Genomic DNA, 111,694 nt, shown 5'->3' with positions numbered 1-111,694 from the left:
GGCCATATTCCAGGGGCGGTAAACCTCGCCTGGCACACCGACCTCGTCGATACCGTTCGCCGCGACATTGTTTCGAGCCAGGGGCTCGAAGCCATCCTGCAGGCTGCCGGCGTCACCGAGGACACGACGGTCGTGCTTTATGGCGACAACAACAACTGGTTTGCCGCCTGGGGCGCCTGGGTGTTCGATATTCACGGCATACACGACGTGAAGCTGCTCGATGGTGGCCGCAAGCTCTGGGAAGCCGAGGGGCTGCCGCTCGACACGGCAACGCCGGAATATGCCGCGTCTTCCATCGACCTGCCCGACGATGCCGCGCCACTGCGTGCGCGCCTTGTCGACGTGCTTGAAGTGGTCGAAGGTGGGGCGGACGTTTCGCTGGTCGACATCCGTGGCCCCAAGGAATATAGCGGCGAAATCTTCGCACCCGAAGGCGTGCAGGAACTGTCGGTGCGCGCCGGCCATATTCCTGGCGCGGTAAACTTCCCCTGGGGCGGTGCGGTCAACGAGGACGGCACCTTTAAGTCCGCCGATGAACTCAAGGCCGCCTTCGCCGCCATCGGCATTGATGGCACCAAGCCGATCATCACCTATTGCCGCATTGGCGAGCGCTCCAGCCACACCTGGTTCGTGCTCTCCCGCATCCTCGGCTACGAGGTGCGCAATTACGATGGCTCCTGGACCGAATATGGCAACGCTGTCGGCGTTCCGATCGACAACCCGTCCGGCACCGTCTGGGGCAAGATCTGACGCAAAGCCGAAGTCGGCTCGTATCAGGCGGGCGCTTCACGGCGCCCGCCTCGCCCGGGGACAAAAATGACCAATCCTGCCATTCGCTATGGCCTGCCTGCCCTCATCGCCCTGGCGCTAGGCTGGGGATTTCTCACTCTGGACGCGCAAGGGCCACAAGGACGCCCACTAGCTCTATCCCTGGTGCTGGGCGCGGCATTCGGCGCTGTTCTGCAGCGCAGCCGCTTCTGCTTTTACTGCAATTTCCGCGACCTGATTGAGAAGCGCGAGGCCGGCGGCGTGATCGCCATTTTTGTCGCATTAGCCGTGGGCGCCATCGGCTACACGACGATCTTTGGAGCCTGGCTGCCAAGCCCGGCGCTGGAGCGGCTGCCGCCCACTGCGCATATCGGCCCGGTCAGCATTACGCTGGTCATCGCCGCCTTTGCCTTCGGCATTGGCATGGCCATTTCCGGCTCCTGCCTGTCCGCGCATTTCTATCGGCTGGCAGAAGGCTCGGTTATTTCCCCCTTTGCCATCATCGGCGCATTGGTCGGGTTCGGCATTGGGTTTCTTACCTGGAATCCCCTTTTTCTCGCCATGACGTCAAACGCTTTCATTTTCTGGCTTCCCCATCACCTTGGCTATGCCGGTGGGCTGTCTGCCACTTTGCTCGCGGTCGCTGCGCTGGCGGCTCTGGCCATCTGGTGGTCCCGCCCGAGGGCAGGCGAAGCCCGTGCCCCGCTAACCTTGCGCGAAGCCATGAGCCTTTTGTTCCTCCGTCGCTGGCCGCCGGTGGTGGCCGGTACTCTGGTCGGCATCATCGCCACATTGGCCTATTTTCGCGTCGCACCCCTCGGCGTCACCGCCGAACTGGGCAGCATTGCCCGCACGGCCGGCACCAACTGGGCCATTCTGCCTTCTTCGCTGTTCGGCCTAGACGGGCTTCGGGGCTGCGCCACGGTCGTGAAGGAGGCCCTGCTTTCGAACAATGGCCTTTTCGTCATCGGCCTGATCGCAGCCAGCTGGATCACCTCGCTGCTTGCGGGCCAGTTCAAGCCGCGGCGGCTCACCGGCACGGATGTGGCGCGGGGCCTTGTTGGCGGCCTGTTGCTCGGCTGGGGCGCCATGACGGCGCTGGGTTGCACGGTGGGCGTGCTGCTCTCGGGCATCCATGCCGGCTCGTTATCGGGCTGGGTGTTTCTGGCGGCGATGAGCCTGGGGATCCTCATCAGCCTCTGGGCTGCGTCGCTTTTCAAGCGCACAGTACGCTTGGCGTCCTGATCCAGCCTGAGAGCACCCCGCCCGGCCGTCGTTTCACTGCCGAACTTGCTGCAAGTCGTGGCCTCAAGACAATCAAGCCACACCTATCGCAATACCTTGCAGGCGACAGCGTCTGCCGTTGGAGATGGCGCGCTCGAACTGTTTGAAAACCCCATGCCGATCGCCACTCTGATGTTCGCCATTGCGCTGCCCATGCTGGCGGCAGCGGCATGGGCAGCGCTGTTCGGGTTGCCTGGTTTTGGTAGCGAAGCCATCATTGTCGTCTTCGCCTTCGGGCTTTGCGGCAGCTTCATTTGCTTTTGGGGGTGCAAGCGATCCAGCGCAGCAATAGGCCCTATCTGCGCAACTTCCCCGACCGGCTTGAGCACCAATACCTCGACCAGCCAATCCATTGGGAAGATTTGCGAGACCTCACCGTAGTCAACCAGGCTGGCACCATGGTAGCCACCTTCCTCTCGAACGCTCAGCGGCCTTTCCAAAGCGGGTCGGCTTTGGTGAGTGTGGAAGGATCATCCTCAATGCGGGCGCCGGTGTTGTTACCATTCGCTCGGTGCCACCACGCCACTTCAAGGCCGCAGGCTATGTCGACCTCATGATGCGCTACGCCGATGCAGCAGCAGCGCGGAACGCCCTTAATAGCACTGCCGATCCGCATTTACCCTGTGGGACCGCCAACAATAAGCTGAGGTATTGGCGCGTGTACGCCTATTGCAGCCTATGTCGCGCCAGTATGTGATGCCGGATTGACATCATTGATATCTCGTCGCGAGAGTATCCCACAGCAACAACCTGCTATTCACACGCGTCCTGCCGACTTTGTTCCCTCTGTTAATGGGAGTTTTTGTCCCGTATCGCCCTCGTAGCTGACGTGCTTTTTCTATCCATCCCTTTAGTTTTTCTTGCTGGATCGGGCCGAAGGCAGGGCATAGATGGTCGGCGGTTTATAAACGCGAGACCAAACATGGAAAAGATTTGCCTCTGGGTATCCCAGCCCCATTTCGGGTTTCTGGAGATCGCCAAACTGATGGGAATCGGCAGTATTGTCGTTGAGCTTGAGCACGGCACCTTTGACCTTGCCACGCTCGACCAATTCCTGGCGATGACGCGAGCCCTGGGTGTCCGCACACTCGCCAAAGTGATCGCCACCACGACAGAAGCGATCCAGCAAGCACTCGATTTTGGCGCCGATGCCGTAGTGATTCCCCACCTGCTCGGCGTCGATCATGTCCGCGAGATCACGCAGGCTGCAAAATACCCGCCCCATGGCATTCGCTCTTATACCGGTGGGCGCGTCTATGGGTATGGTCGCCCGGCGGCGGACGCTTTTGACCGGGAAAACCGTCGCACGAAGTGCTACGCCATGATCGAAACCTCAGAAAGCCTTGAAGACGTCGAAAAGATCGCGGCGCTTCCGAATGTGGACGGTATCTTCCCCGGGCCCTCAGATCTTTCGCTCTCGCGCGGCCGGGGCGCCTACAGCTTCAGCGCGGCAGACCTTTTTGATCTCACGCGATGCGCCCGTGCTGCTCAAACCTGCGGGAAGCCATGGGTCATGCCGGCCTGGACACCCGAAGAAAGGGCTTTCGGGGCAAAAGAGGGTGCTGAATTACTTGTCGTGGCGAGCCAATCCATGACTATACGCGCTGGGCTCAGCGCCACGCTCGGTGCCCTCCGACAAGAAAAAATCCTGGCTTGATCCGCTTTGGACAGCGGGCCCTGATTGCGCAAACGGCGCATTTTGCGATAGGGTCAGGCATCATTTTCAGCGAACCTGACCTGTGAACATACGCTTCCTGCAAACCGTGGTGTGGCTCGCCGAACTGCGCAGTTTCAGGGTAACGGCCGAGCGTATGAATATTACGCCGGCCGCCATTTCCAGCCGCGTAGCCGCACTGGAACAGGAACTCGGATTTCGTCTTTTTGAGCGGGATTCCCGCGATGTCCGGCCGACGCTCATCGGCGCGCGGTTTATCGAGGGCGCGAGAGATATCGTGCAGCGTTACGACCAGCTGCTCGACGACACCAGCCAGGCGCTCGAACCCGATGGCGACATCCGAATAGGTGTGCTTCCCAGCATGGCCTCCACGCTGCTTCCCTCGATCATAAGCACGCTGCGCGAGCGATTTCCCCGCATCCGCGTATCCATCAGCACAGAGTCATCCCCGACCATTCTGCACCACCTGGAGCATCGCGAACTCGACATCATCCTGGGCTTTCCCGGAACAGACCACGCCCTTTACCGCATTACGCCTCTTTGTCGCTTTCAGATGATATGGGTTTCGAGCAAGGACTATCCGTCTGACGACGATCCGCTCGTGCGCGCGGAAAGGCTACGAGCCTCGCCAATCATCTCCTATCAGGTGGGCACTCAGAACCACCGCCGGCTGAGCGACTATATGTTGAAGGCAAGCTTCGAGGAGGCCATCGTGCACTACTCCAACTCTCTTGCGACGACAATCGGTATGGTCAGTGCCGGCATAGGTCTATCGGTGCTGCCTGCGGCAACCATAGGCGCAGAAGTGCGCGCTGGGACGCTCAAGGCGCTTGAAGTAGAGCAGAATTTCCCACCAACGGACTATTTCGCGGTGTGTCTGCAACCCCCCACATCCCGCTTTGCGCCTAAAGTTGCTGCAATCGCTGCGGAATGTGCCGAGGCATTTTGCGCACGAGTAGGTCCTGGCATTGCGACGATGCTTTAGGACAAGCTACAGCGAGACGGGCTAGCCTCGCACGCGTGGCGCTCTTTCCAGATGCCGCCGCATGAGAACGGCGGCGAAATCCCGGTCCCCTTCCTCTACGGCATCGAGTATCGCTAAATGCTCAGCGCAGGATTGCTGCATACGCGCAATCGGCAAGGTGGGAAAAGATGCGAATTCGTGCACGCGGCGAAGCCGGTTCTGGATTTCGACGGATCGCTTGATGAAGATATTGCCTGAGCACTCGGCCAGAAGCAGGTGGAATCCTGCATTGATGGCATAGAACGCGTCAGCGGTGCCGTCCTCAAGGTCAGCCAGAAAATTATCGTGTTCGGATCGGACACGCCTTGCTGCAACCCGGTCGAGCATAAAGTTCTCGTCCGTCAGCCCGCCACATTCAATGAGAATGCGAAAGCGGTAGCTCTGCTCCAAGGCCTCAGGCGTGGTCAGGCCCGGCTCGAAATGCCAACCCTTGCCCTGGCTGCGATTGAGGATGCCGAACTGGGAAAGCGCCTGCAGGGCCGAGCGCAGCTGGCCGGCGGATACGCCATAGCGCTGCGTAAGCGAGTTCTCCGCCACCGTGTCCGGCAAATCGCCATTGGCATAGTCGCGCAGGATTATGTCGTGAAGCTCCGGGACGGTGCGCGACCGCCCCGCAACATGCAAGGCCATAAGGCCGGCTGCGGATTCGGTGAGAAAAAAGCCCCGATTGGGTCGGGCCTCCACAATCCCGCGATCAGCCAGTCGCTTAAGGGCATGGCGGATCGGTGACCGCGAAACCCGCAGCTTTTCGCTCAACCCCAATTCGGTCAGATGAGCGCCGCTCGCATAGTTTTCCTTTATGGCAAGCCTGACGATCTGATCGGCCAATGCGTCATAAAAACGCCGCTCAGCTCTCGGAGGCTCATGCCCATCGTGCCCTCCTAGGGTCATCTTCCTGCCTTTTCGCCTTGCGCTGCCGCGTCGTTCACCCGCTGACGACGGACATCAGAGGCACACATGATACCCGATGTTGGTCGCCGACGTCGATCAACGTGGCCGGCCCGGCAGCGTTCTGCCAGTCAAATCGCATTCCCGGGGGCGCTGCGGGTTCGTCGTTATAGTGCCGACGCCGAATCTCATAAGCGCCCGGCTCGACCTCATGCAAGTCAGGAACGGCCTGAAGCAGAAGGCGTGTGTAGGGATGATGGGGGTGATCAAAGATCGCATCCCTGACACCTTCCTCCACCACGCGCCCCGCCTGCATGACCAAGACCCGGTCGGCGACCTGCTCCACCACGCCGAGATCGTGCGAAATAAAGAGATAGGCAAAGCCGTGCTGGCGTTGCAGCCGCTTCATCAGTTCCAGAATTTTTGCCTGAACGGTTATGTCGAGCGCCGAAACCGGCTCATCAGCAATGACCAATGTGGGGCGCATGATAAGGGCGCGGGCGATGCAGACGCGTTGCCTTTGGCCGCCAGAAAGCTGGTGTGGAAACCGGTCCAGAAACGAGGCCGGCAGGTCGACCTCTTCAAGAACCGCTGCAGCGCGGGACCGGTAGTCGCGCCGATGCACTTCTGGATCGCCTCGCAAGCCCTCTGCCACGATCTCATGAATGCGCCGACGCGGGTCGAGCGAGGAATAAGGGTCCTGAAAAACGATCTGCGTCTCACGGCGCAAATGGCGCAGCGCATTTTCGGACAGCGACTGGATATCCTGGCCAGCAATGCGGATTACGCCGCCGGATCTGTCAACAAGGCGCAAAATTGAGCGCCCCAGCGTCGTCTTGCCGGAGCCGGATTCCCCCACCACCGCCACGGTTTCTCCCGCGCGGATAGTAAGGGACACACCCTTTAATGCATCCGTGGTGGTCGCAGGCGTAAATGGCAGGCTGCCCTTGCGTGTGAAAACCACGCGCAGATTTTCAACTTCGAGCAGCGGGGCTCCCGGCGCGAACGCGCCGGCCTGGGCGCCGGACGAGGATTTCTGGCGGCTCGGAAGCGAGCCGATCAGGGTCTGAGTGTAGGGGTGTCGAGGTCTGAGCAGAATATCCCGCGTGTTGCCCTTCTCGACCAATTCACCCTTCTGCATAACCACAAGACGCTCAGTATAGGCGCCAACAACGCCGAGATCGTGCGATATCAACATGACCGCAACGCCGAGATCGCGTGTGATCTCCCCCATTATCTCGAGCACTTCACGCTGGATCACTGCATCAAGTGCTGTTGTCGGCTCATCGGCGATCAACAGTTTCGGTTCCATCAGCAGTACCGACGCCAGCATGATGCGCTGGCGCATGCCGCCCGAGAACTCATGCGGATATTGGCGAAGGCAGCGCCTGGGATCAGCGATGCGGACCCGCTCCAGCATGTCGAGAATACGCTGGCCGCCGGCTTGGTCGTCCATACGCCCATGGGCTCGCAAACCTTCTTCGATTTGCGCGCCGATGGTGAGAGCGGGATTGAGAGATGTCATCGGCTCTTGAAAGACCATCCCGATCCCGGCGCCACGCACCGATCGCATCTGGCGTGCGCCCAGATCAAACAATGATTGTCCCTCGAACATTATGCGACCACGAACGACAGTGGCCTGGGACGGCAAGAGACGCATGGCTGCGCGCGCGAGCATGCTTTTGCCACTGCCGGACTCGCCAACAACGCCGACAGTCTCGCCGCGACCGATGGCGAAGCTGATATCGCGCACCACTTCCCCGATGCCGGGAAAGGCAATTGTTAGGTTGTTCACCGAGAACAAGGGCAGCAGATCCTGATTTGAGCGGTCCATCAGATGTGTCCTTTTACCCGAGGATCGAGCAGGTCGCGCAGCCTATCGCCCGTCAGGTTGACCCCCAGCAGGAGATAGGAGATGGCAAGTCCGGGATAGATGACGGCCCACGGCGCCTGCGAGAAAATATTGCGTCCATCCGAGAGCATGGCACCCCATGTCGGCACGTGCGGCGGCACCCCCAGACCCAGAAAACTCAAGGCGCTTTCGGTGAGCACCGCAGAGCCGAAAAGGCTGGTGCCAACCACCGTCAACGGGGCCACACAATTGGGCAGGATATGGTAGGCGATCGTGAAGAAATCCCGGTTCCCCAGCGCACGCGAGGCCTCGATAAACTCTTTTTCGCGCAAGGACAGCACCGTCGAACGCACCACCCGGAAGACAACGGGCGTAAATGTAACCGCCATGGCTCCGATCAGCCCGGCCACGCTGGGGCCGGTAACCGTCATGATGGCCAGGGCCAGCAGAATGCCCGGCATGGCCAGGATGGCATCCATCACCAACATGGCAATTCGGTCCGGCCATCCCATGAAATAGCCGGAAATGGCTCCAAGCAGGCTGCCGATCAGCAGGGCGCCGATGACCGCTGAACCGCTGACGGCGGCGCTGGTTGAAGCGCCCAGCAGCAGGCGGCTGAACAGGTCGCGCCCCAGATGATCGGTGCCGGTCACATAAGGCAAAGCCGGCGGCAGGTAACGATGCGCGAAATCAAGTGCGTTGGGATCGAAGGGCGTCCAGACCAAGCCGACGATTGCCAATATCACGACGCTGACAAGCAGGCTGGGGCCAAAGCCGATCCAGCCAAGAGAACGGAACAGGCGGATCATAGCTTAACCCTCGGATCGAGCAGCGGGTAGCACAGGTCCACCAGCAAATTCACCACGATGAAAATGAAGGACACGAACATCAGACAGCCCTGAACCACCAGATAGTCGCGGGCATAGATGGCATCGACGAGATAGCGTCCGAGGCCGGGTATGGAAAACACCGTCTCTGTCACCGCTGCGCCGCCAAGGCTGTTGCCTAGCGTAATGCCGATCAAGGTGAGGGTTGGCGCAAGCGAGTTGGGCAGCACATGGCGGAGCAGGACGCGTCTTTCGCTCAGCCCCTTTGCCCGGGCATGGGCGATGTAATCGAGTTGCAGCACTTCGAGGGCGCTGGAGCGGGCCATGCGCATGATCGAGGCCAGCTCGCCTACCACCAGGGCGGCGACAGGCATAAGCATGTAGAGCACGCCACGCACAAAATCGTCGCCGAGCGAGACATAGCCAACGACCGGCAGCCAGCGCAGCGAGATTCCGAAAATCAGGATCAGAATGAGTCCCACCCAGAAAGTGGGCATAGACACGAGCAGCATGGCCGTGAGCCGCAGGGCATAGTCAAGGCTGGTGCGAGCCCGCCAGGCCGCGACCACGCCCATTGGCACAGCGATCAGCGCGGCCAGCAACAGCGCCGTGCCGGCAAAGGCGGCGGTCACCGAAAAACGATAAAGTATCGTGGGCAGGATCGGCTCGCCATTGCGCATGGAATTGCCGAAGTCGCCCTGCAGCAGATTGAGTATCCATATCCCGAACTGGACCAGCAAAGGCTGGTCCAGTCCGAGCTCCTTGCGCACACGGGCGATCGTTTCCAGATCGTCCATGTCGCCGACCAGCAATTGTGCAGGATCGCCGGGGATAAGCCGCATGAGAGTGAAGACAATTACGGCAACCACGAGCAATGTCGGAATAGCCATGAGAATTCGTCTGAATGCGTAAAGCATATTGATCCCCGTCCCGGTGTGATTGGCCTATTCGGCGAGCCAGATGCCCCAGAGGCGTGGATGCCCCACGCCGAACTCGCTATATCCCATGAGCCTGTCGGTACTGGCGGACACAACGGCGGGATTATAGAGGCTGGCCCCCGGCAGGTCTTCGATCAGCACGCGGTGCATTGCGTCGAAGGCTGCCTGGCGCCCCGCGGTGTCGAGCGTGGTCGCAGCCTGGCGCAGGAGGGCGGTGAACTCGTCCGAGACGATTTCATGGGCCTTGGCGGTGTCGGGCTTGGTGTCACTGACCAGCTCGAAACTGAGATAGGGTTCGGTGCGCGGGGAATAGCTATAGACCATCATCTGGTAGCCGCCAGCATAGTAGGCGTCGTCCTGCGTCGCCCATTCAACCACTTCAAGCTCGACGTTGAATCCGGCGCGCTTGAGCTGTTCCTGCACGATAAGGGACGTATCGTAGTCGTCCTGAAAGCGGCGGTTGGTCATTATCTTTAGCGTTTCACCAGTATAGTCGGCGTCTTCCGCATGAGCCTTGGCGTTGGCCGGATCAAAGGCGGGACGCTGATCCTGCACACTGGTGTGGAAGTTGCTGAGCAGCGGGACAGCCGATGGATTGCCCTTGGCAAGCCCGTTGGACATGATCTGGGCCACTTCGTCGATATCGATGGCCTCCGTGATTGCCTGGCGCAGATTCACGTCGGTGAAAAGCCCGTCCTTGCGATTGAACAGCAGAAGCTTCCAATTGAAGGAGTCCGAGGAATAGACCTTAAGCCCATCCTTGGTTTCGAGTTCAGTGAGATCGTTGGGGGTAAACTCACGGGACAATTGTACGTCGCCGGCCAGCAGTGCCGCCTTGGCGACGGCGGCATCGGGAACCACCATGAATTTGAGGCTGTCGATATAGGGTGTCCGGTCGCCGGCAAAGCCACTCTTGGGATCGGTATTGGCGACATAACCCTCGAAACGTTCAAGGATTACATATTCGCCCTGCTTCCATTCAGCCAGCTTGTAGGGGCCGGTGGCGATGGGCGTCAGGAACTTTCCGTCAGCGCCGATCGAGTCGGGGTGCAGGATCGGGCCGATACACTGGTGGTTCGCCATCTTGGGCAGGAAGATCGCAGTGGGCTCGACCAGATTGAACACAATGGTCTGCGCATCCGGCGTATCTATGGATTGAATGACCACATCGCCACCGGGCACAAACCAGCTGCGGCAGCGCCAGCCTGTTTGCTCGTTGAGCAGGCGGTCCCAGCTCCACTTGACCTCGGCCGAGGTGACAGGAGCGCCGTTATGGAAGGTCATGCCGTCGCGCAAGGTAAAGGTGTAGCTCAGACCATCCTCGGAGACGGAGAGCGACTTGGCCCCGAGCAGACCGACGCTGCCATCTTCCTTATAGGCGACGAGCCCTTCAGCCACGTGATTGATCACCGCGTCTGTGTTGCCGTCACGCGTGACGCCGGGATTGATGCCCTGAATATCGGTGGTCAACGCAATAGCCAGACTGCCGCCGGCCACTGGCATTGCGTCCTCGGCCCATGCACTGCTGGCCAGCAGGGTTGCTGTCAGCATTCCGAGCGTGCCCATCCATTTCGCCAGTGGTGCCTTTGAAGTCCTCATATGCATTGTTTCCTCCTGCTCGGATTTTTGCGGCGTAGGCGCGCCGCGCGCTATGAAAACGCGTATTCCGTAAAGTCCTGTGCCAGATAAGGCTGTCGGCTGACCCACATCCGGCCCCTCGCCGGTTCCATGATGATCGTGGCGACAGTCGCTTCCATCACGCCGGCCTTTTCAGACCTGGGCGGCTGCAACACGCCATAGGGCGCATCCGTGCTATCCATGAATGCGTCAATGATGGTCTGGCGATCGACCGGTCCGCTGCGACGATTGAGCGTGCCTTCGATCAGCATTTCGCGCACCAGAGAGTCTGGCGAGCGACGCACGCCTTCATCGACTGCGGACACCAGGGCCGCCGGACTGGTAAAATGATTGGCATGCACCAGCAGGCCATCGCGTGGCTTGAGCCAGAACACATCGCTGGGCGTGGTTTCGAGATCAATGGCCATGCCATCTCGATGGCTCAACATGAAATTGTGCGAATAGTTTCTCGGTGACTTCATGATCACGCCGATGGCTTCGCCCAGCGTTTTCTGGAGCAGCACGTTTCGCCGTATGACCGGGCTACAGACGCCCTGGGTTTCGCCTTCACGGTCGGTGTGCAAACCATTTGCCGTTAGTGCAAGACCGGCATTGTTCATGCCGCACCGCGCTACTTGTCCGGCTTCGGCCAGGCCCAGAATTTCGTGGTCCCGCTCGTCCCTGAAGTGAAGGACAATTGTTGATTCAGCCGCGGCGTCCAACCAGTCCCAGTTCTGCCCATGCAGGACGGTGCCGTCGCGGGTAACGTCCGGCAAAGCCACAATGCCCGAGCATTCGGCAGGCGCTGGCTGGTTACGGTAGTTCCGGGCGTTGATCACCTCTGTGCGGGCATTGATCGCCACAATGGCGGTCACCGGCAGCTCGGCGCCTTCCGCTATGGCGGCAATCTCGATCATGGTGTCAGGATCATAAAGAGCGATGTGCTGCGAAACCTGATCGCAAACCTTTTCGACCTCGGGCCAGAAAATACTGCGGCGCTCGAACTCTCCACGGTAGAGCGCCAGGGCACGGTGAATATACTCACCCGCGGACCGGCCGTATTGCAGACCGCGATCACGGGGGCCGCCCTCGATATGGATAAGGGGAAAGGCGGTCATTTGCGGTCCTTCTGAGCAAGGCATTTACGGAAAAAGTCGAAGACCGGATTGAGAACCTGAGTGCCGCTATGGGCGACGCCAGCCACACTATCCAGTGTCACATCGATCCCATGGCTTTCCAGGTTCTGACGCAAAGCCTCAAGCCGCTCGACGCGGTTGGCGCCCGCGTCATTTGCCCCTTCTCTCCATGTCCAGCTGTCTGGTTTGATGCGAACGTTCCAGGTCTCTGTGTCCAGTGCGCCAACGACCAGATGAACCGGCACGCGGCGGAGAGCTGCGATGTCGATCGCCTTACCGAATCGCTCCGCGACGCCAGCCGTGCCCGGCCACCATTCGACATCCGGATCGATGCGGGTGACGGAGCCGGGAGCACCGACAGAGACGCCTAAAAGACGTTCGGGGTGGAGGTAGTAGAAGCGATGGACAAATTGTCCGCCGCCCGAAAAGCCGAACAACAGGAATTCCGGCGCGATCTTGCCGAGGGCTTCGCGCACCTGCCCGACCATGGCAATCAGTGACTGATCGAAGCGTATGCCCTTGAATTCAAGATATTTGTAATTGTGCTGCTCTTCCGGCGCTGCGGCATAGGGCGCGCTGACCCCCATGGGAAACAGCGGCGCCATCACCACACATCCGGTTTCTTCCGCCAGGCTGGCGAAAGCGTCGCGATAGCCTTCGGCCGTGCGCTTAGTGCCGTGGACGGCAACGATGAGCCGGACCTGCTTGACCTCATCACGGTAATAGCTGGGCGGCACATAGAGACAGTAGGAAAACCGGCTGTCTTGCTGCAGCGAGAAGAATGGCGTGCCCTGATAATAGGGGAAATATCGTTCCATGCTCATCTTCGGCACCTCATTGACGCTTAATTTTTGTATTAACGGTCGACTCCATACAATGTAAAGCTGCTTGCTTGACGGACAGAAGCGCGCTTAGAGGCAGGTGCAAGTCATTGATAAAGCTTGCTTTTCGTATTTCCTTCTTAGCAGCGGCTGGATCAGATCGCCGAAAGTCGGCGAAAACTGCACCTAATTCGGCGATTTCAGTCGTTGTGGCGCAGTATTTTGCAGCGATCCGGGCAGGACGACCCGGATACTGCAGCGCATGAAAACAGATCATGCACCTGCCCCAAGGGCACACACCGTTCTTGCCGACGTCTTTGGCGACCTAGAGCCAACCGCCCTCATGCAGCTTACGCCTATGGCGCGCGCTGTCGGTATCGGGGCCGTGTTTGCCAAGGTGGAAACAACCCGGCCGCTTGGCAGCTTCAAATCACTAGGCGGCACCTTCGCGGCTATCTCGGCTGTGGCGCGGGCCATCGGCAGACCGAGAGAATGGATTGGCGATGCAGGTGCGATGCCGGATCCGCCACCTCACCTGATTTGTGTCAGCGATGGCAATCATGGCCTTGCCGTGGCCGCCGGAGCGCGGCATGCGGGCGTGCCTTGCACTGTCGTGCTCCATGGCGGCGTGCCGGAGGTAAGGGTCAAACGCATTCAAGACGCGGGCGCTTCGGTGAAAATTGCCGGCGGCACCTATGACGACGCGGTCGACATGGCGCGCATGCTGGCCGCTGCAAGCGGCTATCTTCTCATCCCTGATACCAGCCTTGATCCGGAAGACCCGGTCGTTGCCGACGTCATGGCAGGTTATGCCGTCATCACTGACGAATTGAAGCAACAGTTCACGCAGGCCCAACACGAATTGCCAACCCATGTCTTCGTGCAGGCCGGCGTGGGGGGGCTCGCCGCAGCAATCATAGGCGGCTTGCAGGGATGGCTCGCGGCGCCCGCGCGGGTGGTGATCGTCGAGCCCGATCAAGCACCCTGCGTTGCCCTTGCAATGGCCGCCGGACGTCCGGTGCGCGCTGCTGGCGATCTTGAAACATCGGCAGACATGCTCTCTTGCGGGGAAGCTAGCGCTCCCGCGCTTAAGACCCTGCGTGAATACGGTGCCCTGTGCATGACCGTATCCGAGGCAGAGCTTTCACACTCTGTAACGATCCTTGAGACAAGGCAGGGGATCATCACGACCAGTTCCGGTGCGGCGGGCCTCGCGGCCCTTTCCGTAGCAGCGGCCGACCCTGTGCGGCGTAAGGAACTGGCGCTGACCGAAGATAGCCGCGTTCTCGTCCTGATCACCGAAGCGCGTCCGACACCCTAATTCACAACCCCTATTGCGAGCTGTCCGATGAAACTATCCGCATCCACACACGAACAACTCACCCAGTGGCGGCGTCACCTGCACGCCCATCCAGAACTTGGCTTCGAAGAGCGGGCGACCTCCGATTTCGTTGCCGAGCGGCTGACAGAAATGGGCATTGCGGTAACGCGCAACATCGGTGGCACCGGCCTTGTCGGCACGCTTAGCGCTGGCACTGGCAATCGATCAATTGGGTTGAGGGCGGACATGGACGCCCTGGCCATTCAGGAAATTCCGGGTCGTGATCATGGCTCGCAAAACCCGGGAAAGATGCATGCATGTGGGCATGACGGGCACACCACAATGCTCCTTGGCGCTGCGCAGCACCTGGTCGCACATCCCGAGTTCAGCGGTACGGTGCATTTCATCTTTCAGCCTGCCGAAGAGCATGGGCGTGGCGCTCTGAGCATGATCGAAGACGGCCTTTTTGAGCGCTTCCCGATGGAAGAGATTTACGGCATCCACAACATGCCGGGCATTCCCGTCGGCCAGTTTGCAACGCGCCCCGGCCCATTCATGGGTGCAGAAGATAATTTTGAAATCGTCGTGACCGGCAAGGGCGTGCATGCCGCCCGGCCTCACTCGGGCGTCGATCCGATCGTGGCGGCATCGGCCATTGTCATGGGTCTCCAGACAATCGTGTCACGCCGCATTGATCCTACCCGCCCTTGCGTCGTGTCGGTCACCGAATTCATAATCAATGGGACTCGCAACGTTATTCCCTCCGAGGTTCGGATAAAGGGCGATTGCCGCAGTTTTCTGCCCGAAGTCAGTGCCGCCATCGAAACGGAAATGCGCCGCCTGGCCGATTCAATCGCCGCCGGATATGCCGCTAGTGCCACTGTTGCCTATAGCCGCGAATTCGTGCCTACGATCAACGCAGCCGAAACGACCGAGGCCTCAGTCAGAGTGGCTCGTCGGGTCCTCGGGGAGGATGCGGTTGATGCGGACTGCCCCCTGCGGATGGGGTCAGAGGATTTCGCCCATATGCTGGCGCGGGTGCCGGGCACGTTTGTTAATCTGGGCAACGGGGCGCCAGGTACGCCGGGGGCCACGCCACTGCACAATCCCGGTTATGATTTCAATGACGAGATCATCCCGCTCGGCGTTGCTTATTATACGGCTCTTGTCGCGGACCGGCTTCCCAGGGGCGCATAATAATGGTGGGAGGGGGAAATCCCCTCCCTTGTCATTGAGCCGCAAGGGCTTCCAGAACCATCCGGCTTGCGCCGGAGACGTCTCCGAGTTTTTCCCCGTCACGAACCCGGTGGATGCGGTCAAGCCCTTTTTCCTGCGCGCGCAGGCATTGATCGGCGAAGGCTTCAGCTCCGTCTCTGGGCAGAACCAGAATTCCGGACTGGTCGGCAATGATGATATCGCCTGCATGTACGGGTACGCCGCCACAACTGACCGGGTTGTTGAAACTGCCCCCCAGATTGGCAAGGCGCGTTGTGATGGCAGAAATGCCCCGCGACCAAACCGGCAGGCCGAAGCTCTCGATCTCTTCCGGATCGGTTGCTGGGCCATCAACGATTGCCCCCACCGCTCCGGCGCATTTGGCGGCATTGGTAACCCCACCGCCCCAGCAGGCATACCGGTTGTCGCCCAGCCGATCGACAACCACGATATCGCCCGGCCGCAGGAGCCCGGTTATGTGATGCAACAGCGTAGAATCCGTGCCACTGATCGACACTGTCACGGCACAGCCAACGACAGGGCCGCCGGGCCACACAGGGCGAAGGCCTCCATCCATGAAGCCCGTATCGCGCAGATGTCCCGCGGTCGCGGTTTCGACCTCTCTCAGCTTTTGCAGGAGTTGAACCGGGATCGGATCCGGCATTGAATCGGCAATCAGATAGCGGGGCATGGCGGCCTTCCATTTCCATTGACACTACGGCGGCAATCTAGCCGAGTGCGAGAGATGATTTGGGGCGAAGCGCCCACGCTGACCGAGGAAATGATGCGCAATCTCAACAGTAAAAGCCGAGTTTCGGCGGGCGCGGAAGGGGCAAATCTGGACTCCTTCGATCGCGCCATTCTCAACGTGGTGCAGGAGAATAACCAACTCACATCTTCTGAAATCGGGGATAGAGTCGGGCTGTCGTCAACCGCCTGCCTCCGCCGGCTATCCCGCCTGCGCCAGACAGGCATCATCAAGGCCGATGTGGCGATCGTGGACCCTGCAGTTGGTGGGGCGCGCGTAACACTGATCGTTCAGGTGTCGCTGGAACGCGAACAGGCAAGCCTTCTTGAGCAGTTCAAAAAAACAATGATTGCTCAGCCCGAAGTGGTCCAATGCTACTATGTCACCGGCGCCCACGACTTCGTGCTTATCGTCAATGTGCGCGATATGGCCGGCTATGATGAGTTCACCCAGGAGCATTTCTTCAACAATCCCAACGTGCGGCAGTTTTCGACCTCCGTGGTCATGCGGGAGGTCAAATTCTCGACGCGCATCATGCTTTAGTCTACATAATTTTGTATTTGTTGATCATTAAAAACAAATCTGCAAAGCTTAGGCGAATTGCATCGATGAGCTGAGTAATGTCCAGAGCAGAGCCCAAGACCCGTCCGTCCGACCCCAGGTTCTCCTCAGGCCCTGCCGCAAAGCGCCCCGGATGGTCGGCAAAATCGCTTGAGCTGCCATCGCTGGGCCGCTCTCACAGAGCGCCTCTCGCCCGCGGTCGAATTGCCCATGCGATCGAATTGACGCGCACCTTGCTCGAGATCCCCGCAGATTATCGCATTGCCATTGTCCCGGGTTCGGATACTGGCGCTGTCGAGATGGCCATGTGGTCGCTCCTCGGACCCCGGGGTGTTGATGTCCTGGCCTGGGAGCATTTTGGCGGCCTCTGGATAAAGGATATTGTCGACCAGCTCCGACTTGAGGATGTGCGTGTGCTCGTGGGGGCCGGCGACATTCGACACAGGCTCACCATGGTCGACTGGCAGCGAGACGTGGTGTTCACCTGGAACGGCACGGCAACCGGAACCTGCGTACCAGGGGCCGACTGGATCGAGTATGACCGGCAGGGCCTTGCGATCTGCGATGCGACCTCAGCAATCTTCGGCGAGCCAATTCCCGTCAGCAAGCTCGATGTCATCGCATTCTCGTGGCAAAAATGCCTTGGCGGCGAGGCGGCGCACGGCGTGCTTGTCTTAAGTCCAAAAGCGGTGGAGCGCCTGCTCAGCTACACTCCGCCCTGGCCAATGCCAAAACTTTTCCGCATGAAAGACAGCGCTGGGCTGCTGCCCGGCCTGTTCTCCGGCAATACCATCAACACGGTCTCACTCCTTTGCGTTGAAGACGCCATCGACAGCATGGAATGGGCTATTTCCATTGGCGGCCTGAGCGCGCTTCACCAAAGAGTGCGCGACAATTACCAGGTCGTCGCCGATTGGGTCGCGGCGAGCCCGTGGGCGGACTTCCTTGAAGCGGTCGAGCCCTGCCGTTCCCGCACGTCGGTGTGCCTGCGCATTTCCGACCCAAAAATCGCCGGCCTCGATGTAGCCGGACAGCATAGGTTTACGTCCGAAATTGCCCAGCGACTGGACAATATGGGGGCCGCCTTTGACATTTCGGGCTTTCGCACCGCGCCGCCAAGCCTCAGAATATGGTGCGGCCCAACCGTAGAAACCAATAATCTGAAAGCACTTATGCCTTGGCTAGACTGGGCATTCGCGGAGCAGGAACTGCATCTGCATCAACATTCATAAACTGGCGTGATAGGTTTTAATCGCGCATGCAAACTGCGCGAACAGTCGGCGTAATAATGGATCGAGTTTCATCGCCAACGCCCAAAGCGCATGGATATTCTGAAATTGTCCTGACGGCGTTTTAAAAATTACGTCTCTTAGTGCCACCTGTAGTGCCTGGGTTGGATATCGACAACCCGCTACCGAGTATGGATGTCATTTCGTCCAGTTCACAGCCGTTCGTCTTAACCTCAAGAACTACGGCGGGCAGGCGATCGTTGCCGGACCGCCCCTGTTTGACTATCTCTCTCGCGCGCTGAATCTGCCTTAGCTGGCGATGGCCTAATTGCTTTCGAGCAGATACACGCCACTTTCAGTTGAGTCTCGGCGCAGACGTGCCTTGATCGCAACGTACCCTAATGGCGCAGGTAGGCATCTACTGGATATTGGCCTTGTCGCCTGTCACCTCCATGCCAACTTCACTGACAAAAAGTCTAGTGCCCGTCTCTGGACCTTGTTGAGGTTGGATAAACGGCTGGTATGATGTGCATCGATGCTGTTTCTCGAGCACCTGAGAACGGCCGCTTTGGACGCTTCTTGAGTCAACTCCGGATGACCGCAATGGGGTGGAAGCTGTGTGAAAACTCCTGATTATGGTATGATCTGACACTGCTTCGGAGGTGCCAGATGGGACGTTTCGTTGAAGTTGCTGAACGTGATCAGGTGAGCTTTTTGCCGGCGCGCCTTGAGGATTATGTGGATGCGGACAAACCGGTCCGCATTATCGATGCCTTTGTCGACGAGCTCGATCTGGCCGAACTTGGCTTCGCGCGTGTGCAGCCGGCAGCCACGGACCGACCCGGCTACGCGCCAGGCACCATGCTCAAGCTCTATGTCTATGGATATCTTCACCAGCTAACTTCGAGCCGGAAGCTGAAGCGTGAGGCCGGTCGCAATATCGAGCTGACGTGGCTGACGTACCCGACTTCAAGACCATTGCCGACTTCCGCCGTGACAATGCTGGTGCGATCCAGATCGCGTGTCAGCGCTTTGTTGCCATCTGTCGTGCCCTTGGCCTGGTCGGTGGCGGCATGGTTGCGATTGATGGCTCACGCCTGCGCGCGGTGAACACGCACGAGAAAAACTACACCAAGGGCAAGCTGGCGCGGCGCAGGGCTCATGTTGAGGAGAGCATCGCGCGCTATCTGGCCGAGCTCGAGCAAGCCGACAGTGCAGAAACCGGACCGGCCACACCGCGGATCGAGCACCTGACCGAGCGACTGGCATCACTGCGCGGTCGCCTTGGCGAACTCGAGGCGATTGGCCGGCAGCTGGAAGCCTCTCCAGACGGACAGCTCTCGCTCACCGATCCAGATGCCCGCGCCATGGCAACCGGCCGCGACCATCGCGGCGTCGTCGGCTATAATGTGCAGGCGGCCGTCGATACCGAACACCATATTGTGGTGGCCAATGCTGTGACCAACCGGGGTCATGACCGCTCTCACCTGCTGGAGATGGCCAAGACGGCCCAGGCCGAGATCGGCGCTGCCCAAATGATCGCCCTTGCTGATCGCGGCTACTATGAGGGCGAGCAGATCCGCTCCTGCGCGCAAGCCGGCATCGTTCCCATGATGCCCAAGCCCAATACATCACCGGCTCAGGCGCACGGCTTCTGGGGCAAGACCACCTTCGTTTATCAGCCTGAGGCCGACGCCTATCGTTGCCCTGTCGGCGAACAGCTTCAGAAGCGCCATACTACGGTTGAGGCTGGCAAGCTCATCAACGTCTATTACAACCAGAAGGCCTGCAGTGCCTGCCCATCGCGCCCGCTCTGCACGTCCGGCAAGGAAAAGCGCATCCGACGATGGGAGCATGAGGCGGTGCTCGATGAGATGGAGCGCAGGTTCGAGGCCATGCCAGACGCGATGGCGGTCCGCCGCTGCACCGTCGAGCATGTCTTCGGGACCATAAAAGGCTGGATGGGTGCCACCCACTTCCGAACGAGGGGCCTCAAGAACGTTGCCACCGAAGCCAGCCTGGTGATCCTGGCCTATAACATCAAGCGCGCCGTAGCGGTCGCCGGCGTGGCCTCAACCCTCAAGGCAATAACAGGGTGAACGGAGCCCAACCTGCGCCATCGCAATCAAGCTGAGCCATCATGTGCGCCGAGTTCTCACACAGCCTCGCGCACTTAGCCGCCATGACCGTCTCCGACTCCAGAGCCAAGGGGCCGGAGACGGAACGACACGTGCATGATGCATATGTACAATTCCCGAAGATTCTCCGGGAGTCTAAGTCGTTGAAAATACGCGCTTTAAGAGGACTGGCGGAGAGAAAGGGATTCGAACCCTTGAGACGGTTCCCCGCCTACACACTTTCCAGGCGTGCGCCTTCGACCACTCGGCCATCTCTCCGCTGTGCTCGTGTTCCACTCTGGACAGAGGATGGCCTGTTCGGCCGGTGCGAGCGAGGCGCAATATACTCATCGGCGATGCATGTGCAAGCGATGAGTTCGCCTAGCGCACGATTGTTTTAACCCGTCGCTGCCATCTTGTGATCTGTGGCGCCAGCGTGCAACAAGGGCGATGGCGTTCCAGAAAAAGCCGGCCAGCGGCGGACCGGTTTGTTCAGTGGGCACGGGAATGGCGCATGCGGCTGGTTTTGAGAATTCTGGGCACCTGGCTGATTGGCCTGGCGCTTATCCTGCTTGTGGTCGACGGCACCAAGTCGCTGGCCGCCAACCACATCGTCTTCACCTCGCTGAGCCAGGCCTGGATGCAGGTGCATGCCGATAGCCTCGCGGCGGTGCGCGCCTTTTTCGACAGCCGCTTCTTCGCCGACCTGCTCGACACCGCGCTCAACAGCGTTCTGACCTATCCCGCCTTCGCAGTCATCGGTGTGCCGGGGATCCTGCTGGCGCTGCTCGGGCGCCGTAAGCGCAGCGAGCGTTTTTTGCGCCAGGAGCAGATCTAGCCCGCGGTGCAGGCACCGCCGCTCGCCATCGCGGTGAACACAAGCGCAGGAGCCATGTTGCGGCGGCGCTGGTGCGTGCCCATATTATGCTGCGAAAAGGAGACACAGATGTTCTTCCGCACCAAATCCTCGACCATCCCCACCGCTGCCGAAGCCCTGCCGGGCCGGTCGCAGCCGCTCGAGATCGCCGCCAACCATGAGGTCAATGGCGTCCCGCTCAAAGGCCCCTATCCCGAGGGTACCGAGACCATTTATTTCGGACTGGGCTGTTTCTGGGGCGCAGAACGGCTGTTCTGGCAGTTGCCGGGCGTTGTCGTGACTGCCGTGGGCTATCAGGGCGGCTCGACGCCCAATCCCAGCTATGAGGAAGTGTGTTCCGGCCAGACTGGGCACACCGAAATCGTCAAGGTGGTCTACGACCCCAAGGTGATCTCGCTCGACAAGCTGCTCAAGACCTTCTGGGAAGAGCATGACCCGACCCAGGGCATGCGCCAGGGCAATGATGTGGGCACGCAATATCGCTCGGCCATCTATACCACGACGCCGGAGCAGGCCGAGGTGGTGGCGCGCAGCCGCGCCACGTATCAGGAGGCATTGCGCGCCCGGGGGCTGGCCAATATCACCACCGAGATCGCGCCGGCAGGTCCGTTCTTCTATGCCGAGACCTATCACCAGCAATATCTCTACAAGAACCCCAATGGCTATTGCGGCCTGGCCGGGACCGGGGTGTCCTGCCCGATTGGGCTCGGCGTCGCCGCCGAGTAGCTGAGGGAAACGGTTTGTCATCGCAACGCTCCGGCCTCGGGCCGGGGCGTTCTTCTGTTTGGCGGCCGTCGTGACAACAGACTTTCCAGCGATCATGCATCGGCCAGCATTCGAAGCCTATGTGCTGAGCCTGCCGGCGGCGACATTGGTGCGGCAATGGCGCGACGACTCGGTGGCCAAGGTGGGCGGCAAGATTTTCTGCCTGCTTGATGGCGATCCCGGCGAAATCTGGCTGAAAGTCTCGCCGATGAGCTACGCATTGATGACCGAGATGGACGGCATTCGCCCGGCACCCTATTTCGCCCGCGCCGGCTGGGTGGCGATCGGGCCGGACAGTGCGCTGAGCGAGGACGAAATCCGCGCCTATATTGTCGCTGCCCACGGGCTTATCGCGGCCAAGCTGACGCGCAAGCTGCGCACTGCACTGGAACTGGACCAGGCGCTTATGGCAGGATCGCATAAACCCTGAGCGGGCCCTCGAGCGACACATCCACCAGCCATTCGGGCAGGTCGCCGTCCCGCAGCAGGTCGACCAGGGCCGGCTTTGCGCGGTCTGCCTGTCCCGCCATCTCCGGCATGGTCGGGCAGGTGACGAGCAAGCCGAGGCCGCGCTCGGCGGCAATCGCCTTGGCGCCATCCACCGGGCCATTGAAGAAGGCGAAGGTGTCGAGCACACCCTGCTGGTTGCGGTGATAGGGCGCCGACACCACGGCATGATCGGTTTCGAGCAGCATATGGGCGCCCAGATCGATTGGGGTCATGATCCGCTCGGGCGGCAAAGGCGCGAGATCGACGAAAGCCGATGCGGCGAGGCAGGCGCGCTTATTGCCATCGTTTTGCGGAATGCCCGCGACGACGCCGGGAAAGGCATTGCTCGTGACCACCACCAGAATGGCGATGATGACCCCGGAAAAGGCCAGCCAGCTGCCCAGGAGGCCGAGCGCCGGCAGAACCGATGGGCGCGCCAGATAGGCGCGGCGCACCGATACGATGAGCCAGGCGGCAGCCGGCATGGCCGGGATGACGGCGAGGCGCGAGCCCCGGATCTGGGCCAGCATGACAATGTTGAGCAGCAGGAGGAAGACCAACAGGGTCAGCCATTGCTGGCGCTTTCCTGGCTCTCGCCAGAAGGCGATTGCAGCGATAACCAGCGCCAGCAGGGCAGGAATGCCCACTGACAAGGCATAGCCGGGCATTTCGCGCAACGCCACATGCCAGGTCTTGGCCTCGCTGATAGCACCAAGCCAATGCGTCTGTAGCCAGGGGTCGAGCTGACCATAGGGCCCGGCAAGGCACTGCGGGTAGACCAGGGCCACGATGGCTGCGGCAGCCAGACCCAGGACGGCCAGGAGACCGAGCCTTTGCCAGGCGGCGCGCGGCGTGGGTAGGGCAGCGACAACGATATAGGCAGCGCCGATGGCGAAACCGGCCAGCACATAGACCGGTGAGATCATGTCACAGGCCGATTCCAGCCAGCGGCTGGGCGGACGAACAATGGCGAGATTGGCCCACATGCCAACGGCGAAGGCGACACCGAAGAGACCCAAAGTGCGCTTGTGGACGGGGTCGAAGACGTAGAACAACCCGATCGCCAACACGGCGGCAATCACCACCGGCAATGACTCCACCGCACCCCCCATGCCGGTGGCGATGACCAGGCCGGCGCCGATGGCAAATCGCGGCCGGCGCAGGGATACGAGCACCGTCCAGAGCGCCGCGAGCGTAAGCAGGATGATGACATTGTGGTGGTCGACGCGGCCGGGATTGAACTCGGCCAGGATGGCCGGGCTCAGCACCGGCAGCACCAGGGCCGGCAGCAGGCCGTCGCGTCCGACGATTTCAAGCGCGATGCGGGCCGAGAGCCAGAGCACTACGGCCAGGAGCGCCAGAGGCCAGATCGTGCCCGCCAGCAGCATGGCATTGGCCTGGGTGGTTATCAGCGAGAACAACGCCACCATGGCCGCCAATGGTACATCGATCAGCCGTGACCAGTGGATTTCGGCGCCATAGGGGATGTTGAGGCGGTGCTGCACCAGGTCGTACCAGCCCTGGCCCGCGAGCAGATCTCGGACCACCACCATGCGCATGGCATCATCGGTGTCAGCAAAGAGCGGCCCCTCGCCGCGAGAGTAGACACGCAGCATCAAGGTTGCCACCGCGACCGCCCAGATGGCGAGCAGCCAGAGCCAGTCCTGGCGCCTGAGGGCGGGAGCATGCTGATCGGGCACGGTGATCTTTCCTTGGCGATGATTGGATCGACCATGGCCAGCGCAGGGTTAAGACCAGGTAGCGAAAGGCGGGCGGCGAACGCAAAACCAGAGTAGGCTCAACTGCACGGCTGGCCGGCAGAGGAGCACAACATGGCATCTTCCACTCAAATTGGTCCCATCGGACAGATTGCGCGCACGGTGCGCAACATCGAGACCTCGCTTGCCTGGTACAGAGACAGGCTTGGCTTGGCCCTATTGTACCAGTTTGACGGCATGGCCTTTTTCGATGCCGGGGGCATCAGACTTTATCTGCAGCAGGGCACCGAGGCCGGGGCAGAATCCATTCTCTATTTCAGGGTCGAGGATATCGTAGCCAGCCACGCGGCTCTGGTGCAAAATGGCATAGACTTCATGCGCGAGCCGCACCGTGTGCACCGGCACGAGGACGGTACGGAAGAATGGATGGCCTTTTTCGCCGATCCCGATGGTCGACCCCTGGCGCTGATGTCGGCACGCCGAATGACCGACACCGAGAAGCTGGACGGCCGCTAACCGGTTACGAACCATTGTCGGGCCAGAGTGGTGGCGGACGCGGACCACCACTCGAAAATGACACCCACACCCCGCTTCAGCGCGATACATGCCGATGACGGTCGAGCGCTTGCGCCCATACGTTTTCTGGTGCTGGGCGCCTTTCTGAGCGCCATCCTCGCCGTCATCGTGCTCTTTGCCTCGGTATTGCATGTCATGTCGACCACCGACGCGATATCGATGGAAGAAGAGCGCAATCGCGCGGTGCATGTAGCCGATATTCTCCCGCATATCCCGGACGACGAAATGGACCAGGCCGTGGCTGAGTTGGGCCTGGTCGCCGGCCTCGATACCCTGCGCATTGTCGCCACGCCCCCAGATGGGATACGTATGCAGTCGATCCCGCTGCTGGGTGGCCCAAGAGGTGGCATGTTCCTCGCCTGGCATGCAGCAAGCCCGGGCACCCAGTTGCTGACTGCGCATGCGCCCACCCGCGTACCCCTCATCCTGCTGTTCATCGGCGGTGTCCTGGGGTGTCTGCTCGCCATGTTGCGGCATGTGCGGCTGCTCGAGAAACAGCGCCTTCATGCCGAGGAACAGGCAAAGAGCGACCACCTGACCCGGCTGCCCAACCGCGTGGCGCTTGATGCCGAACTCTCGCGCCTGGCGGAGGCCAATGAGCCGTTCTCGCTGTTCGCACTGGATCTCGACCGCTTCAAACCGATCAACGACATGTTCGGCCACCACATGGGCGATCAGGCGCTGATCGAGGTCAGCCAACGCCTGATGGCCGGCATGCGAGAGGGCGAAATGCTGGCCCGTGTGGGCGGTGACGAGTTCGTTGCGGTGGTGCGGCGCGGTCAGCGTCGCGACAATCTCAGTGCCCTGGCAGAGGCCTGGATTGCCGATGTGGGCATGCCGCTGCAATCGGTCGGCCGTAATGTGTCGGTCGGTGTCAGCATCGGTATCGTGGAGAATGGCCTGGCCCAACCGCCGGTCACCCTGCTGAAGCAAGCCGACAGGGCACTTTACGAGGCCAAGCGCGGCGATGGCGGTGGCTATCGCTTCAGCGGCAGCAATAGGCCACCACCCAGCAGCCCGCTCGATACGCCACGCGCCGCCTGAGACGTTCGGCCTAGCGGTTGCGCGGTGTCAGCCCATGGAGATAGAGCTGTTCGAGGGTGCGAGCGGCATCTTCGAAGCGCCCTTCGCCATTGCGACCCGGACCGAGCACGGCACGCACCTGCACGTCGAAATCGGCGTAATGCTGGGTAGTGGCCCAGATGGAAAAGATCAGGTGGTAGGGATCGGTACGGGCGATCTTGCCCTCGTCCATCCACCCCATCAGAAGCCTTGCCTTTTCATCGACCAGGCCTTTGAGATCGACCTCGATCATTTCGCTGATGCGCGGAGCGCCCTGCAGCATCTCATTGGCAAAGAGCCGGCTTTCCCGCGGGAAGTCGCGCGCCATTTCAAGCTTGCGGCGAATGTAGGAGCGAATTTCGGAGAAGGGATCGCCGTTTTCGTCCATCTCGCGCAACGGCGCCAGCCAGGTGTCGAGCAAGGCGGCGATCAGGCGGCGATGGATCTCTTCCTTTTTGGGAAAATAGTAGAGCAGGTTGGGTTTGCTCATCCCCGCCACTTCGGCGATCTGGTCGATGGTCGCGCCGCGAAAGCCGTGCACCGAGAAGACCTCCAGCGCCGCCTCTAGAATGATGTCCTGCTTTTCCTTCTGGATGCGCGTCAGCGGCCGCGGCTTGGTCGGCGAATGTGCGGCGGCTTTCGCATCGGCCTTGTGCTGACGCCTCGACACCGGTGTTGGATGGTCCGCAGCTTTCAGCTTTTTAGAGGTCATTTTCGCCTTGCGGGAATGTGTAGGGATGCTAACATTTTTCCAACTGGTCAAAATTTCTTGGGTTCAGGTCCTTCCGTCAAGGCCCAAAAAGAAAAACCGGTCCACTTCATTGGGAGCGAGAGTTTCGTGTCCACTTCATCCGCCGTTGCGCCAAACGATCTGAGCGCGTTCTGGATGCCGTTTACGGCGAACCGGCAGTTCAAAAAATCCCCGCGCATGTTCGTGGCCGCCAAGGACATGCATTACACCACCTCCGACGGCCGCCAGGTGCTCGATGGCACGGCGGGCCTCTGGTGCGTCAATGCCGGTCACGCGCGGCCCAAGATCGTGGAAGCCATCGGCAAGCAGGCCGCAGAGCTCGACTACGCACCCGCTTTCCAGATGGGCCACCCCAAGGCGTTCGAGCTCGCCAACCGCATCGTTGATATTGCCCCCGACGGGCTCGACCATGTGCTGTTCACCAATTCCGGCTCTGAATCCGTGGAAACCGCCCTCAAGGTGGCTCTGGCCTATCACCGCGCCAAGGGCGATGGCAGCCGCTTCCGCCTGATCGGGCGCGAGCGCGGCTATCACGGCGTCAATTTCGGCGGCATCTCGGTGGGTGGCATCGTCTCCAACCGCAAGATGTTCGGTACGCTGCTGACCGGGGTCGACCACCTGCCGCATACCCATAACCTCTCAAAGAACGCCTTCTCACGTGGCGAGCCGGCCAATGGTGTGGAACTGGCGGACGAACTCGAGCGCATTGTCACCCTGCATGATGCCTCTACAATCGCCGCGGTCATCGTCGAGCCGGTAGCAGGCTCCACCGGCGTCTTGATCCCGCCGCCGGGATACCTCAAGCGCCTGCGTGAAATCACCAAGAAGCACGGTATCCTGCTGATCTTTGACGAGGTGATCACCGGATATGGCCGCCTCGGAACGCCGTTCGGCGCCGACTATTTCGATGTCGTTCCCGATATCATGGTCACGGCCAAGGGTCTGACCAATGGCGTCATTCCCATGGGCGCGGTGCTGGTCTCGGCCGAGATCCACGACGCGTTCATGACCGGGCCGGAGCATCTCATCGAGTTTTTCCACGGCTATACCTATTCGGGGAACCCGATTGCCTCGGCGGCAGGCCTCGCTACGCTTGAAACCTATAAGGAAGAGGGTCTGCTGACGCGCGGCGCCGAGCTTGCCAAGGTGTGGGAAGATGCGCTGCATTCGCTCAAGGGCGAACCGCATGTCATCGACATCCGCAATATCGGCCTTGTCGGTGCCATCGAGCTCGAGCCCATTGCCGGACAGCCGACCAAGCGCGCCTTTTCGGCTTTCCTCAACGCCTTCGAGCAGGGCTATCTGATCCGCACCACCGGCGACATCATCGCCCTCTCCCCGCCCTTGATCATTTCGGAGAGCCAGATCGGCGAACTGATCGACGCGGTGCGCAAGGCCCTGAGGAGCATTGACTGATGCAGATCATCGAAAACGCCGTTGCCGGCAAGCGCTATGTGTCGTCCTCGACCCGCCGGGTGCCGGTGTTCAACCCGGCCACTGGCGAGCAGAGCGCGGAATTGCCGCTCTCGACCCTGGATGAGCTGAACGCGGCCGTCGAAAACGCCAAGAAGGCGCAAATCGCCTGGGGCAATACCACGCCCATGAAGCGCGCTCGCGTCATGTTCAAGTTCAAGGCATTGCTCGATCAATATGCCGACGATCTCGCCCGCGAGATTTCCAAGGAACATGGCAAGGTGCATGACGACGCGCTGGGCGAAGTGGCCCGTGGCATCGACTGCGTCGATTTTGCCTGCGGCATCCCGCATCTGCTCAAGGGCGAGTTCTCGCGCAATGTCGGGCCGAGCATCGATTCCTATTCCGATCGCCAGCCGCTGGGCGTCGTGGCCGGGATCACCCCGTTCAACTTCCCGGCCATGGTGCCGATGTGGATGTATCCGGCCGCCATCGCCTGTGGCAACGCCTTCATTTTGAAGCCCTCCGAACGCGATCCCAGCGCGCCGATGCTGGCCTGGAACCTGTTCATGGAAGCCGGCCTGCCCGAGGGTATTCTCAATGTCGTCCACGGCGACAAAGAGATGGTCGACGGCATTCTCGACCACCCCGACATCAAGGCCGTCAGCTTTGTCGGCTCGACCCCGATTGCCGAATATGTCTACCAGCGCGGCACCAAGGCCGGTAAGCGGGTACAGGCGTTGGGCGGCGCCAAGAACCACATGATCATCATGCCGGATGCCGATCTCGACCAGGCAGCCGACGCGCTGATGGGCGCGGGTTATGGTTCGGCCGGCGAGCGCTGCATGGCGATCTCGGTGGCCGTGCCGGTGGGCAAGGACACAGCCGACGCGCTTGTCGCAAAACTCAAGCCACGCGTCGAAAGCCTCAAGATCGGCCCGGCCACCGACAAGGATGCCGAAATGGGTCCGGTCGTGACCAAGATGCATCGCGACAAGATTGTTGGATATATCGATTCCGGGGTCGAGCAGGGTGCAAAGCTCGTCGTCGATGGCCGTGGTTTCAAGCTTCAGGGCTATGAGAACGGCTATTATGTCGGCGGCACGCTGTTCGACAATGTCGAGCCGGAGATGAAAATCTACAAGGAAGAGATTTTCGGACCGGTGCTGTCGGTGGTGCGCCGCGACAGCTTCCAGGACGCGGTCGATTTGATCCATGGGCATGAATATGCCAATGGCACCGCCATTTTCACCCGCGACGGCGACGCCGCCCGCGAATTTGCCGACAAGATCGAAGTGGGCATGGTTGGCATCAACGTGCCGATCCCGGTGCCGGTGGCCTATCACAGCTTCGGCGGCTGGAAGCGTTCGCTGTTCGGCGATCACTCGATTTATGGGCCCGAAGGCATTCACTTCTATACGCGGCTCAAGACTGTCACCACGCGCTGGCCCGCCGGGATCAAGGGCGGCGCCGAATTCAGCTTCCCGAGCGTAAAGTAGGCAATATGGTCAGCGTCGAACATGCATCGCTGACACCATTGCCTCACTCCTTCGGGAGCGGGCTCTGCCCGCTCTCTCTTTCATCCTCCCGGCCCCGCCATTCGCGCCTCTGCGATGGCGGGGCTCTTTGTTTTGACTTACCTCACGAGCACACAACATGACTTCTCCCGGCGAGAACCTTCGGATCAATGGCGATCGGCTCTGGGAGAGCCTGATGGAGATGGCCCAGGTTGGGCCCGGCATTGCCGGGGGCAATAATCGCCAGACGCTGACCGATGCAGACAAGCAGGGGCGCGAGCTGTTCCAGGCCTGGTGCGAAGCGGCGGGACTGACCATGGGCGTCGACAAGATGGGCACCATGTTCATGACCCGCCCCGGCACTGATCCCGACGCGCTGCCGGTTTATGTCGGCAGCCATCTCGATACCCAACCGACCGGCGGCAAATATGACGGCGTTCTAGGCGTCTTGGCGGGGCTTGAAGTGGTGCGCTCGCTCAACGATCTCAACATCAAGACCAAGCACCCCATCGTCGTCACCAATTGGGCCAATGAAGAAGGGGCGCGCTTTGCCCCGGCCATGCTGGCCTCCGGCGTCTTCGCCGGGGTGCATAGCCTCGACTACGCCTATGGCCGCAAAGACCAGGAGGGTCTGAGCTATGGCGAGGAACTCAAGCGTATCGGCTGGCTGGGCGATGAAGAAGTGGGCGCGCGAAAGATGCATGCCTATCTCGAATATCACATCGAACAGGGCCCCATTCTCGAAGCCGAGAACAAGCAGATCGGCGTGGTCACCCACGGTCAGGGCTTGTGGTGGCTCGAATTCACGCTGACCGGCAAGGAGGCCCATACCGGCTCGACGCCGATGGCCATGCGGGTCAATGCCGGGCTCGCCATGGCGCGCATTTTCGAAGCGGTGCAGACCATCGCCATGTCCGAACAGCCCGGCGCGGTGGCGGGCACCGGACAGGTCAGGTTCTCACCCAATTCGCGCAACGTCTTGCCGGGGACGGTGGTATTCACCGTCGATCTGCGCACGCCCGACCAGACCAAGCTCGACCGCATGCGTGCCGAAATCGAAAAGCGCGCAGCCGAGATCTGCGCCGAAATGGGCGTGGGCTGCGCTGTCGAGGCAGTGGGCCATTTTGACCCGGTCACCTTCGACCCCACCCTCGTTGCCCGGGTCCGCTCTGCTGCCGAAAAGCTCGGCTACAGCCATATGGACATCATCTCAGGGGCCGGCCATGACGCCTGCTGGACCAACAAAATTGCGCCGTCGGTGATGATCATGTGTCCCTGCGTCGGCGGCCTCAGCCACAACGAAGCCGAGGAAATCTCCAAGGACTGGGCCGCGGCGGGCGCGGATGTGCTGTTCCACGCGGTGCTGGAGACAGCGGAGATCGTGGAGTGAGATGCATGCCTTTCTCACGGGGCTGCGCGCCACCTTTTCCACGAAAGGGAGAAGAACGGAACCGGTGTTGCGGCGAGGGAGCGTCTCCGTGACGACACGCCCCCGTCAATTGCGTCGCAATGCCTCCATCGCCGAAAATCGGCTTTGGTATGTGCTCCGCAATCGCGGGCTGAAAGGGTTGAAATTCGTGCGGCAGATGCCAATCGGTCCCTACATAGTGGACTTCGCCTGCAGGGAGGCCGCCTTGATTGTCGAACTCGACGGCAATCAGCATGCTGAGAATGTCGCGGACGAGAAGCGAACTGCGCTCCTCAATGCTGACGGCTATTCCGTGTCGCGCTTCTGGAATCATGAGGTTCTTAGCCATCGCGAAACGGTCTGCGAGCTGATCATGGAAGCGATCGAGGGCTCCCCCTCACCCGACCTCCGCTTCGCTCCGGCCACCCTCTCCCCAAGTGGGAGAGGAATAAGAGGCGCCCGTGCAGCTGACGGCGCCAAATTTCTCCATCAGGCACGATCCGGTCTTCTCCCTCTCGGGGCGAAGGTGGCTCGCCCGCAGGGCGAGACGGATGAGGGGGCCTCTAATACAGGGAACGTACAATGAGCAAAGTCATCAAGAACGGCACCGTTGTCACGGCCGATCTGTCGTACAAGGCTGACGTCAAGATCGAGGGCGATGTGATCGTCGAGATCGGGCAGGATCTGTCCGGCGACGAGGTGCTGGACGCCACGGGCTGCTACATCATGCCGGGTGGGATCGATCCACATACCCATCTCGAAATGCCGTTCATGGGCACTTATTCGGCCGACGACTTCGAGAGCGGCACGCGGGCCGGACTGGCGGGCGGCACCACCATGGTGGTGGATTTCTGCCTGCCCAATCCGGACCAGAGCCTGCTCGAAGCGCTGAAAATGTGGGACAACAAGACCGGCAAGGCTTCGTCCGACTACTCCTTCCACATGGCGATCACCTGGTGGGGCGAGCAGGTGTTCAACGAAATGGCTGAGGTGGTGGATCGGGGGATCACCAGCTTCAAGCATTTCATGGCCTATAAGGGCAGCCTGATGGTCAATGACGACGAGATGTTCGCGTCATTCCAGCGCTGCGCCGCGCTTGGCGCCTTGCCGCTCGTCCATGCCGAGAATGGCGATGTGGTCGCGGCCATGACCGCCAAGCTCCTCGCCGAAGGCAATAATGGGCCGGAAGGCCACGCCTATTCGCGCCCGCCCGAGGTCGAGGGCGAGGCCACCAATCGCGCCATCATGATCGCCGATATGGCGGGCGTACCGCTTTATGTCGTGCACACCTCCTGCGAGCAGGCGCATGAAGCCATCCGCCGCGCCCGCGCCAAGGGCATGCGGGTTTATGGCGAGCCGCTGATCCAGCATCTGACGCTGGACGAGAGCGAATATTTCAATCCCGACTGGGACCATGCGGCGCGCCGGGTGATGTCGCCACCCTTCCGCAACAAGCAGCATCAGGACTCGCTCTGGGCCGGGTTGCAGTCCGGCTCGCTGTCCTGCGTCGCCACCGACCATTGCGCCTTTACCAGCGCGCAGAAGCGTAACGGTATCGGCAATTTTGCCAAGATTCCGAACGGCACGGGCGGGCTCGAAGACCGATTGCCGGTGCTCTGGACCGCGGGCGTCAATACCGGCCGTCTCACGCCCAACGAGTTCGTGGCCGTGACTTCGACCAATATCGCCAAGATCCTCAACATGTATCCTAAGAAGGGTGCGGTGCTGGTGGGCGCCGATGCCGACCTCATCGTCTGGGACCCCAAGCGCAAGAAGACCATCAGCGCCAAGAGCCAGCAATCGGTGATCGACTACAATGTATTCGAAGGCTTCGAGGTGACGGGCCTGCCCCGTTACGTACTGAGCCGCGGCAAGGTGTCCATCGTCGAGAACGAGATCAAGGCCGAGCCGGGCCATGGCAAGTTCGTGGCGCGCGAAGCGAAGAACCCTGTGAACAGGGCCCTCAGCCAGTGGAAAGAGATCGTGGCGCCGCGCAAGGTGGAACGCAGCGGCATTCCGGCAACTGGGGTCTAGTTGTCGGCAGGCTGATGAAAAACAAGGCACAGGCCGAAGGGCGCGGGAGAAAAAGGGAAATCTCCCCCGCATTTCCGGAGAACGGCATGGGTCTTGCACTGAAAGATGCAAAGGGCGCCGCTGGCGCGTCCACCGGGAAAGATCGCATTTGCAGCGGTCTCTTCTGGCCGCAGAAGAGTTAGAGGGGTCGAACTTTTGTCCGAAACGTCGTCCAATTTTGCAGCGGGAGGCTCGGCAGGGACGGCCGTCCCCGTCGTCCGCGCCGAACATCTTGGCCTCACCTTTCCGGCCGGCGACGGCGATGTGGTGGCGCTGAGCGACGTCAATCTCACCATCAACAAAGGCGATTTCGTTTCCTTCATCGGCCCTTCGGGCTGCGGCAAGACCACCTTCCTGCGCACCATCGCGGATCTGGAAAAGCCGACCTCTGGCACGCTCAGCATCAACGGCATGACTGCCGAGGAGGCGCGCAAGGCGCGCGCCTATGGCTATGTGTTCCAGGCCGCCGCGCTCTATCCATGGCGGACGATTGAGAAGAACGTGGCGCTGCCGCTTGAGATCATGGGCTATTCGGCGGCCCAGCAGGCCGAGCGCGTCAAGCGCACCATGGACCTGGTGAACCTCGCCGGTTTCGAGAAGAAATATCCCTGGCAATTGTCGGGCGGCATGCAACAGCGTGCCTCGATTGCCCGCGCCCTCTCCTTCGACGCCGACCTGCTGCTAATGGACGAGCCGTTCGGGGCGCTGGACGAGATCGTGCGCGACCATCTCAATTCCGAATTGCTGAAACTCTGGGGACGCACACAAAAAACCATCTGCTTTGTGACACATTCCATTCCCGAGGCAGTCTATCTTTCGACAAAGATCGTGGTGATGTCGCCGCGCCCTGGCCGGGTGACCGATGTCATCGAGAGCAGCTTGCCGCGCGAGCGCCCGCTGGACATTCGCGAGACGCCGGAATTTCTCGAAATTGCCGCACGGGTGCGCGACGGCCTCAGGGCTGGGCACAGCTATGATGAGGAGCATGTGTGATGGGGGCGAGACTTCGTCATGAAGGCCCCCACCCAGCCTCCCCCGGAAGGCGGGGGAGGAGCCTGCCGGTTCTCGGGAAGGTATCGAGGCATACTCGATGCACCCCTCCCCCTTCTCTAGGGGGAGGTTGGGTGGGGGTGTTCAACCCATGACCCGCATCATCCCCGTTCTCACCGTTCTCGCTGCCATTATCCTCTTCTGGTATGCCATGGCGATCCACATGAATGCGCCCTGGCAGAATACGCTCAACGCCCGAGCTGGCCTCGAAAACGTCCCCTTCTCTGACTTTGCGCAGCAGACCTGGTCGCAGGACAAGCCGGTGCTTCCGGCGCCACACCAGGTGGTTTCCGAAATCTGGAATGCCACGGTGGCGCTCGACATCAATTCCAAGCGCTCACTGGCCTATCATGGCTGGATCACGCTGTCGGCGACGCTGCTCGGCTTCGCGCTGGGCACGGCGCTGGGCGTATTGTTGGCGGTAGCCATCATCCACAACGATGCCTCGGACCGCTCGCTTATGCCCTGGATCATTGCCAGCCAGACCATTCCCATTCTTGCCGTGGCGCCTATGGTGGTGGTTGGCTTGGGCGCGGTGGGGCTGACCGGGCTAGTGCCGAAATCGCTGATCTCGATGTATCTCAGCTTTTTCCCGGTCGTTGTCGGCATGGTCAAGGGCCTGCGCTCGCCCGAAAGCATCCAGCTCGATCTGATGCGCACCTATGATGCCAATGGCTGGCAAACCTTCTGGAAGCTGCGCTGGCCGGCAGCCATGCCGTTTCTCTTCGCCTCGATGAAGGTGGGCATTGCCATTTCGCTGATCGGGGCGGTGGTGGCCGAGCTTTCCAATGCCTCTGGCGGCGGGCTCGGCGTGCGCCTTCTCACCGGCTCCTATAATGGCCAGACCATCCAGATCTGGGCGGCACTGTTCATTGCGGCCGGGCTGGCGGCGGTGCTGGTGGCCATTGTCGGCAGTGCCGAGCGCTATGTGAATGCTCGGATGGGGGTGCGGGCATGAGGCACAAACTCACTTCCCTACAACTCTATCTGGCATTGGTCGCTGGTGGCTGCGGCGTTTTCGGCGTGCTTGCCACCCTGCCGACGCTGGGCAGTGCACCGCTGCTTCAAGTGTTTTTCACCTTCGCGGCCCTGTCGCTTCTGCGCTTCGTGTTGCCTTGGCGGTTCTGGCTCGATGGTTGCATGGCGGCGCTGGGGGCCTGGGCGCTCATCGCCTCGCTGCCCGCTGGCACCATGCCGGTGCATTACTGGCTGGCCCTGATATCGGCCTGGGGCTTTGCCTGGCTGTTCGTCGAGCGGCTTTCAGCTCAAATTCGCGAGGGCAAGCTGCCCGAGACTGGTATGGGTCTCATCATCCCAATCACCTTCGGACTTGCCTTGCTGGTGATGTGGGAAGTGGTGACGCGCGGCGCCAATGTGCCGGCCGTGCTGTTGCCGCCGCCATCAGCCATCGGGGCGCGGCTGGCCGCGGAAACCGGCATTTTGTGGGCCGATTTCGTCCAGACTTTCATCAAGTCGGTGCTGCCTGGCTATGCCATTGGGTGTCTGGCGGGCCTCGTTGTGGCGATTCTCGTAGACCGCTCGCCCTTCCTCAAGGCCGGGATCATGCCGATCGGCAATTTCATGTCGGCACTGCCGATCATCGGCATCGCCCCCATCATGGTGATGTGGTTTGGCTTCGACTGGCAGTCCAAGGCGGCCGTCGTCGTGGCCATGACCTTCTTCCCCATGCTGGTGAACACCGTGGCCGGGCTCAATGCCGCCTCGGTGATGGAGCGCGACCTGATGCGCACCTATGCCGCTTCCTATTGGCAGACGTTGTTCAAGCTGCGCCTGCCCGCTGCCGCGCCGTTTATCTTCAACGCCCTCAAGATCAACTCGACTCTGGCCTTGATCGGCGCAATCGTAGCGGAATTCTTCGGGACGCCCGTTGTGGGAATGGGCTTCCGGATATCGACCGGGGTGGGGCGTCTCGCCATCGACCTGGTCTGGGCGGAGATCGCTGTTGCGGCGGTCGCGGGGTCCGCCTTCTACGGGGTGATCGCCCTCATCGAGAGGGGCGTCACCTTCTGGCATCCGTCTGTCCGTGGTGGACGGGCGTAAAGGGAAAAGGGAACGACAATGAAGAAACTGATCACAGGGTTGATGGCCGGCACGTTGCTCCTCAGCGGCGCTGCCAGCGCACTGGCTGCCGATGCGCTGACGCTGCAGCTCAAATGGGTGACCCAGGCGCAGTTCGCCGGCTATCTCGTCGCCGAAGCCAAGGGCTTTTACGATGAGGAAGACCTCGACATCACCATCCTTCCGGGCGGCCCCAATATCGCCCCCGAACAGGTGATCGCCGGCGGTGGCGCCGACATCATCGTCACCTGGATGGCGGCTGGCATGGCGGCCCGCGAAAGCGGCGTGCCGCTGGTCAATATCGCCCAGCCCTTCAAGCGCTCGGGTCTGATGATGATCTGCCCGACCGAAACCGGCATCAAGTCGGAGGCCGATTTCCCGGGCCACACGCTGGGCGTCTGGTTCTTCGGCAATGAATATCCGTTCTTTGCCTGGATGAACAAGCTGGGCCTCAAGACCGATGGCTCGGAAGGTGGCGTCACCGTGCTGCAGCAGAGCTTCGACATCCAGCCGATGATCCAGGGCCAGGCGGACTGTATCTCGGTGATGACCTATAACGAATATGGCCAGGCGCTCGATGCAGGCTATGGCCCGGATAATCTGACCATCTTCAACTATACCGAAATGGGCAATGACCTGCTCGAAGACGGTCTCTATGTGATGGAAGACAGCCTCAAGGACCCGGCCAAGGTCGATGCCTATACCCGTTTCGTACGCGCCTCGATGAAGGGCTGGGCCTATGCGCTCGAAAACCCCGATGAAGCCGCAGAAATCGTGGTCGAGGCCGACGATACCGGCGCCGCCGAACTGGCGCACCAGCGCTATATGGTGGGCGAGGTCTCCAAGCTCGTCGATGCCGACGATGCTGCACTCGACATGGCCACCTATGACCGCACTGTGAAGGCCCTGCTGGACCAGAGCATCATCAAGGCCAACCCTGAAGGCGCCTATACCACTGTTGTCACCGACGGCCTGAAGTAAGCGCTGCCAAAAACCCCGACAGGGGACCTAAAACACCAGCGGGCGGGGTGCAAACCCCGCCCGTTTCCATTTGGTCCCATGCCTGGCGCTATGCCCACGCCCCCAAACCCAAATCAGTCGTCATTGGTGGCGTTGAGTTCAGACGGCCGCTTGCCTTCAGAGACAGTCACCGGCGCACTCAGGGTGGTTTCAACGGCTTCGGCCAAGGCCATGACGTCGATCCGGGACGCACCCGCCTGCGCCTGGCGATCAATTTCCTCGCTCAGTGCCTGGCGAATGATGTCGAGGCGGGCGGGGTCATTGGGATTAACCGTTTCCATCGATCGAGACCCCCTGCTCATCGACACGGATCTCAACGCCCGGGCGGGCCTGCTGCTGCTGGTAGCTGTAAATGCCGAAGCCGACGATGGCGATCAACAGGATCGCGATCACTGCATAAAGACCGTTACGGGACATAAAAACTCCTGACGCTGGTTTGACGCTGGTCGAGATGACCAACGCGCGGCCGACAAAAGGGTTCAATCCTGGGCGATGGCGCGCAGGGCCATAACCAGAGCGGTGACCCCGATAGCGACGGAGCTGGAATTGTCGATGACAATGGGGCTGACATCGGCGGGCATTGCGGCGCCTTCGCGGGCGAGGCGGGCGGCAATCTGGTCGCGGTTTTCGCGCCCACGTCGCGCCAAGCGTTCGGCGCGCAGCGATATCTCGGCCGAAATCTGCACCACACGGCACATGGGATAGCGCGCGATGGCGGCCGGAATGACGTGGCGGGAAATATTGGCGATTACCACCCGGCCCAGGGTCAGGTCGGTGTCGACTGACATGGGCAGGGCATAATTGAGGCCATGGGCATCCCAGCACAGCGCGAAACGACCCGAGGCCTTGCCGAGGGCAAATTCCACGGGGTCGATGCTGATATGATCCTCAAGGTCGACATCGGTCGGCCGGGTAACCAGGCGCCGGACGAAACTGAAGCGCTTGTCGCCATCGAGCGCATGGCGGGCACCCGTGATCAGCGTATCCTTACCGACCCCAGAAGGGCCGACAATCAGAACCAGAACCCCCGGCGGTCTTTCGCTCAACTGACCCGCTGCCCTTCCCGCCACACGCCGCGCACCACGGGCAGCGGCCCCTGCTCCGAGACCCGCACCAGATCGGCCCGCTTGCCCAGGGCGATCTCGCCCCGGTCGGTCAGGCCGGCGGCGCGCGCCGGATTAGACGTCACGGTAGCCAAGGCCTGCGGCAGGTCAAGGCCCTCGACACGCTTTGGCATGAGGAAGACGGCTTGCAGTAGCGCAAAGGGGACGTAGTCGGAGCTCAGAATATCGAGAAGGCCGGCAGCGACGAGGTCGGTGGCCGAGATATTGCCAGAATGCGAGCGCCCACGCACCACATTGGGGGCGCCCATGAGAATGGCGAGTCCCGCATCGTGGGCGGCCGAGGCCGCTTCGAGCGTGGTGGGAAATTCGGCAATGGCAACGCCGTCCTCGGCCGCTTCCTCGACATGAGCGAGGGTGGCGTCGTCATGGCTGGCGAGGGCCAGACCAAGCTCGTGGGCGCGGGCAACAATGGCCTTGCGATTGGCGTTCGAATACTGGTCGTGCTCGGCCTGGCGGGCGTTGAGATAGGCCTGCAATTCCGCGTCGGAGCGGCCCATCTGCTTGGCATAGAAGCGCTTGTAGTCTTCGAGCGAGCGGAACTGGCGCTGGCCGGGCGTGTGGTCCATGACCGAGGCCAGGCGGGTCGAGGGATGGTTGGCCAGCGCGTCGAAATGGGCGACGACGTCGTGGCTGGGCAATTCGCAGCGCAGATGGATGAAATGCTCCGCACGGGTCCAGCCGCCCGCGACGCCGGCGCGGATGGCGTCAACGAGCTTTTTGGCATGGTCGAGCATGTCGGGCAGATCATTGTCCGAACCGATACGCACCGCGTCGAAGACCGTGGTGATGCCGGAGCCGGCCACTTGTGCATCATGAGCATGCAGGGCCGCCAGCGGGTCCCAGAACACGCCCGGGCGCGGGCGGTAGTGGTTCTCGAGATGGTCGGTGTGCAGTTCCACGAGTCCGGGAATGACATAGTCCCCACCCATATCCTCGCCGGTGCGGGACACGCCGAAGTCGATGGCGCTGATCTGCCCCTTGTCGATCACGAGGCTCCCCTCAACGATCTCGTCGGCGAGCACGATGCGGGCGTTGGTGAGGATGGTTTGCGACACTTGTAATCAGGCTCCGAGGCGGAAATCGTCGAGACGGCGGAAGGGGCGCCCACTATCGGGCTCATGGTAGAGGACCAGACGGTCAATGGTGACGGCATCGCCGAGAAGCGGGCCAAACCAGGTATTGGCTGCGGCAGACAGATCGTGGTGATCATCCTCGGCGAGCCGGTCGGTGAGGGTCATGTGGAAGCGGAATTGGTCGAAGACATAGGGGTAGCCATAGGCTTCGAGCAATTCCTTCTGGCGCGGGCTGAGGCCAGCGGCGCGACGGGCAGCCTTGTCCCGGTCTGAAAGCGGCGCGCGGAAAGGGTCGAATGTTTCCACGACGTCGGCGGCAAAATCCTGCAGGGTCTCGTTTTCGGTTTCGGGCACCAGCGCCAGAAAACCATGTAGTGAGGCGAGACGTAGGCGGCCAATGGAGAACGCAGACTGTCGAGCGGCGAAATCGGCGAGCGCTGTGCGCAGGCCTTCGGCGGTTTCCCCATCGGCCAAGGCCATGGGCGGCTTGATGGTGGCGTGGAAGCCATAACGGCTGGCCGACTGGGTGAGATTGAGCAACCGCGTGCGCTCGATGCCGGCGACGGCACCCTCGAAGAATTCGCCACTGGCCGAATCGCGGCCCAGCCAGGCGCTCGCCCGGTCCCAGAGCCCGCTGGTCGTATCAGGGGCGTAGTAGATGGCGAATCTCTGCGTCATGGGCACTCCTTGGCTTGCCGCTAGTGGACTTATGTGACGAGGGTTTGACAAGCCGCAATGGCTGGACAAATGCAGGTGGGGTGGCCAAAAGGGTCGCCGCAATCTCCCCGAGGGCAAGACGGATGATGGATCGCGCGCTGCTGCACAAGCTGTTTGTTGAGGCCGTCGCCAAGGCGCAGCCGGCGCTGGCGGTCGAGCGGCACCTGCCCGAGCCCCCGATTGGCCGTACCATCGTCATCGGCGCCGGCAAGGCCTCGGCACAGATGGCGCGGGCCTTCGAACGGGCCTGGCCGGGCGCGATCGAAGGCCTGATCGTCACCCGCTATGGCTATGGCGAGGCTTGCCAGCGGATCGAGGTGGTCGAAGCCGCTCATCCCGTGCCTGATGCCGCCGGGTTGGCAGCGGCTGAACGGCTCAAGGCGCTGGTGAGCGGGCTCACTGAAGACGATCTGGTGGTGGCGCTGATCTCGGGCGGAGGGTCGTCACTGCTGCCGGCACCCGCCCGTGGCCTGACGCTGGAGGACGAGCAGGCGGTCAATCGGGCACTGCTCGCCTCCGGTGCCCCGATCGGGGTGATGAACCTTATTCGCAACCAGTTTTCGACCATCAAGGGCGGGCGACTGGCGGCATTGGCGGCGCCGGCGCGGGTGGTAACGCTGGTGGTGTCCGATGTGCCCGGCGACGATCCGGCATTGGTCGCGTCCGGCCCGACCCTGCCACTCCGCGGTGGGCGCGCTGAGGCTCGCCGCCTTGCCGCGCTCTACCGGCTTGAGCTGCCCGAGGCTGCTGCGCGGCTCCTGGCCAGCGACGAGAATTTGCCGCCCGAGGCCACCGACCCGGTCTTTTCCCGCAATAGGGTCGCCACCATTGCCTCGGCGGCGCTGTCGCTGGAAGCAGCGGCGGCGATGGCGCGCGCCCATGGGGTCGAGGCGGCTATTTTGTCCGACGCAATCGAGGGCGAAGCGCGCGACGTGGCGCAGGTGCATGCCGCAATCGCCCGCGAAATCGTCCAGCGCAATCGCCCCTTCCCCAGGCCGGTGGTGCTGCTATCGGGCGGGGAGACGACGGTGACGTTGCGCGGAAGCGGGCGCGGTGGGCGCAATGGCGAGTTCCTGCTGGCGCTGGCCATCGCTCTGGACGGCGTCGAAGGGGTCACGGCACTGGCCGGGGACACAGACGGCATCGACGGGTCGGAGGACAATGCTGGTGCCTATGTCGATGGCACCTCGGCGCAGCGGCTGCGTGAGGCAGGAATCGACCCGCTGGCCGCGCTGGCCGACAACGATGCCTATGGCGCGTTCGAGGCGATTGGCGATCTGTTGATGAGCGGCCCGACCGGCACCAATGTCAACGACTTCCGGGCGATCCTCATCCGCTGAATTGTCAGATGCTCCCGCCCAGATCGTGTCATAGTGCGGTCCTCAACGGGAGGCCAGCATGGCGACGGTGACGGGGATTGGCGGCTTTTTCTTTCGGGCGCGGGACAAGGCGGCACTGGCTGACTGGTACGAGACGCATCTGGGCGTGAGCGAGCTTTTTACCCAGGAGGCGGGACTGACGGTCTTCGCGCCGTTCAAGCAAGACACCGACTATTTTCCCGCTGACAAGCAATGGATGATCAATTTCCGTGTCGATGATCTCGACGCCATGATGGCGCAGCTGCGCTCTGCCGGCATCGCTGTCGAGACCAGGCCGGAGGAATGGGACAGCGCCGAAACCGGCCGCTTCGCACGCATCCATGACCCCGAGGGCAACCAGATCGAGCTGTGGCAGCCAGCAGCCGACGGCGCAGCCGCATAAAAATCATACTTATCCCCGTTTGAGGCCTTGGCAGAGTGGGGCAAGACCTGCTCTATAGCACCGCCTCAAACGTGGGAGTTCCGGCATGGCCAAGCGCAAAATCGCGGTAATCGGGGTGGGCAAGATTGCCCAGGATCAGCATTTGCCGGTGATCAATGCGTCTGATGATTTCGAGCTGGCTGCGACCGTCTCGACGCGCGGCGTCGGCCATGGAGGCGTGCCGGTGTTCAAGACGCCGGGCGCGCTCTATGCCGCCATGCCCGAGATCGGTCTCGTCTCCATCTGCACCCCACCGGGCGTGCGCCATGCCTATGTCCGCGAAGCGCTAGCCGCAGGCAAGGATGTGATGATGGAAAAGCCGCCCACGACGACAATTTCGGAACTGGACGACCTGATCGCCGAGGCGGCGAAGCGTGGTCGGGTGCTGTTCCAGACCTGGCACAGTCAGTACAACGCGGCCGTTGACCGGACCAAGTCGATCCTTGCCGAGGAAGGGGTCAAGTCGGCCCGTATCGACTGGCGCGAGAGCGTGCGCAAATGGCATCCGGGCCAGGACTGGGTGTGGGAGCCGGGTGGGTTCGGTGTCTGCGATCCGGGGATCAATGCCTTTTCCATCTTCACCAAGGTGATGCCGTTCCCGGTCTTCGTCGAGAGCGCTGCGCTCACCTTCCCGGCCAACAAGCAGACCCCCGTGGATGTCGATATCCGCTTCAAGTCTGCCGAGGCGCACAAGCCCGATTTGAGCTGCGGCTTCAACTGGCTGGAAGAAAGCGGAGAAATCTGGACCATTCGCTTCGAGACCAACAAGGGCAACGAGATCAAGCTCGAGCATGGTGGGCGCAAGCTGAGCATCAATGGCGAACTGGTGCTAGAGCATGGTGACCGCGAATATGCCGGTATTTACGAGCGGTTCGCCAGCCTGCTCAATGCGCATCAAAGTGATGTCGATGCCGCCCCGCTGCGGCTGATGAGCGATGTGTTCCTGATGGGCGCCCGAGCAAACGGTCCGGAGTTTCACTGGTAGGCACAGCCGCTCGGTCTTGACTTAGGTCAAGGCCAGCTTCGCCAAACGCGTCTAAATCTGCACCATGCCGGCCTCTGGCCGCGGGTGGAGACTTCCTATGCTGGACAAATTGGCCAGGACGCGCCTCGGCGCCGTTGACCAGAACCATGCGGCTGAGCTCGAACTCTGCCGTGTGCTCGAAGAGATTGCCGACGCCCTGCCGGACGAGGTCGATGCGGCGCTGTGCATCGACGCCGCCAAGGGCCTCGAAACGGTGATGGCGGCCAGCGCCAAGAGCTATCGCGAGCAACTGGAACCCGCCATGGAAGCCAATGGCGGCCTGCATCTGCTCGACCTCAATGCCATGCTGGCGCGCCTGCGGCGTGAAAGCCAGCTCGACATCGATCATGCCGAGGAATTGCAGGAGCTGCTGAGTGCAGCGGCTCAGCGGCGGCAGCCCGTTTCCGCCGAGGCACTGGGCTATATGCTGCGCGGATTTTTTGACAGCCGCCGGCGGCGCATCGCGCTGGAGCAGGAACTGCTTGCCGCCCTGCGGCTGGAGGCGACCTGATCAGTTTCAGCTGGGGCTTGCGCTTAGATTAGAATGGTTCTAACTATTTTTTAGAACCATTCTAATCTTGTGAGCCGCCTATGCTTTCCTTCTGGACCGACAACCGTCGTGACTTCGCCACCCTGTCTGAACGCGAGATCCTGTCGCTGGCCATTGCGGCTGAAGAAGAGGATGGGCGCATTTACTCGGAATATGCCGCCCGGCTGGGCGAGACTTATCCCGGTTCGGCCGCCTTGTTCGAGGGCATGGCCGCCGAAGAGGACGAGCATCGCCGGCGCCTGCTCGATCTCTATGTGGCGCGTTTCGGCACAAGGCTGGTGCCGATCCGGCGCGAACACGTGCGCGGTTTTCTCGCCCGCAAGCCATTATGGCTGCAAAAGACCCTGACGCTCGAACAGGCGCGCCAGCAGGTGTGGGAGATGGAGGAAGGCGCCTGGCGCTTCTATCTCGAGGCAGCCAAGCAGGTCACCGATGCCGGCATTCGCAAGCTCCTGGGCGATCTGGCGATGGCCGAGAAGGGCCATGCGGCGCGCGCGGACCAGATCGATGAGGCGGTGTTGGGTGAGGCCGGGCGGGAGACCGAAAAGGGCGAGGCGCACCGCCAGTTCGTTTTGACCTATGTGCAGCCGGGCCTTGCCGGATTGATGGACGGCTCGGTGTCGACGCTGGCGCCGGTCTTTGCCGCCGCCTTTGCGACCGGCGACACGCACCAGACTTTTCTCGTGGGCCTTGCGGCTGCCATCGGCGCGGGCATTTCCATGGGCTTTACCGAGGCGGCTTCCGACGATGGCAAGCTGACCGGGCGCGGCTCGCCGATCAAGCGGGGCTTCGCCGCCGGGATCATGACTGCCGTGGGCGGACTGGGCCATGCCCTGCCCTATCTCATTCGGGATTTCACCATTGCCACCACGGTGGCGGTGATCGTCGTGCTGATCGAGCTCTGGGCCATCGCCTTCATCCAGCAGCGCTTCATGCAGACCCCGTTCTGGCGGGCGGTGCTGCAGGTGGTGCTGGGCGGTTCACTGGTCTTCGCTGCCGGCATTCTTATCGGCAGCGCCTAGAACAGAAATCAAAAGCCCTCGGGTCATCCCCGAGGGCTATCCTGCGGCTCAACACGAGCGACCAGGGATCAGTCGTCGCCCATCTTGAGGGCCTTGATGAAGGCTTCTTGCGGAATGTTGACATTGCCGTACTGGCGCATCTTGGCCTTGCCCTTTTTCTGCTTGTCCAAGAGCTTGCGCTTGCGGGTGGCGTCGCCACCATAGCACTTGGCCGTCACGTCCTTGCGCATGGCGCGGACGGTTTCGCGGGCAATGATCTTGCCACCGATGGCGGCCTGAATCGGAATGACGAACAGATGCGGCGGGATCAGCTCCTTGAGCTTTTCGCACATCTGCCGCCCGCGCGATTCAGCCACCGAACGGTGAACCAGCATGGCCAGCGCATCGACGGGCTCGGCATTGACCAGAACCGTCAGCTTCACCAGGTCGCCAGTGCGGTGGGTGTCGAGTTTATAGTCGAAGCTGGCATAGCCCTTGGAGATCGACTTCAGGCGGTCGTAGAAGTCGAACACGACTTCATTGAGCGGCAAGTCGTATTCCACTAGAGCGCGGGAGCCGACATAGGAGAGGTTGTTCTGGATGCCGCGCCGGTCTTGGCAGAGTTTCAGGATAGCGCCGAGATATTCGTCGGGCGTCAGGATCGTGGCTTTGATCCAGGGCTCGCGGATTTCCTCGATCTTCATTACGTCCGGCAGGTCCGCCGGATTGTGCAGCATCAGGGTTTCGCCATTGGTCAATTCGACCTCGTAGACCACCGATGGCGCGGTGGCGATGAGATCGAGATCGAATTCTCTGGAGAGACGCTCCTGGATGATCTCGAGGTGCAAAAGCCCCAGGAACCCGCAGCGGAAGCCAAAGCCCAGCGCTGCCGAGGTTTCCATTTCGAACGAGAAGCTGGCATCGTTGAGACGCAGCTTGCCCATGGCCGCGCGCAGTTCGTCGAAGTCCGAGGCATCGACCGGGAAGAGACCACAGAACACCACCGGCTGGGCCGGGCGGAAGTCGGGCAGCGGCTGGGCCGTAGGCTTTCGATCGTCGGTGATGGTGTCGCCGACATTGGTATCGGCGACTTCCTTGATCGAGGCGGTGAAGACGCCAAGCTCGCCGGGCGTGAGTTCACCCACTTCCACCAGCTTGGGGGTCTGCACGGCGACACGGTCGAGCTCATAGACAGCGCCCGAGGCCATCATGCGGATGCGCTGGCCCTTCTTCATCACCCCATCGATGATGCGGACCAGAACCACGACGCCAAGATAGGTATCGTACCAGCTGTCGACGAGAAGCGCCTTGAGCGGCGCATCGATATCGCCCTTGGGCGCTGGGAGGCGCGTCACGATTGCCTCAAGCACCTTGTCGATGCCCAAGCCAGTCTTGGCGGAGATCTCCACGGCGTCGGAGGCATCGATGCCAATGACATCCTCGATCTGCGCCTTGACGCGCGGAATGTCGGCAGCCGGCAGGTCGACCTTGTTGAGCACCGGCACGATCTCGTGATTGGCATCCAGCGCGTGATAGACGTTGGCGAGGGTCTGCGCCTCGACGCCCTGGGACGCATCTACGACCAGGAGCGAGCCTTCCACGGCGGCCATGGAGCGGGAGACTTCATAGGCGAAGTCGACGTGACCGGGCGTGTCGATGAGGTTGAGCACGTAGTTCTCGCCGTCCTGCGCTTTATAATTGAGCCGAACGGTCTGGGCCTTGATGGTAATGCCGCGCTCGCGCTCGATATCCATCGAGTCGAGGACCTGTTCCTTCATCTCACGCAGGTCGAGCCCGCCTGTCAGCTGGATCAGGCGGTCGGCGAGCGTGGATTTGCCATGGTCGATATGGGCGACGATGGAAAAATTGCGGATATTCTTGAGCGGCGTGGTCATGGGGCGCTGATAGCAGAAGCGGAAGAGGCGAGAAAGATGGTTTCCACCGCGTTAAACGCAACGCAGCATGCCAGTGTGGCGTTGTGGACATCATGCGCACGACCCAGCTCATCGCCGCCAGTCTCGTCCTGCTCTCTTTGCCTATCACCGCTGGGCAGGCGCAGGATTTTCTGAAGCCGCTCGAGAATTTCGTGGAGGGCCTCACGCAGGGCGCTGCCCCCAAGCCCGCGCCTGTGACCAAGCCGGCGCCTCAGGCCGCGACCAAACCACAGGGGCCACCACCGCTGCCGCGCCCCCGGCCAGATTTTTCCGAGACCAATGAGGGGGAAGCGTTGCTGGAAACGGCAGCCCCTAAAGACGAGGAGGCCGAGCCTACGCCGAAAGCGGCTCCCGAGACCTCCGATATCGAGCCAGTCACTACAAAGCCTCAGCCGGAGCGGCCGACCGAGCCCGAGCGCATCTACCAGACCGCCTGCCCTGCTCTTTTGAGTGGCAAGGTGATCGGAGAGATGATGGAGCCGATTGCCGACGGCATATGCGGGGAGCGGTCGCCACTTTCGGTAACGGCTCTGGTGCTCAATGGCAGGCAGGTCGCGGTGAGCAGTGCAATCGTCACCAATTGCGCCATGGCCGGCGCACTGGTGGACTGGGCGAGCCAAGTCGATGCCTATGCCACCGCGGCGCTCGATAGCGGGCTGGACAGCATCAATACCGGAACCAGCTTCGTGTGCCGCAACCGCAATGGCGGCGACGAGCGTTTTATCTCCGAACACGGCTTTGCCAATGCGGTGGATATAACCGGCTTTACCCTGGCGGATGGCCGCAACATTGCCCTCCCCGGCAACTGGCTTCCGGCCAGTGGCGCCGAGGGCAAGCTACTGCGTCAGGCGCACGGGGCAGCATGCGGACTGTTCACCACCGTGCTAGGCCCGGAAGCCAATGCCGAGCACAGGGATCACCTGCATCTTGACCTTGGCTGCCACGGCCGCACCTGTACGGCGCAAATCTGCGAATAAGTCGACGTCAGCGCTGGCCGGAATAGAGCGCCAGCACGGCATCGGCCTGCTGGCGGTCGGTGCTGGCATCGGCGCAATCGACGCCAGCCTTTTCGACATCTGCCCGCACGTCCTGGTAGGCCTCTTCACCCGCAGACTCGTTGAGACCGAGGCCGGCTTCGAGCTGACGGCGATGGGCGGACATATTGGTGCTCGCCGGCTCGACCGGCGGCACCGCACAGATATCAAGCGTAGCCTGGGTGGCATAAAGACCCATCAATAGCGACGCCGATTTCGGCTGCACCGTAAGGCTGGCACGCGGGTCGATGGTGACTTCACCCTGCGAGGCAGGCTGGGGCGCGTCCTGGGCTAGGGCGGGGGCTACAGCCATAAGGCCGACAAGAAGAGCAAGGGTAATGCGCGACATGAATTGCGGGGTCCGTGGAAATCGACTGGCCCCGCTCTAGCCCGGCTTTGTGGCTTCAGCGCGGCATACAGTCGGTCACAGGGTGGTGAACCGGCAAGTCCGCCCAATCGCGCAGCGTCATGCAATCGGGGTGGGTAACAAGGGTTTTGGGCTGAGGCCGGGCAACAAAGTTGAGGCCCAGCCGGCGCCACAGCGCGGCCAAGGGGGACATGATTTTCTCCAGAGACTGGGAAGTGGTTGATGTTGAGGCTGTTGTGCGCCGATCCACTCAAGGGGACAATGGACAAGGTTTTGGCGCGGGTTTAGAAAAACTATATGAGCAAGGCCTTCCCCATTCCCCTCAATGCACTGCGCGCCATCGAAATCGTGGCACGGCGCGGCGCCCTGGCGCCAGCTGCAGAGGAACTCGGCGTCACCGTCGGTGCCGTGAGCCAGCATTTGCGGCGGGCCGAAGAGCGCCTGGGCATGGAGCTATTCGCCCGCACACCGCAGGGTCTTCGGCCATTGCCGGCCCTGGCCGAGGTGCTGCCGCAGCTGTCGGCCGGCTTTGCCGCCTTGCAGGGAGGACTGAGCACGCTGACCGGCGCCCAGGATGGCGTGATCAATGTCACGGTTGGTAGCGTCTTTGCCTCGCGCTGGCTGATCTGGCGGGTGCACAAATTCTCCGATCGGCACCGGGGGCTGGAGGTGCGGTTACGCGTCACCGCCGAAATGCTCGACCTCACCCAGCCCGATATCGACTGCGCCATTCGCTATGGCGATGGCGATTGGTCCGGAATCAATGCCAGCCTGATCGGCGGACAGGACTACCAGCCGGTATGCGCACCGGAATTTCTGCAGCGCTGGAAAAGTCTTGATGACTTGAGCCGCGTGCCGGTGATAGAAGATCGCACCAGCATGCTCGATTGGCCCGCCTGGCTCAGCGACATGGGCCGCGATCCGGCAACAAAGCTCACCGGCCCGGTCTATTCGGATGCTTCGCTGGCTTTCGACGCGGCTATTTCCGGCCAGGGCCTGTTCCTGGCTGCCGACATGATGAGCGCCGACCCTGTCAGCGACGGACGGTTGCTGCGGCCCTTCGCACACCCTTTCAAAGGCGAGCTCGGCTATTATCTGGCGACCGCCAAGGGTCGGCGCGACAGCCCAAAGCTGGCGCTGTTCCGCGCCTGGCTGGCCGAAGAGGTGCCAGCGAGCGCCTGCGGCTATGTCAACCAACTGGCCAGCAAGCAAAGTTGAACTGGCCGATCAGACGTTCAGCGGATGACCCGGCGGATGGCGAAATTGGAGCGGATGCGCGCTACATGCGGCAGGCGTGACAGGGTTTCGGCGTGGACGCGCTCATAGCCGCCCATGCCGTCCGTCTCCACCACCAGCCAATAGTCGACTTCCCCGCCCATAAGGAAGCATTCCCGCACCTGTGGACATTTGCGCACCGCCGCCTCGAATTTGCGCATGCAGTCTTCAGTCTGCTTTTCCAGCGTGATCTGCACCACGATGGTGGCACGGTCGTCTTCATCACCATCATCGATGAGGGCGGTATAGCCACGAATGACACCATTGGCCTCAAGCAGATGCAACCGCCGCAGGCAAGCCGAAGGCGACAGCCCCACCGCCTGGGCGAGGTTGGCATTGCTCATGCGTCCATCCTGGCGGAGCAATTGCAGGATGTGATTGTCGATACCGTCGCGCTGCATGGCGAAACTATCAATCTGCGCGCAGAAAATTTCAATAGCCCGCACAAGGCCGCACGCCATTGCGTGGAATGGCGAGAAATTCGAACGATCCGCCATTATCCTGAGCCAATGAGGATGGCTGGAGGTTGAGGGATTTCCAACAGGCATCCGGAAACATAAAGGGACAGGCATGCGGATCGTGGTTCTCGGCGCCGGCGTGATCGGGGTCACGACGGCCTATTATTTGGCCAAAGCTGGGCACGAGGTCGAGGTGATCGAGCGCCAGGGCGGTGCGGGGCTTGAAACCAGCTTCGCCAATGCTGGCGAGCTCTCGTTTGGCTACACCTCGCCCTGGGCCGGACCGGGCATTCCAGCCAAGGCGGTGCGGTGGCTATTGATGCAGCACGCACCGCTCATCCTGCGCCCGAAGCCTGACCCCTATATGATCGCCTGGCTGTTGCAGATGCTGCGCAACTGCACCGCCGGGCGCTATGCCATCAACAAGGCGCGCATGGTGCGTGTCTCCGATTTCAGCCGCGAGACGCTGGCGGAATTGCGGGCGGAAACCGGCATCACCTATGACGGGCGCAAGCAGGGTACGCTGCAATTGTTCCGCAAGCAGGCCCAGATCGATGGCGCCGCCAAGGACATGGCGGTGCTGGCCGACTATGGCGTGCCGTTCGAAATGCTCGACCGCGCGGGCTGCGAAGCAGTGGAGCCCGGCTTGCGCAATTCCGATGCCGACATCCTGGGGGGTCTGCGCACCCCGGAAGACGAGACCGGCGACTGCCACATGTTCACCACGCGCCTTGCTGAAATTGCAACCGGATTGGGGGTCAATTTCCGTTATGGCGTCGATATTCAAGGCATCGATGTCGAGGGCGACAGGGTGGTGGGTGTCAGGACGGCGCAGGACAAGGTGAACGCCGATGCCTTTGTGCTGGCGCTGGGCAGCTATTCGCCGAGGCTGGCGCGGCAGGTCGGCATCAAGCTGCCGATCTATCCGGTCAAGGGTTATTCGATCACCGTACCGATCGAAGCGGTCGAGCGGGCGCCCGCATCCACCCTGCTCGACGAAAGCTACAAGATCGCGGTGACGCGGCTGGGCGATCGCATTCGGGTGGGCGGCATGGCCGAAATCTCCGGCTATAGCTACGACCTGCCGGAGCGGCGGCGCGAAACGCTGGCCTATTGCCTCAATTCGCTGTTTCCCGGCTCGGCCGACACGGCACGCGCCAATTTCTGGACTGGATTGCGGCCGATGACGCCCGATGGCACCCCCATTATCGGGCGGTCGAAAATCGACAACCTCTATATCAATAGCGGCCACGGCACGCTGGGCTGGACCATGGCCTGCGGCTCGGGCCGCGCCATTGCTGGCCTCGTATCAGGCACCGATCCCGGCATCGACATGACCGATCTGGGGCCGGAGCGGTATTGAGCGTCTGCTCGCCACCGCCCGACAAATCGAAAGCGTCGCATTGCATCGGCTGTAGCAGACGCGTACCTCCTGGTCAGACCCAAGCGAGGATCGCTCATGACCAGCCTTTCCGATTTCACCCTCAACCTGCTCGACGGCACGCCGCAACCGCTTTCTGCCTATGAGGGCAAGGTCGTGGTGATGGTCAATGTGGCCAGCAAATGCGGGCTGACCCCGCAATATGAGGGGCTGGAAGCGGTCTATCGCCAATACAAGGACCGCGGCCTCGTCATCCTCGGCTTCCCCTGCAACCAGTTCGCCGGTCAGGAGCCGGGCAGCAGTGCCGAGATCGCCGAGTTCTGCTCGCTGACCTATGACGTCACATTCCCGGTCTTCGAGCGTATCGACGTCAATGGCGAGGAGGCTCATCCGCTCTACAAATGGCTCAAGGCCGAGGCGCCGGGTCTTCTGGGCAGTGAAGCGATCAAGTGGAATTTCACCAAATTCCTCATCGGTCGCGACGGCAAGGTGGCCGAGCGCTATGCGCCGACCACCGAGCCCAAGGACATGACGGCCGATATCGAAAAGCTGCTTTAATCTCGGCGCTTTGCAGCTTCGGGACGATGGTTTAGAAATTGTCGGGCAAGCGGCAGACAAAGGCGGGGGCCAATGCCCGACATTCTCGACTATTGCAAGGATCTCAAGCAGGTCCGCTTTAAATCCGGCCAGGCCATGTTGCCGGAAGGAGAACGGCTAGGGAAGCTGCTGATCCTGATCGAGGGTCAGGTGGAAGTGATCCGTGAGCGTACTCAGGTCACTTATATCGACGAGCCTGGCTCGATCTTCGGGGAGATGGCGGTACTGCTCGACATGCCGCATTCGGCCACGGTGCGGGCACTCTCCGACGTCACCGCCTATGAAATCCCCGATGCGCTGACCTTTCTCGACGGGCATCCAGAGTTTTCGCTGCACATCGCCATCATGCTGGCGCGGCGACTCTATTACACCACCTCTTATCTCGTCGACCTACAGCAGCAAGCGGCCGGCAAGCGACAGGACCTCGACCTGGTTGATCAGATCCTGGCCAATCTTGTCGACCCCAAGGAAGCCGGGCACAAGCGCAAATGAGCCCCAGTGCGGGTCGGCCTCTGATCAGCATTACCTATTGCACCCAATGCAACTGGATGCTGCGCGCCGCCTGGATGGCGCAGGAACTCTTGTCCACCTTCTCGCTGGAACTCGGTTCGGTAACGCTGGTGCCGGGTACGGGTGGGATTTTTGAGATCAGGCTCGATGACGAGCTTATCTGGGAGCGCAAGCGCGATGGCGGCTTCCCCGACAGCCGGGTGCTCAAGCAGATGGTGCGCGACCGCATCGATCCCGATCGCGACCTGGGCCATGTCGACCGGGTGGCGCTCGAAAACTAGTGGCTTTTCAATTCCCGCCATTGCGCTAGTGTTCGCAGAGGATTCAGGGAGGCCAGCGTCATGGCACACAAATTCAACATCACCGCTGCAGCGAACGATCAGTTCAAGTTCGACTTTTCCTACAATTCGGAGAAGATCTTCTGGTCGGAGAATTACAAGCAGAAGGCCAGCGCCAAGAGCGCCATTGAATCGCTGAAAAAGAATGCGCCCGAGGCCATCACTGTCGATCTGTCCAAGGACGAGACCGGCAGCGGCTACCGTTTCGAGATCGTTGCCTCAAAGGACGGCCAGCATTTCGTGCGCTTCGTCGCCAGCAATGGCGAAACCATGGTGCGCACCGAGACTTATACCTCCAAGGCTTCCGCCAAGAACGCCATCGAGTCTCTCAAGACCCGCGGTGCGGCCGCCGACGTGCACGACGAAGCCTGAGCGCTGCTATACGCTTGCGATGGCGGCGCGCGTTTTCAGCACCGCGCCGCCTTGCCGATGCGACCAATTGATCTGGAATGTGTGTCGCTGCGCTTCAGAACCGCAAAACCGTTGCCAGTTTTGCGGGAAACACTCTAGTCTCCCGCAGATGTCACAGCCGGGAGACAATGACCTCATGAACAAGATGCTTGCGCTTTTGGCCGGTGTGGCCCTGTCGGTCGCCGCGATGCCGGTAATGGCCCAGGAACTGCCCGATCTGGACGGTCGCATTATCCATGCCGTCACCGAAAACGCCTATTATCCGCTCAATTTCGCGGGTCCGGATGGGAATGGCATCGGGCTCGAATATGACGTCATCAACGAGATCGCCAAGCGACTCAATGCCAAGGTGGAGTGGAACCTCACCGCCTGGGACGTGATGATCGAAAGCGTGCGGACTGGCCAGTTCGATGTGGGCGCCGACGGCATCACCATCACCGAGGAACGCGCCCAGCAGATCGATTTCACCGAGCCCTTCATCACGGTCGAACAGTATTTCCTGGTGCGTGCTGATGAACAACGGATCACCGGCCCCGAAAGCTTTGCCGAGCATGCCGACCTGTTGTTCGGCGCGCAGGCAGGTACCTCGTCCTTCTATACTGCCATCTATGATGTGCTCGATGGTGACGAGGCCAATCCGCGGGTCAAGACCTTCGATAGTTTCGGCGCTGCCGTGCAGGCGGTCAAAGCCGGGGATGTCGATGCGATCATCGCCGACCAGGCAGCGGCGACAGGCTATATTGGCGCCGATCCGGGGGCGTTCAAGCAGGTGGGCGAGAGCATCAAGTCCGATCCCCTGGGCTTCATCCTGACGCCGGGTTCCGATCTCGTGGCGCCTTTCGATGCCGCGCTCGACCAGATGCGTGAAGATGGCTGGCTCGACGAACGCATCAACTACTGGTTCTTCGACTACGCCGCCAAATAGGCCGCGTATCCGCAGGTCAGGCGCTTCGCCCCCTCCCCATTCAGGGAGGGCCGGGTGGGGAGGGTTCAGTGATCCACCGATGAACCTCCTCCCCCATTTCCGTTCTGCAAAGGGAATGGGAGGCGCGGGGCCTGCCGGTCTGTTCAAGCCGGTGGTTTTTCGCCATACCCCTCGCCTATGAGCCATCGCACCCGCCGGACCCCGCTGTTTTCCCGCCTGCCCTATTGGCTATTGGCGATCCTGTTGCTGTTCGTGCTGGGTCTGTGGGCCATCACCTCGGACCAGACCTATTCGGGCATCTTCACCACGCTTTCCGGCGGGGTGCTGACAACGCTGTGGGTGACGTTCGTCGCATTCATTGCCGCGACCGTGCTGGGCCTGCTGATCGCTTTGGCGCGGACCTCGAACATCCGCGTGCTGCGCGAGCTTGCGACCTTCTATATCGAGATCATCCGCGGCATTCCGATCCTGGTCTTCCTGTTCTATATCGCCTTCGTGGCGGCGCCGGCCATGGTTTGGGCGTTCAACTGGACCATGGCGCCGTTCATCGACTGGGGCTGGCTAGCGCCGGCCAGCGTGCGTGGTTTCGACTTCGTCTGGCGGGCGATCTTCGCCCTCACCATCTGCTACTCGGCCTTCATCGCTGAAATCTTCCGCGCCGGCATCGAGGCCGTAGGGCGCGGCCAGATCGAGGCGGCGCGCTCGCTGGGCCTGTCGCGCTGGCACTGCTTTCGCTTCATCGTCTTTCCCCAGGCGCTGCGCACCATCTTGCCGCCGCTGGGCAATGACTTCGTCTCCATGGTCAAGGACAGCGCCCTGGTTTCGGCCCTGGGGGTGCAGGACATCACCCAATTGGGCAAGCTTTCGGCCTCGTCGAGCTTCCTGTTTTTCGAAACCTATAATGTGGTCGCCTTCCTCTATCTCACCATGACCATCTCCCTGTCCCTGCTGGTCCGCTGGCTTGAGCGGGCACTCAACCGCCGCGTGCGCCAATAGCAGCGCTCGAGCCATCGCCACTCTCTTGCTTATCGCGTGGTGGCGCACCATGTTCGGTGCATCATTTTGGAGGTCGCCATGCACCCATTTGCCCGTATCGCCGTCGTCGCAACAGCTGCGCTTGCCCTGGCGGCATGTGGCGACAATAGACAGGTGGGCAGTGTGGGGGTCGACTGGACCGGCAACGACATCTCCATCGAGGCGGTCGCCGATCCGCAAGTGCAGGGCGTGGTCTGCCACCTGGCCTTCTTCAACCGCTCCTTCATCGACCGACTGAGCCAGGGCAACTGGTTCGAAGACCCATCCTATTCGGCGCTCGATTGCTCGGCGACCGGCCCGATCACCGTGGGCAATATCCGCACCAGCGCCGGCGGCGAGGAGATCTTCAAGGAGGGTCGTTCGCTGATCTGGAAGTCGCTGCGGGTGACGCGCATCTATGATGCCGCCAACAATTCCCTGATCTACCTGGCCCATTCGCGCCAGCTGCAGCAGGGATCGGGCAAGATGAGCCTCTCGGTCGTACCGCTCAACGGTAGCGACGTCACCTGGACCAATGGCGCGCCGGCCGCCAAGCCGATGCAGGGCTCCGTCATGGTGCAGGGCGAGTAGGCTTGCCCCCATTCTCATTGTCGCAGGCAGGCCGCAAAGGCTTGCCGCAGCGGCGCCAAACAAGGCAAAAGCATTTCGTACCCTGCTGCTTTAAGTGGGGTGCAGCAGCACGATATGCTCCATATTGACGAAAACTGACCCGCCCAGGCGGGCAAGGAAAGACGACAATGGCGATCCTGATCGGCGACACCGCCCCCGATTTCACCCTCGAGTCCACCGAGGGTCCGATTCATTTCCATGACTATATCGACGGCTCATGGGCAGTTCTGTTCAGCCATCCCAAGAACTTCACCCCCGTCTGCACCACCGAACTGGGCTTTACCGCCAAGCTGAAGCCGGAATTCGACAAGCGCGGCGTCAAGGTGCTGGGCCTGTCGGTCGACAAGCTCGAGGATCATGGCGGCTGGGCCAAGGACATCGAAGAGACCCAGGGCACGGCGCTGAACTTCCCGCTCCTGGCCGACACCAAGGGCGAAGTGGCCCGTCTCTACGACATGATCCACCCCAATGCCGACAACACCCTGACCGTGCGTTCGGTCTTCGTCATCGGGCCGGACAAGAAGATCAAGCTCAAGATCGAATACCCGGCCTCCACCGGCCGCAATTTCAATGAAGTGCTGCGCGTCATCGACAGCCTGCAGCTTACCGCCAAGCATCAGGTTGCAACGCCAGTGAACTGGGAGAGCGGCGAGGACGTCATCATCGTCCCGGCCGTGTCCAACGAGGCCGCCAAGGCCAAGTATCCAGAAGGCTGGAAAGAGCTGAAGCCCTATCTGCGCATCGTGCCGCAGCCGCGCGACTGATCTGGTTGCGGTCTTTTCCCTGACGAACTGGGGCGGTGGCTTAGGCTGCCGCCTTTTTCTTTGCCACATTTGCGAAGGCGGAGCCGGAAATTCCCGCCTTTCCCATTATTCACAGATCACGATTTTGGTTTTTAGGGCCCCATCGGGCTGTTTTGGGGAACCGTTGCCCATCTGCCACACCGGGCAAAGCGGTTCCAACACTTGCCGCGACCCCGCGGCTAGAGGTGAATGATTCGTTAGTCTCGCGGATTCAAATTCTAAAAAGCCAAGACGAAACACGCTATCGTTAACAGATTTCGGCATTTTAACTGCGGTAAAGGCGCCACAGCGCGTCCATCTGCGGCCAAAAGGCCAGAAATGCTCACATTGTGGCCGCTGGCGCTGCTTAGTCAGCCGGCATCGACAACGACAGTGAGCCTCCCCCATTGATTAAGAAAGCCGTTCTCGCCGCCACCTGTGCTGCAATCGTCCTTAGTTTTTCCAGCGCAGCCTATGCCCAATGTGGTGGCGCATCCTGGTATGGCCCCGGCTTCCACGGGAAGAAGGCCGCATCGGGACAAACCTTCAACGAGAACGCCATGACGGCGGCGCATCGTTCCCTTCCCTTCGGCACCAAGGTGCAGGTCACCGACCAGCGGACCGGCAAGTCGATCCAGGTGACCATCAATGATCGCGGCCCGTTCCATGGCAAGCGCATCATCGATCTTTCCAAGGCCGCAGCCAACGAGCTGGGCTTCCGCAATCGCGGCGTCACCTCGGTGTGCATCGCCGCCATCTAGACTTATCGACCTATTGCCAGAAAACAGGCCGTCCGCAGCAGCGAACGGCCTTTTTGCTATCTGTGGAGTGCCTCCGGGTCAGGCGGCAGCGTGCGCAGCCTTGACGAAGGCGGCAATCTTGTCGATGTCCTTGCGGAAACCACCGCCATCGAGCGGTTTATTGGTGTGGGTGAGAGAATCCACGCCCCAGGGCCGCACGGCTGCGATGGCAGAGCCGACATTATCGGCATTGAGCCCGCCGGCCAGGATGACCGGGCGCTGGCTGCGCGCCACGATCTCGCGGCTGATCGACCAGTCATGGGTGACACCGGCCGCGCCGATGCCACCGATATGAGGGGCGACGGAATCGAGGATGAACAGGTCGGAGACCGCTTCGAAGGCGGCGGCGTGATCCAGCGCCTCGGGGCCAGTCATGGGTATGGCCTGCAAAATTTCGAGGTTGGGATGAACGGCCTTGAGGCGGTCGCGCAAAATGCCGACCTGTTCGGGGGTAACGAGGCTGATATCGCCGCAGAGGTGCAAGACGTCGGGACGCACCGCCGCAACCATGGCGGCGATATCGCCGAGATCGCTCTCCACCGAAAGGGCGACGCGCTTGGCCTTGCCGTCCAGCGCATCGACGATGCTACGGGCCGTGGCGAAATCGATCTCACCGGGCAGGCCGCGATTTGAGGGCGTCACCCCCAAATAGTCGACACCCGCTGCGGCCGCCAGGACGGCCTCTTCGGGGGTCTGCATCGTATAAATCTGAACCTTCATGGGTCTCAACTTCTGCTAGATGGATTTGGGCAGAATGGCGTTGACCATTCGCTCTTCGATGAGTTGGGCCTGGTTGCCCAAACGTTGTGCCAGCGCGACATAAAGCGCGTCGATCAGCGTCAGCTGCGCCACCTGCGCGGCCATGGGCTCGCTGCCATGCTCGTAGGAGACGCTGACCAGGGTGGTGTCGGCCAGCTGCGCCAGCGGCGAGCGGCGATTGCCAGTGATGCAGATGGTGGCGGCGCCACGGGCCCGCGCTTCCTGCAGCAGCAGCACGGGATCGCTGGTGATCCCGGAATAGGAAATGGCCACCACCAGGTCCTGTGGCCCCATGCCGGCGGCATGCATGATCTGCAATTGGGAATCGATGGGCGCGTCGCAGCGCAGGCCCAGTCGGAAGCAGCGTTGGTAAAAGGCCTGGGCGACGATACCCGAGCCACCGACGCCGCCGACGAGGATGTGGCGCGCCGCGGCAATCTGGTCGATGGCACGTGTCAACGTGCTTTCGTCGAGCACGGCAAGCGTGTCATCGAGCGCACGGCCAATGGCGCGAAACACGGTCTGGGCCAGTTGCAGCCCATCGGCAGGCGGCGCGTCGCCCGATACAGGCGTTGGCACGAAGGGTTCGCGCGCCAAAGCCAGCTTGAGATCGGTATAGCCTTCAAAACCCGCGGCCCGGCACATGCGCAGCACGGTGGTGTCGCTGACCTCCACCAGTTGCGCTACCGCAGACATAGACTGACGCATCACATCTTGGGGATGCTCGAGGATCCACAACGCCACGCGCCGCTCGGAATCCGACAGGGTGGGCAACACGCTGCGTAGCTGGCTGGTGGCGGACAATACCCTGGCCTGTGCCGGTTGCGCCATGTTGAGCCTCCACTCCCCCTCGACAGCAAAGCCGTAGCATGGGCCTGATGTGGTGTCACTATAGACAGGTCACATTCGTTGTGGCACCACTTCATAACGGACCAGCAATGGTGGCGGTCTAGGAGGAACCACAGATGACATTGAAGTCGTTGTACGGCGCGAGCCTGCTTGCCCTGGCCTTGGCGCTTCCGGCCCAGGCGGGTGAATTGACGTTCTGGCATGCCTATGCAGGCCAGCAGGATAAGGTCGATTTCATCAATTTCGCACTCGATGAATTCGCCAAGGCCCATCCCGATATCACGCTGGACGTGGTGGCCTCCGAGCAGTCCTCCTACAAGACCAAGCTGAACACCGCCATGGCCTCGGGCAATCCGCCCGACGTGTTCTACACCCTGCCGGGCGGGTTCCTGGGTGCCTTCGTCGATGGCGGGCAGATGTATGCGCTGGACGAAGATCTGGCCAAGGATGGCTGGGGCGACAGCTTCCTCGAAAGCGCCCTGGCCCAGACCACCATTGACGGCCATACCTATGCCGTGCCGGTCGACGTGGACTCGGTGGTCTTCTGGTACGATAAGGCGCTGTTTGCCGAAATGGGCTGGACCCCTCCAACCACCTGGGAAGAACTGACCGCTCTGGCCGAGGAAACCAAGGCCGCCGGCGTCATCCCCTTCTCGCTGGGCAACAAGGATTCTTGGCCGGCAACCTTCTGGTTCCAGTATATGGAAATGCGGCTCAAGGGCTCGGGCGTGGTCTCTGCCTTCGTCAATGGCGACGCCGACGCGACGCTGGGCGAAGAAGGCACCACTGCTTTCCAGAACGTCGCCGACCTCGCCGCCAAGGACTATTTCCCCATCGGCTTCAACGGCCTCAGCGACCAGGAAGCCAATATGCTCTTCCTCAATGGTCAGGCCGCCATGCTGCTCAACGGCACCTGGCAGATCGGCGCTTCGGCTGATGCGCCCGAAGGCTTCGATCTCGGCTACTTCGCCTTCCCGTCGGTTGCCGGCGGCAATGGCGACCAGACCGACGTGCTGGCCGGCGTGGCCGCTGCCTTCGGCATCTCGGACAAGACCGAGAACAAGGCCGATGCGGTGACGCTGGTCAAGTTCCTCACCTCCGAAGCGGTGATGAAAAAGTATGTGGAGCTGCGCAAGACCATGGTGACGGTCAAGGGCGCGACCACCGAACAGGATGCTGGCCCGGTGCTTTACGGCATTGCCAATGACCTGATGTCGGCTGCGGGCCATCTCGACCCGTTCTATGACACCGCCATGCCTCCGGCCGCGACTAATACCTATTATCAAGTCCTTCAGGGCGTCCTGGAAGGTTCGGTTGCCCCAGCCGATGCCGCCCAGCAGCTCGAGGCCGCACTCAAGGCAAACTAAGAGTTGCCAGGTGCTTCCGGTGCGGCTTCGGCCGCACCGGACCGGAGACGACGATGAACAAACACGCCCCATCCCAGGATTTTACCGTTCCTGCGCTGCTGTTCCTGGCGCCGGCCATTATCCTGGTCGCTACTTTCGTCGTTTATCCGATCGTCTATTCCGGCTGGCTGTCCTTCCACCAGTGGAACGGCGTCTCCACCCCGATCTTTGTCGGCCTCGGCAACTTTGCCCGGCTGGCTACTGACGCAACGTTCTGGCTGTCGCTGGGCCGCAATATCGTGGTCGCGGGCACCGCATTGGTGCTGCAGGTCTTTGTCGGCCTCGCCATCGCCTATTGCCTGGTGCGCGTCGTTCCCTTTGTCAGCCGCTTCTTCCTGTTCTGCTATCTCGTGCCAGTGATGGTCAGCGAGATCTGCATCGGCCTGCTCTGGCGCTTTCTCTACAATCCCTATTTCGGGCTGGTGAACGGCGCCCTCAAGGCGATCGGACTGGGCGATCTGCAACGGGGCTGGCTGGGCGAGTCCGACACCGCCTTCCTCGCCGTTATCGTGGTGATGAGCTTCACCTATCTCGGCCTCTATGTGCTGCTGTTCACCGCCGCGGTGCGCAGCGTGCCAGAATCGCTTTACGAGGCCGCTGATCTCGACGGCGCCAACCATTTCACCAAATTCTTCCGCATCACCATTCCCATGGTCTGGGACGCGGTACGGGCCAATGTGCTCTTGGCCATTATCGGCTCGCTCAAGACCTTTTCGCTGGTTTTCGTGCTTACCAATGGCGGCCCCAACCAGGCCAGCGAGGTGGTCTCGACCTATCTCTACAAGGTCGGCTTTTCGAGCTTCGAGATGGGCTATGCCGCAACCATTGGCTTTGCCCAGATGGTGCTGACGGCACTCGCCGCCTGGATCATCTTCCGCTACCTGCGCCGCGCCACTAGCGGTGGGGAGGACTGAGCATGAAGATCAATGCCCGGATCACTCCCACCACGATCGTCGTGCTGGCCGTGCTGGCGCTGCATGTGGTGATCGTGATCTTCCCCTTCGTCTGGATGATCTACAGCACCTTCAAGACCAATCGTGAATTCATGCGCTCGGTCTGGGCACTGCCGCAGGATTGGTCGTTCGACGCCTATGTCTCGGCCTGGAGCAATGGCGCGCTCGGCACCTATACGATGAACTCGCTCTGGATCATGGCGGGCTCTACGCTTCTCACTGTGGCGGCGGCCACTTTGGCCGGCTATGCGCTCGCCGTCTATCGGCCGCGCTGGATGGCCGGGGTGGAGCTGGGCATGACCGCCGCCATGGCCATTCCCGCCTATGTGGCCCTGGTGCCGCTGGTGGTGATGCTGCGCACGGCGGGCCTCCTCGATACCCATCTCGGCGTCATTCTGCCCACCGTGGCCTTCAACGTGCCGGTGACCATCTTCATTATGCGCGCCTTCTTCGCCACCCTGCCGCGCGAACTTTTCGATGCTGCCCGTGTCGACGGCGCCGGCGAATGGCGCATTTTCTGGCGCATCGCCATGCCGATCGCGCGCCCCGCCATGTTTACCGCCGGCATCGTCAACATGATCTGGGTGTGGAACGACTTCCTCTTCCCCATGGTCTTCATCAACAATCCGGCGCGCAAGACGCTGCCGGTGGGCCTGACCGATTTCGTGGGCGAACACATCACCAATTATCCGGTGATGCTGGCCGCCATTCTCATTGCCGCCATCGCGCCGTTGGTGCTGTTCGTCATCTTCGAACGTCAGGTCACCGCTGCGCTACTGGGCGGCGCCGTCAAGGAATAACCGGAGTACTTCGATGTCCAAGGATCTCAATTTCGCCAGCCAGGCCGTGTTCTACGATCCCGAGGAACACTCCCAGTCGATCAGCTACCCGATCTACATGTCGGCCAATTTCCAGTATGCCGGCGATATCTACGACCAGATCGTGGATGGCGCGCGCAAGGAAGTGAACATCTATTCGCGCTGCGGCAATCCCACCGAATACAAGCTCGAAGAGCACATCGCCAAGCTGACCGGCGGCACGGCCTGCCTCGCCACCGCATCGGGCATGGCCGCCATTTCCCATGCGCTGTTCGGCATTCTCAAGGCCGGTGATCATGTGGTGGCCGATCTCACCACCTATTCAAGCACGCATGAATTCTTCGACCATCGTGCCCAGGATTTCGGGCTCAAGGTAAGCCTGGTCGACTGCACCGACGTCAAGGCGGTGGAAGCCGCCTTCACCGACAAGACCAAGGTGCTCTATGTCGAGGCCATCGCCAACCCCACCATGAAGGTGCCGCCGCTGCGCGCGCTGGTGGAACTGGCCCATTCCCGCGGCATCGTCGTCATTTGCGACAATACCTTCGCCTCCCCCGCCGTCTGCCGTCCGCATGATTTCGGCGTCGACGTGGTGGTGGAAAGCGCCACCAAGTTCATCGGCGGCCATAACGACGCTGTCGGTGGTGTCATTACGCTCAAATCCGACATCCTGCCGGCCGACTGGGTAGAAGATGTGCGCTGGAACACGCTCAACAAGCTGGGCGCGCCGCTTTCCCCCTTCAATGCCTGGCTGCTGCTGCGCGGCGCCCAGACCCTGGCGCTGCGCCTTGAAAAGCAGTGCGCCAATGCCCGCGCGCTGGCGCTGCATCTGGAGAAGCACCCCAAGGTCAAGCGCGTCTTCTACCCCGGCCTCGAATCGCACCCCAACTATGAATCGGCCAAGGAACAGCTCAAGGATGGCGGTGCCATGCTGAGCTTCCGCGTTGCCGACGAAGCCTCGGGCGTGCGCCTGCTCAAGCGCCTGCAGCTCTGCTCGTTCGCGGCCAGCCTGGGCGGGTTGCGCACCACCACCCAGGTGCCCGCCACCATGGCCTTCCTTGACATTCCGAGCCAGGAACGTGAAGCCATGGGCGTGGTCGACGGCCTCGTCCGCTTCTCGGTGGGCATCGAGCATATCGACGACATCATCGCCGATGTCGACCAGGCCATCGAGCAGATGCATATCGACCTCTAGGAGCGGCCAGTGCCCATTGCTGTGCTTCTGGGCGACATCAATGTCGACCTGCTGCTTGCGATCCCCGCCTATCCTCCAGAGGGCGGCGAGGCGATTGCCAACAGCCAGGTACAGCAATTGGGCGGTTCGGCCACCAATACGGCGATTGGGCTGGCCCGCATGGGCATGGCCGCCCGCATGATCGGCCGCGTCGGCAGCGATGCGGTCGGCGACACGGCGCTTGCCGACATGGCAGGCGCCGGGGTCGATACCAACTGGATCTCCCGCGATCCGGCCGAACCGACCCAGACCAATATCGTGGTGGTCAGCGCCAGCGGCGAACGCACCATGTTCGCCTATCGTGGCGCCAATGCGCGCCTCGCGCCCGGGCAGATCGAGCCGGACGTACTCGAGGGCGCCGGCATGGTGCACCTGTCGGGCTATTCGCTGCTGCAATCGCCGCAACGCGACGCCGCCTTCAAGCTCGCCAGCCTCGCATATGCGGCCGGCATTCCGGTCTCGCTCGATATTCCCGCCGGGGTTGCCGCCGAGATCGCCCAGCAGGTACGCCGGTTTGCGCCGATGCTCGACACCGTACTCTTGGGCGAAGCCGATATCGATCAGATGGGTTTTGCCACAGCAAACAATATCGTCGCTCTCGGCATACGTGCCGTGGTGGTGAAACGCGGCGCCGCAGGCTGCCTCCTCGTCACCGCGGCTGCAGCCACATCCATACCGGGCCTCGCCGTGACAGTGGTGGACACCACCGGCGCGGGCGACGCCATGGCGGCCGGAATTATCGCCGCACGGCTCGCTGGATTGGCCGAGGACGAAGCCTGCCAACTGGGCGCCACCTTGGGCGCACTGACGGTGGGCCGCGTCGGCGCGGGCCTCGCCATGCCCACTCTGCGCGAGGCCGAGGCCCTGTTGACCACATCCATGACAACAGGCCGCCTGATCGACGCGCTACGCGCCTGGATCGGCAAGCACACAGGCAGGTAAACCTTTTCGTTCACGCGCGCGTGTGACCGGAATGCAATCGTTGCAATAAACCGTTTCGATGGTCTTGGCGGGCCATTGCAGTGACGGCGGAATCCACTACGCTAAAGCGTACTGATTTTTCGAGCATTTCCCATCATGCGATTCGGCATTGACCTGCCGCCCCAGATCAAAGTCTTCGGGGCGTTTTTTGTATATTCGTTTTGCATGGGCAGCATGTTCCCGCGCCTTCCCGATATTCAGAGCGCCATGGGCGTCGCCGAGGGGCAATTGGGGCTTGCACTGATCGGTTCTGCCGTGGGCACGCTGATTTCGCTGACCTTTGCCGGGCGTCTCATCGAGGCCGTCGGTTATCGCCGCGTATTGCTTTGCGCCGTGCCGCTCCTGTCGCTGCTCTACGCCATTGCCATGTGGGCCAATGGCCCACTCATGCTGTTCCTGCTGCTCGTGCCTGTGGGTCTGACCATCGGGGCCATCGAGATCATCATCAATATCGAGGCGGACAGGGTCGAACACGCCATCGGCCGCCGCATCATGAGCCGCGCTCACGCCTTCTGGAGCCTGGGTTTCTTCGCGGCAGGCATGGTGGGGTCGTTCCTTGCCCAGACCGGCCTGTCGCCCCAGCTGCACCTGATGATCATGGTGCCGGTAATTCTGGTGATCACCTTGTTGCTGCTTGGCCGTTTCGAGGCCGCGCCGCCCCGTGGCGGCAGCAGCACCGAGGAAACGCCGCGTCTCGCCAAGCCGACCCTCGCCATCATGATGCTGGTTGGCGTCTGTCTTTCGGCCATGCTGATGGAAGGCGCGGGGATCGATTGGTCGGCGATCTATATGCGCAACATCTTTGCGGTCGAACCGTTCTGGGCCGGCTTTGCGGTGGCCGTGGTAGCGGGATCGCAGGCTTTTGCCCGTTTCTTCGCCGATGGTTTCGTCGAGCGGTATAGCCCGGTCACTGTCGCCAGGGTGCTGCTGACCATTTTGGGCATCGGCGTCGTGATCGTCTTTTTCGCGCCATCGGTGTGGGCCGCCTATCTCGGCTTTGCCATGATCGGCATCGGCTCAAGCGCGCTCTTCCCGCTCGCCATGTCGGCGGCAGCGCAGCAGACCGATCGCCCCGCTGCCATCAATGTCGCTGCCCTGGCGCAATTCTCCTTCACCGCTTTCCTGCTGGGACCGCCGCTGCTGGGCTTCATCGCCGAGCATTACGGCATCCAATGGACATTCGGTGTTGGCTTGCCACTGGTCATTCTCGGCCTTGCCACGGCCCAGGCATTGGCGCCGCGCCCCGTTACCAGGACCGTTACGCCATGATCGCTGCACAGCATCGCATCTATGCCTGCTTCTTCCTCTTCGCCGTAACCACCGGCGCGCTGATGGCGCGCCTGCCCGATATCCAGACCCATCTTGGCGTATCCGAGGGCCAGTTGGGTCTCACCATGATCGGCATGGCCATTGGCTCGCTGATCTCGCTGACCCTGGGCGCGCCGATCATCGAGAAGCTGGGCTTCCGCACCACCGCCTTCATCACCACGCTGGGACCGGCAGTGCTCTTTGCCACCATTCCCTGGCTGCCCAGTGCGCCGGCCATGTTCGGCGTGTTGTTCGTGGTCGGGCTGCTTTCGGGCGCACTCGAAATCAATCTCAATGTCGAGATCGACCGGCTCGAGACACAGACCGGCAAGCGCTTCATGAACCGCGCCCATGGCTTTTGGAGCGTCGGTTTCTTCATCACCGCCCTCTTCGGCGCCATGATCCGCCAATCGGGACTGACGCCGGCCCTGCATATGGGCATTGTTGCGGCGATCGTGGTGCTGGTAGGCGGCTACCTCATCTATGGGGCGACCGATGCCCCCCGCACCGCGCGCAGCCAGTCGGAGGCCGATGGTCACCGCTTCGCCTTCCCCAATCTGGGGCTGCTGCCGCTCTGCCTGATCGGCTTTGCCGCCTTCCTGGTCGAGGGTGCAGGTATCGACTGGTCGGCCATCTATATGCGCAATGTCTTTGCGGTGGAGCCATTCGTGGGCGGGATGGGGCTGACACTTTTCGCTTTCTTCATGGCCGCCATGCGCCTCTCTGCCGATCCCATCGTCGCCCGCTTTGGGCCGCGCAATGTGGCCATGGTGCTGCTCAGCCTTGCCAGTGTCGGCGCGCTCCTCGTGGGCACGGCGCCGACGCCCGAATTGGCATTGCTCGGCTTTTCGCTGATGGGCATTGGGTGTTCGGCGGTCTATCCGCTCGCCGTTTCGGCCGCGGCCCAGCGCACCGATCGCCCGGCGGCGGTCAATGTCGCGGCGCTGGGGCAGGTGAGCTTCGTGGTGTTCTTTCTCGCGCCGCCGCTCCTAGGCTTCGTGGCAGAATTCGTCAATATCCGCGCGTCCTATCTCATCTGCCTGCCGCTGCTGCTGGCCGGACTTTGGGCCGCCAGCTTCGCTCTCGGCACGCGCAACACCGCGACGCCGCATGGCCTGCCGCCCGAACCACTGGGACCCAATGGCTGACGCGCTGCCGCCCATTGTCGACCTCAGGCAGTCGGCAACTGCGCTGCGCGTGCAACGCGGGGTGATGCGGATGCTGCGTGAGCGGCATGACATGGCCTGCTATGCCGAAGTGCCGCTGGCCAATGGCCGGCGCGCCGACGTGCTGGCGGTCGGTCCCAGGGGAGAAATCTGGATCGTCGAGATCAAGTCGAGCCTCATCGACTTTCAGGTCGACCGCAAATGGCCGGAATATCGCGAATTCTCCGACAAGTTCTTCTTCGCCAAGCCGCCGGAACTCGAAGCCGGGATTTTCCCCGAAAGCGAAGGGCTGATCGTGGCCGATGGACATGACGGCGCCATCTTGCGCGATAGTCCCGACACGCCCTTGCCCGGGGCGCGGCGCAAGGCGCTGATGCTGAAACTGGCGCGCCTGGGAGCCGACCGCATTCACATCCTGATGGACCCAGGGCCTCGCTGAATTCTAGCCGCTCTTCCCTTGGCGGCGCCCGACCAATCGAGACTATCCAGAACCCATGCTCACCGCCCAGTGGCGCATCATTGCGCTGTTCTTCATCCACGCTCTGGCCGTCGGCGGTGTGCAGACCCGTATTCCCGACCTGCAGGTGCTCAACGGCCTCTCAGCGGCGCAGTTGGGCCTTGTCCTCATGGGACAACCGCTGGGCGGTTTGCCGATGTTCCTGTTTTCCAGCGCTATCATCGAGCGCATTGGCCCGCGCAAGGTCATCCTTCTCTTCCTGCCGGTGGTGATCGTTACTTCCGCGCTGGCCGGCATTCTCTTGCATCCGGTGGCACTGTTTGTGTTGCTGGCATTGAACGGGGTGGGGTTTTCGCTCACCAATATCGCGATCAATGTCGAGGCCGACAGGGTGGAGGCCGCAGGCGGCGGCCGGATCATGAACACCTGCCACGGCGTGTGGAGCATCGGCTTTCTCGTCACCGCACTCATCGGGGTCGGCATGCGCGGCATGGGCCTTTCCCCCGCCTGGCATCTTGGCCTCATGGCGCCGGTTCTGCTGATACTGCTGCTGATCGTGGTCGTGCCGATGCGAAGCGCGCCACCGCGGCTGTATAGTGGTGACGCCAAGGTCAGGCGGCTCTCATTGCCTACGCTGGCCACGCTGGGCCTCGTGGCCTTCGGCCTTGGTGCGGGGCTGACGGAAGGCGCGGCGCGGGCCTGGGCCATCATCTATCTGCGCGACAGCTTTGACGTCGCGCCCTGGCTGCAGTCGCTGGCACTGCCTGTTCTCGTCGCCGCCATGGCCGCCGGGCGGTTGCGGGCGGACAGCGTGCTCGATCGGTTCAGCCCGGTGCCGGTGGCACGCATCCTTTCGGCCATTGCCATTGCCGGCCTGCTGCTGGTCACCCTCGCACCCAATGCCTGGGCGGGCCTTGTCGGCTTCGCGCTGGTGGGCCTGGGCATCTGCGTCCTTTATCCGCTGATGCTGTCTTCCGCAGCGCGGCTGGGCGATCGGCCGGCTTCGCAGAACGTGGCCGCGACGACCCTGGTGTTCCAGCTGGTCAATCTGGGCGCTCCGGCGCTGATCGGCGCGCTGGTGCAGGGCTTTGGCGTGCGCTTTGCCTTTGCCGCGCTGATCCCGATCCTGGTGCTGACCTTCGTCATGTCGGGACAGTTGCGGAGCAAGACCAGGGGCCTTGCCTAAGCGGTCAGTCCGGCGGCGTCCCATTTTTTGCGAGGACATCTCCAGCCAGGTAGAGCGAACCACAGATCAGCACTCGGGCATCGGGCACCTGTGCGGCCTCCGACAAGGCGCTGGCGATCGACCGCTTGGGGTGCGCGGTAAATCCCGCCTCGGTCAACAGGCCGGCCATGGCGGCCGCCTTGTGGGCGTTTGCCTCACCTGGAATGGTCAGCGTCATGATTTCGGGCGCAAAGCTGCGGAACGGCTCGAGAAAGGCCACCGGATCGCGGTTATTGATCATGCCCATGATCATGATCAGCTTTTGCGGCCGCGCGTCCTGCAGGGCGGCGATGGACCGGGCGAGCGCCGCCGCACCATGGGCGTTGTGGCCGCCATCGAGCCAGAGTTCGTGATCGGCCGGCAGCAGCGCGCGCAATTTTCCGCTCCGCAGCGGCATCATACGCGCCGGCCAGGTCACCTGCCGGAGGCCAATGGCGATAGCAGCGGCATCGACGGGCAGACCAAAATGGCGGGTGGCAGCGATGGCCAGGGCGGCGTTGTCGAACTGGTGCGGGCCCAGGAGCGCAGGTGGCGGCAGGTCGAGCAGACCATCCTCGCCCTGGAAGACCATCCGCCCATCCTGGACCTGGCCATGGAAATCCTCACCCTGCCAGAGCGGCCTGATCCCGAGGCGATGGGCGGCCCGCTCCAGCACGGCACGCCCTTCGGGCTGCTGTAGGCCAATGACGGCCTTGGCGCCGCGCTTGAGAATGCCGGCTTTGCTGACAGCGATCTCGGCGATGCTATTGCCTAAAAATGCCTGGTGGTCGAGATCGACCGGGGTGATGATGGTGCCCAGGGGCTGGTCGACGACATTGGTGGTGTCATAGGTTCCGCCCATGCCGGTTTCGAGCAGCAGGAAGTCGGCCGGTGTCTCAGCAAAAAGCTTGAAGGCCGTGGCGGTCGTCACCTCGAAAAAGGTAATGGAGCGGCCGGCATTGAGATGCTCGACCTCTTCGAGAGCGGCATTGAGCTGGCGGGTGCCGACCAGAGTGCCGGCGAGGCGAATGCGCTCGTTGAAACGCACCAGATGCGGCGAATTATAGACATGGACGCGCTGTCCCGCCGCTTCGAGAAAGGCGCGGAGATAGGCGATGGTCGAGCCCTTGGCATTGGTGCCGGCGACATGGATCACCGGCGGCAGGCGCTGTTGCGGATTGCCCATGTCCTCGAGCAGGCGCAGAATACGTTCGAGGCTGAGATCGATCAGCTTGGGATGCAGACCGGACAGGCGCTTCAGAATGGCGTCAGTGCGGGACATGGGGAGCTCCGGGCAAGGCAGACAAGATTCTGCGCAGCCTGCCTAGCGCCGACTGGGCCGCTCCGGCAAGGGGCAGGACGACGCTGGCGCGCTTGACTTATCCCGCTTATCCCCGCCGCTGAAAGCGGGCGCAAACTGACGGGGCCATTTTTTGGAGCTTCGCATGATGCAAACTGATCGACTGAACATGCCTTTCATCGCTGCCGGACAGGCGCTCAAGCACATTACGCACAACGAGGCGCTGCAGATGCTCGACGTGCTGGTGCAGCCTGTTGTGGAGGCGGCAAATGTCGCGACCCCGCCGGCAACGCCCGATGCCGGTTCGGCCTGGATCGTACCGATTGGCGCAACCGGCGCCTGGGCTGGAGAAGAAAACACCATTGCCGTCTGGCAGGCAGGGACCTGGTGCTTCCTCATGCCAGAGGCGGGGTGGCAGGTCTTCGACCGCCAGGCAGGTAGTCTCAAGCTCTATTCCGGCAGCGCCTGGATCGCGGTGGCGGCAATCGGGGCGGGCCTGCCGCAACTGGGCGTCAACACCAGTGCCGATTCGGTCAACCGACTGGCCGTGGCCGCCGAAGCAGTGCTGCTCACCCATGACGGTGCCGGCCATCAGCTCAAGATCAACAAAGCCACCAGCGGGGATACGGCGAGCCTGCTGTTCCAGTCTAACTGGACCGGCCAGGCCGAAATGGGGCTGATGGGCGACAATGACTGGCGCATCAAGGTCAGCGCCGATGGCGTCTCCTGGGTGAACGCTGTCGCCGTCAACGCCACGACTGGCGCGGTGACGCTGGCCAGTGGGCTGCGCCCATCAAGCGACAACAGCGCCAGCCTTGGTGCGAGCGGAGCCCGCTGGTCGGCCATCTGGTCGGCGACCGGCACCATCGAAACCTCCGACCTGCGCCTCAAAACCGACATCGTCCCCAGCACGCTTGGGCTCGACTTCGTGCAAAAGCTCAATCCTGTCAGCTATCGCTGGCGCGAAGGGAGCCTCGAAAACGGCGAAGCGCAGCCCGGACGGCGCACCCATTACGGCTTCATCGCCCAGGATGTCGCCGAAACCATCTCCGCCCTGGATATCGGCGATTTCGCCGGCCATGTGCTCGCCGATCCCGACGATCCCTTGAGCAGCCAGGCGCTGCGCTACACCCAGTTCATCGCACCCCTGGTCAAGGCGGTGCAGGAACTGGCAGCGCGGATCGAGCACCTGGAACGCGCTGGCGACTAAAACCGACACACAATCCTCTCGTCTCAGCGGCGAGGGGACGTCTGGCCCAAACCGCGCAGCAGGGCGTCGATTGCATCCCGAAAGGCAGCCACCTCATCCGCCGACGCAAGAGCGGCGCGGTCGAAGACGGCGTTGAGCAAATGCGCCATGGGCCAGACGGGCACCGGTGCCATGGCACCCTGATCGATGGCGCATTGCACGCCATCGATCAGGGTGCGCAGGCCATATTCGGCATTGATGCCGTCCACCGCCTCGCGGCCCAAAACCGCAGGCGCATCGACCAGCATGATGCGCCTTCGGCCTTCATCCTGCATGGCCAGCATGAAGGCCTCGCCCCCCGCAACAAGCGCCTCGATCATGTCTGGTGGGGCCGCATCTCCGTCGCCGGCAGCGCCAATGGCATCGGCCACGGCGCGGTGCTCCTCTACCACCACGGCCGCAAAGAGAGCGAGCTTGTCGGGGAAGTGATGGTAGAGCGCGCCGCGCGTCACGCCCGCCGCCGCGGCGATCTCGGGGGTGCTGGTGCCGGCATAGCCTTTTTTGGCGAAGAGCGATCTTGCCGCATCGAGCAGAGCCGTGCGCGTCGCCTCTCGCCGCTCATCCTGTGTTCGCCGTTCGAGTTGCATACATGCAGCCTGTATGTTACTTATCTTAGATACATGCAGTCTGTATCTAAATGACAGTTCCGGCAAGGAGGCCGATCATGAAATTCAACAGCCTGTTTCCCCTGTTGCAGGTCGCCGATGTGGCACGCACGGCGCAGTTCTATCGCGATGCCTTCGGCTTTACCCCCGTGTTTGAAAGCGACTGGTATGTGCATCTCAAGGGAGATAGCGCCGGTCTGTTCGAACTTGCCGTCATCGACTACCGGCACGATTCCATTCCCGAGCATGGTCGTGTGCCGAGCGCCGGCGTCATCCTCAGCTTTTATGTCGACGACGCAGCCGCAGAAGCCAAACGGCTGGAACACGCTGGCGTTGCGATCGCCCAGCCGCTGCGCGACGAGGTGTTCGGCCAGCGGCATGTGATCGTGGCCGATCCCAATGGCGTGCTGATCGACGTCATCACCCCGATCGAGCCGGATGCCGACTGGCTAAAGGCACAAATCGGCCAGCCTTAGCAGGGCACCAGCCAGACAAGCTGTTCATCCGCGATTCCCTCCCAAAACCCCTTCCGCCTCCGCCATTGGGGCGCTAGTCTGAGGCACGTACATCTGGGAGGAAGACGCGCATGTCTGCCAAGCGCCTCGGTATCGGTTTCATCGGTACCGGCAATATTTCGTCGGCCTATCTGAAGGCCATTCTGGGCAAGGACGGCTTGCCAGGCTTTCCGGTGCTCGACATCAAGGCGCTGGCCGACATGCGGGCCGAAGCCGCCACGGCGCGCGCCGCCGAATTCGGTCTTAAATCCATGAGCGTCGAGGAGATGCTGGCCGACCCTGAGATCGATCTCGTGGTCAACCTCACCATTCCGCGCGCCCATGTCGAGGTCGGTCTCAAATGCCTCGCCGCCGGCAAGCATGTCTATTCGGAAAAGCCTTTGGGCATCACCTTTGCCGAGGGCAAGACGCTGCTCGAGGCTGCCAATGCGGCGGGGTTGCGCATCGGGTCGGCGCCGGACACCTTCCTTGGCGGCGCGCACCAGCAGGCCCGTGCCGTGTTGGATAGCGGCGCACTGGGCCAGCTCATTGGCGGCACCGCCTATATGCAGTGCCCAGGCCATGAAAGCTGGCATCCCGACCCGGCCTTCTACTATGACCTGGGCGGCGGTCCGATGCTGGATATGGGGCCCTATTACATCACCAACCTGGTCAATCTCCTCGGTCCGGTGGCGCGCGTCTCGGCCATGTCCTCGCGGCTGCGCCAGGAGCGGCCGGTGTTGTCCGAGCCCAAGAAGGGCCAGATCATGCCGGTCAAGATCGACACCCATGTCACCGGCTCGCTGGGCTTTGCCAATGGCGCCATCGTGCAGATCGCCATGAGCTTCGACGTGGCGGCCCACAAGCATGTGCCGCTCGAGATCTATGGCACCGAGCAGAGCCTGTTGGTCCCCGATCCCAACCTGTTCGGCGGTGAGCTCGAATTGCGCAAGCGTGGCCACAACGAACAATGGACGCCGGTCAAGGTCGAGCAGCCCTATGCCGAGGGCAATTACCGCTCGCTGGGCGTCGCCGACATGGCGCTGGGCATTCTCGAAAACCGCCCGCATCGCGCCAATGGCGACCTGGCGCTGCATGTGCTCGAGGTCATGGAAGCCTTTGAGACCGCAGCGCGCGACGGCCGCACAGTCGCGATCACTACCCCGGTCGAACGCCCGGCGCCGCTGTCGGACAACATCGTCGACGGCCGCATCGGCTAAGACGCGTCAGGAAGGCGGCCTCTTGCAGGGGCCGCCTTTCCTCTTTCCTCAGTAGAACGATAGTCCCCGCGCCGTCTCGGCGTCGAAATGCAGCGTCACCTTGGCATCGGCGCCGTCCTGATAGACGCCATCGGTATATTGGCGCTGCAGCAGCGATACGGTGTCGGCGGCGGGGTCGGCGCCCTCGAACAGGTAGTCGAAGCAATTATTGGCATCGCGCGTCATATAGGCGCCGACCTCATCCTTGAGCGCTGCCAGCTCCCGCCCGCCCAAAGGCATGCCGTCGCTGCGCCTCGTGGCGCGCAGCGTCGGCAGCCAGTCGCCGCCGGTCTCGCAGATGAAACGGCCGTCGCGAAATTCGCCGCGGTCGACAAACTGCACGTCATGGACATCGTCCCAGGCATGCTCCAGCTCGAACACGGCCCCCTTGGCATCGACCTTGATGTAGATATCGGACCACATGCAATTGCTGCCGTCCTGATTGTAGCACCATCGCTCGGCCCCGCTCATCAGCGTGCCGACATCGGCGATCGGAATGGCCTTGCCGGTCTTCATGTGGTCGATCACCGCCTCTATATCGGCATCGAAGGCGAGGGCCGGCGCCAGCCCCAAGAGTCCGAAGCCCAAAACCATGGCAAAGCGACGCATGCTTATCCTCCCAGACCTGCCGACCAGCTTAGCCGCTCCAGGTGACCTGCGGAATGCGGCTTGACTGAGGCCTCTATATGTAACAATAATAGTTACATGAAAAAATCGAGCCGACTATCCCTGGCCTTGCACGCGCTGGTGCATCTCCATGCCCAGCCCGACAAGGTGCTGACCTCGCAGGCGCTGGCCAGCTGCCTCATGACCAATGCCGTGGTGGTGCGGCGGGCGCTGGGCGAATTGCGCGAGGCGGGCCTGGTCGTGGCTAGCAAGGGACCCAATGGCGGCTGGGCGCTGGCCCGGCCGGCAGAGGAGATCACCCTCCACCAGGTCTATGCAGCCATGGATGAGCGCCTCTTGCTGCGCACCGAAAGCGATCCCGGCGACAAAGCATGCGCCATCGTGCGGTCGGTAGACCGGGTGATGAGCGAATTTCTCGATGACGCCGAGGCTTTGCTGGCCGCAAGGCTGACGCGCATCCGCCTCGCCGACATCGCCAAGGACGCCATGGGCGCGGGGTTTCCGCGCCTGGGCTGAACCATTCTCCACTGCGAAACGAACACGCCGGATTTGCCCCTGGGCGCCGGGCGCCTTCGCTCGCCCTCAAAAGGACCAAAACCATGCAGGACGTCATCATCATTGGCGGCAGCTTTGCCGGCCTCACCGCCGCCATGCAGCTGGGCCGCGCCCGCCGTCGGGTCAGTGTGCTCGACACCGGGCTTAACCGCAATCGCTATGCCGAGGCGGCGCATAACATCCTTGGCGCCGATGGCACGCCGCCCGGTGAACTGCTTGCAAGGGCCCGCGCGCAGGTGGCCGCCTATCCCACCGTCGCACTGATTTCCGCGCGGGCCGTGAGCGTTTCCGGCGCGCCGGACCGCTTCATCGTCACCAGCGCGACGGGCGAGCAGCTCGAAGGGCGCCGGCTGATCCTCAGCTATGGTATTGTCGACGAAATGCCGGCTATTCCGGGCTTTGCCGAATGCTGGGGGCGAACCGTCATTCACTGCCCCTTCTGCCATGGCTATGAGGTCGCCGGCCAAAGCTGGGGTCTGCTCTATTCCGGCCCCTTTTCGCTGCACATGCCGGCGCTCTACCGGAACTGGACCGATGACCTCACGCTGATCCTCGATGGCCATGCCATCCCCGATGACGAGCGGCAGAAACTGAAAGCGCGCGGCGTCCGCATCGAGAATGCCCGGCTGGTGTCGATCGACCACGAGAACGGCATGCTGCGCCGCGTCACGCTGGATGACGGCAAGAGCCTGGCTATGGGCGCGCTTTATGCCCATCCCCGCAGCCACCCCGCGGCCGATCTGCACAGCCAGCTGGGCCTCGACATGAAGCAAACGCCCACCGGCACGATGATCGCGGTCAACGAGATGCAGGCGACCTCGCGCCCCGGCATTTTCGCGGCAGGCGATCTGGCCACCGCCATGCATTCGGTGACCTTTGCCAATTCCATGGGCTCGCTGGCGGCCATGGGCGCGCTGCAATCGATGATGGTGTGACCCCCGATCCTGGCACGGTCTGGCTCGCGTCGCCATGCCGCCCTCGGGCTCGACCCGAGGGCCTTTAGGCAGCTACGATGCGGCAATGGCGCAGGTCGAGTTGGCCCTGTGGCGAAACCCTAACGGGATGCGGGTTGTGGGCGCGGTTGCTGATCCAGTTGCCCGCCCTTGGTCGCTTCATTGATGGCGGCGATCTCGTCGGCAGAGAGATCGAGACTGTTGAGGACGCCGAGATTGTCCTTGAGCTGGTCGAGATTGCGCACCCCGATCAGCGCCGAGGTCATTTCCTTGCGGCGCAGCACCCAGGACAGCGCCAGCTGCACCATAGATTGCCCGCGCGCCCTGGCGATTTCGCCGACCTTGTTCACAGCATCGAGCACGCGCGGCTCGATCTGGCTGGCGCGCAGCGAGCCGTTGGGGTTTTCCCCACGCGTGCCGGCAAGATTGCCCGAATTGTACTTGCCCGAAAGCACCCCCTGCGCCAGCGGCGAAAACGCAATCACCCCGATCCCCAGCTCGCCGCAGGCATCAATGGTCTTGTCGTTCTCGATCCAGCGATTGATCATCGAATAGGACGGCTGGTGAATGGTGGTGGCCACACCCATCTGCTTGAGAATGCGGTGGGCCTCGCGCGTTTCCTTTTCCGGATAGGAGGAAATGCCGACATAGAGCGCCTTGCCCGATTTCACCGCATGGGCCAAAGCGCCCATGGTTTCCTCAAGCGGCGTATCGGGATCGAAGCGGTGGGAATAGAAGATATCGACATAGTCGAGCCCCATCCGCTTGAGGCTCTGGTCGAGGCTGGCGAGGAGGGATTTGCGGCTCCCCCATTCGCCATAGGGGCCGGGCCACATATTGTAGCCGGCTTTGGTGGAGATGATCATTTCATCACGATAGGGCCGGAAGTCACGCGCCAGGACCGTGCCAAACAGCTCCTCGGCCGAGCCGGCCGGGGGACCGTAATTGTTGGCGAGGTCGAAATGGGTAATGCCCTGATCGAAGGCATAGCCGAGAATTTCCATGGCAGAGGGATAGTCGCGCGTGCCCCCGAAATTCTGCCACAATCCCAGGCTGATCACCGGCAGCTTGAGCCCTGAATGACCGGAACGGCGATATTGCATGGTGTCATAGCGTGCCGTGTCGGCCCGGTAGGTCATGGAGAAGCTCCCGATGTCTTGGTTCCGACCGCCCGTGACGCCGGATGCGGTCTTTGATATGAGCGAGGCAAATGACAGCGCACAGCTCAACTTCGATGACCAATCTGCCCCAGCCCGATCATCCATACAAGGTGATGGCGGTCTATAAATTTGCACCTTTGCCGGATGTGGAAAGCCTCAAGGCGCCATTGGCCGCGTTCTGTTGCGCAAGGGAGATCAAAGGCACGCTCATCCTGGCCCCCGAGGGGATCAACGGCACCGTGTCCGGTTCGCCCCAGGCCATAGAGGCACTCGCCGATTTTCTGTTCGTGTCCGGCCCCTTCGGTACGCGGCTCGCCGGAGCAGAGGTAAAGTATTCCTACGCCGATACGGCCCCCTTCCTGCGCATGAAGGTACGGCTCAAGCCGGAGATCGTGACCTTGCGGGCGCCGCAGGTCGACCCCAACCGCCAAGTGGGCACCTATGTCGAGCCGGAGGACTGGAATGCGCTGATCGAGCGCAACGACGTTGTCCTGGTCGATACGCGCAATGATTATGAGGTCGGGATCGGCACGTTTCAGCGGGCGCTAGACCCCAATACGCAGAGCTTTGTCGAGTTCAAGGACTTCGTGGCCAAGAACCTCGATCCCAAGCGCGACAAGAAGGTCGCCATGTTCTGCACCGGCGGCATCCGCTGCGAAAAGGCCTCCTCCTACATGCTCAGCCAAGGCTTTGAAGAGGTGTTTCACCTCAAGGGCGGCATTCTGAAATATCTCGAAGTGGTGCCGGAGACGGAAAGCCGATTTTCGGGCGAATGCTTCGTCTTCGACGAGCGGGTCTCGGTCGGCCATGGCCTCGAACTGGGTCAGGCCACGCTCTGCCGTGCCTGCCGTCATCCCCTGACCGCGGCGGACCGGCAGCACCAGCACTATGTCGAGGGCGTTTCCTGCGCCTATTGCGCCGATGACAGCGACAAGCATCAGGCCGCCGCCGAACGGCAGCGGCAGATGGACCTGGCCCGGCAACGCGGTCGCGCCCATATGGGCGACGCCGTTGCCGATGACGCTGCCCGCGCGCGCGCCGAAAAAATCGAACGCGCCGAACAGTCGCGACTGGCCAATAAGGGCTAGGCTTGCGTCAGTTGACGTATCGACAGGTCCTATCGACCAAGCGATAACTTGGCCAATAGCCGACCTTTGCATAAGCCTTTCCTATGGACCTCGACCAGCTCCGCACCTTTGATCGTATCGTCCGCGACCAGTCCTTCACCAAGGCTGCAGCGCATCTCAACATCACTCAGGCGACCGCCTCGATGCGAATCAGGGCGCTGGAGCAATTGCTGGGCGTCCAGTTGTTCGTGCGTGGACGGTTGGTGACGCTGACCGACCAGGGCATGACCTTCCTGCCCTATGCGCGGCGCATCATCGGTACGGCGCAGGAGGGACGTGAGGCCCTGCGTCGGGTGGAACGGGGCCGGGTGTCGATCGCTTCGCTGCGCACGCTGGTCTCGCCGCTGATCACCGAAAGCCTCATCCGCTTTCAGGAGAAATACCCAGCGGTGGATGTGGTGGTGCGCGAGGGCCGGCAGGCGCAGATCGCTGCCATGCTGCATGAGCGCGAAGTGGAAATGGGCATATTGTGCTGGCCCAATATCGATCCCCTTGTGGTCGATTTGGAGCCGTTGGTCATCATGCGCGAGCGCGTGCCGCTGGTGGTTTCAGCCGAAATCGCGGCGAAGCTGCCGCCCAAACCGAGTATCGAGGAGGTGCTGGCGCTGGTGCCCCGCGTCATCGCCCTGCGCTGGTGGCAGGCCGACCCGGAGACTGCGGCGGCTCTAGTGCGTCTCGCCAAGACCAGCGTCGAATTGCCGACCGGCCCCGCACGACGCCTGGCGCTCAAGGGTGAAGGTCTGGGCTTCTTCGTCAACTCCGCCGTGTCCAACGACGTCAGGGCCGAGCGGCTGGTCGAGATCGCGCCGACCGATTTCGAACCGCTGCACCGCGACACTGCCATGGTGGTGCGCAATCTGGCAGCGCTCGAACGACCGATGTTGGCCGACTTCATTCGCGAAATCGCGGTGGAGTGCGCGCAGATGGGCGAGATCATCGACAACCGCCTTGATGTCGTAGCGCCCTCCAAGACGCAGGCATAGGCTTTTCGCTCTACTGGCCAGTTCCCGACGCAAAACGGCAGCGCCGCATGGGCACTGCCGTTGGATCACTTGCGCGGGTCTATAGCGCGCAGCACCTAGCGGATAGCGTTGCCCTGAGCGTCGAACACATGGGCCTTGGCCGGATCGACATAGGCGGCAAGGGTGGCACCGATCTCGACGGGGCGCTGGCCCTCGAGCACCACAGTCATGGCCTGTCCATCACTGGTGGTTGCATAGACAACGGTCTGGCCGCCTAGATTTTCAACCAGATCCACCCGCAGATCCGCGAATTTGACGCCGCTGGCTTCGTTCAGACTGATGTGTTCGGGGCGAATGCCGAGCGTGGTGGCGCCGGTCACGTCGCGGCCCAAAGATGTCAGCGTGCCCGCGGTTCGGATGGCGCCGTTCTCCACCGTGGCGGTGAGAAAATTCATCTTGGGCGAGCCGATGAAGCCGGCGACGAACAGGTTGCGCGGATTGTTGTAGAGGTCGAGCGGAGCGCCCACCTGCTCGATGATACCGCTGCGCAGAACCACGATCTTGTCGGCCATGGTCATGGCCTCGACCTGGTCGTGGGTCACATAGATCATGGTGTTGCCGAGATCATTGTGCAGCTTGGCGATTTCCACGCGCATGGCGACGCGCAGTTCGGCATCGAGATTGGAGAGCGGCTCGTCGAAGAGGAAGATCTTCGGTTCGCGCACGATGGCGCGCCCGATGGCGACGCGCTGGCGCTGGCCGCCGGACAACTGCTTGGGCTTACGCTTGAGCAGGGGCTCGATCTTGAGGATCTCGGCGGCCTTCTGCACCCGTTTTTCGATCTCCGCCTTGGGCATCTTGGCGGTTTCGAGGCTGAAAGCCAGGTTCTGGTGGACGCTCATATGCGGATAGAGCGCATAGGATTGGAACACCATGGCGATGCCGCGCTTGGCCGCTGGCACGTCGTTCATGCGCTGACCATCGATCAGCAGATCGCCACCGCTAATGGGCTCGAGACCGGCGATCATCCGCAACAGGGTAGACTTGCCGCAGCCCGAAGGGCCGACGAAGACGGTGAACTCACCCGGCTCGATCCTGAGATCGACGCCATGGATGACAGCGACATCGCCATAGGCCTTCTGGAGCTTGTTGAGTTCGATGCTGGTCGCCATGGTTATCTCCTCTTTACCGGAACGCTGCCGGTACCCAGCTCTCGTAGAGCGGATGGTCTGGTCCAAGGGGTAGCACGACTTCCTGGTGCGTGGACGAAGAATGATAAAAGGCCGTCACCAATTCCAGGGCACGGCGCGAATCCTGGCTGGTGACCGGCAAGGGGGCGTCGTGGACCAGCGCGTCGTAGAAGCGCGCCATCTGGGTCTGGAAGCGCGAGGGCACGTGCTGCCAATCGGCCAGCAGGGCGTCGATCCTGGATTTGACCTCGTCATTGCGCGGCAGAATCTTCCATAGGGCATTGCCCGGATTATAGGGCGCGTGATCACTTTCGATGGTCACGTGCTCGAACTGCAGGCGGATGCGGGTGATCTCGTCGACAGAACCCAGCGTGGCGGTGAAGCTGGCCAGCGCGCCGCTCTGCATTTCGATGGAGGCCGAGATGCAGTCTTCCACCTCGATCGGATTGACCCTTGTGGCGACGCGCCCAAAGACACGGGCGATATCGCCCATGAGATAGGTGAAGATATCGTGCGGATGGATGGCGTGGCCCATCAGGACGCCGCCCAATTCGGTCTTCCACTTGCCGCGCCAGGGCACGGCATAATAGGGGGCCTCGCGGCGCCAGAAGGTCTCGACCGTCCCGACATAGGGCTTTCCGGCGATGCCGGCATCGATGATGGCCTTGGCCTGCTCGATACCGTCGCCGAAGCGGTACTGGAACACCGGCATCAGCTTTCCGGAGGCCTGCCTCTCGGCGGCAATGACGGCGTCCACATCCTTGAGCGACCCGACCAGCGGCTTTTCGCAGACCACATTCTTGCCAGCGCGCAGGCTGTCCACCACCATGGAGAGATGCGCGCCTGGCGGGGTGCAGACATCGATGATGTCGATGTCGTCCATGCTCAGAAGATCGGCGAAATCGGTGATGCGGCGCTCGACACCGAATTCTGCGCCAACCTCATCCAGACGTTCCTGGTTGAGGTCGCAAAGCGCGACAACCTTGAACCTGTCGGCATTGGGCAGGTAGCCTTCCACGATATGGGAGCGGCCGATACCGCAGCCGACGACGGCGACGTTCAAAATGCGGCTCATCGTTCTTACTCCCTGCCCTGTTCGGCAATAGCCTGGGCGGTCAGTGCCATCTTCATGGCATTGTAGCAGCGTTCCTGCGGCATCGCCGTTTCGGTGCGGTTACGCACGTCGTCGAGGAACTGGCGGCCGAAGGGCATGTCGACCTTGGAGCAGTCGATATGCTGGACACCCTTCTTGTCGACGAGGAAGAGGTGGTTGTCGCCGGTCCGGCCGGCGATATCGACATATTTGCGCAGCTCGATATAGCCCTCTGTACCCAAAATGGTCAGGCGCCCGTCGCCCCAGGTCGGCAGCCCCTCGGGGGTGAACCAGTCGACACGGATATAGCCGGTGGTCCCAGCGGTGCGCACATGGGCATCGCCCACATCCTGCAGGCCCGGACGGTTGGGATGGTTACGATTGTGCACATTGGCAGAAACCACTTCGCCGTCCATGGCACCGGAGAAGAACAGGAACTGCTCGAACTGGTGGCTGGCGATATCACACAGAATGCCGCCATAGCGATTGCGGGTGAAGAACCAATCCGGACGATTGTTGAGCCGCAGTGAATGGGGTCCCAGGCCGACGGTGTTGACCACCTGGCCGATGGCGCCCTGGGCAATGAGATTGCCGGCCTCGACGGCGGCCGGGACCTCGAAATGCTCTGAATAGAGCACCGAGAAGATGCGCCCGGTTTCCTTCTGTACACGCTTGATCTCTTCAAGCTGGGCGAAGGTGGTCATGCCGGGCTTGTCGGTCAACACGTCCTTGCCGGCCCGCATGGCTGCAAGGCAAATATCGGCGCGATCGGCCGGAATGGCGGCAGTGGTGACGACCTGGATCGAGGCATCTTCGAGAATTTCGCGGGGATCGGCAACGCGCCGGGCCTCGGGATATTTGTCGCCAAAGGTTTTTGCCAGGTCGTCCTCAACAGCATGGAAGGCCATGAAGCTGGCACCGGCGCGCTTCAGGCAATCCACCTGGCCGTAGATATGGGCGTGATTGATGCCGATGGCGGCAAATTTGATCGTCATTTCAGCAGAATATCCTGGTCGTCGCTGGTGAGCGGAGCGCGGCATGACCCGCACTCCGCATTTTGGAGTTAGCGCTTCATGCCGGTGGTCGCGATGCCTTCGATCAGAAGGCGCTGGAACAACAGGAAGAAGACGAAGATCGGGACAAGGCTCAGCACGCTCATGGCGAACATGCCGCCATAATCGGACATGCCGGTATTGTCGGTGAAGGTGCGCAGGCCCAGCATGACGGTGTATTGGCGCAGATCGCTGAGATAGATCAGCGGGCCAAAGAAATCGTCCCAGGTCCAGATGAAGGTGAAGATCGCAGCCGTAGCCAGAACCGGCATGGAGAGCGGAAGGATGATCTTCCAATAGATGCGCCAGGGTCCCGCCCCGTCCATGCGCGCCGCCTCATCGAGCTCCTTGGGCAGGCCGCGGAAGAACTGCACCATGAGGAAGATGAAGAAGGCATCGGCGGCGAGGAATTTCGGCACCACCAAGGGCAATATGGTGTTCACCCAACCGAGGTTGAGGAAGAACACATATTGGGGAATGAGCGTCACCTGATAGGGCAGCATCAGCGTCATCAGCATCATGGCGAACCAGAAGCGGCGGCCGGCAAATTCCAGCCGGGCGAAGGCATAGGCGGCCAGCGAGCAGGCCACGACATTGCCGATCACCGACAGGATCGAGATGACAAAGGAGTTGATGAACAACTGCCCGAAGCCAACACGCAGACCATTCCAGCCGCGAATGTAGGAATCCACGCTCCAATTGGCGGAGGGCAGCACCGACACGCCGGAGGTGAAGATCTCGTTTTCCGGGCGGAACGATGCGGCCAGCAGCCAGAGCAGCGGATAGAGCATCACGATCGATGCCCCGACCAGCAGCACATGGGCGATGATCGACATCATTTTGCGGCGGGTCGGCGACGAGCCGGTGACCACGGTCAGGCGCTCTGCATCAGTCGTCATAGTGCACCCAGAATTTGCTGGTCAGGAAGGAGAAGGCGGTGAAGGCGGCGACAATTGCCAGCAGCACCCAGGCCAGCGCGGAGGCATAGCCCATGCGGAAGAAGCCGAATGCCTCGTTGTAGAGATAGAGCGTATAGAACAGCGTCGAATTGATCGGCCCGCCGGTACCGCCCGAAATGATGAAGGACGGGGTGAAGCTCTTGAAGGCCTCGATGGTCTGGATGATGGCGTTGAAGAACACCACCGGGGTCAGCATGGGCAGGGTGATCTTCCAGAACTGGCGCCATTTGCTGGCCCCATCGAGACTGGCGGCCTCGTACATATCCTGCGGAATCTGTCGCAGGCCGGCGAGGAAAATGATCATGGGCGAGCCGAACTGCCAGACGGCAAGAATGATCAGCGTCCACAGCGACGTGTTGGGATTGGAAATCCAGCTCGGGCCCTGAATGCCAAAATTGGCGAGCAGCTGGTTGACCAGGCCATTGCCGGCAAAGATCTGCCGCCAGAGGATGGCAATGGCCACCGAGGCGCCGAGAAGGCTGGGCAGGTAGAACAGCGCCCGATAGATCGAAAGGCCCCTCATACCGCGATTGAGCAGCAGTGCGACGCCGAGAGCGAAAGCCAGCTTGAGCGGCACCGAGAAGATCACGAAGGTGAAGGTCACCCGCATGGAAGCGACGAACTTCGGATCATTGGTGAACATGCGCATATAGTTGTCGAGGCCGGCCCAGCGCGGAGCGGTGAGCAGGTCGAAATGCGTGAAGCTCAGATAGAATGAAGTGAGGATCGGCCCGATGGTCAGGCCGAGAAAGCCGATGAGCCAGGGCAGAAGGAAGAGGTAGCCCGGGGCATGGTTTTGCCACACCCCGGACCAGAAGGATGGAGGGGCCACGCGGCCGGCTCCGGTGGAAGCACTGTTGTCGACCTGCGTGGCCATAGTCGTATCCTGGATCAGCTGGCGCGCTGCAGGATGGCAGTGGCTTCGGAAACGAAGTACTGGCCAGCGTCTTCCGGCGAACGAGCACCGAAAGCCACTTCCTGGCTGAGAACGCGCAGCAGCGAGATGTCGATTTCACCAGCGGCGGCCGGCGGCGGCGGCGGCAGCGGCCCAAGCAGATCACCGAGATTGGCGACGAAGTTAAGGGCGATCTGGTTCTGTTCGTCGAGGCCAGGCGCCACGGCTTCACGTGTCTTGTCGATGCAGGGAATGCCACGTTCCACGCCCAGGACTTCGGCAGCGCCGAGATCGTTGACGAAGAAGCTCAGATACTGGGCGGCCAGTTCCTTGTTGGCAGAGGAGCCGCCGACTGAGAAGAACATGGACGGCTTGCGGTAGTGACCGCCACCGACGCCGGGCGCGATGCGCGGATAGTTGGTGATGGTCAGCGGATCGGTCATCAGCGTCTGGAAGGCGACGAGCTGGTTGGAGTTGGACGGCATCATCGCCGCCTTGCCCATAACCACCATGGTCGTTTCCAGCGGCCCGTTGGTGTCGAGCGCCTGATCTTCGGCGCTGACGCAGATGCCGTCATTGCGGAAGCCCTGCCAGAGGGTGAACCACTCGATGACCGCATCGGCATCGAAGCCGAGCTTGCCATCGGCCGTGTAGAGCGCCAGGCCCTTCTGGCGCAGCCAGTTGTCGAGCATGGGCTCGGAGCCCGAGCCATCGGCAATGATCTTCATGCCGCCCCGGATATTGGCGGCCTTGAACGCTTCGCCCTTTTCGCGAATTTCGTCATAGGTGGTGTCGCGGTTCGGCGCTTCGACGCCGGCTTCCTCGAAAGCGGCGATATTGACCAGCTGAGCCACAGAGTTGGCGCCGAGCGAAATACCATAGAGCTTGCCATCGACCTTGCCGCCTTCGAGCTGGTCGGCATCGAAGCCGTCGAGCTTGAGGGCACCACCGACAAACTCGTCCAGCGGAGCAATGGCACCGCGCTTGGCGTATTCGACGATATAGCGATAGTCCATCTGCACGATGTCAGGGGCATTGCCGCCAGCGGTTTCGGTGGCGAGCTTGGGCCAGTAGTCACCCCAGCCGAGGAAGCTGCTATCGACGGTGTTGCCGGTGGCAGCCTTGAACAGGTCGTTGACACCATAGGTGCGGTCGGCACGGTTCTGGCCGCCCCAGAAGAACTGCCGCAGGGTGGCGTTCTGCGCCCATGCCGGGCCCATGCCGACAGCCCCTGCAGCCAGCATGGCTGAAGAGCCCATCAGAAACTGACGACGATCAAGACGTAGAGTCATAGTTTGGTCCTCCCAAAACAATCCGGACCCGCCTGGGACCCGGTTTTCTCGCATAGCGGCCTCCCCGCCGCTAAATCACCGATTGGTTACCAGAAAGCCTATGACTAGACAACCTTGTCGCGCGAGTTCCTGCGCAAGTGGCTGATTGACGCCCTGCTTAAATAACCAGTCAGTTACGCTCTTAACACGGGAGATTTGGGTCGAGCAACTATCTTGTATGGAAGATTGAGGCAGTCATCATCGCTGCCCACCTCGCCCGCCTATCCCTGTCCGGCATGTTGTGTGGCGAGACTGGCGGATTTTTTCCAAAGAGAGAACTACGAAATGTCGCGCTTTCTATAGATTTTTTCTATGGTCACTGGCCTTAGCTCTGCCGCAAACCGAAAGGAATGACATGGACAAGCTTCTTACCCAGTTCATCGCCGTGGCCGATGCCGGTTCGCTGAGCGGAGCGGCCACCGCGCTGCTGCTCACTCAGCCGACGCTGACCTTCAACATGCACAAGCTGGAAGAGAGCATCGGCGTGCCGCTGTTCGAGCGCTCCTCGCGCGGCGTCCGCCTTACCCGCTACGGCGAAACGCTTTATGAAAATGCCCGGCTGATGCAGAGGCTCTATGACAATACGCTGGCCATGATCGACGACCAGCGGCGTGGCGCCGAGCAGGGTCTGTCGATCGGCACCGGTTATTCCTGGTGGCAGCTGTTTCTCAAGGACATGATCCTCGACTATCAGCGGGAATTTCCCGGTTCGCCCGTGCAGGTGAGCTTGGGACATCAGTTTCGACTGCTGGACCAGCTGCTCTCCGGCGACATCTCATTGTTTCTCGGGCACGAGACGCAGGAGCTCAATGCCGCCGTGGCCACTGAATTCATTCCGCTGACGACTGTGCATAACGGCTATTTTGTACGCGCCGGCCATCCCCTGCTCGGTCGACCCTGTGCGCGGGAGGAGGTCGAGCGCTTCTCCATCGTCACCAGCACCCCGCCGGAAAGCCGGCACGAGCGGTTTTTCGATCCCAATCGTTGGCGCGCTCGGATGAAGGCCCTGTTCGACCAGACCGACTTTACTTTCGGCTCCAATTCCCTGGCGGCCTGCATAGATTACACACTGGCCACCGACGCGGTGCTGCCCCACTCCCATGTCATCAGCGATCACCTGCAAAAGCAGGGACTGCTTCAGCTCGAGGTCGTCGACGAGATGACCAGATTCACCGCCGGCGTTCATGTGTTGAGCGAGCGACGCAGCGAAGCACGCATCGAAGCGTTGATCGCGCGGATCATGCAGGCGGCAGCGGTGGTGTTGCCACCGCCGGAACGCTGAGCAGTTTCGCCACATGGAGCGAGAAGCCCTTCGCAGACATTGCCTAACATGTTAGTAGACAAGCATGCAGCAAGCCGTTCTCACCTCGATCCAGCCCAAGGCTCCCGCCCCCGACCGCCAGGCCGCCGGGGAGCGCGTCGCCCATCGCCTCAAAGCCAGTGTTTCGGGCGCCATTCACACCGATCCGCTGATGACCTATGCTTGGAGCGGCGATGCCAGTTCCTACCGGCTGATTCCGGCCGTGGTGGTCTTCGTCAACTCCGAGGATGATGTGCGTGCCGTGTTCCAGGCAGCCCGTGCCGAGGGACTGCCGATAACCTTCCGGGCCGCCGGCACCTCGCTGTCCGGCCAGGCCGTCACCGATGGCGTGCTGGCCGTGCTCGGGGATGGCTGGCGCAAGCTGACCATCCATCCGGGGGCCGAGAAGATCACTCTTGGACCGGCCGTCATCGTCGCCGAGGCCAACCGCGCGCTGAAGAAATTTGACCGTAAGATTGGGCCAGATCCGGCGAGCCAGGCGACCTGCAAGATCGGCGGCGTGGTCAACAACAATTCCTCGGGCATGTGCTGCGGGGTAGCGCAGAACACGTACCACACCATGGCGCGGCTCAGGATCGTCCTGACCGACGGCACCATGCTGGACTCCGGCGACGCAGAGAGCGTTGCCGCCTTCCGCAAGAGCCATGCCGAGATGCTCGACCAGTTGCAGGCACTGCATCGCGCCGTCATGGATGATGCGGAACTGGTGGCGCTGATCCGGCACAAATACCGCATCAAGAACACGGTGGGCTATTCGCTCAACGCTCTGGTCGACTATCACGATCCTCTCGATATTCTTATCCATCTGATGGTGGGCTCGGAAGGCACGCTCGGCTTCGTCTCCGAGGTGACCTACAACACGGTGCCCGAACACCCCTTCAAGGCCACCGGGCTTATCCCCTTTCCCGATCCGCAGGCCGCCGGGCGCGCCATCATCGAAATGGCCAATGGCGGCGTGCAGGTGACCACCGGAGTGACCGCGGCCGAATATATCGAGCGGCGCGCATTGGCCACGGTCGAGCACCTCTCGCCCATGGTGCCTTTACTGCCTTGGCTGACCGAGACTTCGCCGGCCGTGCTGATCGACGTCACCGCTCCCGACGCCGAGACGCTGGCGCGCGAAGTCGCCAAGACCGCTGCGCTGCTGGCGCGCCACGGCGCCACCCATATCGATCTGTCCACCGACGAGCATCGCAGCCACGAGCTGTGGGATATCCGCAAGGGCTTCTTCACCTCCGCCGGTGCAGCGCGTCCCAAGGGCAGCATCATGCTGACTGAGGACGTGGCGGCACCGATTGAAAAACTGGCCGATTTTGTTGTCGACTTGCGCAGCATGCTCGATGAGCACGGCTATCCCGATGCGGTAATATTCGGCCACGCATTGGCGGGCAATCTGCATTTCCAGATGGGCGACGATTTCACCAAGCCGGGTGCCGCTGAAAAATTCGACGCGTTCAATCGCGCGCTCTCCGATCTCGTATCGCTACGCTATGGCGGTTCGCTCAAGGCCGAGCACGGCACCGGCCGCGCCATCGCACCCTTCGTCGAAGCCGAATGGGGCGCCAAGGCCTATGGCATCATGCAGGCGATCAAGGCGGCTTTCGACCCCGAGCGACTGCTCAATCCAGGCGTCTTGCTCAACGACGATCCCAAGATCCACGTCAAGAACCTCAAGGTCATGCCGCTGGCCGACGAGATCGTCGATCTGTGCATCGAATGCGGGTTTTGCGAGCCGGCCTGTCCCAGCCACCACATGACGCTGACGCCGCGCCAGCGCATTGCCGTGACGCGCGAGCGCGCTCGCCTCAAGCAGACCGGCGAGGACCCGGCGCGGCTGGCGCGCTTCGAGGCCGATTTCCAATATGCCGGGATGGATACCTGCGCTGCCTGCAACCTCTGCTCTCTGCGCTGCCCGGTGGGTATCGAGACCGGCACCATGATCCTGGGCGAGCGCGCCAGGCGCCGGGGCGACACCGCCCGTTCGGTCGCCCATTTCGTGGCCGACCATCGCGGCGCCGTCGAGTCGATGATGCGCGGTGGGGTGGCGGTGGCCGATATGGCCCGCAAAGTCGTGCCTGCCCCTGCCGTCGAAGCGATCACCGATACAGCGCGACGGTTGACGGGGCGACATGTACCGCGCGTGTCACGAGCGCTACACCATGGCCCCGGCACGCCCAAAGCAAAGGACAACCGTCAGGACCCGCGCAAAAGCGGCTTCCCGGTGCCAATCGCTCAAACCGGGCGGCCATCGGTGGTCTATTTCCCGGCCTGCCCCAGTCGCATGTTCGGTGCGCCCGAAACTCACCACCAGCTGTTGCCAACCAACCAGGCCATGGTGACGCTGCTGGAACGCGCCGGGTTTGACGTGATCATCCCCGAGCAACTCAATGGCCAATGCTGTGGCCAGCCTTTCCAGTCCAAGGGCTTTCCGCAGGAAGCCGAGAAGGTCGGTGGGATGCTGATGGCGCAGCTGAACGATCTTTCGGTCGATGGCGCCTTGCCGGTGGTCACCGATGCGTCGACCTGCGCCAAGCATTTGCAGGCGGTGTCGGGCTCGGCCGAGGTCAGCGATTCCGCGCAGTTCCTGGTCGAGCAGGTGCTACCCAATCTCAGCATCACCCAGAAGCTGAAAATTGTTGCTGTGCACCACAATTGCTCGGCGCAGCGCCTCGGCGAACAGCCGGCGACGGAAGCCATTGCCCGCGCCTGTGCCGAGGAGATCGCGGTGCTGACCTCGGTCACGTGCTGTGGCTATGCCGGAGACAAGGGCCTGTTCCTGCCCGAGCTCAACCAGCATGCAACGCGGCGCGTGCGCGACGACATTCCGCCAGGGTGCGAGTTGGGCGTCTCCACCGTTTCGACCTGCGCCTCGGGGCTGACCGAACGCGCAGACCTGCCCTTTGTGGGTCTGGCCAGCCTTCTGGAATGGGCCAGCCGCTGAGCCCCTGCGGCACCAAAGCCAGCGGCGGAGGCGCACAGCCTTCGCCGCCAATCTGCCGCAATCGGAACAAAATCCCATCGGGCCCGTTGTCTGACCACTTGCGTCACTCAACAGAGGCTCTTCCCATGAACTCCATCATCTATCTTGTCGGCCTGGTCGTTATCGTCATGGCCATCCTGTCGTTCATCGGTCTCGCTTGAGCCATTAGCAACAAGGACAGGTATCACCATGACGATCGAACATCCCTCCGGCATTGCCGTTATCGAGGCTAGCGCAGCCAGTGATCGCGAAAAGTCTAGCTATGTGGATTGGCCCGCCATCATCGCCGGCGTGGTCTTTGCCAGCGCCATTTCCATTCTCTTCATCAGCTTCGGCTCCGCCATCGGGCTCAACATGGTGGGCTTCCATGCCCGCGAAGGCGCTCCGGCGGTGCTGATCGGTGTTGCTGCCGCCAGCTGGTTCCTCTGGGTGCAGGTCTCCAGCTTCATGGCCGGCGGTTACCTCACCGGTCGCCTGCGTCGACGCAATTTCGACGCTACTGAAGACGAGAGCGATGTGCGCGATGGCGCCCATGGCCTGCTCGTTTGGGCTGGTGCCATGATTGTTGGTGCCGTGCTGGCTGTCAGCGGCGTGGGTGCCATTGCCAATGCGGTGGGCAGCGCTGCCGCTACCGCCACGGTTGCTGCCTCCAATGCCGTTGAAGACGCTGTCGACCCCAATGCCTATTTTGTCGACACGCTGTTCCGCGCCAACCAGCCGGTAGACGCCACGCTTGCCCGCGACGAGGCCGGCCGCATTTTCGCCCAAGCCGCGCTTGGCGATGGCAGCATCAATGCCGACGACCGCGCCTATCTCGCCAATGTTGTGGCCGCCAATACTGGCCTGACGCCGGAAGAGGCCCAGGCCCGCGTCGACCAGGTTGCCGCCAATGTCGCCACTGCCCGTCAGCAAGCCGTCGAGGCTGCCCGCATTGCCCGCAACACGGCTATTATCGCCGCCTTCCTCCTCGCCGCCTCTTCGCTGGTTTCGGCCATCGGTGCTTATTGGGCAGCCCAGAAGGGTGGCAATCACCGCGACGAAAACAGCGTCTTCACCGACGTCTTCCGCCGCTTCTGATCCGATAAGAAAGAGGAGAATTCCATGTTCAAAGGACTTGCACTCTGGCTTCTCGGCGTGCCGATCTGGCTGATCATCATCATCTTCCTGGTCACCTGACCGGAGCAAAAAATCGGGGTCCAATCGGGCCCCGTTTTTATTGACGACGATGCTGTGCCGAAAGGTTAGAGATTGAAGACCCGGCGCGGGTGGAATTGCCCGAAGGCCACCGACCCCGTGGCAACCACCTTGCCCTTGAAGCTGGCCCAGCAATCATCGAGAGCCAGTGGCGCGCCGGCGCCGGTCAGCAGCACCGCATTGCCATGGCCGACGGCTGTCGCCTGCACGGGATCGAGCCGAATTTCTGGCAGATTGGCGAAACCGGATGCGACAGGTGCAAGGAGCGCGTCGCGCGCCAGACCGGCTTCTGCCGCTGCCAATTGTTCGATGGTCACGGCGATGGCGTCGGTAAATGGCCCCACCGCAGCGCGATGGAGGCTGGTGACATGGCCCCTTGTGCCAAGCGCTTCGGCGATATCGCGCGCCAGTGCTCGCACATAGGTGCCCTTGCCGCAGGTCACCTCGAGAATGCTCTGCACCGTATCGTGGGAGACGAGCGCGATGGCGTCGATATCGATCGGCCGCTCAGCCAGTTCGACGATTTCACCGGCGCGCGCCAGGTCATAGGCACGCTCGCCATCGACCTTGATCGCCGAAAACGCCGGAGGACGCTGCATGATGGTGCCGGTAAAGCGCGGCAGCACCGCTTCCAGGTCGGCCTGCTCAGGGCGGTGGTCGGAAGTGGCGATCACCTCGCCTTCGGCATCGTCGGTGCTGGTGGCGCTGCCCCATTGAATGGCGAAGCGGTAGATTTTTGTACCATCCTGCACCTGCGGCACGGCCTTGGTAGCCTCACCGAGAGCGATGGGGAGGATGCCGGTGGCCAGCGGGTCGAGTGTACCGGCATGGCCTGCCTTGGCAGCGGAAAACAGCCAGCGGACCTTGCCCACCGCCTGGGTGGAGGTCATGTCATAGGGCTTTGACAGCACCACCCACCCGGAGATGGGGCGCTTTTTGGATCTGGGCTGCGTCACTGTCAGTCTTCGCCGTTCTCGTCTTCATCGAGGTCGCGCTTGACGCGATCCGAGCGCAGCAGGGCATCGATACGGCCAGCCTCCTCGAACGTCTCATCGACGAAGAAGCGGAATTCGGGCGCATATTTGAGGTCGATTTGCGGGGCAATACGACCCCGGATGAATTTGCGGTGACGGTTGAGCGCCGCCACGATTTCATCAGCATGGCTGCCGCCCAGCGGCATTACATAGGCATTGGCGAGCTTGAGATCGGGCGTCATGCGCACTTCAGGGACGGTCAGGACCGTGCCGCGCAGGGCGTCGTCCTCGATTTCGCCGCGAGCGAACAACGCCGCCAATGCATGGCGGACCAGTTCCCCCACGCGCAGCATACGCTGGCTGGGGCCGGTGGATGGGTTATCTCTTTTCATGGGCCAGCGGCTTAGGGCCTTGCCGGGCCGCCGTCAATCCACGACCGCGAGACTGGCATCGGTCTTGAACTGGGCAACGCGGGCTTCGACGGTCTGTACGTCCACCGGCCAGCTGGTGGGATCAGCGGGATCGAAGGCAGTTCCCTGCCATTCCTGGAACACCACACCCAGCCCGTTCGGTGATTTGAGGAAGCCCATGACCATGACTTCGCCCTTGCCGCGATAGCCGGGCAATGCGTCCAGGAAACCGCCACAGACGAAGCCAAGCGGCGGCAAGTGGTCGGCTCCATCTGGCTCGAGCTGGAAGAAGCCAGTCAGGCCTGGCTTGCAGGTGGTGGCGAAGGCATCAATGGCAGCATCGCGATAGTCGACGAGCGCTGTCGAGGCATCGTCGAGAATACGGGCGCCATAGCGCTTGGTCCAGAAACCTTCGCCCTCGCCCTTGGGATAGAGGCTGACGGCGGCTTGGCCATCAAGCGTCACGTAATTGGTATCGATCAACGCCGAGAGGCCGTCCCGCTCGCGCCAGGCCGGGTCGACCCAATCGGGCATGGGCAAAGCGAGTTGATGGCCCAGCGCTTCGAGCACCAGATGGCCGTTTGCCTCGCTGATCGGCGCCGCATCGCCTTCGGCGGCAAACGTCGCGGCCGGCGTCACCAGACCGAGCAGGACAATCAGGGGCAGAACGTTCAAACGCAACAAGGGGCTCTCCTCGAACCGGACCGCGGCGCTCGCCGTGCCGCAACAATGAGACCGGATGCTTCGCCCCCACGATTCCAGCCTTGGCCGACGATTAGGAGGGATGGGCCAGCCATGCAAGGAAAACAGATGTCGCAGCCGGCGAAGCCATTTCACTTGCGGAATTACTGCAACAGTTAGGCGCGCAGGGCACGCGGCAGTGGCGTTTCCGGCAGAATGCGGTGGGGCGGCTGATGCCCGTCCATGAAGGTCCGGATGTTGACGATCACTACCTCGCCCATTTCGATGCGCGCTTCCATCGTGGCTGATGCCATGTGAGCGGTGAGCACGACCTTATTGGCCTCGGCAAGGGCAAGAAGACGCGGATTAATACCGGGCTTGTTCTCGAACACATCGAGCGCGGCGCCAGCCAGGCGACCGGTTTCGATACCCGCGATCAGCGCCGGTTCGTCCACCAGCTCGGGGCGGCTGACATTGACCACATAGGCGCTGGATTTGAGGCGGTTGAGCCGTGCGGCGGAGAGAATGTTCTGGGTGTCGCGGGTCAGCGGCGTATGCAGGGAGACGATGTCGACCGCCTCCAACATGGCGTCGAGATCATGCCAATAGGTGGCACCCAGCGGCTCTTCGACCCCAGGCGGGCGGCGATTGCGCGAATAGTAGTGAATGGCGAGCCCGAAGGCGCGCGCTCGTTGGGCCACGGCAGTGCCAATCCGGCCCATGCCGACGATCCCCAACGCCTTGCCGCGCAGACGATGCCCGAGCATCGAGGTCGGCGACCAACCGGCCCAGGCACGATCGCGCAGCAGCATCTGCGTGCCTTCCACCAGCCGGCGGGGCAAAGCCAGCATCAGCGCCATGGCCATGTCGGCGGTGTCTTCGGTGAGCACGCTGGGCGTATTGGTAACGGTGACACCGGCGGCCCAGGCCGCTTCAAGATCGATATTATCGACGCCATTGCCGAACTGGGCGATGAGCCGCACGCTCTTGGGCAAGCGGGCGATCAGGGCCGCATCGATGCGGTCGGTGATGGTGGAGACCAGAACGTCCTTGCCGGCGAGGCCATCGAGAATGTCTTCGCCGGTCAGGGTGGCATCGCCCTCGTTGACGTCGGTCTCGAACAGGGTTGCCATTCGGGCTTCGATGCTTTGGGGTAGCCGCCGCGTGACCAGGATTTTGGGTTTGCTGGATGTCATGGGCACCGATGGAGCTGGCCGGGGCCGGCACGAAGCCGATCCTTCAGCGACCATTAAGGATCATGCGCTACTGATAGGGCAAATCTTTACCGTCTGCAAAGTGATGTTCGTCCTGCCCGCCCTTCCAGGCCGCGCCGTAGCGCTTTTTTTTCTCGTTCTGGCCCTGAGCACATCCGCTGCGCTGCAGCTTCCGGCTGCGGCTTATGCCCAGACCGAGGGCGCCAGCGGCTTGCCCTTGCCCCGCTTCGTGTCCACCCGCTCGAGCCCGATCAATGTGCGCGTCGGCCCCGGCACCAAATATGACATCGCCTGGAATTTTGTGGTTTCGGGCGTACCGGTGGAAATCATCCAGGAATTCGACACCTGGCGAAAGATTCGAGACGTTGAGGGCGATGAGGGCTGGGTGCACCAGAACCTGCTGATCGGCACCCGCACTGGCTACGCCACTCCGCTGATGGCCAATGGCGAAGTGACCATGCACACCAATCGCGCCGATGACGGCCCGGTCCGCGCGCGTTTGGCGCCTGGGGTCAAGGTCACCATCCACGAATGCGACGGGCAGTGGTGTTCGGTGGCGGCAGGTCAGCCCGGTGAACGCCAGGCCTTTTCCGGTTATGTGCGCCAGGAAGAGCTCTGGGGCGTCTATCCCAACGAAGAATTCGACTGATTGTCCGGTGCCTGCGGTGGCGCCGAAAACACCAAAACCCCCGAGCCTGGCTCGGGGGTTTTGTCGTTTCTCACCGCTTCTTCCCGCTCAGCGGGTCGAGGGATCAAGTCCCTTATAGGTGGCGGGGATGGAGAAGAAGGCGCGGGGAATATCCATGCCCTGCTGCACATCATAGAGCGAGAAGGTCAGCTCCGAGCCGCTTGGCTCCACCAGGCTCCACTGCGCCAATTCCTTGGTATCGACATCGAAGACCAATGACACCTGAACGGTGCCGGCCACGGTCTGGTCGATCACGGTGATGCTGATATAGCCGTCCGAGGTGGTGACATTGACCACATTGGCATTGAGCAGATTGATTTCGCTGCCCAGGAACTGGCGCAACGGAATAGTGTCCTGCGGGTAGGCGTAATAGGTTTCGTCGCGCCGATTGAGCACGTAGAAGCCACGGCCCTGTGAGACGATTTCCTCGCGACTGGGCGGCGCGTAGCGAAAGGCCACCTTGTCGGGGCGCTCCAGAAAGAATGTGCCTTCGGTGCGACCGCCATTGGTGTCGATCTGCAGGAAGCGCCCGGCCATGGTGCGAATGGCGGAATTATGGGCATTGATCTCGGAGATCAATTGCTGCTCCTGCGGGGTCAGCGCGCGATCGAGCGCCAGAGCGGGCACCAGCGGAGCCAGAAATGCGGCGACACCGAGAAGAAGAGCTTGGCGGCGAATCATCTGCGTGATTTCCTCGCATGGATTTAGTGGTCGAAACTAACCTAGGCTGCAATTGCGGCAAGAGGTGGAAAGTTCCCTCGACCGCCTGCTTTGTCTCAACCACATATGGGAAGCCATAATGACGAAATCCATCCCCATCGCGCTCGGCCTGGTCCTGGCCCTGAGCGCTCCGGCTCTCGCCGCGCTGGCGCCGCAATATCAGCGCCAGGCGGAGCTCGAAGCCGTGCTGAGCACAGCCGTCGAGATTTTCGGTATTGCGCGACCGGTAGACGCCGTGCGCTTTGTCGACACCGACAACTACGAAGCCGAGGCCGAAGGCTGCACGCTCGCGCTCAGGATCGTCGATGCGCCGCAGAAGCAGGCCGAGGGCTGGGTCGGCCCCCGCCAGTTCACTGTGGAGGCCGGTGAGCCGGTCTGTCCTTAAAACAGATCAGTAGCGCGCCTGGTCGCTGCCGCAAAAGGCATCGACAGGGCTCTTGCCGACGAACTCTGCCCGCCCGAGCAGAGCCGCGAGCACTGCGGACTGCATGTCCTCGTTTGAGCCATAGGCGTTGACATAGGTGGCGACCCGTGGCGCGTCGTAGAGGTAATAGGGGTAGCCCAGCGACACCATCACAGTTGGCACTTCGTGCCAATAGCGATGCATGGCGCCGAACACGCTGCCGGTCAGCCCCTTCCAGTCAAGGAAGATGCGGCTGCGCGTCAGGAGCGTCTCTTCGGCGAGCAGATAGAGGACGAGATCGTAATCCCTCGCGTCCGCCGACACATCGGACGAAAATTCGGTGACCTCAAAGCCAGCCTGGCGCAGCTTTTCCGGTAGCGACAGTGGCAAGGGTTTTGGGGCGAATGGCTGAACGGCGCCGGTCGAGAACACCAGGACACGCTTGTGGCGAGCCGGGGACAGCGGCAGATTGCCTGCTGTGTCCTTGACCAGGGTGGGAACGCGGGCGGCTGCCTCGCGTGCCACGCGCAGGTTTTCCGGGCTGGCAAGCACGCCACGGGCGCCATCGAGATTGGGTTGAGCGCGATCTTCGCGGTGCAGACCCAATGCGGCCTTGAGCGCCAGCACGCGGGTCACCGCTTCATCGACCCGTTCCTGGCTCAACCGGCCATCGGCGACGGCCTTCACCAGCCGCATCAGATCCGCATTGGGGTCATCGGAAAACAAGATGATGTCGCAGCCGGAAATGACCACTTCGGGCAAGGTCTGGTCGCGCGGCCCCCAATCCCCCAAGCCCGCCATGGGCGTGGCATCGGAGACGATGAGGCCGTTAAAGCCCAGCCTCTCCCGCAGCAGCGTCTGGTTCAGCACCCGGCTCAGCGAGGCGGGGCGGAAGGCCTCGGCGCCGGCCTCGGGGTCGAGCTCGCTCACAAAGGCCGGGAAGGCGATGTGAGCGGACATGACACTGAGCACCCCAGCCTTGATGGCTGAACGATAAAGCCGGCCGAAACTCGCTTCCCATTCCGACAGCGTCAGCGGATTGACCGTGGTAACCAGATGCTGGTCGCGATCGTCAAAACCTTCGCCCGGCCAGTGCTTGACCGTGGCAGCAACGCCGTTTTTCTGGAAAGCGGCGATCTGGGCCAGGGCATGGAGTTCGATCGTATCGACATCGCTGCCATAGGAGCGGGTGCCGACAATGGCGCTGCGCCAGGCCTTGTTGATGTCGATGACCGGCGTGAAGCTCCAGTTGAGGCCGACCGCGCGGGCTTCTTCGGCCATGATGGTAGCGATGGCGGTGGTGGTTTCGACGTCGTCGATGGCCGCAAGGCCCAGCGGGTTGGGCACTTCCGTGCCGAAAGGCAGGCTCATGCGGCTGCCTTCGAGATCGGCACTGACCAGCATCGGTGCCGGACCGACCTGGTCGATCTGCCCCATCAGCTCAATCTCGGCGGCGAGGTCGCCGGAATAAATGCGCGTGATGCCGCCCGGCTTGAAGCTGCGCAACTCATCCAGCGCTTCGTTCGGCGCGGCGCGGGACAGCAGCACGAAGAGCTGAGCCAGCTTGTCGCGCGCCGACAGGGCGTCGCGGGTCTGGTTGACCCAGGCAATGGCCGTCTCGTCGAGATTGAAGGGAGCAGCGGAGAGGTCAATGGCGGCCAAGTCGGGTCCTCCAGAACGCGGATGGTATCGTTTTCGGAGGGATGATTAGCAGAGCCCTGCCGATGCGGCCAACACAGAAACCGCAGATGAGGGCGCCAATGGGGCCAAAACAGAAAGGGTGCGGACCAGCCGCACCCTTTCAAAAGGCGTATCGTTGAGGCCGCTCGATCAGAGCGTGCGCTGCACCGTCTCGACGCGGAAGCATTCGATCTGGTCACCAGCGCGAATGTCTTCGTAGTTTTCGAAGGCCATGCCGCATTCCTGACCGACCTGGACTTCCTTGACTTCATCCTTGAAGCGCTTGAGCGTCTTGAGCTTGCCTTCGTGGATGACGACGTTGTCGCGCAGCAGGCGCACGCCTGCACCGCGTTCCACAATGCCTTCGGTGACTTGACAACCGGCAACCTTGCCGACCTTGGTGATCTGGAAGACTTCCTTGATGGTTGCGTAACCGATGAAGGTCTCGCGACGTTCTGGCTTGAGCAGACCGCTCATCGCGCTCTTCACGTCATCCACGAGGTCGTAGATGATGTTGTAGTAGCGGATTTCGATACCGTCGCGGGTGGCGAGGTCGTTGGCCTGCTTGTTGGCACGGACGTTGAAGCCGATGACGATGGCGTTGGATGCCGAAGCCAGGGTCACGTCGGATTCGGTGATACCGCCAACGCCAGAGAACAGGATCTGAGCCGACACTTCGTCGGTCGAGAGCTTGTTGAGGCTGGCTACGATGGCTTCGACAGAACCCTGCACGTCGCCCTTGATGATCAGCGGGAACTTGGAAATCCCGGCGATCTTGAGCTGGTTCATCATCTGCTCGAGACTGGTGGCACCGCCGCCGGCCGTCTTTTCGCGGATGGCGCGCTGACGATATTCGGTCACTTCGCGGGCACGGGCATCGGTCTCGACCACCGAGAAGCGGTCGCCCGCGCTCGGAACGCCGTTGAAGCCGAGAACCTCGACCGGAACAGACGGGCCGGCTTCCTTGACCTGCTCGCCCTGATCGTTGATCAGCGCGCGCACACGGGCAAACTCGGTGCCGGCGACAACGATATCACCGATCTTGAGCGTGCCACGCTGCACCAGAACCGTTGCCACAGCACCACGACCGCGATCGAGCTTGGCTTCGATCACCAGACCCTCGGCACGGCCATCGCGGGCCACCTTGAGCTCGAGAACTTCGGCCTGCAGCAGGATGGTTTCGAGCAGCTTGTCGAGGCCTTCGCCAGTCTTGGCGGAGACTTCCACGTCGAGCACGTCGCCGCCCATGGTTTCCACGAACACTTCATGCTGCAGCAGTTCGGTGCGCACCTTCTGCGGATCGGCAGAAGGCTTGTCCATCTTGGTGATGGCCACGATGATCGGCACACCAGCAGCCTTGGCATGCTTGATGGACTCGATGGTCTGCGGCATCACGCTGTCGTCCGATGCCACCACGAGGATGGCGATGTCGGTCGCCTGGGCACCACGGGCACGCATGGCGGTGAACGCCTCGTGGCCGGGGGTGTCGAGGAAGGTGATCTTGGCACCATTCTTTTCGACCTGATAAGCGCCGATATGCTGGGTGATGCCGCCGGCTTCGCCGGAGACCACATTGGCATTGCGGATCGCATCAAGCAGGCTGGTCTTGCCGTGGTCGACGTGACCCATAATGGTCACAACCGGCGCACGATCGGTCAGATCCTCGGCCTTGTCGTCGGCCGGGATGTCGTAGAGACCTTCTTCGACGTCGGCTTCCGACACGCGCTTGACGGTGTGACCCAGCTCGGTGGCGATGAGCTCGGCGGTATCGGCGTCGAGCACATCGTTGATCGTGGCCATCTGGCCCTGCTGCATCAGCATCTTGATCACGGTCACGGAACGCTCGGCCATACGATTGGCCAGTTCGGCGACGGTGATCACTTCCGGGATGATGACTTCGCGGCTGAGCTTGGGCGCATCCTGCTGGTTACGACCCATCTTCTTGTCGCGGCGACGACGCATGGCCGCCAGCGAGGGACCACGATCACGATCGTTCTCGGTGGTGGCGCTGGAAACGGTCAGGCGACCGCGTTCGGAGCCATCATCGGCGCGGCGCGTCGGGCGCTCGGGCTGCGCACGGCTGGCGCGGCGGGCATTTTCGAGCTCTGCCGCGGTGGTCGGACGCTGCTGCGGCGCACCGGTGCGAGTACGACGGCCATCTGCCTCGCTCGGCGGAGCGGGCGGCACATTGCCGATCGGCGCCATGCCGGCGCCACTAGGACGACGGTCACCGGTGGGACGACCTGCTGCACCTGCCGGGCGGGCACCAGCTGTGCCGGCGGGGCGACGTTCGCCAGTCGGGCGAGCCCCGGCAGCGCCGCGATCGCCTTCCGGACGACGGTTGTCGGTCGGACGTTCGGGACGCTGCGGGCGAGCCGACTGACCCGGGCGACCGGAAACCGTGCGCACGCTGGAGGGGCCGGGATTACGCTGGCTGGCGGGTACGAATGGTGTACGCGGCGCGGCATCCTGCGGCTCTGGCTCGGGCGTTGGCGCGGGTGCGCTGGCCACCACTGCTTCCTCGGCGCGGCGCGCCTCTTCGGCTTGGCGACGTTCTTCTTCCTGACGAGCGGCTTCCTCGCGCACCTGGCGGCGACGGTTGTCGTCTTCGATGCGGCGCGCCTCTTCAGCGGCGAAACGCTGGCTGTCCTCTGCCTGGCGAGCGCCGGCAAGCGCCAATGCCTGGCGTCGCGCCTCGGCCTCGGCAGCACTCAGGCCCAGAGGTGCACGGTTCTGCTGCTGCATGGGCCGACCCTGGCCGGGACGACCGCCCTGGCCCGGGCGCGTGCCCTGGCTGGACGACCCGCCTGGTCGCGAATTGGTCGGGCTGGCCTGTCCGGCCGGCTTGGGCACCACACGGGTGCGCTTCTCGACCACCACGGTCGAGCGGGAAGGTCCACGAGACATGCCGCCAGGACGATTGCCCAGCGCGGGGCCGCCCTTGAGGGTCAGCGTCTTCTTGGCGCCGGTATCGTCGGAACGCTTGTCGTCGTTATCAGCCATATCGTCCTATCGTCTTTCGTCGTGTTCCGCGGACAAAAGCACACCGTCTACCGCGACGCGGTCGGTGTCATTTTCCATCGGTTGGGCGCTGTATCGGGCCAGCCTTATGGCCTTGTCCAGTGCCGATTGGGCTGCCGCCCCTGTCATGAGGGCAGCATGTATCACATTTTCCAGCCCAAGTGCCAAACCCATTTGCGCACTTGAGAGCAATTCGAAATGCGGCACATCGGGGCCGGAAAGCCCCATTTCGCGCCGCGCATAGTTGAGGGCCCGCAAGGAGCCGGTCATCTTGTTGCGACCATCTTCGGCCGCGTCGGTGGCGGTCAGCAGCGCCAGCACCTGATTGGTCTCGATGGCGCTCTTGACCTTGGAGCCGCCGGAGACGAATTGCCCGGCCTTCTTGGCCATCGAGAGCGCCGAAAGCAGGCGCTGCTCGAGCCGGAGCCGGGTGAGCGCAGCCAGATCCTCGGGCACGCTCACCTGCGCCTTGAGGCTGCGCGCAAAAGCCTTCTTCTTGACGGCTTCTGCCACGGCAGCCTCGCTGAGGCTGATCCAGACGCCGCGCCCTTCGGCGCGCGCATCCACATCCGGAACGATAGTCTCGTCCGGACTGACGACAAAGCGCACGAGATCCTCGACAGGCTTTTCCTGCCGGGTGAGAGCGCAAGTCCTTACCATGTCCACGCGCCGGGCCAAGGCCGGGTGCCCCAAAGGAAGGCGGTCCTTAGACCGCCTCCTCCTCGGTTTCGACCACATCGTCTTCGGCCGGAAGATCCTCGGCACTGATCCAGCCAGCCCGGATGCGGGCCTGCATGATCATGTCCTCGGCTTCTTCGCGGGAGATGGGGAAGTCCTTGAAGGTCCCTTCGTAGCGCTTGGTTTCGCCATCCTTGCGTTCAGTCCAGCCCACCAGGTCATCGGCGGCGCAACCGGCGAAATCTTCAACCGACTTCACCTCGTCCTTGCCCAGTGCCACCAGCATGGCGGCATTGAGGCCGGCGATTTCGTAGAGTTCGTCCTCGACGCCCAGCGCCTTGCGCTCTTCGTCGAACTTGCGATCGATCTCGGCCAGGTATTCAGCCGCGCGGTTCTGAATTTCGCCGGCGGTCTCTTCGTCAAAGCCATCGATGGAGGCAATCTCACCCGGTTCGATATAGGCCAGTTCCTCGACCGAGGAGAAACCCTCGGAGGCGAGCAACTGGGCCACCATCTCGTCGACGTCGAGTGCTTCCATGAACAGGGTCGAGCGCTCGGTGAATTCCTTCTGGCGGCGTTCGCTTTCTTCCTGCTCGGTCAGGATGTCGATATCCCAGCCGATCAGCTGCGAAGCAAGTCGCACATTCTGACCGCGGCGACCGATGGCGAGCGAGAGCTGCTCGTCGGGAACCACGACTTCGATGCGCTCGGCCTGTTCGTCGAGCACCACCTTGGCGACATCGGCCGGCTGCAGCGCCGAGACCACGAGGTCGGCAATGGTATCGGTCCAGGGAATGATGTCGATCTTTTCGCCCTGCAATTCGGCAACCACCGCCTGAACGCGAGAGCCGCGCATACCAACGCAGGCGCCGACCGGGTCGATCGAAGAATCGTTCGATGTCACGGCAATCTTGGCCCGGGAGCCGGGATCGCGGGCGATGGAGCGGATGGTGATCACGCCATCATAGATCTCGGGCACTTCCTGCATGAACAACTTTGCCATGAACTGCGGATGCGTGCGTGAGAGGAAAATCTGCGGACCGCGCTGTTCGCGGCGCACGTCATAGATATAGGCGCGCACGCGATCGCCGTAGCGGAACATTTCGCGCGGGATCAGCTCGTCGCGGCGGATAATGGCTTCGCCACGGCCGAGGTCGACGATGACATTGCCATATTCGACGCGCTTGACCGTGCCATTGACGATCTCGCCGACGCGGCTGGTATATTCCTCGAACATGCGGTCGCGCTCGGCATCGCGCACCTTCTGCACGATCACCTGCTTGGCCGACTGGGCGGCGATGCGACCGAATTCCATCGGCGGCAGCGGCTCGGTGAGGAAGTCACCAACCTTGGCGGTAGGGTTCTTGACCTGGGCCAGCTTGAGGCTGACTTGGCGGGAGGGTTCTTCGACGGAGTCGACGATCTCGAGCAGGCGCCACATGCGGGTTTCGCCAGAGCGCGGATTGATCTCCACCTTGATCTCGGTCTCGGCGCCATAGCGGCCCTTGGCGGCCTTTTCCATGGCGTCCTGCATGGCCTCGATCACGACCATGCGTTCGATCGACTTTTCGCGGGCAACAGCATCAGCAATCTGCAACAGCTCAAGGCGGTTCGCGCTAACGGCCATTATTTGGTCTCCTCGGGGAGGTTATCGTCATTGTCGGCGTCGGCATATTCGACCGTCTCGGTCTCGTCGTCGTCGATGGGGTGCAGCTCCTGGTCGGCGCGCGCCTGATCCATGAGCTTGTCGGTCATTACCAGCTTGGCCTCGGCAATGGTCGAGAAGGCCAGCTTGTGGTCGGGATCAGTGCCGCCGGGCGCGTCGGGCAGGCGAATGGTGACGCCCTCGTCATCGACGGCATGGATATCGCCACGGAAACGCTTGCGACCATTGATCATGTCGAGCAGCTCGACCTTGGCCTCATGGCCCAGGAAGCGCTCATAGTCGCGCTTGCGCACCAGAGGACGATCAATGCCCGGAGAAGAGACTTCCAGGTGGTATTCGCGATCGATCGGGTCTTCCACGTCCAGAACCGGGGAGAGGTCCTTGGACAGGGTCTCGCAGTCGGTAATGTTGAAACGGCCATGCTCATCTTCGGCCATGATCTGCAGCGTGCAGCCGTTTTCAGGGGTGATTTTCACCCGCACCAGCGCAAAGCCCAGATCATTGGCCACCGGCTCGACAATGCGAGCGATGCGGGCTTCGAGCCCGGTTTCCTTGATGTAGCGCTTTTCGGCGATATCGAAAGCCATGAGGGTCCGGATAAACAAAAAGAGCGGGGCCGGTCAGGGCACCACTCTCGAATGAGAGCAACGATGTGCGCCTCATATAGATGCAAAGCGTTCAAAAGGCAAGAGCGGAGCCCACCCGCACCCCGCCCAACTGCCGGGCTGGACCCAGTATCAGGGGCGATACGCAGTTTCCACGGAGAAACCAGGTTTCCATCAAAGCCCTTGATTTCCTTAGGCAAACCCTCGGGCGTGAGGACCGGCTTTCAAGGGGCAAAAACAAGTTTTCAGCGTCTTGTGGGTGATCTTGGCGGCTCACATCTCTGGTGCGTTCAACAGAAAGGAACACATCATGTTCAAGAACAGCGTCATAGCCCTCACCACTGCCGCTCTGCTCGTCGGCGCTGCTGCACCGGCCTTTGCCGACAGCTTCGACTCCGATCTGGCTCTGGCACGCCTGCAGGAACAGGGCATCAATGCCACCGCAGCCGAAGAATGGGGCGATCTGGTTCGCGCCTTCGTCGTCACGCCTGAAGGCCGTTTGGTCATGCAGTTCTACAGCACCGACACGCTGTCCCCTGTCAGCCTCTAGTGCCGGCCGAGCACGGCGCCGCCCCAGGGCGGCGCCCGTAGCCTTGTTGTGATTGGGTGGGCTGCTGACGCAGACCGCCCTATTCTTCTTCTACGTGGATAGAAACGCTGGTTCCCAGCCCGTCGAAACGGATACGGGCCGCCACCACATGGGCGCGGTTGCGCAAAGCAAAGCGGCGCCAGCCATCGGCCAGTTCCAGCAATTCCTCGCCCAGAGCGGTCAGCGCGTAATCGACGCGCGGCGGTATGGTGGCGAAAGCGCTGCGCGAGATATAGCCATCCCGCTCCAGGTCTCGCAGCGTTGTGGTCAGCGATTTCTGCGAAATCCCGCCCAGGGCGCGGCGCAGTTCATTGAAGCGCCGAGACCCATCGCGCAGTTCGGAAATCACCACCAGCGTCCACTTTCCCGGCCGCACCTCCAGCATCTCATTGGTCTGGGAGTCGATCGGCAATTGGGTGGACATGACGCTATCCTGGGCTTGTAAGACCCCGATATGGTGTCATTTGCGCCGACATCCAGCCCCGGCGGTCAAGAAACGTGCTGTTCTGCCCTCAGGGTTGGCGCCGGGTGAACGAAAAGTAAAAGCTGATCATGCGGCCTTCACGGCGCGCCTTCTGCTCATATCGGGTCGGCTGCCAGCCCGGATAGGGCTTATGCCAGGAACCCGGCGCATCGGGCAAAAACTCAAAATCGGGCGAACGCACGATATGGGCGAGCGTCCAGTCGGCATAGTCTTCGATATCGGTCGCGAAGTGAAAGCTGCCACCGGGGCGAATAACCCGCGCCAGCTCGGCCAGGGTGACCGGTGAAACGAAGCGGCGCTTGTGGTGGCGCGTCTTGGGCCAAGGATCGGGATAAAGCAGATAGACCGCGTCGACCGAGGCGGTGGGCATGACCATCAGCAGCTTGAGCGCATCGTCGGTAAAGAGCCGCACATTATCCAGCGCGCGTGCCGCGATCGCCTGCACCATCTTGCCGATGCCGCCAGTGAAGACTTCACAGCCGATAAAACCGGTTTCCGGCTCTTCGGCTGCCTTGCGCGCCAGATGCTCGCCGCCGCCATAGCCGATTTCGACGACCATGCGCTTCGCATCGGGAAACAGCTCTTTTGGATCGATATGGTCGGCCAGTGGCAGCTCAACCTGTGGCAACAGGTCGTCCACAAGGGCCTTTTGCCCGCCATGCAGGGTCTTTCCGGACCGCCGCCCGAAAAAGGCACGCGGTTCGCCATCGCGGGTTTTGGGAAGTTCGTGATCGCTCATGCGCCTGTCCGCTGTTGAATGGCCATTTCTCGCCCTACCACCACGCCTGCCCCTCTGGCTTGACCCCAAGGCTGCTAAAGAGGCCCATAAAAACGAAGCACCCTCGGGTCAAGCCCGAGGGTGAGGATCGCGGCAAAGGCGAAGTGGCGCCTCAATACTAAATTCCGGCGCGCGAACTACCGCACTGCCTCTTTCAGCGCCTTGACCAGATCGGTCTTCTCCCAGGAGAAGCTGCCATCGCGGCCGGCCTTGCGGCCGAAATGGCCATAGGCGGAAGTCTTGGCATAGATGGGCTTGTTGAGGTCGAGATGGGTGCGGATGCCGCGTGGGGTCAGGTCCATCACTTCGGCCAGAGCGGTTTCGAGCTTGGCCTCGTCGACCTTGCCGGTGCCGTGCAGGTCGACATAGATCGACAGCGGCTTGGCGACGCCGATTGCGTAGGAAAGCTGGATCGTGGCGCGATCGGCGAGGCCGGCGGCGACGACATTCTTGGCCAGATAGCGTGCGGCATAGGCGGCCGAGCGGTCCACCTTGGTGGGATCCTTGCCCGAAAAGGCGCCGCCGCCATGGGGGGCCGCGCCACCATAGGTGTCGACGATGATCTTGCGGCCGGTAAGGCCGGCGTCACCGTCAGGTCCGCCGACAACGAACTTGCCAGTGGGATTGATGTGCCACACGGTCTCGTCGCTGATCCAGCCATCCGGCAGTGCCTGGCGGATATAGGGCTCGACAATGCGACGAACATCGGCCGAAGTCAGCGTCTCGTCCAAATGCTGGGTCGACAGCACGATCTGGGTCACGCCGACCGGCTGGCCGTCCTGGTACTTCACCGTCACCTGGCTCTTGGCATCGGGGCCAAGCACGGCAGCGGGTCCGGTGCCAGACTTGCGGGCTTCGGTCAGCGTTTCGAGAATCTTGTGGGCGTAGTAGATTGGCGCAGGCAGAAGTTCGGGCGTTTCGCGGCTGGCATAGCCGAACATGATGCCCTGGTCGCCAGCGCCGACATCCTTGTCGCCGCTTGCATCGACGCCCTGGGCAATATCAGCCGACTGGCCGTGCAGCAGCACATCGATACGGCAGGTCTTCCAATGGAAGCCAGGCTGCTCATAGCCAATGGCCCGAATGGCCTTGCGCGCGGCGGACTTGAATTTTGAAGGATTGACCAGCGGCGCCCCAGCGGCGTCGTGCAGCACTTTGCCATCCTTGCCCCTTTTGAGCAGCGTGTCGGGCACGCGCACTTCACCGGCAATGACGACGCGATTGGTTGTGGCCAGTGTCTCGCAGGCGATGCGAACGCTGGCCGGGTCCATGCCTGCCTTCTTGGCTTCCTTGAACACCAGATCGACGATTTCGTCGGAAATCCGGTCGCAGACCTTGTCGGGATGGCCCTCGGAAACGGATTCCGAGGTGAAGAGATAAGACGAACGGGCCACGTTAAACCTCTTTGCTAGTGGCGAGGGCGCACGCGGGAGTGCGCGTGTGGAGACAGCTCTCTCCACACTTTCAGCCCTGCTTGTCGCAGGAACAGGGGCGGAAATCAATGGGCACATAAAGAAAGCTTTATATCGCCCCAAGGAGGATTGACGCCAATTCTTTGCTGCCGCGCGCCCATGCCTTTTCTTGGCCATCGCTCTGTGCCAAGAGGAATGCCAACAAAACAATGGGATCAAAGACCATGGCCATCCGAGTGCATCGCGGCGACCTGCCAAACCTTTCCAATTACGGCCGCTCCGTTGCGATCGACACTGAAACCATGGGCCTCAATCCGCACCGCGACCGGCTCTGCGTAGTGCAGCTGTCGCCCGGCGATGGCAGCGCCGATGTGGTCCAGATCCCCCAGGACGCGACCGAGGCGCCCAACCTCGTCAAACTTCTGTCCGATCCCGGCGTCACCAAAATCTTCCACTATGCGCGTTTCGACGTCGCCGTGCTGCAGAACCGCTTCGGTGTCGTCACCGGCCCGGTCTATTGCACCAAGATCGCTTCGAAGCTGGTGCGCACCTATACCGACCGTCATGGGCTGAAGGAGCTGGTGCGCGAACTGCTCAATGTTGACCTTTCCAAGCAGCAACAGAGCTCCGACTGGGGTGGTGACAAGCTTTCCGACGCCCAGCTCGAATATGCGGCCTCTGACGTGCTCTACCTGCACGACCTGAAGCGCCATCTCGACCGCATGCTGGAGCGTGAAGGCCGTACGGCTCTGGCTCAGTCCTGCTTCGACTTCCTCAAGACGCGGTGCGCACTCGACCTGATGGGCTGGGAAGAGACCGACATCTTCGCCCATAGCTGACGCGGATAGATGCGCATGGCCGCCAGTCGCGGGATCGAAGACCGTCAGATGCTGTTTCGTCGCCTCGAGCGGCGAAACCGACTGGTCTCGATCCTGCGCATCGGCGTGCCGATCCTGGGTGCATTGATCCTGGTGGTCCTGGCCGCCCAGATCGTGATTTCGAGCCTGGGCAGCCGCTTCGGCATCGGACAGATCAGCATCACGCCTGAGGCGGTGATGGTGGAAGCACCCGAATATGCCGGGGTCATGGATGACGGCAGCAATTATCGCGTCTCGGCGATCTCCGCTCGCGCCTCGATGGATCACGCCGACATCATCGATCTTGCCGAAGCGTCCGTGGTGCTGAACCGCATCGACGGCGTGCAGATGCAGGCCGAAGCGCCACGGGCCGAACTGGACGTGACCCAGCAGCAGGTTTTGGTGTCGGGTATCGTCGAGATCTCCGATTCCACCGGCACCATGGGAACGCTGCGCGACTCTGTCTTTGACTGGCCGGCACGTCTGCTGACGACGCGCGGTCCAGTTGAGATCAATTACGCCGATGGCACAAAAGTGAGGGCGGAGGGCATGGTCTACGATGCCCATGCCGCAAGCTGGACTTTTTCTCGAGCCATTGTGACACTCACCCTCGATTCCGGAGACTGACCGCCATGATGCGCTTCTTGCCTGCGCTTATCGTCCTTGCCGGCCTGGTCCAGCCGGTGCTGGCCCAGCAGCAGGTCGAAATTGACGCCGACACCTTTACGGTCGATGAAGCCAGCCGCAAGGCGGTTTTTGCCGGCAATGTGGTGGTCAAGCACCCCACGGTGACCGTGTGGGCGCCCAATGTGGTGGCCACCTATGGCGCGGGCGGCACCAATGATATCGAAAGTTTCGAGGCCAGCGGCAATGTCCGGCTGAAGACCAGCGATCAGGATGCTACCGGCGAACGCGCCGTGTTCACGCCTGGCGATCAATTGCTGCGCCTGACCGGCAATGTGAAGGTCACCAATTCAGGCGGCACGGTCAGCGCCAATGAACTGGTGGTCAATCTGGCCACCAGTGTGTCGACATTCACCAGCGGCGGCGGTGGTCGCGTCACGGGCGTTTTCACCTCGCAATGACCGATAGCAGCGCCCGTCCCCGCATCGACCAGACCGGCTGGCTGGTCGCCCATAGCCTGGCCAAGAGCTTTGGCAAGCGTGCCGTGGTGCGCGATGTCTCGCTGGCGGTGCGGCGCGGCGAAGCCGTGGGCCTGCTGGGCCCCAATGGCGCGGGCAAGACCACGGTCTTCACCATGATCATGGGCCTGGTCAAACCCGATGCCGGAAAAATCCTGCTCGATGGCAATGACATCACCCGTCTGCCGCTGTTCCAGCGCGGGCAATTGGGGATCGGTTATCTGCCGCAGGAACCCTCGATCTTTCGTGGGCTGACAGTTACCGGCAATATCATGGCCGTTCTGGAAAACCATGTGCGCGGCCGAGCCGAGCGCAAAAGACGCCTTGAGGCGCTGCTCGAAGAGTTTTCCATCACCCATCTGGCCAAGTCCAATGCTCTGGCGCTGTCCGGCGGTGAGCGCAGGCGCGTCGAGATCGCCCGGGCGCTCGCCGCCGATCCGGTTTTCATGCTCCTCGACGAACCGTTTGCCGGCGTCGACCCCATCGCGGTCGCCGAGGTCAAGGGCCTGGTGCGCCAGCTCACCCAGCGCGGCATCGGCGTTTTGATCACCGACCACGCCGTGCGCGAAACGCTTGGGCTCGTCGAGCGGGCCTATCTGATCCATGGCGGCAAGGTGATGATCCAGGGACGCCCCGAGACCATCACCGCCGACCCCGAAGCCCGCCGGGTCTATCTGGGCGACAGTTTTTCCATTTAGCGTCGGCCAAGAGACTGGCACGAAACTTGCTCCGTGCAACGATTTGAGTCATGGTGCCGGCGGGAAGCGGCCTTGGGGCCGGGATTTGCATTCTAGACAGAGACGGTTGACGTATGGCGCTTTCGCCACGGCTGGAGTTCCGCCAGTCCCAGTCGCTGACATTGACACCACAGTTGATGCAGTCGATCCGGCTGCTGCAGCTCAGCCATCTCGAGCTCAACGACTTCGTTGATGCCGAGCTTCTGCGCAATCCGCTGCTTGAGCGCGACGAGGGAGGCGGCGCCGATGATGCCGAGCCCACCGAACCGGCCGAGCGCGCCACCGAACTCAGTGCCTATGAAGACACCGTGGCGCAAGGCGACCGGATCAAAAGCGCCGACCAGATCGCCGAAGGTTATGACACCGCGGTCGAGAACGTCTTTCCCGACCAGGCGCCGCAGGAACTGAGCCAGGGCAGCAGCCCCGACCGCAATGGCAGTTTCGAGGGCGGCGAGGCGCCCGATATCGATCAGTTCGTCGCCTCGCGGCCGCGGCTTTCCGACCATCTCGAGGCCCAGGCCCATATGCTGCTGCGCAATCCGGCGGACAGGCTGATCGCTCTGCATCTGATCGACGGGCTCAACGAGGCCGGTTACCTCAGTGTCGAGTTGCAGGCGGTGGCGGATCTGCTTGGTGCCGAGGTCGAAGATGTGGAGGCGGTGCTGGGGGTGCTGCAAAGCTGCGATCCGCTCGGCATCTTTGCGCGCAGCGTGCCCGAATGCCTCGCGATCCAATTGCGTGAGCGCGATCGACTGGACCCGATGATGCAGCGCCTGCTCGACAATCTCACACTGCTCGCCGACCACAATATGCCGGCTTTGCTCAAAGCCGTAGGCTGCGACCGCGAAGATCTGGCCGACATGCTGGGCGAAATCCGCCAGCTCGACCCCAAGCCAGGTCTGGCCTTCGACAGCGCCCCGATCGAGGCGATCGTGCCCGACGTGTTCGTGCGGCCGGGCCCGGATGGCGGCTGGCAGGTGGAGCTCAATAGCGACATTCTTCCACGCGTTCTGGTGAACCGGGTCTACTACGCCACCGTTACCAAGAAGACGCGGGACAGCGCCGAAAAGACCTTCCTCTCAGATTGCCTGGCGACCGCAAATTGGTTGACCAAAAGCCTCGACCAGCGCGCCCAGACCATCACCAAGGTCGCCGCCGAGATCGTCCGGCAGCAGGACGGCTTTTTGACCCATGGGGTCGCCCATCTCAAGCCGATGACGCTGAAGATGGTGGCCGAAGCCATCGAGATGCACGAGTCTACCGTCTCTCGCGTCACCGCGCAAAAATACATGGCGACCCCACGCGGTCTCTACGAAATGAAGTATTTCTTCACCACTGCCATTGCCTCGAGCGATGGTGGCAGCGAGCATTCGGCCGAAGCCGTTCGCCACCGCATTAGGCAGTTGATCGATGCAGAAGCGGCGACGGACATCCTCTCGGACGACACCATCGCCGAAATCTTGCGCAAGGAGCAGGGGATCGACGTGGCGCGTCGGACCGTCGCCAAATATCGCGAGGGCATGAACATTCCCTCCTCGGTCATCCGTCGGCGACAGAAGAAGGAACTGGCCCGCTCGGCCTGATACGGTCGTTCAGGGGACCGGCTTGGTGCGCAAGAAATCCAGCACCATCTGCACAGCATGGGCTTCGCGCTCCTGCACCATGCCGACGCTGGAGAGATCGCGCTCGAAGATCACCGACAAAGTGGCGGTGTTGGAAACGTAGAAAAACCCCAGCGCGGCCACAGAAATGTAGAGTTGCACCGGGTCGACATCGCGCCGGAACACCCCCGTTTCTACCCCACGATCGAGAATGGCCGCAATCTGCCCAACCAGCGGGGAATGCAGCGCCTTGATGTCGGGCAAGGTTTTGAGGAAGCGTGCGTTCTCGATGTTTTCGGTGCCGAGCAGGCGCGGAAACCATGGATTGGCGAGAAAATGCCGGAAGGTGAATCGCACCAGCCGGTCCATCGCCTGGACGGGGTCGTATTGATCGAGGGACAGCGCCCGCTCGCCCTTGCGGATCTCCTGATAGGCGTCGAGCAGCACCGCCCGGTAAAGATCTTCCTTGTTGCCGAAATAGTGGTAGAGCAGCCGCTTGTTGGCGCCGGCCCGTTCGGCAATGGCGTCCACCCGCGCCCCTTCGAAGCCGCGATCGGCAAACTCCACCCGTGCCGCCGCCAGGATTGAAGCCTTGGTCTTGGCGGAATTGCGAGGACGCTTGGCCGGCTCGGCTTTGGATTTCGACGCCGGCGCCAATGCGGATGAGATGGGCTCGGACACGTCGGTTTACCGTCGGCTGGTGAGAATTGAGGACGACAAGCCAGTAACAGCGCTCATCTGTCCGGTAAAGGCGCCGTTCCCCGGCAGAGACCGCAGATGGCCGCACCAAAGCTTGCGGCTGTGAGATCAAGCTGTCAAGCTCTGATGTAACCACATAGTGACGATGCGCACAGGCGCGCTGTTACGCATATGACGGCCCGCCTCCCCCACGCGTGCAAAGCTTCAGCAGATATTCAGACCAAGGTCGAACCGCACCGACTTGACGCTGCGTGTCCGCTTCCTGTAGTGAAGTAACTAATCAGTTACACAGACTGCATGTCTAGGGAGGGTAAAATGGCCGAGCAGCGCATTGGCATCATCATGCATGGCGTCACCGGACGCATGGGCTACAACCAGCATCTGGTGCGCTCGATCCTGGCGATCCGCGACCAGGGCGGCATTGCGCTGAAAAATGGCGACCAGCTCGTGGTCGATCCGATCATTGTCGGCCGCGACCGCGACAAGATCGAAGCCCTCGCCAAGAAGCACAATATTGCGCGCTGGGGCACCGATCTCGATGCGGCGCTCGCAAATCCCGATGACACCATCTTCTTCGACGCCGGGACCACGCTGATGCGTGCCGGCCTGCTGGAGCGGGCCTTGGCCGCCGGCAAGAATGTCTATTGCGA

At 62.0% G+C, this 111,694-nt stretch carries 113 protein-coding genes, 1 tRNA gene and 1 pseudogene (2 of these 115 cut by a window edge); 68 read left to right on the top strand and 47 right to left on the bottom strand.

Annotated elements, in window-relative coordinates; all coding sequences use genetic code 11:
• Window positions 1-750, top strand: the 3' portion of a protein-coding gene (locus DEVEQU_RS01705) for a sulfurtransferase (RefSeq protein ID WP_126148822.1). 180 nt of this gene lie to the left of the window's left edge; the window shows 750 of its 930 coding nt (coding positions 181-930); its start codon lies beyond the left edge, outside the window; its stop codon occupies window positions 748-750.
• 66 nt (window positions 751-816) lie between these two features.
• Window positions 817-2,013: a YeeE/YedE family protein gene (locus tag DEVEQU_RS01700; protein ID WP_126148821.1), complete on the top strand. Its 1,197-nt coding sequence runs from the start codon at window positions 817-819 to the stop codon at window positions 2,011-2,013.
• Window positions 2,014-2,096: 83 nt separating this feature from the next.
• Here DEVEQU_RS01700 and DEVEQU_RS01695 read toward each other — a convergent pair whose 3' ends face one another.
• Entirely contained in the window at window positions 2,097-2,405 is a 309-nt protein-coding gene (locus DEVEQU_RS01695) for a hypothetical protein (RefSeq protein WP_126148820.1), read from the bottom strand.
• Between the two features lie 569 nt (window positions 2,406-2,974).
• Here DEVEQU_RS01695 and DEVEQU_RS01690 point away from each other — a divergent pair.
• Both DEVEQU_RS01690 and DEVEQU_RS01685 read left to right on the top strand, forming a co-directional pair.
• Window positions 2,975-3,709, top strand: a complete 735-nt coding sequence (locus DEVEQU_RS01690) for an HpcH/HpaI aldolase family protein (RefSeq protein ID WP_126148819.1) — start codon at window positions 2,975-2,977, stop codon at window positions 3,707-3,709.
• An 82-nt stretch (window positions 3,710-3,791) separates the two neighbouring features.
• Complete coding sequence (locus DEVEQU_RS01685) at window positions 3,792-4,712, top strand: LysR family transcriptional regulator (RefSeq protein ID WP_126148818.1); 921 nt, start codon at window positions 3,792-3,794, stop codon at window positions 4,710-4,712.
• A gap of 21 nt (window positions 4,713-4,733) precedes the next feature.
• On the opposite strand, the gene DEVEQU_RS01680 is transcribed toward DEVEQU_RS01685, so the two are convergent.
• Genes DEVEQU_RS01680 through DEVEQU_RS01645 form a run of 8 tightly spaced genes read right to left on the bottom strand, consistent with a single transcriptional unit; the run spans window position 4,734 to window position 13,107 of the window.
• Window positions 4,734-5,642, bottom strand: a complete 909-nt coding sequence (locus tag DEVEQU_RS01680) for a GntR family transcriptional regulator (RefSeq protein WP_126148817.1) — start codon at window positions 5,640-5,642, stop codon at window positions 4,734-4,736.
• 34 nt (window positions 5,643-5,676) lie between these two features.
• Entirely contained in the window at window positions 5,677-7,473 is a 1,797-nt protein-coding gene (locus DEVEQU_RS01675; protein WP_126148816.1) for an ABC transporter ATP-binding protein, read from the bottom strand.
• Entirely contained in the window at window positions 7,473-8,300 is an 828-nt protein-coding gene (locus DEVEQU_RS01670) for an ABC transporter permease (RefSeq protein WP_126148815.1), read from the bottom strand. The genes DEVEQU_RS01675 and DEVEQU_RS01670 overlap by 1 nt, the downstream gene beginning before the upstream one ends.
• Window positions 8,297-9,235, bottom strand: a complete 939-nt coding sequence (locus DEVEQU_RS01665) for an ABC transporter permease (protein WP_126148814.1) — start codon at window positions 9,233-9,235, stop codon at window positions 8,297-8,299. Before DEVEQU_RS01665 ends, DEVEQU_RS01670 begins: the two co-directional genes overlap by 4 nt.
• 27 nt (window positions 9,236-9,262) lie before the next feature.
• Window positions 9,263-10,855 carry an ABC transporter substrate-binding protein gene (locus DEVEQU_RS01660; protein WP_164550197.1) on the bottom strand — a complete coding sequence of 531 codons (1,593 nt, stop codon included), beginning with the start codon at window positions 10,853-10,855 and terminating at the stop codon, window positions 9,263-9,265.
• 50 nt (window positions 10,856-10,905) lie between these two features.
• Window positions 10,906-11,991 carry a C45 family autoproteolytic acyltransferase/hydolase gene (locus DEVEQU_RS01655; RefSeq protein ID WP_164550196.1) on the bottom strand — a complete coding sequence of 362 codons (1,086 nt, stop codon included), beginning with the start codon at window positions 11,989-11,991 and terminating at the stop codon, window positions 10,906-10,908.
• Window positions 11,988-12,827, bottom strand: a complete 840-nt coding sequence (locus DEVEQU_RS01650) for an alpha/beta hydrolase (protein ID WP_206437761.1) — start codon at window positions 12,825-12,827, stop codon at window positions 11,988-11,990. The genes DEVEQU_RS01655 and DEVEQU_RS01650 overlap by 4 nt, the downstream gene beginning before the upstream one ends.
• Window positions 12,828-12,843: 16 nt before the next feature.
• Window positions 12,844-13,107: a hypothetical protein gene (locus DEVEQU_RS01645; RefSeq protein WP_126148810.1), complete on the bottom strand. Its 264-nt coding sequence runs from the start codon at window positions 13,105-13,107 to the stop codon at window positions 12,844-12,846.
• On the opposite strand from DEVEQU_RS01645, the gene DEVEQU_RS01640 reads away from it, so the two are divergent.
• Together DEVEQU_RS01640 and DEVEQU_RS01635 are read left to right on the top strand one after the other, a co-directional pair.
• On the top strand, window positions 13,093-14,151 hold the full coding sequence (locus DEVEQU_RS01640; RefSeq protein WP_126148809.1) for a pyridoxal-phosphate dependent enzyme: 1,059 nt from the start codon (window positions 13,093-13,095) through the stop codon (window positions 14,149-14,151). The two genes, DEVEQU_RS01645 and DEVEQU_RS01640, sit on opposite strands and share 15 nt — an antisense overlap.
• A gap of 27 nt (window positions 14,152-14,178) precedes the next feature.
• Complete coding sequence (locus DEVEQU_RS01635) at window positions 14,179-15,348, top strand: M20 aminoacylase family protein (protein ID WP_126148808.1); 1,170 nt, start codon at window positions 14,179-14,181, stop codon at window positions 15,346-15,348.
• Between the two features lie 31 nt (window positions 15,349-15,379).
• On the opposite strand, the gene DEVEQU_RS01630 is transcribed toward DEVEQU_RS01635, so the two are convergent.
• Window positions 15,380-16,057, bottom strand: coding sequence for an RraA family protein (locus DEVEQU_RS01630; protein WP_126148807.1), 678 nt, complete (start codon window positions 16,055-16,057; stop codon window positions 15,380-15,382).
• Between the two features lie 54 nt (window positions 16,058-16,111).
• On the opposite strand from DEVEQU_RS01630, the gene DEVEQU_RS01625 reads away from it, so the two are divergent.
• From DEVEQU_RS01625 to DEVEQU_RS01615, 3 genes and pseudogenes are all read left to right on the top strand, one after another.
• Entirely contained in the window at window positions 16,112-16,657 is a 546-nt protein-coding gene (locus DEVEQU_RS01625) for an Lrp/AsnC family transcriptional regulator (RefSeq protein ID WP_223214068.1), read from the top strand.
• A gap of 77 nt (window positions 16,658-16,734) precedes the next feature.
• A complete protein-coding gene (locus DEVEQU_RS01620) occupies window positions 16,735-17,907 on the top strand; it encodes a phosphoserine transaminase (RefSeq protein ID WP_126148806.1) in 1,173 nt (390 codons plus the stop codon).
• A gap of 666 nt (window positions 17,908-18,573) precedes the next feature.
• Window positions 18,574-20,003, top strand: a pseudogene (locus tag DEVEQU_RS01615) (IS1182 family transposase).
• 207 nt (window positions 20,004-20,210) lie between these two features.
• Here the strand turns inward: DEVEQU_RS01615 and DEVEQU_RS01610 are convergent.
• Window positions 20,211-20,300 (bottom strand) — tRNA-Ser (locus DEVEQU_RS01610).
• Window positions 20,301-20,535: 235 nt separating this feature from the next.
• Between DEVEQU_RS01610 and DEVEQU_RS01605 the strand changes: the two genes are divergently transcribed.
• The 3 genes from DEVEQU_RS01605 to DEVEQU_RS01595 all read left to right on the top strand — a co-directional run bounded on the left by DEVEQU_RS01605 (window position 20,536) and on the right by DEVEQU_RS01595 (window position 22,093).
• Window positions 20,536-20,859, top strand: a complete 324-nt coding sequence (locus tag DEVEQU_RS01605) for a hypothetical protein (protein WP_126148805.1) — start codon at window positions 20,536-20,538, stop codon at window positions 20,857-20,859.
• 108 nt (window positions 20,860-20,967) lie between these two features.
• The gene (gene msrA / locus DEVEQU_RS01600; protein WP_126148804.1) at window positions 20,968-21,624 is read left to right on the top strand and encodes a peptide-methionine (S)-S-oxide reductase MsrA; all 657 of its coding nucleotides are present in this window, start codon (window positions 20,968-20,970) and stop codon (window positions 21,622-21,624) included.
• Window positions 21,625-21,694: 70 nt separating this feature from the next.
• A complete protein-coding gene (locus DEVEQU_RS01595) occupies window positions 21,695-22,093 on the top strand; it encodes an MmcQ/YjbR family DNA-binding protein (RefSeq protein WP_223214067.1) in 399 nt (132 codons plus the stop codon).
• Here the strand turns inward: DEVEQU_RS01595 and DEVEQU_RS01590 are convergent.
• Window positions 22,068-23,852, bottom strand: coding sequence for a hypothetical protein (locus DEVEQU_RS01590; protein ID WP_126148803.1), 1,785 nt, complete (start codon window positions 23,850-23,852; stop codon window positions 22,068-22,070). The genes DEVEQU_RS01595 and DEVEQU_RS01590 overlap by 26 nt on opposite strands.
• Window positions 23,853-23,984: 132 nt before the next feature.
• Between DEVEQU_RS01590 and DEVEQU_RS01585 the strand changes: the two genes are divergently transcribed.
• Together DEVEQU_RS01585 and DEVEQU_RS01580 are read left to right on the top strand one after the other, a co-directional pair.
• Window positions 23,985-24,386 carry a VOC family protein gene (locus DEVEQU_RS01585; protein ID WP_126148802.1) on the top strand — a complete coding sequence of 134 codons (402 nt, stop codon included), beginning with the start codon at window positions 23,985-23,987 and terminating at the stop codon, window positions 24,384-24,386.
• Between the two features lie 57 nt (window positions 24,387-24,443).
• Window positions 24,444-25,490, top strand: coding sequence for a GGDEF domain-containing protein (locus DEVEQU_RS01580; RefSeq protein WP_126148801.1), 1,047 nt, complete (start codon window positions 24,444-24,446; stop codon window positions 25,488-25,490).
• A gap of 10 nt (window positions 25,491-25,500) precedes the next feature.
• Here the strand turns inward: DEVEQU_RS01580 and DEVEQU_RS01575 are convergent, their stop codons facing one another.
• Complete coding sequence (locus tag DEVEQU_RS01575) at window positions 25,501-26,220, bottom strand: TetR family transcriptional regulator C-terminal domain-containing protein (protein ID WP_126148800.1); 720 nt, start codon at window positions 26,218-26,220, stop codon at window positions 25,501-25,503.
• 174 nt (window positions 26,221-26,394) lie between these two features.
• On the opposite strand from DEVEQU_RS01575, the gene DEVEQU_RS01570 reads away from it, so the two are divergent.
• From DEVEQU_RS01570 to DEVEQU_RS01530, 9 genes are all read left to right on the top strand, one after another.
• Window positions 26,395-27,675: an aspartate aminotransferase family protein gene (locus tag DEVEQU_RS01570; RefSeq protein WP_126148917.1), complete on the top strand. Its 1,281-nt coding sequence runs from the start codon at window positions 26,395-26,397 to the stop codon at window positions 27,673-27,675.
• A complete protein-coding gene (locus tag DEVEQU_RS01565) occupies window positions 27,675-29,171 on the top strand; it encodes a CoA-acylating methylmalonate-semialdehyde dehydrogenase (protein ID WP_126148799.1) in 1,497 nt (498 codons plus the stop codon). The genes DEVEQU_RS01570 and DEVEQU_RS01565 overlap by 1 nt, the downstream gene beginning before the upstream one ends.
• 157 nt (window positions 29,172-29,328) lie before the next feature.
• Complete coding sequence (locus tag DEVEQU_RS01560; protein WP_126148798.1) at window positions 29,329-30,579, top strand: Zn-dependent hydrolase; 1,251 nt, start codon at window positions 29,329-29,331, stop codon at window positions 30,577-30,579.
• 88 nt (window positions 30,580-30,667) lie between these two features.
• Window positions 30,668-31,183: an endonuclease domain-containing protein gene (locus DEVEQU_RS01555; protein ID WP_223214066.1), complete on the top strand. Its 516-nt coding sequence runs from the start codon at window positions 30,668-30,670 to the stop codon at window positions 31,181-31,183.
• Window positions 31,180-32,631, top strand: coding sequence for a dihydropyrimidinase (hydA, locus tag DEVEQU_RS01550; RefSeq protein ID WP_126148796.1), 1,452 nt, complete (start codon window positions 31,180-31,182; stop codon window positions 32,629-32,631). Before DEVEQU_RS01555 ends, hydA begins: the two co-directional genes overlap by 4 nt.
• Window positions 32,632-32,826: 195 nt before the next feature.
• Complete coding sequence (locus tag DEVEQU_RS01545) at window positions 32,827-33,663, top strand: ABC transporter ATP-binding protein (protein ID WP_223214065.1); 837 nt, start codon at window positions 32,827-32,829, stop codon at window positions 33,661-33,663.
• 148 nt (window positions 33,664-33,811) lie between these two features.
• Window positions 33,812-34,678 (top strand): ABC transporter permease, encoded by an 867-nt coding sequence (locus DEVEQU_RS01540; protein ID WP_126148794.1) that lies wholly within the window; start codon window positions 33,812-33,814, stop codon window positions 34,676-34,678.
• On the top strand, window positions 34,675-35,781 hold the full coding sequence (locus DEVEQU_RS01535; protein ID WP_126148793.1) for an ABC transporter permease: 1,107 nt from the start codon (window positions 34,675-34,677) through the stop codon (window positions 35,779-35,781). Before DEVEQU_RS01540 ends, DEVEQU_RS01535 begins: the two co-directional genes overlap by 4 nt.
• Window positions 35,782-35,799: 18 nt before the next feature.
• A complete protein-coding gene (locus tag DEVEQU_RS01530) occupies window positions 35,800-36,780 on the top strand; it encodes an ABC transporter substrate-binding protein (protein WP_126148792.1) in 981 nt (326 codons plus the stop codon).
• Between the two features lie 113 nt (window positions 36,781-36,893).
• Here the strand turns inward: DEVEQU_RS01530 and DEVEQU_RS01525 are convergent, their stop codons facing one another.
• The 5 genes from DEVEQU_RS01525 to DEVEQU_RS01510 form a co-directional block, all read right to left on the bottom strand.
• Entirely contained in the window at window positions 36,894-37,100 is a 207-nt protein-coding gene (locus DEVEQU_RS01525; protein ID WP_126148791.1) for a hypothetical protein, read from the bottom strand.
• Window positions 37,087-37,236, bottom strand: a complete 150-nt coding sequence (locus DEVEQU_RS19805) for a hypothetical protein (RefSeq protein WP_164550195.1) — start codon at window positions 37,234-37,236, stop codon at window positions 37,087-37,089. Before DEVEQU_RS19805 ends, DEVEQU_RS01525 begins: the two co-directional genes overlap by 14 nt.
• Window positions 37,237-37,298: 62 nt before the next feature.
• On the bottom strand, window positions 37,299-37,865 hold the full coding sequence (gene phnN / locus DEVEQU_RS01520; protein ID WP_164550194.1) for a phosphonate metabolism protein/1,5-bisphosphokinase (PRPP-forming) PhnN: 567 nt from the start codon (window positions 37,863-37,865) through the stop codon (window positions 37,299-37,301).
• Window positions 37,862-38,998 (bottom strand): alpha-D-ribose 1-methylphosphonate 5-triphosphate diphosphatase, encoded by a 1,137-nt coding sequence (locus tag DEVEQU_RS01515; RefSeq protein WP_126148789.1) that lies wholly within the window; start codon window positions 38,996-38,998, stop codon window positions 37,862-37,864. Before DEVEQU_RS01515 ends, phnN begins: the two co-directional genes overlap by 4 nt.
• A gap of 6 nt (window positions 38,999-39,004) precedes the next feature.
• Window positions 39,005-39,694 (bottom strand): DUF1045 domain-containing protein, encoded by a 690-nt coding sequence (locus DEVEQU_RS01510; protein ID WP_126148788.1) that lies wholly within the window; start codon window positions 39,692-39,694, stop codon window positions 39,005-39,007.
• 122 nt (window positions 39,695-39,816) lie between these two features.
• On the opposite strand from DEVEQU_RS01510, the gene DEVEQU_RS01505 reads away from it, so the two are divergent.
• The 5 genes from DEVEQU_RS01505 to mbfA all read left to right on the top strand — a co-directional run bounded on the left by DEVEQU_RS01505 (window position 39,817) and on the right by mbfA (window position 44,129).
• Entirely contained in the window at window positions 39,817-41,073 is a 1,257-nt protein-coding gene (locus DEVEQU_RS01505) for a glycerate kinase type-2 family protein (RefSeq protein ID WP_126148787.1), read from the top strand.
• A 58-nt stretch (window positions 41,074-41,131) separates the two neighbouring features.
• Window positions 41,132-41,494: a VOC family protein gene (locus tag DEVEQU_RS01500; RefSeq protein ID WP_126148786.1), complete on the top strand. Its 363-nt coding sequence runs from the start codon at window positions 41,132-41,134 to the stop codon at window positions 41,492-41,494.
• A gap of 85 nt (window positions 41,495-41,579) precedes the next feature.
• Window positions 41,580-42,518, top strand: a complete 939-nt coding sequence (locus DEVEQU_RS01495; protein ID WP_126148785.1) for a Gfo/Idh/MocA family protein — start codon at window positions 41,580-41,582, stop codon at window positions 42,516-42,518.
• 97 nt (window positions 42,519-42,615) lie between these two features.
• On the top strand, window positions 42,616-43,068 hold the full coding sequence (locus tag DEVEQU_RS01490; RefSeq protein ID WP_126148784.1) for a hemerythrin domain-containing protein: 453 nt from the start codon (window positions 42,616-42,618) through the stop codon (window positions 43,066-43,068).
• 80 nt (window positions 43,069-43,148) lie between these two features.
• Window positions 43,149-44,129: an iron exporter MbfA gene (gene mbfA, locus DEVEQU_RS01485; RefSeq protein WP_126148783.1), complete on the top strand. Its 981-nt coding sequence runs from the start codon at window positions 43,149-43,151 to the stop codon at window positions 44,127-44,129.
• A 68-nt stretch (window positions 44,130-44,197) separates the two neighbouring features.
• Here the strand turns inward: mbfA and lepA are convergent, their stop codons facing one another.
• Window positions 44,198-46,003, bottom strand: coding sequence for a translation elongation factor 4 (lepA, locus tag DEVEQU_RS01480; protein WP_126148782.1), 1,806 nt, complete (start codon window positions 46,001-46,003; stop codon window positions 44,198-44,200).
• A gap of 92 nt (window positions 46,004-46,095) precedes the next feature.
• On the opposite strand from lepA, the gene DEVEQU_RS01475 reads away from it, so the two are divergent.
• Window positions 46,096-47,019, top strand: coding sequence for an extensin-like domain-containing protein (locus DEVEQU_RS01475; protein ID WP_126148781.1), 924 nt, complete (start codon window positions 46,096-46,098; stop codon window positions 47,017-47,019).
• Between the two features lie 7 nt (window positions 47,020-47,026).
• Here DEVEQU_RS01475 and DEVEQU_RS01470 read toward each other — a convergent pair whose 3' ends face one another.
• Entirely contained in the window at window positions 47,027-47,425 is a 399-nt protein-coding gene (locus DEVEQU_RS01470) for a hypothetical protein (RefSeq protein WP_126148780.1), read from the bottom strand.
• Between the two features lie 315 nt (window positions 47,426-47,740).
• On the opposite strand from DEVEQU_RS01470, the gene DEVEQU_RS01465 reads away from it, so the two are divergent.
• On the top strand, window positions 47,741-48,661 hold the full coding sequence (locus DEVEQU_RS01465) for a LysR substrate-binding domain-containing protein (protein ID WP_126148779.1): 921 nt from the start codon (window positions 47,741-47,743) through the stop codon (window positions 48,659-48,661).
• A 17-nt stretch (window positions 48,662-48,678) separates the two neighbouring features.
• On the opposite strand, the gene DEVEQU_RS01460 is transcribed toward DEVEQU_RS01465, so the two are convergent.
• Window positions 48,679-49,119 carry an Lrp/AsnC family transcriptional regulator gene (locus DEVEQU_RS01460; RefSeq protein ID WP_126148916.1) on the bottom strand — a complete coding sequence of 147 codons (441 nt, stop codon included), beginning with the start codon at window positions 49,117-49,119 and terminating at the stop codon, window positions 48,679-48,681.
• Window positions 49,120-49,288: 169 nt separating this feature from the next.
• Here DEVEQU_RS01460 and DEVEQU_RS01455 point away from each other — a divergent pair, with 169 nt between their 5' ends.
• The 10 genes from DEVEQU_RS01455 to DEVEQU_RS01410 all read left to right on the top strand — a co-directional run bounded on the left by DEVEQU_RS01455 (window position 49,289) and on the right by DEVEQU_RS01410 (window position 56,525).
• Window positions 49,289-50,539, top strand: coding sequence for a D-amino acid dehydrogenase (locus DEVEQU_RS01455; RefSeq protein WP_126148778.1), 1,251 nt, complete (start codon window positions 49,289-49,291; stop codon window positions 50,537-50,539).
• Between the two features lie 96 nt (window positions 50,540-50,635).
• On the top strand, window positions 50,636-51,115 hold the full coding sequence (locus tag DEVEQU_RS01450) for a glutathione peroxidase (RefSeq protein ID WP_126148777.1): 480 nt from the start codon (window positions 50,636-50,638) through the stop codon (window positions 51,113-51,115).
• Between the two features lie 72 nt (window positions 51,116-51,187).
• Entirely contained in the window at window positions 51,188-51,646 is a 459-nt protein-coding gene (locus DEVEQU_RS01445) for a Crp/Fnr family transcriptional regulator (RefSeq protein ID WP_126148776.1), read from the top strand.
• Window positions 51,643-51,945, top strand: coding sequence for a SelT/SelW/SelH family protein (locus tag DEVEQU_RS01440; protein WP_126148775.1), 303 nt, complete (start codon window positions 51,643-51,645; stop codon window positions 51,943-51,945). The genes DEVEQU_RS01445 and DEVEQU_RS01440 overlap by 4 nt, the downstream gene beginning before the upstream one ends.
• A 60-nt stretch (window positions 51,946-52,005) precedes the next feature.
• Window positions 52,006-52,374: a YegP family protein gene (locus DEVEQU_RS20290; protein ID WP_126148774.1), complete on the top strand. Its 369-nt coding sequence runs from the start codon at window positions 52,006-52,008 to the stop codon at window positions 52,372-52,374.
• 175 nt (window positions 52,375-52,549) lie between these two features.
• Window positions 52,550-53,338, top strand: a complete 789-nt coding sequence (locus DEVEQU_RS01430; protein WP_126148773.1) for a substrate-binding periplasmic protein — start codon at window positions 52,550-52,552, stop codon at window positions 53,336-53,338.
• 177 nt (window positions 53,339-53,515) lie between these two features.
• Window positions 53,516-54,334 (top strand): amino acid ABC transporter permease, encoded by an 819-nt coding sequence (locus DEVEQU_RS01425; RefSeq protein WP_126148772.1) that lies wholly within the window; start codon window positions 53,516-53,518, stop codon window positions 54,332-54,334.
• Between the two features lie 78 nt (window positions 54,335-54,412).
• A complete protein-coding gene (locus tag DEVEQU_RS01420) occupies window positions 54,413-54,943 on the top strand; it encodes a CreA family protein (RefSeq protein WP_126148771.1) in 531 nt (176 codons plus the stop codon).
• A gap of 167 nt (window positions 54,944-55,110) precedes the next feature.
• A complete protein-coding gene (locus DEVEQU_RS01415; RefSeq protein WP_126148770.1) occupies window positions 55,111-55,746 on the top strand; it encodes a peroxiredoxin in 636 nt (211 codons plus the stop codon).
• 425 nt (window positions 55,747-56,171) lie between these two features.
• Window positions 56,172-56,525: a septal ring lytic transglycosylase RlpA family protein gene (locus DEVEQU_RS01410; protein ID WP_206437760.1), complete on the top strand. Its 354-nt coding sequence runs from the start codon at window positions 56,172-56,174 to the stop codon at window positions 56,523-56,525.
• 78 nt (window positions 56,526-56,603) lie between these two features.
• On the opposite strand, the gene DEVEQU_RS01405 is transcribed toward DEVEQU_RS01410, so the two are convergent.
• Window positions 56,604-57,284 carry a phosphoribosylanthranilate isomerase gene (locus tag DEVEQU_RS01405; protein WP_126148768.1) on the bottom strand — a complete coding sequence of 227 codons (681 nt, stop codon included), beginning with the start codon at window positions 57,282-57,284 and terminating at the stop codon, window positions 56,604-56,606.
• A 15-nt stretch (window positions 57,285-57,299) separates the two neighbouring features.
• Window positions 57,300-58,154: a MurR/RpiR family transcriptional regulator gene (locus DEVEQU_RS01400; RefSeq protein ID WP_126148767.1), complete on the bottom strand. Its 855-nt coding sequence runs from the start codon at window positions 58,152-58,154 to the stop codon at window positions 57,300-57,302.
• A gap of 134 nt (window positions 58,155-58,288) precedes the next feature.
• Here DEVEQU_RS01400 and DEVEQU_RS01395 point away from each other — a divergent pair, with 134 nt between their 5' ends.
• From DEVEQU_RS01395 to DEVEQU_RS01355, 9 genes are all read left to right on the top strand, one after another.
• A complete protein-coding gene (locus tag DEVEQU_RS01395; RefSeq protein WP_126148766.1) occupies window positions 58,289-59,539 on the top strand; it encodes an ABC transporter substrate-binding protein in 1,251 nt (416 codons plus the stop codon).
• Between the two features lie 53 nt (window positions 59,540-59,592).
• Window positions 59,593-60,492, top strand: a complete 900-nt coding sequence (locus DEVEQU_RS01390; RefSeq protein ID WP_126148765.1) for a carbohydrate ABC transporter permease — start codon at window positions 59,593-59,595, stop codon at window positions 60,490-60,492.
• A gap of 2 nt (window positions 60,493-60,494) precedes the next feature.
• On the top strand, window positions 60,495-61,331 hold the full coding sequence (locus tag DEVEQU_RS01385; protein ID WP_126148764.1) for a carbohydrate ABC transporter permease: 837 nt from the start codon (window positions 60,495-60,497) through the stop codon (window positions 61,329-61,331).
• 13 nt (window positions 61,332-61,344) lie between these two features.
• Complete coding sequence (locus DEVEQU_RS01380; protein WP_126148763.1) at window positions 61,345-62,544, top strand: trans-sulfuration enzyme family protein; 1,200 nt, start codon at window positions 61,345-61,347, stop codon at window positions 62,542-62,544.
• A gap of 9 nt (window positions 62,545-62,553) precedes the next feature.
• Window positions 62,554-63,525, top strand: a complete 972-nt coding sequence (locus tag DEVEQU_RS01375; RefSeq protein WP_126148762.1) for a carbohydrate kinase family protein — start codon at window positions 62,554-62,556, stop codon at window positions 63,523-63,525.
• A 135-nt stretch (window positions 63,526-63,660) separates the two neighbouring features.
• Window positions 63,661-64,833, top strand: a complete 1,173-nt coding sequence (locus tag DEVEQU_RS01370) for an MFS transporter (protein ID WP_126148761.1) — start codon at window positions 63,661-63,663, stop codon at window positions 64,831-64,833.
• Window positions 64,830-66,020, top strand: coding sequence for an MFS transporter (locus tag DEVEQU_RS01365; protein WP_126148760.1), 1,191 nt, complete (start codon window positions 64,830-64,832; stop codon window positions 66,018-66,020). Before DEVEQU_RS01370 ends, DEVEQU_RS01365 begins: the two co-directional genes overlap by 4 nt.
• Window positions 66,013-66,477 (top strand): MmcB family DNA repair protein, encoded by a 465-nt coding sequence (locus DEVEQU_RS01360; RefSeq protein WP_126148759.1) that lies wholly within the window; start codon window positions 66,013-66,015, stop codon window positions 66,475-66,477. Before DEVEQU_RS01365 ends, DEVEQU_RS01360 begins: the two co-directional genes overlap by 8 nt.
• A gap of 55 nt (window positions 66,478-66,532) precedes the next feature.
• Window positions 66,533-67,681 (top strand): MFS transporter, encoded by a 1,149-nt coding sequence (locus tag DEVEQU_RS01355; protein ID WP_126148758.1) that lies wholly within the window; start codon window positions 66,533-66,535, stop codon window positions 67,679-67,681.
• Between the two features lie 4 nt (window positions 67,682-67,685).
• On the opposite strand, the gene DEVEQU_RS01350 is transcribed toward DEVEQU_RS01355, so the two are convergent.
• The gene (locus DEVEQU_RS01350) at window positions 67,686-68,981 is read right to left on the bottom strand and encodes a bifunctional folylpolyglutamate synthase/dihydrofolate synthase (RefSeq protein ID WP_126148757.1); all 1,296 of its coding nucleotides are present in this window, start codon (window positions 68,979-68,981) and stop codon (window positions 67,686-67,688) included.
• Window positions 68,982-69,144: 163 nt separating this feature from the next.
• On the opposite strand from DEVEQU_RS01350, the gene DEVEQU_RS01345 reads away from it, so the two are divergent.
• A complete protein-coding gene (locus DEVEQU_RS01345; RefSeq protein ID WP_126148756.1) occupies window positions 69,145-70,209 on the top strand; it encodes a DUF2793 domain-containing protein in 1,065 nt (354 codons plus the stop codon).
• Window positions 70,210-70,232: 23 nt separating this feature from the next.
• Here the strand turns inward: DEVEQU_RS01345 and DEVEQU_RS01340 are convergent, their stop codons facing one another.
• Entirely contained in the window at window positions 70,233-70,835 is a 603-nt protein-coding gene (locus DEVEQU_RS01340; protein ID WP_126148755.1) for a TetR/AcrR family transcriptional regulator, read from the bottom strand.
• A gap of 77 nt (window positions 70,836-70,912) precedes the next feature.
• On the opposite strand from DEVEQU_RS01340, the gene DEVEQU_RS01335 reads away from it, so the two are divergent.
• Both DEVEQU_RS01335 and DEVEQU_RS01330 read left to right on the top strand, forming a co-directional pair.
• Window positions 70,913-71,329, top strand: a complete 417-nt coding sequence (locus tag DEVEQU_RS01335; protein ID WP_126148754.1) for a VOC family protein — start codon at window positions 70,913-70,915, stop codon at window positions 71,327-71,329.
• A gap of 110 nt (window positions 71,330-71,439) precedes the next feature.
• A complete protein-coding gene (locus DEVEQU_RS01330) occupies window positions 71,440-72,567 on the top strand; it encodes a Gfo/Idh/MocA family protein (RefSeq protein ID WP_126148753.1) in 1,128 nt (375 codons plus the stop codon).
• A 48-nt stretch (window positions 72,568-72,615) separates the two neighbouring features.
• Here DEVEQU_RS01330 and DEVEQU_RS01325 read toward each other — a convergent pair whose 3' ends face one another.
• Window positions 72,616-73,215: a hypothetical protein gene (locus DEVEQU_RS01325; protein WP_126148752.1), complete on the bottom strand. Its 600-nt coding sequence runs from the start codon at window positions 73,213-73,215 to the stop codon at window positions 72,616-72,618.
• 96 nt (window positions 73,216-73,311) lie between these two features.
• On the opposite strand from DEVEQU_RS01325, the gene DEVEQU_RS01320 reads away from it, so the two are divergent.
• Window positions 73,312-73,749, top strand: a complete 438-nt coding sequence (locus DEVEQU_RS01320; protein WP_126148751.1) for an RrF2 family transcriptional regulator — start codon at window positions 73,312-73,314, stop codon at window positions 73,747-73,749.
• Window positions 73,750-73,832: 83 nt separating this feature from the next.
• Window positions 73,833-74,723: an NAD(P)/FAD-dependent oxidoreductase gene (locus tag DEVEQU_RS01315; RefSeq protein ID WP_126148750.1), complete on the top strand. Its 891-nt coding sequence runs from the start codon at window positions 73,833-73,835 to the stop codon at window positions 74,721-74,723.
• A 119-nt stretch (window positions 74,724-74,842) separates the two neighbouring features.
• Here DEVEQU_RS01315 and DEVEQU_RS01310 read toward each other — a convergent pair whose 3' ends face one another.
• A complete protein-coding gene (locus tag DEVEQU_RS01310; RefSeq protein WP_126148749.1) occupies window positions 74,843-75,880 on the bottom strand; it encodes an aldo/keto reductase in 1,038 nt (345 codons plus the stop codon).
• Between the two features lie 71 nt (window positions 75,881-75,951).
• Here DEVEQU_RS01310 and trhO point away from each other — a divergent pair, with 71 nt between their 5' ends.
• Complete coding sequence (gene trhO / locus DEVEQU_RS01305; protein ID WP_223214064.1) at window positions 75,952-76,989, top strand: oxygen-dependent tRNA uridine(34) hydroxylase TrhO; 1,038 nt, start codon at window positions 75,952-75,954, stop codon at window positions 76,987-76,989.
• A gap of 83 nt (window positions 76,990-77,072) precedes the next feature.
• Entirely contained in the window at window positions 77,073-78,011 is a 939-nt protein-coding gene (locus tag DEVEQU_RS01300; protein ID WP_126148748.1) for a LysR family transcriptional regulator, read from the top strand.
• 95 nt (window positions 78,012-78,106) lie between these two features.
• Here DEVEQU_RS01300 and DEVEQU_RS01295 read toward each other — a convergent pair whose 3' ends face one another.
• The 6 genes from DEVEQU_RS01295 to DEVEQU_RS01270 all read right to left on the bottom strand — a co-directional run bounded on the left by DEVEQU_RS01295 (window position 78,107) and on the right by DEVEQU_RS01270 (window position 84,471).
• The gene (locus DEVEQU_RS01295; protein ID WP_126148747.1) at window positions 78,107-79,162 is read right to left on the bottom strand and encodes an ABC transporter ATP-binding protein; all 1,056 of its coding nucleotides are present in this window, start codon (window positions 79,160-79,162) and stop codon (window positions 78,107-78,109) included.
• 13 nt (window positions 79,163-79,175) lie between these two features.
• Window positions 79,176-80,255 (bottom strand): Gfo/Idh/MocA family protein, encoded by a 1,080-nt coding sequence (locus DEVEQU_RS01290; protein WP_126148746.1) that lies wholly within the window; start codon window positions 80,253-80,255, stop codon window positions 79,176-79,178.
• A gap of 5 nt (window positions 80,256-80,260) precedes the next feature.
• Window positions 80,261-81,268, bottom strand: coding sequence for a Gfo/Idh/MocA family protein (locus DEVEQU_RS01285; RefSeq protein WP_126148745.1), 1,008 nt, complete (start codon window positions 81,266-81,268; stop codon window positions 80,261-80,263).
• A gap of 68 nt (window positions 81,269-81,336) precedes the next feature.
• The gene (locus DEVEQU_RS01280; RefSeq protein WP_386849545.1) at window positions 81,337-82,164 is read right to left on the bottom strand and encodes a carbohydrate ABC transporter permease; all 828 of its coding nucleotides are present in this window, start codon (window positions 82,162-82,164) and stop codon (window positions 81,337-81,339) included.
• A gap of 49 nt (window positions 82,165-82,213) precedes the next feature.
• Entirely contained in the window at window positions 82,214-83,161 is a 948-nt protein-coding gene (locus DEVEQU_RS01275; protein WP_126148743.1) for a carbohydrate ABC transporter permease, read from the bottom strand.
• A gap of 14 nt (window positions 83,162-83,175) precedes the next feature.
• Entirely contained in the window at window positions 83,176-84,471 is a 1,296-nt protein-coding gene (locus DEVEQU_RS01270) for an ABC transporter substrate-binding protein (protein ID WP_126148742.1), read from the bottom strand.
• A 394-nt stretch (window positions 84,472-84,865) separates the two neighbouring features.
• Between DEVEQU_RS01270 and DEVEQU_RS01265 the strand changes: the two genes are divergently transcribed.
• From DEVEQU_RS01265 to DEVEQU_RS01255, 3 genes are all read left to right on the top strand, one after another.
• Complete coding sequence (locus DEVEQU_RS01265; protein WP_126148741.1) at window positions 84,866-85,792, top strand: LysR family transcriptional regulator; 927 nt, start codon at window positions 84,866-84,868, stop codon at window positions 85,790-85,792.
• Window positions 85,793-85,856: 64 nt separating this feature from the next.
• Complete coding sequence (locus DEVEQU_RS01260; protein ID WP_126148740.1) at window positions 85,857-88,772, top strand: FAD-binding and (Fe-S)-binding domain-containing protein; 2,916 nt, start codon at window positions 85,857-85,859, stop codon at window positions 88,770-88,772.
• 228 nt (window positions 88,773-89,000) lie between these two features.
• Complete coding sequence (locus tag DEVEQU_RS01255; protein WP_126148739.1) at window positions 89,001-89,888, top strand: hypothetical protein; 888 nt, start codon at window positions 89,001-89,003, stop codon at window positions 89,886-89,888.
• 164 nt (window positions 89,889-90,052) lie between these two features.
• Here DEVEQU_RS01255 and truB read toward each other — a convergent pair whose 3' ends face one another.
• The 4 genes from truB to DEVEQU_RS01235 form a co-directional block, all read right to left on the bottom strand.
• A complete protein-coding gene (gene truB, locus DEVEQU_RS01250; protein ID WP_126148738.1) occupies window positions 90,053-90,961 on the bottom strand; it encodes a tRNA pseudouridine(55) synthase TruB in 909 nt (302 codons plus the stop codon).
• A 2-nt stretch (window positions 90,962-90,963) separates the two neighbouring features.
• Entirely contained in the window at window positions 90,964-91,371 is a 408-nt protein-coding gene (gene rbfA, locus DEVEQU_RS01245; RefSeq protein WP_126148737.1) for a 30S ribosome-binding factor RbfA, read from the bottom strand.
• A gap of 33 nt (window positions 91,372-91,404) precedes the next feature.
• The gene (locus DEVEQU_RS01240; RefSeq protein WP_126148736.1) at window positions 91,405-92,070 is read right to left on the bottom strand and encodes a hypothetical protein; all 666 of its coding nucleotides are present in this window, start codon (window positions 92,068-92,070) and stop codon (window positions 91,405-91,407) included.
• Between the two features lie 176 nt (window positions 92,071-92,246).
• The gene (locus DEVEQU_RS01235; RefSeq protein WP_126148735.1) at window positions 92,247-93,266 is read right to left on the bottom strand and encodes a 2-hydroxyacid dehydrogenase; all 1,020 of its coding nucleotides are present in this window, start codon (window positions 93,264-93,266) and stop codon (window positions 92,247-92,249) included.
• Between DEVEQU_RS01235 and DEVEQU_RS01230 the strand changes: the two genes are divergently transcribed.
• Window positions 93,235-93,933, top strand: coding sequence for an SH3 domain-containing protein (locus tag DEVEQU_RS01230; protein ID WP_223214063.1), 699 nt, complete (start codon window positions 93,235-93,237; stop codon window positions 93,931-93,933). The genes DEVEQU_RS01235 and DEVEQU_RS01230 overlap by 32 nt on opposite strands.
• 87 nt (window positions 93,934-94,020) lie before the next feature.
• On the opposite strand, the gene DEVEQU_RS01225 is transcribed toward DEVEQU_RS01230, so the two are convergent.
• Window positions 94,021-94,653, bottom strand: a complete 633-nt coding sequence (locus DEVEQU_RS01225) for a LolA family protein (protein ID WP_126148734.1) — start codon at window positions 94,651-94,653, stop codon at window positions 94,021-94,023.
• A gap of 118 nt (window positions 94,654-94,771) precedes the next feature.
• On the opposite strand from DEVEQU_RS01225, the gene DEVEQU_RS01220 reads away from it, so the two are divergent.
• Window positions 94,772-95,077, top strand: a complete 306-nt coding sequence (locus DEVEQU_RS01220) for a hypothetical protein (protein ID WP_126148733.1) — start codon at window positions 94,772-94,774, stop codon at window positions 95,075-95,077.
• Window positions 95,078-95,083: 6 nt separating this feature from the next.
• Here DEVEQU_RS01220 and DEVEQU_RS01215 read toward each other — a convergent pair whose 3' ends face one another.
• The 5 genes from DEVEQU_RS01215 to rimP form a co-directional block, all read right to left on the bottom strand.
• Window positions 95,084-96,757, bottom strand: a complete 1,674-nt coding sequence (locus DEVEQU_RS01215) for a glycoside hydrolase family 3 protein (RefSeq protein WP_126148732.1) — start codon at window positions 96,755-96,757, stop codon at window positions 95,084-95,086.
• Window positions 96,758-96,925: 168 nt separating this feature from the next.
• Window positions 96,926-99,778: a translation initiation factor IF-2 gene (gene infB, locus DEVEQU_RS01210; RefSeq protein WP_126148731.1), complete on the bottom strand. Its 2,853-nt coding sequence runs from the start codon at window positions 99,776-99,778 to the stop codon at window positions 96,926-96,928.
• Between the two features lie 6 nt (window positions 99,779-99,784).
• The gene (locus tag DEVEQU_RS01205) at window positions 99,785-100,456 is read right to left on the bottom strand and encodes an RNA-binding protein (protein WP_164550193.1); all 672 of its coding nucleotides are present in this window, start codon (window positions 100,454-100,456) and stop codon (window positions 99,785-99,787) included.
• Between the two features lie 46 nt (window positions 100,457-100,502).
• Window positions 100,503-102,101: a transcription termination factor NusA gene (gene nusA / locus DEVEQU_RS01200; protein ID WP_126148729.1), complete on the bottom strand. Its 1,599-nt coding sequence runs from the start codon at window positions 102,099-102,101 to the stop codon at window positions 100,503-100,505.
• On the bottom strand, window positions 102,101-102,727 hold the full coding sequence (gene rimP, locus DEVEQU_RS01195; RefSeq protein ID WP_126148728.1) for a ribosome maturation factor RimP: 627 nt from the start codon (window positions 102,725-102,727) through the stop codon (window positions 102,101-102,103). Before rimP ends, nusA begins: the two co-directional genes overlap by 1 nt.
• A 328-nt stretch (window positions 102,728-103,055) precedes the next feature.
• Between rimP and DEVEQU_RS01190 the strand changes: the two genes are divergently transcribed.
• The gene (locus DEVEQU_RS01190; protein WP_126148727.1) at window positions 103,056-103,295 is read left to right on the top strand and encodes a hypothetical protein; all 240 of its coding nucleotides are present in this window, start codon (window positions 103,056-103,058) and stop codon (window positions 103,293-103,295) included.
• A gap of 79 nt (window positions 103,296-103,374) precedes the next feature.
• On the opposite strand, the gene DEVEQU_RS01185 is transcribed toward DEVEQU_RS01190, so the two are convergent.
• The 3 genes from DEVEQU_RS01185 to metK form a co-directional block, all read right to left on the bottom strand.
• A complete protein-coding gene (locus DEVEQU_RS01185) occupies window positions 103,375-103,758 on the bottom strand; it encodes a winged helix-turn-helix transcriptional regulator (RefSeq protein WP_126148726.1) in 384 nt (127 codons plus the stop codon).
• Between the two features lie 88 nt (window positions 103,759-103,846).
• On the bottom strand, window positions 103,847-104,557 hold the full coding sequence (trmB, locus tag DEVEQU_RS01180; protein WP_126148725.1) for a tRNA (guanosine(46)-N7)-methyltransferase TrmB: 711 nt from the start codon (window positions 104,555-104,557) through the stop codon (window positions 103,847-103,849).
• Between the two features lie 176 nt (window positions 104,558-104,733).
• Entirely contained in the window at window positions 104,734-105,990 is a 1,257-nt protein-coding gene (metK, locus tag DEVEQU_RS01175; RefSeq protein ID WP_126148724.1) for a methionine adenosyltransferase, read from the bottom strand.
• A 242-nt stretch (window positions 105,991-106,232) separates the two neighbouring features.
• Between metK and DEVEQU_RS01170 the strand changes: the two genes are divergently transcribed.
• From DEVEQU_RS01170 to rpoN, 5 genes are all read left to right on the top strand, one after another.
• A complete protein-coding gene (locus DEVEQU_RS01170) occupies window positions 106,233-106,847 on the top strand; it encodes a ribonuclease D (RefSeq protein ID WP_126148723.1) in 615 nt (204 codons plus the stop codon).
• Window positions 106,848-106,862: 15 nt separating this feature from the next.
• Window positions 106,863-107,492 carry a hypothetical protein gene (locus DEVEQU_RS01165; RefSeq protein WP_126148722.1) on the top strand — a complete coding sequence of 210 codons (630 nt, stop codon included), beginning with the start codon at window positions 106,863-106,865 and terminating at the stop codon, window positions 107,490-107,492.
• A gap of 5 nt (window positions 107,493-107,497) precedes the next feature.
• A complete protein-coding gene (locus DEVEQU_RS01160; RefSeq protein ID WP_126148721.1) occupies window positions 107,498-107,950 on the top strand; it encodes an LptA/OstA family protein in 453 nt (150 codons plus the stop codon).
• Window positions 107,899-108,705: an LPS export ABC transporter ATP-binding protein gene (gene lptB / locus DEVEQU_RS01155; protein ID WP_386849547.1), complete on the top strand. Its 807-nt coding sequence runs from the start codon at window positions 107,899-107,901 to the stop codon at window positions 108,703-108,705. Before DEVEQU_RS01160 ends, lptB begins: the two co-directional genes overlap by 52 nt.
• A gap of 113 nt (window positions 108,706-108,818) precedes the next feature.
• Entirely contained in the window at window positions 108,819-110,327 is a 1,509-nt protein-coding gene (rpoN, locus tag DEVEQU_RS01150; protein WP_126148719.1) for an RNA polymerase factor sigma-54, read from the top strand.
• Window positions 110,328-110,336: 9 nt separating this feature from the next.
• Here the strand turns inward: rpoN and DEVEQU_RS01145 are convergent, their stop codons facing one another.
• The gene (locus tag DEVEQU_RS01145) at window positions 110,337-111,026 is read right to left on the bottom strand and encodes a TetR/AcrR family transcriptional regulator (RefSeq protein WP_126148718.1); all 690 of its coding nucleotides are present in this window, start codon (window positions 111,024-111,026) and stop codon (window positions 110,337-110,339) included.
• Between the two features lie 333 nt (window positions 111,027-111,359).
• On the opposite strand from DEVEQU_RS01145, the gene DEVEQU_RS01140 reads away from it, so the two are divergent.
• A protein-coding gene (locus DEVEQU_RS01140) for a Gfo/Idh/MocA family protein (RefSeq protein WP_126148717.1) crosses the window boundary here: on the top strand, window positions 111,360-111,694 show its start. Its footprint extends 817 nt past the window's final position; only the first 335 of its 1,152 coding nucleotides appear in the window; its start codon is at window positions 111,360-111,362; the stop codon falls past the right edge of the window.

The sequence above is a fragment of the Devosia equisanguinis genome (assembly GCF_900631955.1).
GTDB classification, from domain to species: domain Bacteria; phylum Pseudomonadota; class Alphaproteobacteria; order Rhizobiales; family Devosiaceae; genus Devosia; species Devosia equisanguinis.
The sequence above is the reverse complement of the archived record's forward strand: the minus strand, read 5'-3'. Positions and strand labels throughout refer to the sequence as shown.

Coding starts and splice junctions, on each gene's coding strand:
- DEVEQU_RS01540 (WP_126148794.1), top strand. CDS start 33,812: ATGACCCGCATCATCCCCGTTCTCACCGTTCTCGCTGCCATTATCCTC.
- DEVEQU_RS20290 (WP_126148774.1), top strand. CDS start 52,006: ATGGCACACAAATTCAACATCACCGCTGCAGCGAACGATCAGTTCAAG.
- DEVEQU_RS01390 (WP_126148765.1), top strand. CDS start 59,593: ATGAACAAACACGCCCCATCCCAGGATTTTACCGTTCCTGCGCTGCTG.
- DEVEQU_RS01510 (WP_126148788.1), bottom strand. CDS start 39,694: ATGACGCAGAGATTCGCCATCTACTACGCCCCTGATACGACCAGCGGG.
- DEVEQU_RS01380 (WP_126148763.1), top strand. CDS start 61,345: ATGTCCAAGGATCTCAATTTCGCCAGCCAGGCCGTGTTCTACGATCCC.
- DEVEQU_RS01220 (WP_126148733.1), top strand. CDS start 94,772: ATGACGAAATCCATCCCCATCGCGCTCGGCCTGGTCCTGGCCCTGAGC.
- DEVEQU_RS01325 (WP_126148752.1), bottom strand. CDS start 73,215: ATGCGTCGCTTTGCCATGGTTTTGGGCTTCGGACTCTTGGGGCTGGCG.
- DEVEQU_RS01535 (WP_126148793.1), top strand. CDS start 34,675: ATGAGGCACAAACTCACTTCCCTACAACTCTATCTGGCATTGGTCGCT.
- DEVEQU_RS01290 (WP_126148746.1), bottom strand. CDS start 80,255: ATGAGCCGCATTTTGAACGTCGCCGTCGTCGGCTGCGGTATCGGCCGC.
- DEVEQU_RS01475 (WP_126148781.1), top strand. CDS start 46,096: ATGCGCACGACCCAGCTCATCGCCGCCAGTCTCGTCCTGCTCTCTTTG.
- DEVEQU_RS01525 (WP_126148791.1), bottom strand. CDS start 37,100: ATGGAAACGGTTAATCCCAATGACCCCGCCCGCCTCGACATCATTCGC.
- trhO (WP_223214064.1), top strand. CDS start 75,952: ATGACAGCGCACAGCTCAACTTCGATGACCAATCTGCCCCAGCCCGAT.
- DEVEQU_RS01165 (WP_126148722.1), top strand. CDS start 106,863: ATGGCCGCCAGTCGCGGGATCGAAGACCGTCAGATGCTGTTTCGTCGC.
- DEVEQU_RS01635 (WP_126148808.1), top strand. CDS start 14,179: ATGAAACTATCCGCATCCACACACGAACAACTCACCCAGTGGCGGCGT.
- DEVEQU_RS01650 (WP_206437761.1), bottom strand. CDS start 12,827: ATGGAACGATATTTCCCCTATTATCAGGGCACGCCATTCTTCTCGCTG.
- DEVEQU_RS01490 (WP_126148784.1), top strand. CDS start 42,616: ATGCTGGACAAATTGGCCAGGACGCGCCTCGGCGCCGTTGACCAGAAC.
- DEVEQU_RS01605 (WP_126148805.1), top strand. CDS start 20,536: ATGCGGCTGGTTTTGAGAATTCTGGGCACCTGGCTGATTGGCCTGGCG.
- DEVEQU_RS01505 (WP_126148787.1), top strand. CDS start 39,817: ATGATGGATCGCGCGCTGCTGCACAAGCTGTTTGTTGAGGCCGTCGCC.
- mbfA (WP_126148783.1), top strand. CDS start 43,149: ATGCTTTCCTTCTGGACCGACAACCGTCGTGACTTCGCCACCCTGTCT.
- DEVEQU_RS01645 (WP_126148810.1), bottom strand. CDS start 13,107: ATGATCTGTTTTCATGCGCTGCAGTATCCGGGTCGTCCTGCCCGGATC.
- DEVEQU_RS01370 (WP_126148761.1), top strand. CDS start 63,661: ATGCGATTCGGCATTGACCTGCCGCCCCAGATCAAAGTCTTCGGGGCG.
- DEVEQU_RS01560 (WP_126148798.1), top strand. CDS start 29,329: ATGACTTCTCCCGGCGAGAACCTTCGGATCAATGGCGATCGGCTCTGG.
- DEVEQU_RS01565 (WP_126148799.1), top strand. CDS start 27,675: ATGCAGATCATCGAAAACGCCGTTGCCGGCAAGCGCTATGTGTCGTCC.
- lepA (WP_126148782.1), bottom strand. CDS start 46,003: ATGACCACGCCGCTCAAGAATATCCGCAATTTTTCCATCGTCGCCCAT.
- DEVEQU_RS01530 (WP_126148792.1), top strand. CDS start 35,800: ATGAAGAAACTGATCACAGGGTTGATGGCCGGCACGTTGCTCCTCAGC.
- DEVEQU_RS01235 (WP_126148735.1), bottom strand. CDS start 93,266: ATGACATCCAGCAAACCCAAAATCCTGGTCACGCGGCGGCTACCCCAA.
- DEVEQU_RS01445 (WP_126148776.1), top strand. CDS start 51,188: ATGCCCGACATTCTCGACTATTGCAAGGATCTCAAGCAGGTCCGCTTT.
- DEVEQU_RS01330 (WP_126148753.1), top strand. CDS start 71,440: ATGTCTGCCAAGCGCCTCGGTATCGGTTTCATCGGTACCGGCAATATT.
- DEVEQU_RS01355 (WP_126148758.1), top strand. CDS start 66,533: ATGCTCACCGCCCAGTGGCGCATCATTGCGCTGTTCTTCATCCACGCT.
- rbfA (WP_126148737.1), bottom strand. CDS start 91,371: ATGAAAAGAGATAACCCATCCACCGGCCCCAGCCAGCGTATGCTGCGC.
- hydA (WP_126148796.1), top strand. CDS start 31,180: ATGAGCAAAGTCATCAAGAACGGCACCGTTGTCACGGCCGATCTGTCG.
- DEVEQU_RS01320 (WP_126148751.1), top strand. CDS start 73,312: ATGAAAAAATCGAGCCGACTATCCCTGGCCTTGCACGCGCTGGTGCAT.
- DEVEQU_RS01655 (WP_164550196.1), bottom strand. CDS start 11,991: ATGACCGCCTTTCCCCTTATCCATATCGAGGGCGGCCCCCGTGATCGC.
- nusA (WP_126148729.1), bottom strand. CDS start 102,101: ATGGCCGTTAGCGCGAACCGCCTTGAGCTGTTGCAGATTGCTGATGCT.
- DEVEQU_RS01420 (WP_126148771.1), top strand. CDS start 54,413: ATGCACCCATTTGCCCGTATCGCCGTCGTCGCAACAGCTGCGCTTGCC.
- DEVEQU_RS01265 (WP_126148741.1), top strand. CDS start 84,866: ATGGACAAGCTTCTTACCCAGTTCATCGCCGTGGCCGATGCCGGTTCG.
- DEVEQU_RS01495 (WP_126148785.1), top strand. CDS start 41,580: ATGGCCAAGCGCAAAATCGCGGTAATCGGGGTGGGCAAGATTGCCCAG.
- rimP (WP_126148728.1), bottom strand. CDS start 102,727: ATGGCTTTCGATATCGCCGAAAAGCGCTACATCAAGGAAACCGGGCTC.
- DEVEQU_RS01630 (WP_126148807.1), bottom strand. CDS start 16,057: ATGCCCCGCTATCTGATTGCCGATTCAATGCCGGATCCGATCCCGGTT.
- DEVEQU_RS01440 (WP_126148775.1), top strand. CDS start 51,643: ATGAGCCCCAGTGCGGGTCGGCCTCTGATCAGCATTACCTATTGCACC.
- DEVEQU_RS01500 (WP_126148786.1), top strand. CDS start 41,132: ATGGCGACGGTGACGGGGATTGGCGGCTTTTTCTTTCGGGCGCGGGAC.
- DEVEQU_RS01690 (WP_126148819.1), top strand. CDS start 2,975: ATGGAAAAGATTTGCCTCTGGGTATCCCAGCCCCATTTCGGGTTTCTG.
- DEVEQU_RS01660 (WP_164550197.1), bottom strand. CDS start 10,855: ATGAGGACTTCAAAGGCACCACTGGCGAAATGGATGGGCACGCTCGGA.
- DEVEQU_RS01415 (WP_126148770.1), top strand. CDS start 55,111: ATGGCGATCCTGATCGGCGACACCGCCCCCGATTTCACCCTCGAGTCC.
- DEVEQU_RS01640 (WP_126148809.1), top strand. CDS start 13,093: ATGAAAACAGATCATGCACCTGCCCCAAGGGCACACACCGTTCTTGCC.
- rpoN (WP_126148719.1), top strand. CDS start 108,819: ATGGCGCTTTCGCCACGGCTGGAGTTCCGCCAGTCCCAGTCGCTGACA.
- DEVEQU_RS01460 (WP_126148916.1), bottom strand. CDS start 49,119: ATGCAGCGCGACGGTATCGACAATCACATCCTGCAATTGCTCCGCCAG.
- DEVEQU_RS01570 (WP_126148917.1), top strand. CDS start 26,395: ATGCCGTTTACGGCGAACCGGCAGTTCAAAAAATCCCCGCGCATGTTC.
- DEVEQU_RS01285 (WP_126148745.1), bottom strand. CDS start 81,268: ATGACGATCAAATTTGCCGCCATCGGCATCAATCACGCCCATATCTAC.
- DEVEQU_RS01455 (WP_126148778.1), top strand. CDS start 49,289: ATGCGGATCGTGGTTCTCGGCGCCGGCGTGATCGGGGTCACGACGGCC.
- DEVEQU_RS01665 (WP_126148814.1), bottom strand. CDS start 9,235: ATGCTTTACGCATTCAGACGAATTCTCATGGCTATTCCGACATTGCTC.
- msrA (WP_126148804.1), top strand. CDS start 20,968: ATGTTCTTCCGCACCAAATCCTCGACCATCCCCACCGCTGCCGAAGCC.
- DEVEQU_RS01450 (WP_126148777.1), top strand. CDS start 50,636: ATGACCAGCCTTTCCGATTTCACCCTCAACCTGCTCGACGGCACGCCG.
- DEVEQU_RS01270 (WP_126148742.1), bottom strand. CDS start 84,471: ATGACTCTACGTCTTGATCGTCGTCAGTTTCTGATGGGCTCTTCAGCC.
- DEVEQU_RS01360 (WP_126148759.1), top strand. CDS start 66,013: ATGGCTGACGCGCTGCCGCCCATTGTCGACCTCAGGCAGTCGGCAACT.
- DEVEQU_RS01260 (WP_126148740.1), top strand. CDS start 85,857: ATGCAGCAAGCCGTTCTCACCTCGATCCAGCCCAAGGCTCCCGCCCCC.
- DEVEQU_RS01190 (WP_126148727.1), top strand. CDS start 103,056: ATGTTCAAGAACAGCGTCATAGCCCTCACCACTGCCGCTCTGCTCGTC.
- DEVEQU_RS01335 (WP_126148754.1), top strand. CDS start 70,913: ATGAAATTCAACAGCCTGTTTCCCCTGTTGCAGGTCGCCGATGTGGCA.
- DEVEQU_RS01255 (WP_126148739.1), top strand. CDS start 89,001: ATGACGATCGAACATCCCTCCGGCATTGCCGTTATCGAGGCTAGCGCA.
- DEVEQU_RS01395 (WP_126148766.1), top strand. CDS start 58,289: ATGACATTGAAGTCGTTGTACGGCGCGAGCCTGCTTGCCCTGGCCTTG.
- trmB (WP_126148725.1), bottom strand. CDS start 104,557: ATGAGCGATCACGAACTTCCCAAAACCCGCGATGGCGAACCGCGTGCC.
- DEVEQU_RS01280 (WP_386849545.1), bottom strand. CDS start 82,164: ATGATGTCGATCATCGCCCATGTGCTGCTGGTCGGGGCATCGATCGTG.
- DEVEQU_RS01575 (WP_126148800.1), bottom strand. CDS start 26,220: ATGACCTCTAAAAAGCTGAAAGCTGCGGACCATCCAACACCGGTGTCG.
- DEVEQU_RS01620 (WP_126148806.1), top strand. CDS start 16,735: ATGTCCAGAGCAGAGCCCAAGACCCGTCCGTCCGACCCCAGGTTCTCC.
- DEVEQU_RS01365 (WP_126148760.1), top strand. CDS start 64,830: ATGATCGCTGCACAGCATCGCATCTATGCCTGCTTCTTCCTCTTCGCC.
- DEVEQU_RS01385 (WP_126148764.1), top strand. CDS start 60,495: ATGAAGATCAATGCCCGGATCACTCCCACCACGATCGTCGTGCTGGCC.
- DEVEQU_RS01350 (WP_126148757.1), bottom strand. CDS start 68,981: ATGTCCCGCACTGACGCCATTCTGAAGCGCCTGTCCGGTCTGCATCCC.
- DEVEQU_RS01430 (WP_126148773.1), top strand. CDS start 52,550: ATGAACAAGATGCTTGCGCTTTTGGCCGGTGTGGCCCTGTCGGTCGCC.
- DEVEQU_RS01170 (WP_126148723.1), top strand. CDS start 106,233: ATGGCCATCCGAGTGCATCGCGGCGACCTGCCAAACCTTTCCAATTAC.
- DEVEQU_RS01585 (WP_126148802.1), top strand. CDS start 23,985: ATGGCATCTTCCACTCAAATTGGTCCCATCGGACAGATTGCGCGCACG.
- DEVEQU_RS01625 (WP_223214068.1), top strand. CDS start 16,112: ATGATTTGGGGCGAAGCGCCCACGCTGACCGAGGAAATGATGCGCAAT.
- DEVEQU_RS01300 (WP_126148748.1), top strand. CDS start 77,073: ATGGACCTCGACCAGCTCCGCACCTTTGATCGTATCGTCCGCGACCAG.
- DEVEQU_RS01185 (WP_126148726.1), bottom strand. CDS start 103,758: ATGTCCACCCAATTGCCGATCGACTCCCAGACCAATGAGATGCTGGAG.
- DEVEQU_RS01470 (WP_126148780.1), bottom strand. CDS start 47,425: ATGTCGCGCATTACCCTTGCTCTTCTTGTCGGCCTTATGGCTGTAGCC.
- DEVEQU_RS01675 (WP_126148816.1), bottom strand. CDS start 7,473: ATGGACCGCTCAAATCAGGATCTGCTGCCCTTGTTCTCGGTGAACAAC.
- DEVEQU_RS01205 (WP_164550193.1), bottom strand. CDS start 100,456: ATGGTAAGGACTTGCGCTCTCACCCGGCAGGAAAAGCCTGTCGAGGAT.
- DEVEQU_RS01340 (WP_126148755.1), bottom strand. CDS start 70,835: ATGCAACTCGAACGGCGAACACAGGATGAGCGGCGAGAGGCGACGCGC.
- DEVEQU_RS01400 (WP_126148767.1), bottom strand. CDS start 58,154: ATGGCGCAACCGGCACAGGCCAGGGTATTGTCCGCCACCAGCCAGCTA.
- DEVEQU_RS19805 (WP_164550195.1), bottom strand. CDS start 37,236: ATGTCCCGTAACGGTCTTTATGCAGTGATCGCGATCCTGTTGATCGCC.
- DEVEQU_RS01160 (WP_126148721.1), top strand. CDS start 107,498: ATGATGCGCTTCTTGCCTGCGCTTATCGTCCTTGCCGGCCTGGTCCAG.
- DEVEQU_RS01680 (WP_126148817.1), bottom strand. CDS start 5,642: ATGACCCTAGGAGGGCACGATGGGCATGAGCCTCCGAGAGCTGAGCGG.
- DEVEQU_RS01295 (WP_126148747.1), bottom strand. CDS start 79,162: ATGGCGACCAGCATCGAACTCAACAAGCTCCAGAAGGCCTATGGCGAT.
- DEVEQU_RS01670 (WP_126148815.1), bottom strand. CDS start 8,300: ATGATCCGCCTGTTCCGTTCTCTTGGCTGGATCGGCTTTGGCCCCAGC.
- DEVEQU_RS01315 (WP_126148750.1), top strand. CDS start 73,833: ATGCAGGACGTCATCATCATTGGCGGCAGCTTTGCCGGCCTCACCGCC.
- DEVEQU_RS01580 (WP_126148801.1), top strand. CDS start 24,444: ATGACACCCACACCCCGCTTCAGCGCGATACATGCCGATGACGGTCGA.
- DEVEQU_RS01425 (WP_126148772.1), top strand. CDS start 53,516: ATGAGCCATCGCACCCGCCGGACCCCGCTGTTTTCCCGCCTGCCCTAT.
- DEVEQU_RS01310 (WP_126148749.1), bottom strand. CDS start 75,880: ATGACCTACCGGGCCGACACGGCACGCTATGACACCATGCAATATCGC.
- DEVEQU_RS01465 (WP_126148779.1), top strand. CDS start 47,741: ATGAGCAAGGCCTTCCCCATTCCCCTCAATGCACTGCGCGCCATCGAA.
- DEVEQU_RS01405 (WP_126148768.1), bottom strand. CDS start 57,284: ATGAAGGTTCAGATTTATACGATGCAGACCCCCGAAGAGGCCGTCCTG.
- infB (WP_126148731.1), bottom strand. CDS start 99,778: ATGGCTGATAACGACGACAAGCGTTCCGACGATACCGGCGCCAAGAAG.
- DEVEQU_RS01700 (WP_126148821.1), top strand. CDS start 817: ATGACCAATCCTGCCATTCGCTATGGCCTGCCTGCCCTCATCGCCCTG.
- DEVEQU_RS01695 (WP_126148820.1), bottom strand. CDS start 2,405: ATGGATTGGCTGGTCGAGGTATTGGTGCTCAAGCCGGTCGGGGAAGTT.
- DEVEQU_RS01345 (WP_126148756.1), top strand. CDS start 69,145: ATGATGCAAACTGATCGACTGAACATGCCTTTCATCGCTGCCGGACAG.
- DEVEQU_RS01225 (WP_126148734.1), bottom strand. CDS start 94,653: ATGATTCGCCGCCAAGCTCTTCTTCTCGGTGTCGCCGCATTTCTGGCT.
- DEVEQU_RS01275 (WP_126148743.1), bottom strand. CDS start 83,161: ATGGCCACGCAGGTCGACAACAGTGCTTCCACCGGAGCCGGCCGCGTG.